This is a genomic window from Rahnella sp. PAMC25617, assembly GCF_050606005.1.
GTDB classification, from domain to species: domain Bacteria; phylum Pseudomonadota; class Gammaproteobacteria; order Enterobacterales; family Enterobacteriaceae; genus Rahnella; species Rahnella variigena.
Genome location: NZ_JBOCUM010000017.1, coordinates 286,413 through 382,152 on the forward strand (window position 1 = coordinate 286,413; position 95,740 = coordinate 382,152).

At 51.0% G+C, this 95,740-nt stretch carries 78 protein-coding genes and 1 pseudogene (1 of these 79 running past the window's edge); 48 read left to right on the forward strand and 31 right to left on the reverse strand.

The features are described from left to right. Both qseB and qseC read left to right on the forward strand, forming a co-directional pair. Positions 1 to 195 carry the final stretch of a quorum sensing response regulator transcription factor QseB gene (gene qseB, locus ACM615_RS20490; protein WP_112287804.1) on the forward strand. Its footprint begins 492 nt before the window's first position, so only the last 195 of its 687 coding nucleotides appear in the window; the start codon falls outside the window, past its left edge; it ends in the stop codon at positions 193 to 195. Positions 196 to 209: 14 nt separating this feature from the next. Beyond that, positions 210 to 1,568, forward strand: a complete 1,359-nt coding sequence (gene qseC, locus ACM615_RS20495) for a quorum sensing histidine kinase QseC (protein WP_431012475.1) — start codon at positions 210 to 212, stop codon at positions 1,566 to 1,568. A 5-nt stretch (positions 1,569 to 1,573) separates the two neighbouring features. On the opposite strand, the gene folK is transcribed toward qseC, so the two are convergent. From folK to thpR, 6 genes and pseudogenes are all read right to left on the reverse strand, one after another. Further along, positions 1,574 to 2,053 (reverse strand): 2-amino-4-hydroxy-6-hydroxymethyldihydropteridine diphosphokinase, encoded by a 480-nt coding sequence (gene folK / locus ACM615_RS20500; RefSeq protein ID WP_112287806.1) that lies wholly within the window; start codon positions 2,051 to 2,053, stop codon positions 1,574 to 1,576. Then, positions 2,050 to 3,451 (reverse strand): annotated as a pseudogene (pcnB, locus tag ACM615_RS20505) (polynucleotide adenylyltransferase PcnB); the annotation flags it as partial. The gene folK and the pseudogene pcnB, both read right to left, overlap by 4 nt. A gap of 474 nt (positions 3,452 to 3,925) precedes the next feature. Beyond that, positions 3,926 to 4,795: a tRNA glutamyl-Q(34) synthetase GluQRS gene (gluQRS, locus tag ACM615_RS20510; RefSeq protein ID WP_431012438.1), complete on the reverse strand. Its 870-nt coding sequence runs from the start codon at positions 4,793 to 4,795 to the stop codon at positions 3,926 to 3,928. 62 nt (positions 4,796 to 4,857) lie between these two features. Then, the gene (gene dksA, locus ACM615_RS20515) at positions 4,858 to 5,313 is read right to left on the reverse strand and encodes an RNA polymerase-binding protein DksA (protein WP_112287808.1); all 456 of its coding nucleotides are present in this window, start codon (positions 5,311 to 5,313) and stop codon (positions 4,858 to 4,860) included. Between the two features lie 244 nt (positions 5,314 to 5,557). Continuing rightward, on the reverse strand, positions 5,558 to 6,277 hold the full coding sequence (sfsA, locus tag ACM615_RS20520; protein WP_112287809.1) for a DNA/RNA nuclease SfsA: 720 nt from the start codon (positions 6,275 to 6,277) through the stop codon (positions 5,558 to 5,560). A 48-nt stretch (positions 6,278 to 6,325) separates the two neighbouring features. Continuing rightward, positions 6,326 to 6,868: an RNA 2',3'-cyclic phosphodiesterase gene (gene thpR / locus ACM615_RS20525; protein ID WP_113876385.1), complete on the reverse strand. Its 543-nt coding sequence runs from the start codon at positions 6,866 to 6,868 to the stop codon at positions 6,326 to 6,328. Positions 6,869 to 6,964: 96 nt separating this feature from the next. Here thpR and hrpB point away from each other — a divergent pair, with 96 nt between their 5' ends. From hrpB to fhuB, 6 genes are all read left to right on the forward strand, one after another. Next, positions 6,965 to 9,406, forward strand: a complete 2,442-nt coding sequence (gene hrpB / locus ACM615_RS20530) for an ATP-dependent helicase HrpB (protein ID WP_431012476.1) — start codon at positions 6,965 to 6,967, stop codon at positions 9,404 to 9,406. Between the two features lie 226 nt (positions 9,407 to 9,632). Further along, on the forward strand, positions 9,633 to 12,269 hold the full coding sequence (gene mrcB, locus ACM615_RS20535) for a bifunctional glycosyl transferase/transpeptidase (RefSeq protein WP_431012439.1): 2,637 nt from the start codon (positions 9,633 to 9,635) through the stop codon (positions 12,267 to 12,269). Positions 12,270 to 12,609: 340 nt separating this feature from the next. After that, the gene (gene fhuA / locus ACM615_RS20540) at positions 12,610 to 14,838 is read left to right on the forward strand and encodes a ferrichrome porin FhuA (protein ID WP_113876388.1); all 2,229 of its coding nucleotides are present in this window, start codon (positions 12,610 to 12,612) and stop codon (positions 14,836 to 14,838) included. A gap of 208 nt (positions 14,839 to 15,046) precedes the next feature. Next, positions 15,047 to 15,859, forward strand: coding sequence for a Fe3+-hydroxamate ABC transporter ATP-binding protein FhuC (fhuC, locus tag ACM615_RS20545; RefSeq protein ID WP_129639753.1), 813 nt, complete (start codon positions 15,047 to 15,049; stop codon positions 15,857 to 15,859). 1 nt (position 15,860) lies between these two features. Further along, positions 15,861 to 16,763 carry a Fe(3+)-hydroxamate ABC transporter substrate-binding protein FhuD gene (gene fhuD, locus ACM615_RS20550; RefSeq protein WP_431012440.1) on the forward strand — a complete coding sequence of 301 codons (903 nt, stop codon included), beginning with the start codon at positions 15,861 to 15,863 and terminating at the stop codon, positions 16,761 to 16,763. Next, positions 16,760 to 18,748 carry a Fe(3+)-hydroxamate ABC transporter permease FhuB gene (gene fhuB / locus ACM615_RS20555; RefSeq protein WP_129639754.1) on the forward strand — a complete coding sequence of 663 codons (1,989 nt, stop codon included), beginning with the start codon at positions 16,760 to 16,762 and terminating at the stop codon, positions 18,746 to 18,748. The genes fhuD and fhuB overlap by 4 nt, the downstream gene beginning before the upstream one ends. A gap of 103 nt (positions 18,749 to 18,851) precedes the next feature. Here the strand turns inward: fhuB and hemL are convergent, their stop codons facing one another. After that, positions 18,852 to 20,132: a glutamate-1-semialdehyde 2,1-aminomutase gene (hemL, locus tag ACM615_RS20560; protein ID WP_159281318.1), complete on the reverse strand. Its 1,281-nt coding sequence runs from the start codon at positions 20,130 to 20,132 to the stop codon at positions 18,852 to 18,854. A 184-nt stretch (positions 20,133 to 20,316) separates the two neighbouring features. Here hemL and clcA point away from each other — a divergent pair, with 184 nt between their 5' ends. Continuing rightward, positions 20,317 to 21,780, forward strand: coding sequence for a H(+)/Cl(-) exchange transporter ClcA (gene clcA / locus ACM615_RS20565; protein ID WP_431012477.1), 1,464 nt, complete (start codon positions 20,317 to 20,319; stop codon positions 21,778 to 21,780). Between the two features lie 103 nt (positions 21,781 to 21,883). After that, positions 21,884 to 22,228 (forward strand): iron-sulfur cluster insertion protein ErpA, encoded by a 345-nt coding sequence (gene erpA / locus ACM615_RS20570; RefSeq protein ID WP_112287829.1) that lies wholly within the window; start codon positions 21,884 to 21,886, stop codon positions 22,226 to 22,228. A gap of 125 nt (positions 22,229 to 22,353) precedes the next feature. Here erpA and ACM615_RS20575 read toward each other — a convergent pair whose 3' ends face one another. From ACM615_RS20575 to mtnN, 3 genes are all read right to left on the reverse strand, one after another. Next, positions 22,354 to 22,599, reverse strand: a complete 246-nt coding sequence (locus ACM615_RS20575; protein ID WP_132964891.1) for a hypothetical protein — start codon at positions 22,597 to 22,599, stop codon at positions 22,354 to 22,356. Between the two features lie 349 nt (positions 22,600 to 22,948). Continuing rightward, a complete protein-coding gene (gene btuF / locus ACM615_RS20580) occupies positions 22,949 to 23,713 on the reverse strand; it encodes a vitamin B12 ABC transporter substrate-binding protein BtuF (protein ID WP_431012441.1) in 765 nt (254 codons plus the stop codon). 47 nt (positions 23,714 to 23,760) lie between these two features. Continuing rightward, on the reverse strand, positions 23,761 to 24,465 hold the full coding sequence (gene mtnN / locus ACM615_RS20585) for a 5'-methylthioadenosine/S-adenosylhomocysteine nucleosidase (protein WP_129639757.1): 705 nt from the start codon (positions 24,463 to 24,465) through the stop codon (positions 23,761 to 23,763). 170 nt (positions 24,466 to 24,635) lie between these two features. On the opposite strand from mtnN, the gene dgt reads away from it, so the two are divergent. From dgt to gudD, 6 genes are all read left to right on the forward strand, one after another. Continuing rightward, complete coding sequence (dgt, locus tag ACM615_RS20590; RefSeq protein ID WP_113876395.1) at positions 24,636 to 26,150, forward strand: dGTPase; 1,515 nt, start codon at positions 24,636 to 24,638, stop codon at positions 26,148 to 26,150. Between the two features lie 208 nt (positions 26,151 to 26,358). Beyond that, positions 26,359 to 27,810, forward strand: coding sequence for a serine endoprotease DegP (gene degP / locus ACM615_RS20595; RefSeq protein WP_113876396.1), 1,452 nt, complete (start codon positions 26,359 to 26,361; stop codon positions 27,808 to 27,810). Positions 27,811 to 28,030: 220 nt separating this feature from the next. After that, positions 28,031 to 29,191, forward strand: coding sequence for a CdaR family transcriptional regulator (locus ACM615_RS20600; RefSeq protein ID WP_112287823.1), 1,161 nt, complete (start codon positions 28,031 to 28,033; stop codon positions 29,189 to 29,191). Positions 29,192 to 29,417: 226 nt separating this feature from the next. Next, complete coding sequence (locus ACM615_RS20605) at positions 29,418 to 30,761, forward strand: MFS transporter (RefSeq protein ID WP_120161111.1); 1,344 nt, start codon at positions 29,418 to 29,420, stop codon at positions 30,759 to 30,761. Between the two features lie 13 nt (positions 30,762 to 30,774). Continuing rightward, positions 30,775 to 32,115, forward strand: coding sequence for an enolase C-terminal domain-like protein (locus ACM615_RS20610; RefSeq protein WP_431012442.1), 1,341 nt, complete (start codon positions 30,775 to 30,777; stop codon positions 32,113 to 32,115). 30 nt (positions 32,116 to 32,145) lie between these two features. Further along, positions 32,146 to 33,483 (forward strand): glucarate dehydratase, encoded by a 1,338-nt coding sequence (gudD, locus tag ACM615_RS20615; RefSeq protein WP_431012443.1) that lies wholly within the window; start codon positions 32,146 to 32,148, stop codon positions 33,481 to 33,483. A 60-nt stretch (positions 33,484 to 33,543) separates the two neighbouring features. Here the strand turns inward: gudD and ACM615_RS20620 are convergent, their stop codons facing one another. The 3 genes from ACM615_RS20620 to ACM615_RS20630 form a co-directional block, all read right to left on the reverse strand. Next, positions 33,544 to 34,362, reverse strand: coding sequence for a shikimate 5-dehydrogenase (locus ACM615_RS20620; protein WP_112287768.1), 819 nt, complete (start codon positions 34,360 to 34,362; stop codon positions 33,544 to 33,546). A 110-nt stretch (positions 34,363 to 34,472) separates the two neighbouring features. After that, a complete protein-coding gene (locus ACM615_RS20625; RefSeq protein ID WP_431012444.1) occupies positions 34,473 to 34,991 on the reverse strand; it encodes an AAA family ATPase in 519 nt (172 codons plus the stop codon). A gap of 34 nt (positions 34,992 to 35,025) precedes the next feature. Then, the gene (locus tag ACM615_RS20630) at positions 35,026 to 35,826 is read right to left on the reverse strand and encodes an isocitrate lyase/PEP mutase family protein (protein ID WP_132964901.1); all 801 of its coding nucleotides are present in this window, start codon (positions 35,824 to 35,826) and stop codon (positions 35,026 to 35,028) included. A gap of 92 nt (positions 35,827 to 35,918) precedes the next feature. Here ACM615_RS20630 and ACM615_RS20635 point away from each other — a divergent pair, with 92 nt between their 5' ends. The 3 genes from ACM615_RS20635 to ACM615_RS20645 all read left to right on the forward strand — a co-directional run bounded on the left by ACM615_RS20635 (position 35,919) and on the right by ACM615_RS20645 (position 38,133). Next, positions 35,919 to 36,839: a LysR substrate-binding domain-containing protein gene (locus ACM615_RS20635; RefSeq protein ID WP_431012445.1), complete on the forward strand. Its 921-nt coding sequence runs from the start codon at positions 35,919 to 35,921 to the stop codon at positions 36,837 to 36,839. A 52-nt stretch (positions 36,840 to 36,891) separates the two neighbouring features. Then, positions 36,892 to 37,545 carry a DNA oxidative demethylase AlkB gene (gene alkB, locus ACM615_RS20640; RefSeq protein ID WP_113878122.1) on the forward strand — a complete coding sequence of 218 codons (654 nt, stop codon included), beginning with the start codon at positions 36,892 to 36,894 and terminating at the stop codon, positions 37,543 to 37,545. 108 nt (positions 37,546 to 37,653) lie between these two features. Then, complete coding sequence (locus ACM615_RS20645; protein WP_113878123.1) at positions 37,654 to 38,133, forward strand: cold shock domain-containing protein; 480 nt, start codon at positions 37,654 to 37,656, stop codon at positions 38,131 to 38,133. 57 nt (positions 38,134 to 38,190) lie between these two features. On the opposite strand, the gene ACM615_RS20650 is transcribed toward ACM615_RS20645, so the two are convergent. The 6 genes from ACM615_RS20650 to ACM615_RS20675 all read right to left on the reverse strand — a co-directional run bounded on the left by ACM615_RS20650 (position 38,191) and on the right by ACM615_RS20675 (position 44,236). Continuing rightward, complete coding sequence (locus ACM615_RS20650; protein ID WP_431012446.1) at positions 38,191 to 39,159, reverse strand: Csu type fimbrial protein; 969 nt, start codon at positions 39,157 to 39,159, stop codon at positions 38,191 to 38,193. Continuing rightward, positions 39,156 to 41,702: a fimbria/pilus outer membrane usher protein gene (locus ACM615_RS20655; RefSeq protein WP_431012447.1), complete on the reverse strand. Its 2,547-nt coding sequence runs from the start codon at positions 41,700 to 41,702 to the stop codon at positions 39,156 to 39,158. The genes ACM615_RS20650 and ACM615_RS20655 overlap by 4 nt, the downstream gene beginning before the upstream one ends. Positions 41,703 to 41,720: 18 nt before the next feature. Continuing rightward, complete coding sequence (locus ACM615_RS20660; protein WP_240783274.1) at positions 41,721 to 42,518, reverse strand: fimbrial biogenesis chaperone; 798 nt, start codon at positions 42,516 to 42,518, stop codon at positions 41,721 to 41,723. 18 nt (positions 42,519 to 42,536) lie between these two features. Then, on the reverse strand, positions 42,537 to 43,049 hold the full coding sequence (locus tag ACM615_RS20665) for a Csu type fimbrial protein (protein WP_240783332.1): 513 nt from the start codon (positions 43,047 to 43,049) through the stop codon (positions 42,537 to 42,539). Between the two features lie 59 nt (positions 43,050 to 43,108). Next, a complete protein-coding gene (locus ACM615_RS20670) occupies positions 43,109 to 43,627 on the reverse strand; it encodes a Csu type fimbrial protein (protein ID WP_431012448.1) in 519 nt (172 codons plus the stop codon). A gap of 63 nt (positions 43,628 to 43,690) precedes the next feature. After that, positions 43,691 to 44,236, reverse strand: a complete 546-nt coding sequence (locus tag ACM615_RS20675; RefSeq protein WP_112287777.1) for a Csu type fimbrial protein — start codon at positions 44,234 to 44,236, stop codon at positions 43,691 to 43,693. Between the two features lie 422 nt (positions 44,237 to 44,658). On the opposite strand from ACM615_RS20675, the gene ACM615_RS20680 reads away from it, so the two are divergent. Further along, a complete protein-coding gene (locus tag ACM615_RS20680) occupies positions 44,659 to 45,435 on the forward strand; it encodes a YdcF family protein (RefSeq protein ID WP_132964907.1) in 777 nt (258 codons plus the stop codon). Here ACM615_RS20680 and ACM615_RS20685 read toward each other — a convergent pair. After that, the gene (locus tag ACM615_RS20685) at positions 45,414 to 46,982 is read right to left on the reverse strand and encodes an MFS transporter (protein ID WP_431012449.1); all 1,569 of its coding nucleotides are present in this window, start codon (positions 46,980 to 46,982) and stop codon (positions 45,414 to 45,416) included. The genes ACM615_RS20680 and ACM615_RS20685 overlap by 22 nt on opposite strands. A 115-nt stretch (positions 46,983 to 47,097) precedes the next feature. Between ACM615_RS20685 and ACM615_RS20690 the strand changes: the two genes are divergently transcribed. Further along, complete coding sequence (locus tag ACM615_RS20690) at positions 47,098 to 47,994, forward strand: LysR substrate-binding domain-containing protein (RefSeq protein WP_129637883.1); 897 nt, start codon at positions 47,098 to 47,100, stop codon at positions 47,992 to 47,994. A 136-nt stretch (positions 47,995 to 48,130) separates the two neighbouring features. On the opposite strand, the gene ACM615_RS20695 is transcribed toward ACM615_RS20690, so the two are convergent. Further along, complete coding sequence (locus ACM615_RS20695; protein ID WP_129637884.1) at positions 48,131 to 50,212, reverse strand: glycosyl hydrolase family 18 protein; 2,082 nt, start codon at positions 50,210 to 50,212, stop codon at positions 48,131 to 48,133. A 448-nt stretch (positions 50,213 to 50,660) separates the two neighbouring features. On the opposite strand from ACM615_RS20695, the gene ACM615_RS20700 reads away from it, so the two are divergent. The 5 genes from ACM615_RS20700 (at position 50,661) to ACM615_RS20720 (ending at position 55,356) form a co-directional block, all read left to right on the forward strand. Beyond that, positions 50,661 to 51,107, forward strand: a complete 447-nt coding sequence (locus tag ACM615_RS20700) for a winged helix-turn-helix domain-containing protein (RefSeq protein WP_129637885.1) — start codon at positions 50,661 to 50,663, stop codon at positions 51,105 to 51,107. A gap of 21 nt (positions 51,108 to 51,128) precedes the next feature. After that, positions 51,129 to 51,671 carry a glycoside hydrolase family 108 protein gene (locus ACM615_RS20705; protein ID WP_129637886.1) on the forward strand — a complete coding sequence of 181 codons (543 nt, stop codon included), beginning with the start codon at positions 51,129 to 51,131 and terminating at the stop codon, positions 51,669 to 51,671. A 141-nt stretch (positions 51,672 to 51,812) separates the two neighbouring features. Then, the gene (locus ACM615_RS20710; protein WP_112287783.1) at positions 51,813 to 52,754 is read left to right on the forward strand and encodes a LysR family transcriptional regulator; all 942 of its coding nucleotides are present in this window, start codon (positions 51,813 to 51,815) and stop codon (positions 52,752 to 52,754) included. Between the two features lie 197 nt (positions 52,755 to 52,951). After that, positions 52,952 to 53,284 carry a phage holin family protein gene (locus tag ACM615_RS20715; protein ID WP_112287784.1) on the forward strand — a complete coding sequence of 111 codons (333 nt, stop codon included), beginning with the start codon at positions 52,952 to 52,954 and terminating at the stop codon, positions 53,282 to 53,284. A 287-nt stretch (positions 53,285 to 53,571) separates the two neighbouring features. Continuing rightward, positions 53,572 to 55,356 (forward strand): glycoside hydrolase family 19 protein, encoded by a 1,785-nt coding sequence (locus ACM615_RS20720; RefSeq protein ID WP_431012450.1) that lies wholly within the window; start codon positions 53,572 to 53,574, stop codon positions 55,354 to 55,356. Positions 55,357 to 55,452: 96 nt separating this feature from the next. Here the strand turns inward: ACM615_RS20720 and ACM615_RS20725 are convergent, their stop codons facing one another. The 4 genes from ACM615_RS20725 to ACM615_RS20740 all read right to left on the reverse strand — a co-directional run bounded on the left by ACM615_RS20725 (position 55,453) and on the right by ACM615_RS20740 (position 59,083). Then, positions 55,453 to 56,589, reverse strand: a complete 1,137-nt coding sequence (locus ACM615_RS20725) for an aminotransferase class I/II-fold pyridoxal phosphate-dependent enzyme (protein ID WP_132964911.1) — start codon at positions 56,587 to 56,589, stop codon at positions 55,453 to 55,455. A 29-nt stretch (positions 56,590 to 56,618) separates the two neighbouring features. After that, positions 56,619 to 57,443 (reverse strand): amino acid ABC transporter permease, encoded by an 825-nt coding sequence (locus ACM615_RS20730; RefSeq protein WP_431012451.1) that lies wholly within the window; start codon positions 57,441 to 57,443, stop codon positions 56,619 to 56,621. Then, positions 57,443 to 58,261 carry a transporter substrate-binding domain-containing protein gene (locus tag ACM615_RS20735; protein WP_431012452.1) on the reverse strand — a complete coding sequence of 273 codons (819 nt, stop codon included), beginning with the start codon at positions 58,259 to 58,261 and terminating at the stop codon, positions 57,443 to 57,445. Before ACM615_RS20735 ends, ACM615_RS20730 begins: the two co-directional genes overlap by 1 nt. Positions 58,262 to 58,423: 162 nt before the next feature. Continuing rightward, a complete protein-coding gene (locus ACM615_RS20740) occupies positions 58,424 to 59,083 on the reverse strand; it encodes a DUF1345 domain-containing protein (RefSeq protein WP_431012453.1) in 660 nt (219 codons plus the stop codon). A 153-nt stretch (positions 59,084 to 59,236) separates the two neighbouring features. Between ACM615_RS20740 and ACM615_RS20745 the strand changes: the two genes are divergently transcribed. Both ACM615_RS20745 and ACM615_RS20750 read left to right on the forward strand, forming a co-directional pair. Further along, positions 59,237 to 60,529, forward strand: a complete 1,293-nt coding sequence (locus ACM615_RS20745) for a hypothetical protein (protein WP_431012454.1) — start codon at positions 59,237 to 59,239, stop codon at positions 60,527 to 60,529. Next, entirely contained in the window at positions 60,526 to 61,161 is a 636-nt protein-coding gene (locus tag ACM615_RS20750) for a LysE family transporter (RefSeq protein WP_112287791.1), read from the forward strand. The genes ACM615_RS20745 and ACM615_RS20750 overlap by 4 nt, the downstream gene beginning before the upstream one ends. Here ACM615_RS20750 and ACM615_RS20755 read toward each other — a convergent pair. Beyond that, positions 61,151 to 61,966 (reverse strand): helix-turn-helix transcriptional regulator, encoded by an 816-nt coding sequence (locus tag ACM615_RS20755; RefSeq protein WP_112287792.1) that lies wholly within the window; start codon positions 61,964 to 61,966, stop codon positions 61,151 to 61,153. The two genes, ACM615_RS20750 and ACM615_RS20755, sit on opposite strands and share 11 nt — an antisense overlap. 704 nt (positions 61,967 to 62,670) lie before the next feature. Between ACM615_RS20755 and ACM615_RS20760 the strand changes: the two genes are divergently transcribed. Then, the gene (locus tag ACM615_RS20760; RefSeq protein ID WP_112287800.1) at positions 62,671 to 64,032 is read left to right on the forward strand and encodes an APC family permease; all 1,362 of its coding nucleotides are present in this window, start codon (positions 62,671 to 62,673) and stop codon (positions 64,030 to 64,032) included. A gap of 51 nt (positions 64,033 to 64,083) precedes the next feature. Here the strand turns inward: ACM615_RS20760 and ACM615_RS20765 are convergent, their stop codons facing one another. Then, complete coding sequence (locus ACM615_RS20765; RefSeq protein WP_431012455.1) at positions 64,084 to 64,407, reverse strand: AzlD domain-containing protein; 324 nt, start codon at positions 64,405 to 64,407, stop codon at positions 64,084 to 64,086. Beyond that, positions 64,404 to 65,072 (reverse strand): AzlC family ABC transporter permease, encoded by a 669-nt coding sequence (locus tag ACM615_RS20770; RefSeq protein ID WP_112287793.1) that lies wholly within the window; start codon positions 65,070 to 65,072, stop codon positions 64,404 to 64,406. The genes ACM615_RS20765 and ACM615_RS20770 overlap by 4 nt, the downstream gene beginning before the upstream one ends. A gap of 97 nt (positions 65,073 to 65,169) precedes the next feature. On the opposite strand from ACM615_RS20770, the gene ACM615_RS20775 reads away from it, so the two are divergent. Together ACM615_RS20775 and ACM615_RS20780 are read left to right on the forward strand one after the other, a co-directional pair. Continuing rightward, a complete protein-coding gene (locus ACM615_RS20775; protein WP_112287794.1) occupies positions 65,170 to 65,718 on the forward strand; it encodes a helix-turn-helix domain-containing protein in 549 nt (182 codons plus the stop codon). A gap of 130 nt (positions 65,719 to 65,848) precedes the next feature. Next, a complete protein-coding gene (locus ACM615_RS20780) occupies positions 65,849 to 65,986 on the forward strand; it encodes a hypothetical protein (protein ID WP_165353114.1) in 138 nt (45 codons plus the stop codon). Positions 65,987 to 66,294: 308 nt separating this feature from the next. On the opposite strand, the gene ACM615_RS20785 is transcribed toward ACM615_RS20780, so the two are convergent. The 3 genes from ACM615_RS20785 to ACM615_RS20795 are packed head-to-tail and all read right to left on the reverse strand — an operon-like array spanning position 66,295 to position 71,410. Then, the gene (locus ACM615_RS20785) at positions 66,295 to 67,260 is read right to left on the reverse strand and encodes an acyltransferase (RefSeq protein ID WP_112287796.1); all 966 of its coding nucleotides are present in this window, start codon (positions 67,258 to 67,260) and stop codon (positions 66,295 to 66,297) included. After that, positions 67,257 to 70,325: an efflux RND transporter permease subunit gene (locus ACM615_RS20790; RefSeq protein ID WP_431012456.1), complete on the reverse strand. Its 3,069-nt coding sequence runs from the start codon at positions 70,323 to 70,325 to the stop codon at positions 67,257 to 67,259. Before ACM615_RS20790 ends, ACM615_RS20785 begins: the two co-directional genes overlap by 4 nt. After that, entirely contained in the window at positions 70,325 to 71,410 is a 1,086-nt protein-coding gene (locus tag ACM615_RS20795; protein WP_112287798.1) for an efflux RND transporter periplasmic adaptor subunit, read from the reverse strand. Before ACM615_RS20795 ends, ACM615_RS20790 begins: the two co-directional genes overlap by 1 nt. Positions 71,411 to 71,703: 293 nt before the next feature. Here ACM615_RS20795 and ACM615_RS20800 point away from each other — a divergent pair, with 293 nt between their 5' ends. The 17 genes from ACM615_RS20800 (at position 71,704) to ACM615_RS20880 (ending at position 95,473) form a co-directional block, all read left to right on the forward strand. Continuing rightward, positions 71,704 to 74,418: a cation-transporting P-type ATPase gene (locus ACM615_RS20800; protein WP_113878146.1), complete on the forward strand. Its 2,715-nt coding sequence runs from the start codon at positions 71,704 to 71,706 to the stop codon at positions 74,416 to 74,418. Between the two features lie 959 nt (positions 74,419 to 75,377). Continuing rightward, positions 75,378 to 75,932, forward strand: a complete 555-nt coding sequence (locus ACM615_RS20805; protein ID WP_431012457.1) for a helix-turn-helix transcriptional regulator — start codon at positions 75,378 to 75,380, stop codon at positions 75,930 to 75,932. A 501-nt stretch (positions 75,933 to 76,433) separates the two neighbouring features. Beyond that, the gene (gene wbaP / locus ACM615_RS20810) at positions 76,434 to 77,864 is read left to right on the forward strand and encodes an undecaprenyl-phosphate galactose phosphotransferase WbaP (protein WP_431012458.1); all 1,431 of its coding nucleotides are present in this window, start codon (positions 76,434 to 76,436) and stop codon (positions 77,862 to 77,864) included. Positions 77,865 to 78,153: 289 nt separating this feature from the next. After that, on the forward strand, positions 78,154 to 79,290 hold the full coding sequence (locus ACM615_RS20815; protein ID WP_129637900.1) for a polysaccharide export protein: 1,137 nt from the start codon (positions 78,154 to 78,156) through the stop codon (positions 79,288 to 79,290). A 2-nt stretch (positions 79,291 to 79,292) separates the two neighbouring features. Next, complete coding sequence (locus ACM615_RS20820) at positions 79,293 to 79,727, forward strand: low molecular weight protein-tyrosine-phosphatase (protein WP_112291405.1); 435 nt, start codon at positions 79,293 to 79,295, stop codon at positions 79,725 to 79,727. Between the two features lie 19 nt (positions 79,728 to 79,746). Continuing rightward, on the forward strand, positions 79,747 to 81,924 hold the full coding sequence (locus ACM615_RS20825; protein ID WP_314719880.1) for a polysaccharide biosynthesis tyrosine autokinase: 2,178 nt from the start codon (positions 79,747 to 79,749) through the stop codon (positions 81,922 to 81,924). A 107-nt stretch (positions 81,925 to 82,031) separates the two neighbouring features. Further along, positions 82,032 to 83,180 carry a glycosyltransferase gene (locus ACM615_RS20830; RefSeq protein WP_167507668.1) on the forward strand — a complete coding sequence of 383 codons (1,149 nt, stop codon included), beginning with the start codon at positions 82,032 to 82,034 and terminating at the stop codon, positions 83,178 to 83,180. Between the two features lies 1 nt (position 83,181). Beyond that, positions 83,182 to 84,390 (forward strand): hypothetical protein, encoded by a 1,209-nt coding sequence (locus tag ACM615_RS20835; RefSeq protein ID WP_431012459.1) that lies wholly within the window; start codon positions 83,182 to 83,184, stop codon positions 84,388 to 84,390. A gap of 30 nt (positions 84,391 to 84,420) precedes the next feature. Then, positions 84,421 to 85,413, forward strand: coding sequence for a glycosyltransferase family 4 protein (locus tag ACM615_RS20840; protein ID WP_431012460.1), 993 nt, complete (start codon positions 84,421 to 84,423; stop codon positions 85,411 to 85,413). 47 nt (positions 85,414 to 85,460) lie between these two features. Then, positions 85,461 to 86,495, forward strand: coding sequence for a cellulase family glycosylhydrolase (locus ACM615_RS20845; RefSeq protein WP_431012461.1), 1,035 nt, complete (start codon positions 85,461 to 85,463; stop codon positions 86,493 to 86,495). 67 nt (positions 86,496 to 86,562) lie between these two features. Beyond that, on the forward strand, positions 86,563 to 87,801 hold the full coding sequence (locus ACM615_RS20850; protein WP_431012462.1) for a glycosyltransferase: 1,239 nt from the start codon (positions 86,563 to 86,565) through the stop codon (positions 87,799 to 87,801). Between the two features lie 4 nt (positions 87,802 to 87,805). Continuing rightward, positions 87,806 to 88,822 (forward strand): polysaccharide pyruvyl transferase family protein, encoded by a 1,017-nt coding sequence (locus ACM615_RS20855; protein ID WP_431012463.1) that lies wholly within the window; start codon positions 87,806 to 87,808, stop codon positions 88,820 to 88,822. A gap of 18 nt (positions 88,823 to 88,840) precedes the next feature. Beyond that, positions 88,841 to 90,304: a lipopolysaccharide biosynthesis protein gene (locus ACM615_RS20860; protein WP_431012464.1), complete on the forward strand. Its 1,464-nt coding sequence runs from the start codon at positions 88,841 to 88,843 to the stop codon at positions 90,302 to 90,304. 8 nt (positions 90,305 to 90,312) lie between these two features. Next, complete coding sequence (locus ACM615_RS20865; RefSeq protein WP_431012465.1) at positions 90,313 to 91,302, forward strand: glycosyltransferase family 2 protein; 990 nt, start codon at positions 90,313 to 90,315, stop codon at positions 91,300 to 91,302. Between the two features lie 116 nt (positions 91,303 to 91,418). Continuing rightward, on the forward strand, positions 91,419 to 92,840 hold the full coding sequence (locus ACM615_RS20870) for a mannose-1-phosphate guanylyltransferase/mannose-6-phosphate isomerase (RefSeq protein ID WP_431012466.1): 1,422 nt from the start codon (positions 91,419 to 91,421) through the stop codon (positions 92,838 to 92,840). Between the two features lie 14 nt (positions 92,841 to 92,854). Then, positions 92,855 to 94,234: a phosphomannomutase CpsG gene (cpsG, locus tag ACM615_RS20875; protein WP_431012467.1), complete on the forward strand. Its 1,380-nt coding sequence runs from the start codon at positions 92,855 to 92,857 to the stop codon at positions 94,232 to 94,234. 84 nt (positions 94,235 to 94,318) lie between these two features. After that, positions 94,319 to 95,473, forward strand: coding sequence for a glycosyltransferase family 4 protein (locus tag ACM615_RS20880; protein ID WP_431012468.1), 1,155 nt, complete (start codon positions 94,319 to 94,321; stop codon positions 95,471 to 95,473). The last annotated feature ends 267 nt before the right edge of the window (positions 95,474 to 95,740 follow it).

Consider the following 95,740-nt stretch of genomic DNA (forward strand, 5'->3'; position numbering starts at 1 on the left):
AAAGGCCGCGTGCTGGCGCGTACGCTCATCCAGGAAAAACTCTACAACTGGGACGATGAGGTCAGCAGCAACGCCGTGGAAGTGCATATTCACCATCTGCGCAGCAAACTCGGCAAAGGCTTTATCCGCACCGTGCATGGCGTGGGCTATACGCTGGGCGATGAGATTAAAGCGGATGATGGAGGGGAGGCGTGAAGCGGGTGAAGAAACTGAAAAACCTCAGTCTGCGCCTGCGTCTGATCCTGCTTTTCTCGATACTGGCGCTGCTGACCTGGATGATTGCCAGCGGCGTGGCGTGGCATCAGACCCGCAAACACATCAATGAAGTTTTCGATACCCAGCAAATGCTGTTCGCCAAACGTCTTGCCGCCACGGGACTGGGCGATCGCCTGAATCTCTCAAAAGATGCCGAACTGCCGGATACAAAAAAAATGGTGCGCAAAGGGTCACGCGGTCATACCGATGATGATGCGCTGACCTTTGCTATTTTTAACCTTCACGGGCAAATGCTGCTTAATGATGGCGAAAACGGCAAACGCATTCGCTTCGATGGTGATACGCAGGGCTTTGTCGATGCGGAACTGAGAGGGGACAGCGATACCTGGCGGATGGTCTGGCTGACGTCGCCGGACGGCCAGTATCGCGTGGCCGTCGGGCAGGAATATGATTATCGCAATGATATGGCCTGGAGTCTGGTCAGCGGACAACTGACGCCGTGGCTGGGCTCGCTGCCGGTACTGTTACTGGCGCTGATTGTGATGGTTACGCTGGAATTGCGTCCGCTGCGTCGCGTGGCGCAAGGATTACGTCAGCGTTCGCCGGAAGATTCCACGCCGATAGTCACGGACTCTCTGCCCGGAGAAGTGCTGCCGCTGGCGAATGCGCTGAATTCTCTGTTTGCCCGTACCGGTGAAATGTTGGTACGCGAACGCCGGTTCACTTCGGATGCCGCCCACGAGCTGCGCAGTCCGCTGGCGGCGTTACGGGTGCAAACGGAAGTGGTGCAGCTTTCCGGCGATGACGCCCAAATGCGTGAACATGCGCTGGAAAATCTGACCACCAGCATCGATCGCGCCACACGGCTGGTGGATCAGTTACTGACGCTCTCAAGGCTGGAAAGTTTCACCGCGCCTGAAGAGCTGGAACGTATCGACTGGCCTTCGCTGGTCGCCCAAAGTCTGGCGGAACAGGATTACCGCGCGCACGGCAAAGGTATCGAATTACGTTTTGAAGAGCAGGGCGTTCCGCCTGAAATGCGGGGCCAGTCGCTGCTGCTCTCGCTGATGGTGCGCAATCTGCTGGATAACGCCATCCGTTACTCGCCGCCCGGAACCTGCGTGACGGTGCGACTGAATACGAGGGGCATGACGGTTGAAGATCAGGGGCCGGGGATCAGCGATGAACATCTGGCAAGGCTCGGCGAGCGTTTTTACCGGCCACCGGGACAGGAACAAACCGGCAGCGGTCTGGGGATTTCGATCGTACAGAGGATCGCGCAGTTACATCAGCTGAAAGTTGTCTATGAGAACAAAGCAGAAGGGGGATTGATGGTACGGGTAAGCCGCTGAGCGACTTACCATGTAGTCAGGCCGTTGAGCGGAACGCGTGCGAGCAGGCTTTGCAGCGTTTCGCCATCCGGAAACACCAGATCCGGCGCCAGATCGGCCAGCGGATACAGCATAAACTCGCGGTTTTTCATATCGTAATGCGGCACTGTTAAACGCTCGGTATTGATCACCTGATCGCCATAGATCAGCATATCGAGATCTAACGTCCGCGGTCCCCAGCGTTCGGCTTTGCGAACGCGTCCCTGATTTTGCTCGATCCCTTGCGTGCAATCGAGCAACTCTTCCGGCGGCAGCAGCGTATCGAGCGCCACCACTGCATTCAGATAATCAGGTTGATCTTGTGGCCCCAGCGGTTTACTGCGGTAAAACGGCGATGCGGCCACAAAGCGGGTGCGCGGCAAATGTGCCAGCGCCTCCAGCGCACAATTTACCTGGTCAAGCGGACGGGCAAGATTACTGCCCAGAGCCAGGTAAACGCGGATCATTGACCGCCATCCTTACGCGGAGCCCGTTTACGCGGACGGCGCGGACGCGCACGGCGTGCCGGTGTCGCATCGTCACCGAGCGTACCCAGCATACTTTTTTGTGATGCCGGTGTGGCTTCCTGGAACTCGCCCCACCACTGCGCCAGACTTTGCAGTTCGCGGTGTTGTTCGACTTCAGCACGCAGCACCAGTAAATCATAAGCCGCGCGGAATTTAGGATGTTCCATCAGCTTGTGCGCGCGTTTACCCTGACGACGTGACAGGCGCAGTTGCAGCGCCCAGATGTCACGCACCAGCGTGGTAATACGTTTCGGAATCGCCAGCGTACGGCACTGCTCGTCGAGCACGTCGTTCATTGCCAGCGCGAAGGCATCGTAATATGTGAGACCGCCTTCCTGCGCCAGCTTCTGTGCATGCTCAATCACCGGATACCACAGCATTGCCGCAAACAGGAACGCCGGATTGACGCGCTGATCGTTATGCAGACGGTGGTCGGTATTTTTCAGCACCTGGATCAGAATGTGTTCCATCGGGCTGTCGCCTTGCTCAGTAAACTGGCGGGCAATCAGCGGGAACAAAGGCTGGAACAGCTGGTATTCACAAAGCTTTTTGTATGTCTCGTAGCCGTAACCGGCCTGCAAGAGCTTCAGGGATTCTTCGAACAGACGCGCTGGCGGAATTTCCTGCAACAGCGTAGCCAGACGCGGGATCGGCTCGGCGGTTTCCGGGCTGATCTTCATGTTCAGTTTGGCGGCGAAACGCACGGCGCGCAGCATACGGACCGGATCTTCGCGGTAACGGGTTTCCGGATCACCAATCAGACGAATGATGCCGTTTTCCAGGTCGCGCAGACCGCCGGTGTAATCGCGAACGGTAAAGTCAGCAACGCCGTAATACAAACTGTTGATGGTGAAGTCACGGCGCTGGGCGTCGTCTTCGATGGTGCCGAAAATGTTATCGCGCAGCAGCATGCCGTTGACCGCCTGCTGGGACACGTTTTTATCGTCGGTTTCTTCGTGCTGTTCGTGGTGACCACGGAAGGTGGCGACTTCGATGATTTCCGGGCCAAACATCACGTGAGCCAGACGGAAACGACGACCGACCAGACGGCAGTTGCGGAACAGTTTACGCACCTGATCCGGCGTGGCGTTGGTGGTGATATCGAAGTCTTTTGGTTTTTTATCCAGCAGCAAATCGCGCACGCCACCGCCGACCAGGAAGGCTTCAAAGCCAGACTTGTTCAGACGGTAAAGGACTTTCAGGGCATTTTCGCTGATATCACGACGAGAAATATTGTGCTCATCGCGGGGGATAATGGTCATCGCACGGGTTTCACCGGCGTAATCAAATGACGGACGCGGTTTCTGTACGTGTTCGACAGAAGGACGCGGAGCGCGAGGTTCGTTACGCGAGTCATTACGGTCAGTACGCTGATCGTGATGACGATCGCCACGGGAATCGCTGCGTTCGCCACGAGGCTGATAAGGGGAAGAAGAGCGGCGGTTGTTATTATTGCGGCGGTCGCCCCGGTTGGCGTTGTCATCCCGACGGCCGCGATTTTCACGGCGTTGTTCGTTGTCACGACGTTCAGGATTTGTTGCCTTCACATTGCCTTCGGCCACAGGAGACGGATCACGACGGGGATTTTCCTCGCGATTAGGTTCTCCATGAAGCGCGGCTTCGTCATGAACAGCCTTTTCTTCACGAACGACTTTATCTTCACGAACTAGCACCTTACGGCAAAAATTGGCTACTCGGGTAAAAATGGTACACCTCGATAGTGACTGAAAAAATTGGCGTGACGCAAAAACAGCGGCTAATCATAGCTCACAGTAGCCGCTTTGAGAATGCCGATGTCACATCTGCGCAGCATTAGCGCACCTGATGCGGGATATCAGCTGTCGTCCACTGTGCTGTCGCCCAGCGTAATAATAAAGGCAAAGTGTAATCCTGCCAGTTTTCCGGCAGCCTTTGGCCTAAAAATTTCAGTGCGTTAATGATAACCGGACGGGGATCGCCTTCCGGCAACGCGGGCGCGTGATTCTGCTTGGAAAGCTTATCGCCATTTTCATTGAGCGCCAGCGGTAAATGCAGATATCCGGGCTGCGGATAACCTAAATGCCGGTATAGGGAAATCTGGCGCACCGTCGGTTCAATCAGATCTGCGCCGCGCACGATGTGATTTACACCCTGAAAATGGTCATCTACTACCACCGCCAGATTATAGGCAAACAGCCCGTCGCGGCGGCGGATAATAAAGTCTTCTTCAGCGAGTTTCGCGCTGGCGTGCAAATGTCCCTGAAAATCATCATCAAAACCGTACACCGGCAGGGTCTGACGCAGGCGGATGGCGGCATTTTCTGCACCCAAATTTAAATCACGGCAATGGCCGTCGTAAGTTCCGCCGGTTTGCGAAATACGCTGGCGGGTACAGGTGCAGTAATAGCTTTTTTGCTGCTGGTACAGCCAGTCCAGCGCGGCACGATAGGCGTCATGACGTTTTGACTGCCAGACAACCTCGCCATCCCACTCCAGTCCGTAGCGTTCGAGCGTGGCTAAAATGCGGTCAGCGGAGCTCGGAATTTCACGCGGCGGGTCGATATCGTCGATGCGCACTAACCATTTGCCGTTTTGCGAACGGGCGTGCAAATAGCTGCCAAGCGCGGCAATCAGAGAACCGAAATGAAGGTCACCGGAAGGTGAGGGGGCGAAACGGCCAGTGTAGTGTTGTTCTTGCGGCATAAAAGTGGGGTACGGCGTTAAAAGGGAACGCGGTGCATGACGCACCGCGTGGGACCCGAAACTTAGCCAGCCATCTGCTTTTCGCGGATTTCTGCCAGAGTCTTACAGTCGATACACAAATCAGCGGTAGGACGGGCTTCAAGACGGCGGATGCCAATCTCAACGCCACAGGAATCACAATATCCGAAATCCTGGTCTTCCACTTTTTTCAGTGTTTTTTCAATCTTTTTAATCAGCTTACGTTCACGGTCACGGTTACGCAGTTCCAGGCTGAACTCTTCTTCCTGTGTCGCCCGGTCAGCCGGGTCAGGGAAGTTAGCTGCCTCTTCCTGCATGTGTGAAACGGTACGATCTACTTCATCCCTGAGCTGATTGCGCCATGCTTCAAGAATCTTTTTGAAGTGAGCCAGCTGAGCGTCGTTCATGTACTCTTCGCCCGGCTTCTCTTGATACGGCTGCACCCCAGCGATAGCGAGAATGCTCAAGGACGACGTCTTACGGGTTTGGCCTTCTTGCATGATGCTTCTCCTACATAACACGCACTATGTTCATCCGCTTTTTATGCCGCATATGACTGCAACATGCAGGCTTCGAACATTTCGATCCCCAACGGGGGAAAAAATCAGGCCGCTATAAATAACAGAAGGCAACGAGGTTGGCAATTATTCCTCGCAGGTGCTTGACAAGCCTGTGAGGAAAAGCGTATTCGCGACCTGTTTTTTATGCCGCCGACAGGTAATTACAGGGTTATCCGAACTCTTTTTATTGACTGACTGATGTCGTCACCAGCGGTAATCTCTCTGTGAGGCGGATACCCTCAGCAGAAAGTTCGGCACCGTAGCACATCACCTCAACACCCTTGTTTTGAACATACGTCAGTAATTCGGTATAACGCGGATCAATATGGTGTGCTGCGGACACGCTTTCAATGCCTGAATGTAAAACAGCGAAGAAAAGTACCGCCCGCTGCCCCTGTTCTGCCATCGACTGTAACTCGCGTAAATGCTTCTGACCGCGCAGTGTGACTGCATCGGGAAAGAATCCCCGTCCCTCTTGCAGCAACGTGACAGATTTCACTTCAATATAGCAGTCAGGTTGATTTTCTGCCTGTAACATCAAGTCTATACGGCTATTTTCGGTGCCGTATTTTACTTCTGATGTGAGTTTACTGTAACCGGATAATTCCGGTATGCGTTGCGCCATAATGGCTTCGCGTACCAGCTGATTGGCCCGCAGCGTATTGACGCAAATCCAGTGATTTTGCTGTGTTTCCGTCAGTTCCCAACTGTGCGGATATTTGCGTTTGAGATTGTCGGACGTGGAATACCAGACGGTGTCGCCGGGTGTCGCGCAACCGGTCATCGCGCCGGTATTAGCGCAGTGCAGGGTCAGTTCGGTGCCATCGGGCGTGATCACGTCGGCGAGAAACCGTTTGTAACGTTTAATGAGAGTGGCAGATTGAAGCGCAGGCTCGAAATGCATGAGGGTTTCCGTGTGAAATACTCTGGTCAAAGAGAATGCTAAAAGAGATCAGGTTTCCTGCATATCGCCCAGCGGCCAGGTTTGCAGGCAGTGGTAACGGGTGCGTCCCCGTTCAAACAGCGATTCGTATAAACTGAATTCGGTGGCATCCAGTTGCCAGCCAGGTGTGGCCGGAGGAATAGCGACCGGGCGCGTCGCATTGCGGTAAAGCGACACATGCGGGTGGAACGGCAGTGTACTCTGATGACACCCGTTGCGCGCTGCGTGGGATCGCAATACGGACGCCAGCTGCAACAATGCGTTGGGCGCGCGTCGGGTGCCAATCCATACCACGCCGGAACCCGGCCAGTGGCCGATATCATCCAGCATCAGGCTGAATGTTTGCCCCTGAATGCGCCCGGCGACGCGGGTCAGCGCGGCTTCCTTGAGAGCGCTGACTTCACCGAGAAATGCCAGCGTAATATGCAGGTTAGCGGCTGCGACGGGGCGGCCGGTTTCCGCCGGGAAATTATCCGCACGCCACTTAATCACCTGCTTTTGCATTTTTGCAGGCAGGGATAAGGCGAAGAACAGGCGGCGTTCGGCAGACATAGAAATTCCTGTGAAGACGAATCACGGCAACATGCCGGATGTGGGGCTAAATGCTACAATGCCCGCCGTTTAAAGTTAACTCTCATGGTGAATTCATTGCCTTCTTTGCCTGTCAGCGCCGTACTTGAACCGCTATTAGCCGCACTGCAACAGGCGCCGCAGGTGCTTTTGCTTGCCCCGACCGGTGCCGGTAAATCGACCTGGCTGCCGTTGCAGTTGCTCAAACAGGCTAATTTGCCGGGCAAAATTCTGCTGCTGGAACCTCGTCGTCTGGCAGCAAAAAACGTCGCCTTCCGTCTGGCGCAACAGCTGGGTGAAACGCCGGGGCAGACCGTGGGTTATCGTATGCGCGCTGAGAGCAAAACCAGTGCCGCAACGCGCCTTGAAGTGGTGACTGAAGGTATTCTGACCCGCATGGTGCAGGCGGATCCTGAATTGACCGACGTGTCGATGGTGATCCTCGATGAATTCCATGAGCGCAGTTTGCAAGCCGATCTGGCGCTGGCGTTATTACTCGATGTGCAGAATGCGCTGCGCGATGATTTAAAAATCCTGATTATGTCGGCGACGCTCGACAATCTGCGCCTGTCTTCTTTACTGCCGGATGCGCCGGTGATTGAATCCGCAGGCCGCAGTTTCCCGGTCGAGCGGCAGTATCTTTCCCTTGCCACGCACGAACGGCTGGACGAAGGCGTGGCGCGCGTGGTCAGCCGTCTGATGGGCGAAAATCACGGCTCGATGCTGCTGTTTTTACCGGGTGTTTCTGAAATTACCCGCGTGCAAAATCTGCTGAACGGCAGGCTGGCGGAGGATGTCGATCTCTGTCCGTTGTACGGCGCGTTGTCGCTGGAACAACAGCAGAAAGCCATTCAGCCTTCCTCCGCAGGACGCCGCAAAGTGGTGCTGGCGACCAATATTGCGGAAACCAGTCTGACCATCGAAGGTATCCGCCTGGTGGTGGACAGCGGTCTGGAGCGCAGCGCGCAATTTGACCCGCGCAGCGGCCTGACGCGGCTGGTAACGCAGCGCATCAGTCAGGCGTCGATGACTCAGCGCGCAGGGCGTGCCGGACGTCTCGAACCGGGATTGTGCTGGCATCTGTTCAGCAAAGAGCAGGCTGAACGCACCAGTGCGCAGGCCGAAGCGGAAATTCTGCAAAGCGATCTGAGCAGTTTCTGGCTGGAGTTGTTGCAGTGGGGCTGTCAGGATCCGGCGCAACTTCAGTGGCTGGATAAGCCGCCTGTCGCCGCATTATCTGCCGCCAAAAATCTGTTACAGCAGCTCGGTGCCACCGATGTGCAGGGAAAACTTACCGCCGCCGGACAACGTATGGCACAGCTTGGCTGTGAGCCACGGCTGGCGGCGATGCTGATTGCGGCTGCAACACAAAGTCCGGACGCACTGGCAACGGCAGCCTTACTGGCCGCGATCCTCGAAGAACCGCCACGCGGCGGATTACCGGATATCGATTACTGGTTCAGCCGCCCGCAGGGCAACTGGCAGCGGCGGGCGAAACAACTGGCGCAGCGCACCGGTGCGAAAAGCGGTGAGCCGGATGCTTCGCTCGCACCGTGGTTACTGGCCCGCGCTTTCAGTGACCGTATCGCACAACGCCGCGGCGAAGATGGCCGCTATCTGCTGGCGAACGGACTGGGTGCGTCTTTGCCGCAGGACGACGGGTTAACCCGCGCGCCGTGGCTGGTCGCGCCGCAGTTATTGCAGGGCAACAATAGCCCGGATGCCCGCATTCTGCTGGCTGTCTCGCTGGATATCACGCAACTTCCGTCGCGCCTGCCCGATGTCGTTAAAGAACAGACGGCGGTGGAATGGGATGAAGAAAAAGGCACCCTGCGCGCCTGGCGACGCTGGCAGATTGGCCGGCTGGTGCTGAAAGCGAATCCGCTGGCGAAGCCGGATGACGAAGAACTGCAACAGGCGTTGATCGACTGGATCCGCACACAGGGTTTGCAGGCGCTGAACTGGTCGGTGGCGGCAGAACAACTGCGGCTCCGGCTTCTGTGTGCCGCAAAATGGCTGCCGGAGGCCGACTGGCCGGCTGCCGACGACCAGGCTTTGCTCGACGGTCTGGAACGCTGGTTGCAGCCGTCTTTACAGGGCGTTCGCTCGTTAAAATCACTGCAACAGGTTGATTTGCATGATGCCTTATTAAGGTTGCTGGACTGGCAACAACGTCAGCGTCTTGACAGTGCATTACCGATACATTACACCGTGCCGACTGGCAGTCGTCTGCCAATCCGTTATCATGCAGACCAGCCACCGGCACTTTCGGTGCGGATGCAGGAAATGTTCGGCGAGCAGCGCAGCCCGCAACTGGCGGAAGGCCGCGTTACCGTGGTGCTTGAGTTATTGTCACCTGCACAGCGTCCGTTGCAGATAACAGCAGATCTGGCCGCTTTCTGGCAGGGATCGTATCGCGAAGTGCAAAAAGAAATGAAAGGGCGATATCCGAAACATCCGTGGCCGGACAATCCGGCGGAGGCGTTGCCTACGCGCCGGACGAAAAAACACGCGCCCTGATGTCTGTCTGAGCTTTTAAAAATTGTGCCGGGAAGGGGCGATTTTTCAGACATTTCCTGTGGGCGAAAACTTAAGCGGGGCACAGAGTAAGCGCCTTGCGGCCTGGGTTTCAGGCCATCAACAGTATCTTTTTGAAATACAGTGTTTTTTTGAAATCAAAAATGAAAATGACTCAGCTAAGCAGAATCATTATGACGAACACAGCAGCACGTTGGGAGATTGACTGATGTCTGGCGATGATCGCGAGCCGATTGGCCGTAAAGGTAAACCTGCCGGGCGGAAGCCTGCGCGGGCTCGTCCCGTCCGCCGTAGCCGCCGGGATGACGACTACGAAGAATACGAAGAAGAAATTGATGACGAGTATGAGGATGACGATGAGTACGAAGAAGAACAGGGATCTCGCATGAGCCGAAAAGCAGCGCCGCGTAAAGCCAAAAAAGGCGGAAAAAAGAGTGTGAAACGCCGTATTTTCTGGCTGTTAGTCAAACTGTTCATCGTTTTTCTTATTCTGCTCGGGATTTATGCGTTTTACCTCAACAAACAAATCCATGACCGCATTGATGGCGGTAAAGTCTGGCAGTTGCCTGCGGCGGTGTATGGTCGTCAGGTAAACCTTGAGCCGGACATGCAGATCAGCAAAGCTGAGATGGTCGGATTGCTGGAAGGTACGCAGTATCGCGAAGTGACGCGTATCACCCGTCCGGGCGAATTTACGGTGCATGCGAATTATATCGATTTGCTGCGTCGTCCGTTTGATTTCCCGGAAGGTAAAGAAGGGCAGGTGAACGCCCGCCTGATGTTTGATAGCAGCAGCCTTGCAGAAATTAAGAATCTGGATAATCAGCGTGATTTCGGGCTGTTCCGCCTCGACCCGCGTCTGATCACCATGTTGCAGGCGTCGAATGCTAACGGCGAACAGCGTCTGTTCGTACCGCGTTCCGGTTTCCCGGATTTGCTGGTCGATACCTTGCTGGCAACGGAAGACCGTCATTTCTATGAACACGACGGCATCAACTTCTATTCCATTGGCCGTGCGGTGCTGGCAAACCTGACCGCCGGTCATGCGGTGCAGGGCGGTTCTACGCTGACACAGCAGCTGGTGAAAAACCTGTTCCTGACCAATGAACGTTCACTGAGCCGTAAAGCGCGTGAAGCCATTATGGCGATCCTGCTGGACGCGGATTACAGCAAAGACCGCATTCTCGAGCTGTATCTGAATGAAGTGTATCTCGGCCAGAGCGGTTCCGATCAGATCCGCGGTTTCCCGCTGGCGAGCCTGTATTACTTTGGTCGTCCGGTGAATGAACTGAGTCTGGATCAGCAGGCATTGCTGGTCGGCATGGTGAAAGGTGCGTCGCTGTATAACCCGTGGCGTAACCCGCAAATGGCGTTGCAGCGTCGTAATCTGGTGCTGCGTTTACTGGTTGATCAGAAAGTTATCGATCAGGAACTGTATGACATGCTCAGCGCGCGTCCGCTCGGCGTGCAGCCGAAAGGCGGCGTGATTTCACCTCAGCCTGCGTTTATGCAGATGGTGCGTCAGGAGCTTCAGGCCAAACTGGGCGATAAAGTTCAGGACATGTCCGGGGTGAAAATCTTCACCACACTGGATCCTATTTCGCAGGATGCGGCGGAAAAAGCGGTCGAAGAAGGCATTCCGTTACTGCGTAAGAAAAGCGGCCTGAATGACATCGAAACCGCGATGGTGATTGTTGACCGTTACACCGGCGAAGTGCGGGCGATGGTCGGCGGCGCGGAAACGCAGTTCGCAGGCTTTAACCGTGCGATGCAGGCGCGTCGTCAGGTCGGTTCTCTGGCTAAACCGGCGACCTATCTGACCGCGCTTTCTCAGCCGGACAAATACCGTCTGAACACCATTCTGGCCGACCAGCCGCTGACGCTGAAACTGGCAAATGGCCAGACGTGGTCACCGAAAAACGATGACCATCAGTTCCGTGGTCAGGTTCTGCTGGTGGATGCGCTGGCGCGTTCCATGAACGTCCCGACGGTAAATCTGGGTATGGCGGTAGGGCTGGATAACATCACCCAAACGCTGATCAATCTGGGGATCCCGAAAGAATCCCTGAACCAGACGCCGTCGATGCTGCTTGGTGCGATTGCACTGACGCCGATGGAAGTCGCGCAGGAATACCAGACCATTGCCAGCGGCGGTAACAAAGCGCCACTGTCTGCGGTGCGCTCGGTGATTGCGGAAGACGGCACGGTACTTTATCAGAGCTTCCCGCAGGCGGTTCGCGTGATCCCATCGCAGGCGGCGTATCTGACGCTGTATGCGATGCAGCAGGTTGTGCAGGAAGGGACCTCGCGCGCGCTGGCGAACAAGTTCCCGAAACTGCATCTGGCAGCAAAAACGGGTACCTCCAACGAACTGCGTGACAGCTGGTTTGCGGGCATCGACGGCAATCAGGTGGCGATTACCTGGGTTGGCCGCGATAACAACGGCCCGTCTAAACTGTGGGGTTCAACCGGTGCGCTGGTGCTGTACGGACGTTATCTGGAGAACGGCACGCCGCAGCCTCTGGATCTGCAAATGCCGGAAGGCATCAGCACGATGAACATTGATAGCAGCGGTAACTTTGTCTGCGGCAACAACAGCGGCGGAATGCTGGGCGGCGGTGGCGCAACGCGTTCCATTCCGGTCTGGACGGATTCGCCGGACGCCATGTGCCAGGCTTCTGTGACCGCTGTTCAGCAACAGCAGCAGCAGCAACAACAGCAACAAATGCAGCAGCAACAACAACAGCAATCCGGGCAACAACAACAGCCACAATCTCAGGATGAGAAGAAAGACAGCAACGGCGTTGCGGGCTGGATCAAGGATATGTTTGGCTCAGGCAACTAAATATCCGTCTTCCTTCAGGCTGGCTCGGCGTTGGCTGCGTTAAATCAACTTGAATGATTTAGGATATTAAAAAAGGGTGCGATGAAAATCGTGCCCTTTTTATTTGTTATTCTTAACGCAAATTAACCCGCACGCTTTACATTTTTCGCAAACCCGTCACATTCATCCCCGTTTAATTTATAGGCATTTTTACCCATGTTTAACATGGGGATATTTTTTATTCATTCAGACGATCTATATGTGAATTAGTGTTGCAGGCGGGCAAGCATTGCGCATAATATGCGACGGTCATAATAATAATTATCGTTTACATTCCCATTTCCACTCCAGAGATTATGCAATGGCTTCTCAACGCTCGCTTTCAAATTCTGTCCCAAAAGGCGCATTTAAGCGTCGGACGTTAGCTTTAACCATTACCGCAGCACTGGGTACTGCCGCATTTTACGCCGGTGCCGCCACCACCGCGCCTGCGAAGGAAGATACCATTAATGTGACGGCTTCTTCTGCTCCCGAAGCGGCACAGGAATCTGCATGGGGCCCTGCGGCGACCATCGCAGCAAAACATAGCGCTACCGGTACAAAAACCGATACGCCACTGGTGAAGACACCACAATCTGTTTCCGTGGTGACTCGCGAAGAAATGGACATGAAGCAACCGGTGACGGTGAAAGAAGCCCTGGGTTATACGCCGGGTGTCTTTGCTAGCCGCGGCAGTTCTAACACCATCGACGCCATGGCAATCCGCGGCTTCACCTCTGTTAACACCAACCAGTATCTCGACGGCATCAAACTTCAGGGTGATAACTATTCTGAAGTATCGATGGATCCGTACATGCTTGAGCGTGTCGAAGTGCTTCGCGGGCCGTCTTCCGTTCTGTACGGTAAAAGCAATCCGGGCGGCGTTGTCAGTATGGTCAGCAAGCGCCCGACCACTGAACCGCTGAAAGAAGTGCAGTTCAAAATGGGTACAGATAACCTGTACCAGACCGGATTTGATTTCAGCGATGCCATTGATGATGCAGGCGTGTATTCCTACCGTCTGACCGGTGTGGCGCGCAGTCAGGATGCGCAACAGGAAATGGCGAAAGAGAAACGCTATTCCATTGCCCCGTCTTTCTCATGGCGTCCTGATGATAAAACTGACTTTACCTTCCTGAGCAATTTCCAGAACGATCCGGATGCGGGTTACTACGGCTGGTTGCCGCGTGAAGGTACCGTGGTGCCGTATTACGACGCCAACGGCAAAGCACATAAACTCCCGACAGATTTCAACGAAGGTGAAGCGGGTAACCGTATGTCCCGCAACCAGAAAATGGTCGGTTACAGCTTCGCGCATCAGTTTGATGATACCTGGACGGTTCGTCAGAACCTGCGCTACACCAAACTCGATACCGAATATAAATCCGTTTACGGCTTCGGTTACCTCGGTAACGGCAACATTACGCGCAGCTATGTTCAGTCCAAAGAGAAGCTGGCGAACTTTGATGTCGATACACAGGCACAGGCCAAATTCGGCACCGGCGATATCGATCATACCGTGCTGGCTGGTGTTGATTACATGCGTATGCGTAACGATATTGACGCAGACTACGGCAGTGCAAGTAACCTGAATCTGGCAAATCCGCAATATGGTAACGGCAACGTTTCCCTGTACTTCCCGTACGAAATCCTTAATCGTCAGGAACAAACCGGTCTGTATGTGCAGGATCAGGCGGAGTGGAACAAGTGGATCCTGACTGTTGGCGGTCGTTACGACTTCGCGAAAAGCTCAACCTTTACCCGCACGACCAACAGCGCGTCGCAGATCAACGATGAGCAGTTCACCTGGCGTGGCGGTCTGAACTACCTGTTCGACAACGGTATTTCTCCGTACTTCAGTTATAGCGAATCCTTTGAACCGACCGCAGGCGCGACCAAAGAAGGGAAGCCATTCGATCCTTCAATGGGCAAACAGTACGAAGCCGGGATCAAATATATCCCGAACGATCGTCCGATCAGCCTGACGGCAGCGGTATACCAGCTGACCAAAGACAAAAACCTGACGGCCAATCCTGCTGATGCTGCCTTTAGCGTTCAGTCTGGTGAAATACGTTCGCGTGGTGTGGAACTCGAAGCCAAAGCCGCGGTTAACGCCAACATCAACGTCACGGCGTCTTACACCTACACCGATGCAAAATACACGCATGACACCAATTTCGAAGGCAAGCGTCCTGTTGAGGTACCGGCGAATATGGCGTCTCTGTGGGCGGATTATACCTTCCACGAAACTGCGCTCAGCGGCCTGACAGTCGGTTCCGGTGTGCGTTATGTTGGTGCCAGCTCCAGCTTCTATACAGCGAACGGTGTGAATGCATCCAGAGAGAATGAAGCGTTCAACGTTTCGTCCTATACGCTGGTAGATGCCACAGTGAAATACGATCTGGGTCGCTTCGGCCTGCCTGGTTCTTCCGTGGGTCTGAACATCAACAACTTGCTGGATCGCGAATATGTCGCCAGCTGCTACCGCGATTACGCCTGTTACTGGGGTTCAGATCGTCAGGTGGTAGCTACCGCCACATTCCGCTTCTGATATCCGTCGTAATTCAGGCCGCAGATGCGTTGACGGCGTTCGTTCACCCCGGTCACTTAGCTGACTAAGCTCCCGGGGATTCGCGAACTTGTCGCCTTCCTGCAAGCCGAATTACTTAGGATATCGATAGCGTCATAAGCACTAAAATCCGGGCACGCTGGTCGTGCCCGTTTCCTGTTCTCAACCAGATGTCGACGTAGAAAATCTTATGCCTGATAACAACGTACATCCTTCTTCTCCGCTGCCAGACAGCGTCTTTCGCCTGCAGGATGTGAGTTTTTCCGTCCCGGGCCGCACGCTTCTTGCGCCACTGTCACTGACTTTCCCGAAAGGAAAAGTGTGCGGGCTGATTGGTCACAATGGCTCAGGGAAGTCGACGTTGTTAAAAATGCTGGGACGTCATCAGGCGGCGACATCCGGAACGATTTACCTCAATGAAACGCCGCTGGCGCAGTGGGACAGCAAAGCTTTTGCGCGGCAGGTCGCGTATTTACCGCAGCAACTTCCGGCGGCAGAAGGCATGACCGTGCAGGAGCTGGTGGCGATTGGCCGCTATCCGTGGCACGGCGCGCTCGGGCGTTTCAAACATCACGATAAAGAAAAAGTCGAAGAAGCGATTTCGCTGGTGGGGCTGAAACCCTTTGCACATCGTCTGGTCGACAGCCTCTCGGGCGGCGAACGTCAGCGTGCGTGGCTGGCGATGATGGTGGCGCAGGACAGCCGCTGCCTGCTGCTTGACGAACCGACTTCTGCGCTCGATATCGCCCATCAGAAAGACGTTCTGGCGTTGATCCAGCGTCTGAGCCGTGAAAAAGGCCTCACCGTGATTGCGGTGCTGCATGACCTGAATATGGCAGCCCGCTATTGTGACCAGCTGATGGCGCTGCGTGGCGGCGAGATGATCGCTCAGGGTGAACCTGAAGAAATGATGCGCGGTGACGTGCTCGAACAAATCTATGGCATTCCGATGGGTATTTTGCCGCATCCTGCGGGTGGCGCACCGGTGAGCTTCGTATACTGATATGTCTGATATTTCAAGCTTTTCCGGAATAACGCGCCGTCGTATTTTGCAGATGATGGCGCTTTCTCCGTTGCTGACATCTTTGCCCGCGCTTTCTGCGTCCCGCCCCGATCTCAGCCGCATTATTGCGCTCGAATGGCTTCCCGCTGAACTTCTGATTGCACTCGGCGTGATGCCGCTGGCGATTGCGGATATTCGCAATTACAACATCTGGGTAGCCGAACCGCCGCTGGCGCCGGGCGTGATTGACGTCGGTCAGCGCACCGAGCCGAATATGGAACTTATCCAGCAGCTGAAACCGTCACTGGTGCTGCTGACGCAGGGTTACGGCCCGGCGACCGCTCAGCTGGAAACCATCGCGCCGGTGCTGAGTGTCAAAGCCAATGACGGCTCTGCGAAGCCATTAGATCTGGCGATCCGTTCGCTGCACAAACTGGCGGATACGCTCGGTTTGCAAGATCGTGCAGAACAGCATTTGCAGCGGTATCAGGACACTTTAGCCAGAACCCGCGAACAGCTGAAGCCAGTAGCACAGCAGCCGTTGTTGCTGATCACGTTCATCGATCCGCGCCATGTTCTGGTCTTCGGACAAGGCAGTATGCTGCATGAAGTGATGAACGATGTCGGGCTCACCAACGCCTGGCAGGGTGAGGGCAGTTTCTGGGGCAGTGTTTCCGTCGGAGTGGAAAGGCTGGCGGCGATCAAAAATGCCCGCGTGTTGTGCTTCGATCACGACAGCGCTGACATCATGAAGGCCGTCGAAAAAACGCCGCTGTGGAAATCCATGCCGTTCGTTCGTGCGAACCAGTTCACCGTCATTCCTGCCGTCTGGTACTACGGCGCAACCTTCAGCGCGATGCATTTCTGCAATATTTTAACCAACACGCTGAGGAAACCGGTATGAACCGCCGTTCGCTCAGCGTTTCGCTGACTCTTCTGATTATTCTGGCACTGGCTGCGGGTGCGCTCAGTATTTACAACCTGCATCTGCAATTGCCTTACGCACAATGGCGCGGCGCACTGTGGCAGCCGGATATCGACAACGTGCAGCAGATGCTTTTCCATTACAGCTCACTGCCGCGCATCGCCGTGGCATTGCTCGCGGGAGCCGGGCTCGGGCTGGTCGGTTTACTGTTCCAGCAGGTGTTGCGTAATCCGCTGGCTGAACCTGCGACGCTGGGCGTTTCGGCGGGCGCGCAACTCGGCCTGACGGTTGCCACGTTGTGGGCGCTGCCGGGCGGAATGATCACCCAGCAGTTTGCTGCCATGATCGGCGCGGTGGTGATTGGTGCACTGGTGTTCGGTATCGCCTGGGGCAAACGCATGTCGCCGGTCACGTTAATCCTGGCGGGTCTGGTGCTCGGTTTGTATTGCGGTGCGGTCAACGGCCTGATCGGCATCTTCAATTATCAGAGCCTGCAAAGCCTGTACATGTGGAGCAGCGGTTCTCTGACGCAGCAGGACTGGGATGTCGCCAGTTTCCTGTTGCCGCGTGTGATTATTGTCTGGCTGCTGGCGTTTCTGTTGCAGCGTCCGATGACGCTGCTGGGACTGGACGACGGCGTGGCCAAAAACCTCGGTCTCGGGCTTTCTGCGGCACGCATGGCGGTGCTGACGCTGGCCATCCTGATGAGTGCGCAGCTGGTTAACGCGGTCGGCATCGTCGGTTTTATCGGCCTGTTCGCCCCGCTGCTGGCGAAAATGCTCGGAGCGCGGCGTTTGCCTTCACGTCTGATTATGGCGCCGCTGATTGGTGCGTTGCTGCTGTGGTTCACCGATCAGGTGATGCAGTACATCACCACGTTCTGGATGGAAATTCCGACCGGTGCCGCGACCGCGCTGGTCGGCGCGCCGTTGCTGCTGTGGCTGCTGCCTCGTCTTCGCAACAGCATGACGCCGCCGCCGATGGATCAGGGCGATAACGTGCCGGCTGAACGTCACCATCTGGTGCGCTGGGTCGCGCTGGCGCTGGCGGTGCTGTTCATCGGGCTGGTTATCGCGCTGATGGCCGGACGTAACGCGACAGGCTGGAACTGGTCAACAGGTGCGGATCTACAGGCGCTGCTGCCGTGGCGTTTACCACGCGTGATGGCGGCGCTGGCGGCGGGCATCATGCTGGCGTCTTCCGGCGTGCTGATTCAGAAACTCACCGGTAATGCGATGGCGAGCCCGGAAGTGCTGGGAATAAGCTCGGGTGCAGCGACCGGCGTGGTCGTGATGATGTTTATCGTGCCGGGTGATGCCTTTGCGTGGCTGTTACCGGCGGGGAGTCTCGGTGCGGCGCTGACGTTGCTGGTGATTATGATGGCATCGGGGCTGCGCAGTTTTTCCGCCGAACGTATGCTGCTGACCGGTATCGCGCTGAGTACCGCATTCACCACGCTGATGTCACTGCTGCTGGCGAGCGGTGATCCGCGTATGGGCGGTTTGCTGACCTGGCTTTCCGGTTCTACTTATTCTGTGTCCGCTGAAGCCGCATGGCGGACGCTCATTCTGGCTGCGGTGCTGATGGTGATTGTGCCGTTCTGTCGTCGCTGGATTAATATTTTGCCACTGGGCAGCGTGACGGCCAAATCAGTCGGCGTTGCACTGACGCCAACGCGTATGGCGATTTTATTGCTGGCGGCGGTGATGACGGCTGCCGCGACGCTGACCATCGGGCCGCTGAGCTTTGTCGGTCTGATGGCACCGCATATGGCGCGTATGATGGGCTTTCGTCGTGCGGTTCCGCAGTGGATGGTCGCCAGCATTCTCGGCGGTTTACTGATGGTATTTGCCGACTGGTGCGGCCGGATGATTATCTTCCCCAACCAGATCCCCGCAGGTTTGCTCGCGACATTTATCGGCGCGCCGTACTTCATCTATTTGCTGAGAAAACAGGCGAAATAGAAAGTTTCAGTGAACAAAAAAGAGAGATATTGAGAACGGATCTTTCTTTGGAAGTGGCTTTTGCTCCTCCCCTTCGCAGGGGAGGAGCCGACTTCACCAGATATTAAAGCTTAGCAAAACAGCGACGTGCGGCATCTATGGTGCGCTGGATGTCTTCCTGCGTGTGGGCAAGAGACATAAAGCCAGCCTCAAACGCGGAAGGCGCCAGATAAACGCCTTCTTCCAGCATCAGATGGAAAAACTTCTTAAAGCGCTCAACGTCGCACTTCATCACGTCCTGGTAGCAGGTCACGGTTTCTGCATCGGTGAAGAACAGGCCGAACATTCCGCCGACGTGGTTCACCACGAACGGGATATTTTCTTCCTGCGCCGCATCCAGCAAGCCTTCGGCCAGTTGTGTGGTGCGCTCGGTCAGGGTCTGATGCACGCCCGGTTGTGCGACTTGCGTCAGACAGGCGATACCCGCTGCCATGGCAATCGGGTTGCCGGAAAGCGTTCCTGCCTGATAGACAGGGCCGGTCGGTGCCAGCGCTTCCATCACGTCACGACGGCCACCAAATGCGCCCACCGGCATACCGCCGCCGATGATTTTGCCCAGACAGGTCAGGTCAGGCATCACATCGTAATACTCCTGAGCACCGCCCAGCGCGACGCGGAAACCGGTCATCACTTCGTCGATAATCAGCAGCGCGCCAAACTCGTCACAAATCTTGCGCAGGCCCGGCAGGAATTCCGGCAAAGGCGGCACACAGTTCATGTTGCCTGCGACCGGCTCAACGATGATACAGGCGATGTCGTCAGGGAATTGTTCGAACGCAGCACGCACTGAATCCAGATCGTTATAGGTACAGGTCAGGGTGTGTTTGGCGAAATCAGCCGGAACGCCCGGAGAGTTTGGCTGGCCGAGAGTCAGCGCGCCGGAGCCGGCTTTCACCAGCAGGCAGTCGGCATGGCCATGATAGCAGCCTTCGAATTTGACGATTTTATCGCGATGGGTGAAGCCGCGCGCCAGACGAATCGCGCTCATGGTGGCTTCGGTGCCGGAGTTGACCATGCGCACCATGTCCATGCTTGGCACCAGACTGGTGACCAGTTCGGCCATTTTGACTTCCATTTCGGTCGGCGCGCCAAAGCTCAGGCCACGTTCTGCGGCTTCAATCACCGCGCTGCGGATTTCGGCGTTGTTATGACCAAGCACCATCGGGCCCCACGAACCGACATAGTCGATATACGCTTTGCCATCGGCATCAAACAGGAAAGCACCGTCAGCGCGGGCGATGAATAATGGCACGCCGCCAACGCCGGAGAAGGCACGTACCGGCGAGTTAACGCCGCCCGGGATTAGCGCTTGCGCCTGCGTGAACAGACTGTCTGACTTACTCATTATTCAACTCCTGAAATTGCTGGGTTCTGGGTAAAGAAATTTTGTTGCGCCCATTCTAGTGAACTGAGCGGCGTTATAAAACCGTAAACCGTGCTGCATTTTGTTGCTGATCCTGTCAGGGAGCCAATTTGTATGATTAAATTCATTCATCTTCCATAACCATTTCTGTATTTTCCTTTCCGTGATGAATGAATCTGAAACTGAGAATGTAGCGGGCGCGCAGGTCCGCGGCCCCCGTAAACGCAGCGAAGCGCTGCGCCTTTTACTTCGCCGTGACAAAACACCGGTCACGATTTTGATCATGGCCGCACTGGTGGGCACGGTTGCCGGTCTGCTGGGCGTTGCTTTTGAAAAAACCGTGAATCTGGTGATGGCGTTGCGTCTTTCGAGCGTTGGGATGTTCAGTGATTACTGGATCCTGCTGTGGCCGCTGACCTTTGTTATCTCGGCGATCATGGCGATGTTTGGATATTATCTGGTGCGCAAATACGCGCCGGAAGCGGGCGGTTCGGGGATCCCGGAAATCGAAGGGGCGCTGGAAGAGTTGCGTCCTGTTCGCTGGTGGCGGGTGATCCCGGTGAAATTTTTTGGCGGTCTGGGTACGCTCGGCGCGGGAATGGTGCTGGGCAGGGAAGGGCCGACCGTGCAGATGGGTGCCAATGTCGGGAAAATGATGTTCGATATTTTCCGTCTGCGCAGTGCGGAAGCGCGCCACTCACTGCTGGCGACCGGTGCGGCGGCCGGGCTTTCTGCGGCCTTTAACGCACCGCTGGCAGGTATTTTGTTCATCCTCGAAGAGATGCGCCTGCAATTTCGTTACAGCCTGATATCGATAAAAGCAGTGTTTATCGGTGTAATCATGTCGAGCATCGTTTTCCGGATTTTCAACGGCGACGGCGCAGTGATCGAAGTGGGCAGGCTGGCCAACGCACCGCTGAATACGCTGTGGTTGTATCTGGTATTGGGGATGGTTTTTGGCGTGGTCGGGGTGGCGTTCAACGCCCTGATTTTCCGCACGCAGGATATGTTTGCCCGTGTTCATGGCGGTAATCTGCGAAATATCCTGGTGATTGGCGGGATGCTGGGTGGATTTTGTGGCCTGCTCGGGCTGGTTCATCAGGAAGTCACCGGCGGCGGTTTTGCGCTGATCCCGCTGGCAGCGGCAGGAAAATACAGCCTGATGATGCTGCTGGTGATCTTTCTTGTTCGCGTGGTGACAACGCTTTTGTGCTTTGCTTCCGGCGCACCGGGCGGGATTTTCGCCCCGATGCTGGCGCTTGGCACGCTGCTGGGCACGGCATTTGGTACCGCCGCGCTAGCGTGGTTCCCGCAGTACGGTATCCAGCCCGCGACGTTTGCGATAGCCGGGATGGGGGCGCTGTTTGCCGCCAGTGTCCGCGCCCCGCTCACCGGTATTGTGCTGGTTCTCGAAATGACCGATAACTATCAGCTTATTTTACCGATGATCATTACCTGCCTTGGCGCGACCCTGCTGGCACAGTTTTTAGGCGGTAAACCCTTGTATTCCGCGATCCTGACCCGCACCTTGCAGAGGCAGGAACGTGAAAATGCAGAGAAAGCGCAGGCAGAACCCGACGCCGAAGGCACCAATAAGCAGGACAGCGCAGCAAAAAATGCCCATACTTGAACCATACTTTCAGGTATTAGATAATGAGTACATTATTCAGACAGTCAATCCGGCGGCCTGAACAAATGCGGATTGGGAGTGAGAGATTATGAGCGAAGCATTGATGAATGACACAGCCGCGTTGCCGTTACAGTTTACTGAGGCCGCGGCACGTAAGGTACAGCACCTTATTTCGGATGAAGAAAATCCAAACCTGAAGCTGCGTGTTTATATCACCGGCGGCGGTTGCAGTGGTTTTCAGTACGGCTTTACCTTCGACGATAAAATTAACGACGGCGACATGACCATCGAGAAAGCCGGTGTGGCGCTGGTGGTTGACCCGATGAGCCTGCAATATCTGGTCGGCGGTTCAGTGGATTACACAGAAGGTCTGGAAGGTTCACGTTTCGTTGTGACCAACCCGAATGCTAAGACGACCTGTGGGTGCGGCTCTTCCTTTAGCATCTAATTACCCTTCAAGCTCGAATGACTTAGGGTAAGAATCGTATAAATTAAAAGCCCGTTTGCTGATGCAGACGGGCTTTTTTAATGGTCAGACGCGGGTGTTCAGGTAAGTAAGCATTCACCAAGCGGTTACCATTCAACGGTCACCAGCTTTGAATCCATGCTGATCCCCGGAACGGCGGTGAGCATCATTTCGCTGATATGCGGTTGCATCATTGTCCGGCTGGCGCAGGTGACGGACGTGCCGCTGTGCGCAGCATCAATTTTACAGCTGGGTAAAATGGTCAGGCTGATATGAATCTCGCCACTTGTCATGCCAGCGACAGCAACCAGCGGGCTCAAGGCGAGCAACGCACTGAGTAATAAAGCTTTCATTAAATTTCTTTCCTGCTGGTGTAATAAAAATTCAGCCCAGGCTGAAAAAGTTATCGGTAAATTTTTCGAAGCCTTTAATCCGGATTTCTTATGTTCCGGATGGAAATCACGCTTTTCTCTGACGTTTCTTTTTTACGCACACATCAGACTTTTTATATTTCGTCGTATAACAACGTTGTATAACAAAGAGATAATAACAAAGCGGGGAACGGCATTGCAGCGAAGATTTTACGCCGGACATGTTACCAGATGACAGCACTGAATTATTGATTTTGGTTAATAAAGGAACAATTCAGAAAAGTGCGACAGAGAGGGAAGAGAACCCGTGGCACTTTTTGTTAGTAAGCATTTACCTTTCAGGCAGAGCTGCCAGCTGGGGACACAGCTGTTGTGCTGCCAGCAAAATCCGCGGTCCCGCACGGCTGAACCAGTCCGCATCCAGCGCAATGACCTGCGCTTTAAGCAGCGAATGCCAGTAATCCTCAATAACCTGTTTTTGCGATTTTCCGCCAGAAATAACAATAACCTGTGGCCGATGGGTTAAAACCTGCTCCCGGCTGACCTGCGGCCAGGGAACACGGCTGTCGGCAAAAATGTTTTTTGCTCCGCAGACATCCAGCACTTCGCTTTGCATCGTGGCGGCAGAAGCCGTAAACAGGGGCTGCGTGCCGAACTGGATGAACGCCGGAACCGGTGTTTGCCGGTGATACTTCTGCTTAAGTGCCAGCCATTGCTGGCGAAATGTTTTTGCGGCGTTTTGCGCGGTGGCAGGAGAAGGGCTGTAGGAGGCGAGTTGTTCCAGCGCCTGCGCCACCTGATCCGCATTCTGCGGGTCAAGATAAAGCACTTTGATGCCAAGAGACGTCAGCTGATCCAGCGGACGCTGAGGATTTCCGCCGCGCCAGGCGAGCACCAGATCGGGTTTCAGCGTCAGAATGCGTTCGACGTTGATCCCCTGCCAGTTCGCCACCTGTTCCAGCTTGCTGGCCTGCGGCGGATAATCGGAGTAAGCACTAACTCCGACTAACTGACCACCGAGACCCGCCGCGTACGCCAGTTCTGTCAGATTGGGCGCCAGACTGACCACCCGTTGCGCCGGTGCTGCTGTGGCCATCAGAGGCAGCCACAGGCAGCACAGTGCCAGACAAAACCCGCGAACAATCACTCTTCTGACGCTGCCAGCGCTTTCAGCATCGCATCAACCATCAGGGTAGATTGCTGTGCTGCAACGACCAGGAACTCTTCAAAGCTCAGGTGCGATTCACCGTCTGCCACGTCAGAAATGGCGCGAACGACCACGAACGGCGTTTCAAACAGATGGCACACGTGACCGATAGCCGCCGCTTCCATTTCCACTGCCGCTACCTGCGGGAAGGTGGCGCGGATACGGGCCAGAGGCGCAGCACCATTAATGAATGCGTCACCGCTGCACACCAGACCGCGGACGGCGTTTAAATTCAGTTCACGGATGCAGTTTTCAGCCAGCGTAATCAGTTCCGGATCCGCAGTGAATGCCGCAGGGCAACCGGCCATCTGGCCTGGTTCATAACCAAACGCGGTGACGTCAGCATCGTGATAACGCACTTCATCAGATACCACGATATCGCCCACTTTCAGCGTTTTTGCCAGACCACCCGCGGAACCGGTGTTAATCACCACATCAGGACGGCAATGTTCCAGCAACAGCGTGGTGCCCATCGCCGCAGACACTTTACCGATGCCAGATTTCAGCAGCGCCACGTCTACGCCGTGCAGCTGACCGGTGTAGATTTCGCAGCCCGCGCGTTCGATAGTCTGACGATTGATGATTTTGTCGCGCAGCAGGGTGACTTCCTGCTCCATTGCACCGATGATGCCTACTTTCATATAAATACTCGCAGATGTGGTTGGAATAAGCCGCAGCTTGTGCGGAATTGACGGTTTAATCACGAAAACAATGGCCGATAGTCTATCATGGCTAATGACAAGAGATAATGCGTTTGGGATGCTGTCCTGGTGTCGGTTTGACGCGCGAGTGGCTGAAAAGGTGGGAAATCATGTCCGGGATCGATTTTAAAGCGAAATTCAATTTTCAGCGTCCTTTCAGCGCCCCGATTGAGGCGCGTGATGCGTACGACGTGGTTCGCCAGTTTGAAAGTGATCGCGGGCGTATTATCAACTCCGCCGCCATCCGCCGTTTGCAGCAAAAAACGCAGGTTTTTCCGCTGGAGAAAAACGCCGCCGTCCGCAGTCGTCTGACCCATTCTCTTGAAGTTCAGCAGGTTGGCCGTCATATCGCCAAAGAAGTGCTGCACCGTCTGCGGCGTCAGGGAAAGCTCGAGGCATATGGCCTTGACGATGTCACCGATCCTTTCGAAAGCGTGGTCGAAATGGCCTGCCTGATGCACGATATTGGCAATCCCCCGTTCGGACATTTTGGTGAGTCGGCGATTAATAACTGGTTTGCCAAAAGGATGGATACCGGCAGTTGTGGCGAAACGCCGCAGGAAACGGATTCCTGTCTGGTGGCCTGTTTACGCCTGACGTCCGGGGACGTTGAACTCAATCAGTTGCGCAGCAAAATCCGCTACGATCTGTCTAATTTTGAAGGCAACGCGCAGGCCATCCGGCTGGTATTTACCCTGCTCAAACTCAATCTGACTTACAGCCAGACCGCCTGCATTTTGAAATATACCCGTCCGGCGTATTCAATGACAAAACTGCCTTCGCATGATTACCTGATGAAAAAACCGGGTTTTTATCTGGCAGAAGAGCCTTTCATTAAAGAGTTGCGCAGTGAACTGAGTCTGGGGGAGTTCAATCGTTTTCCGCTCACCTACATTATGGAAGCGGCGGATGATATTTCTTACTGTATTGCGGATCTCGAAGATGCGGTCGAAAAAAACATTTTTAGCGTCGATCAGCTCTATCATTATCTGTGTCGCGAATGGGGCGAGATTGAGAAAAATGACTTCTTCGATAAAGTGGTTCGCACCGCTTACGAGAAAATGGATAAAGCCAAAACGTTCCGTAATCCGGTCGATTACTTCTTTATGGAATTGCGTGTTCAGACTGTTAAACAACTTGTCCCGCACGCTGCACGCCGCTTCATTGATAATATAGAAGATATTTACCAGGGCACGTTTAATCATGCCCTGCTCGAAGATGACAGTCAGGCTAATCGTTTGTTAGAGATTTATAAAAGCGTGGCTTTCAAACAGGTTTTCAATCATCACGAAGTTGAAGAGCTGGAATTGCAGGGCTATCGGGTGATCAGCGGACTACTGGATATTTACAGCCCGCTGCTGGACATGCCGCTTTCGGATTTTTCGCAGCTGGTTCAGGAAGATACACACAGGAAATATCCTATAGAAACCCGTCTGCTGCATAAGATCTCTGCCAAGCATCGTCTGGCTTACAACAATGCCGTGACGGCGCTGGAAGGATTACCGGTCGCAAACCATGCGGCGCAGGAGTTTTATTACCGGGCGAGAATGATTCAGGATTATATCAGCGGAATGACTGACCTTTATGCGTATGATGAATACAGAAGACTCATGGCGGCTGAGTAATTTGTTTTTAAAAAGACAAGTTGAATTCTCTTTAATTTTCTTTACGGAACTGTCTGAAAAAACGCCATTTGTAAATACTGACAATAATTTTTTACCATTGTCAGATCGACCCTGATGAACTTCACGCTATTAATACCATCTCAGTATCACGACTACCAAGCAAAGCGACTATTTTGGTTGCCACAATAATTTTAAGAGATCCTGAAAAATGAAAAAATCGAGTTTATTCCTCAGCGCATTAGCGTTAAGTATCGGTATGGCAATGGCCCCGGTTTCTTCTGCACTGGCTGCTGAAACAGCGTCTTCGTCCGCCAGCTCTACACAGCTGCCAAGCCTGGCGCCGATGCTTGAGAAAGTGATGCCATCCGTGGTGAGTGTTAACGTGGAAGGCAGTGCGCCGGTAAAAACACCGCGCATGGGCCAGCAGTTCCAGCAGTTCTTTGGTCAGAACTCGCCGCTGTGCCAGGACGGTTCTCCGTTCCAGGGCTCACCGGTTTGTCAGGGCGGCGGCCAGGGACCGGATGGTCAGCCAGCACCTGAGCAGAAAGAAGATTTCCGCGCGCTGGGTTCCGGCGTCATCATTGATGCCGATAAAGGTTATGTGGTTACCAACAATCATGTAGTTGATAATGCGACAAAAATCAGCGTTCAGCTGAACGATGGCCGTAAATTCGACGCGAAAGTGATCGGTAAAGATCCGCGTTCAGACATCGCGGTTATCCAGCTGCAAAACGCGAAAAACCTGACAGCCATTAAAATGGCCGATTCCGAGCAACTGCGCGTCGGTGATTACACCGTGGCTATCGGTAACCCGTATGGTCTGGGCGAAACCGTGACTTCCGGTATCGTTTCTGCACTGGGACGTTCCGGCCTGAATATCGAAAACTACGAAAACTTCATCCAGACGGATGCGGCGATCAACCGCGGTAACTCCGGCGGTGCGCTGGTGAACCTGAACGGTGAGCTGATCGGTTTGAATACCGCGATCCTGGCTCCGGACGGCGGCAACATCGGTATCGGTTTTGCGATCCCAAGTAACATGGTGAAAAACCTGTCCAAACAGATGATTGAGTTCGGTCAGGTGAAACGTGGCGAACTGGGCATCATGGGTACCGAGCTAAACTCTGAACTGGCGAAAGCCATGAAAGTCGACGCACAGCGCGGCGCATTCATCAGCCAGGTCATGCCGAAATCTGCGGCAGAGAAAGCGGGCATCAAAGCCGGTGACGTGATCCTGAGCATGAATGGCAAGCCAATCAGCAGCTTCGCTTCGTTCCGTGCTGATATCGGCACCATGCCAATTGGTACAAAAGTCACGCTGGGTCTGCTGCGCGAAGGCAAACCGATGAATGTGGATGTCACCATTGAACAAAGCACGCAGACGCCTAAAGTCGAATCCGGCAACATTTACACCGGCATCGAAGGTGCTGAACTCAGCAACGGTTCAGCAGGTGATCAGAAAGGCGTGAAAGTCGATGAAGTGAAAGCCGGTTCTACCGCAGCACGCATCGGCCTGAAAAAAGGCGACGTGATCCTGGGTGTGAACCAGCAGAAAGTCACCAATCTGGGGGAACTGCGTAAAATTCTCGACACCAAACCAAATGTTCTGGCGCTGGACATTCAGCGTGGTGACACCTCGATTTACCTGCTGGCACAGTAATTCGTCAGCACGGCTCTTGTGTAAGGCACGCTCCGGCGTGCCTTTTTTATGCCCGTATTTTATGCCAATGCTTTGTGTCAGTTGGGCATTTGCTTAAAAATGTGACTTTCGCCGCAACTTCAACAGGTGCTTCTGCTCTTTGGGCATTTGCATAATGTATGGCAGCAACGCGCTGGGTATGCTCTCTGAACAAAAAACAATAAGCCAAGGCAGGGGATCCATGTCGGCGTATCATCTCGATGCAAAGCTGGCGCAACAGATTGTTGCCCGCACCATGCAAATTATTGATAGTAATGTGAATGTCATGGATGGCCGCGGAAGAATAATCGGCAGTGGCGACGATCAGCGTCTTGGTGAATTGCACGAAGGCGCATTGCTGGCAATTTCACAGGAACGTATTGTCGATATTGATGAAGGCGTCGCCAGGCATTTGCACGGTGTGCGTCCGGGGATCAACCTGCCGTTGCGTATTGACGGGCAGATCGTCGGCGTGATCGGCCTGACCGGTAATCCTTCCCAGCTACGGCAATATGGCGAACTGGTGTGTATGACCGCCGAAATGATGCTCGAGCAGGCGCGTTTACTGCACATGCTGGCGCAGGACAGCCGTCTGCGTGAAGAACTGGTGCTCAATCTTATCCGCGTGGACGAGCTGTCTCCGGCGCTGATGGAATGGGCGCAGCGTCTGGGCATTGACCTGAACCGTCCGCGCGTGGCGGCCGTGGTTGAAGTTGACAGCGGACAGCTCGGCGTCGATTCCGCCATGGCTGAGCTGCAACAGCTGCAAACATTGCTCACCACGCCGGAGCGCGACAACCTGATCGCCATTGTTTCCCTCACCGAAATGGTGGTGCTGAAACCGGCTCTGAACAGCTACGATCGCTGGGATGCGGACGGACACCGCCAGCGTATCGATCACCTGCTTTCCCGCATGACGGAAACTGGCCGCCTGCGTGTACGCATATCGCTGGGCAACTTTTTCACCGGTCCCGGCAGCATTGCCCGTTCCTACCGGACCGCGCGCACCACCATGACTGTCGGCAAGCAGAGGATGCCCGAACAGCGCTGTTACTTCTATCAGGATTTGATCCTGCCCGTACTGCTCGACAGTTTGCGCGGTGGCTGGCAGGCCGACGAGCTGGTTCGTCCGCTGGCACGGCTGAAAGCAACGGACGGCAACGGATTACTGCGCCGCACGCTGACATCCTGGTTCCATAATAATGTGCAGCCGACTGCCACCTCCAAAGCGTTATATATCCATCGCAATACGCTGGAATATCGGCTTAACCGTATCTCGGAATTAACCGGTCTGGATCTGGGTAATTTCGACGATCGTTTATTGCTGTATGTCGCGCTGCAATTAGATAACGATCAGTTGTGACAGCCATCACAGCTGTTTCATTTTTTGTGAAACAACTCGCACCGCGCTGGGCATTTGCCTCAGGATAAATGCAAAGCGCGATTCAAGCCTGTTGTATTGCCCAATGAGTAAAAGGAATGTTGTTCATATACTGGCTGCGTTCCTTCCTCTCTGAACCCTACAGTTCTGTGACTGGAATGACTTTTATCTCTGTTTAGAGGCGTTGTCATTAATTCCGGAGAACACCATGGAAACTACCGTTTCAGCAGCCAGTGCCGTCAAAAAAAGAACTAACGCGCGCTACTGGATAGTGGTGATGTTATTTATTGTCACCTCATTTAATTATGGCGACCGTGCCACGTTATCCATTGCCGGTTCGGCGATGGCCAAAGATATCGGGCTGGATTCTGTCGGGATGGGCTATATTTTCTCGGCATTTTCATGGGCCTATGTTATCGGACAAATACCCGGCGGCTGGTTGCTGGATAAATTCGGCTCCAAAAAAGTTTATTTCTACAGTATTTTTATCTGGTCTCTGTTTACCCTGCTGCAGGGCTTCGTCGATATATTCAGCGGCTTTGGCATTGTGGTTTCTCTCTTCGCATTACGCTTCCTGGTCGGGCTGGCAGAAGCACCTTCTTTCCCCGGCAACAGCCGGATCGTCGCCGCCTGGTTCCCGGCTCAGGAACGCGGGACCGCCGTCTCCATTTTTAACTCTGCGCAGTATTTTGCGACCGTGATTTTCGCCCCGATCATGGGCTGGCTGACCCACGAAGTGGGCTGGTCACACGTCTTCTTCTTCATGGGCGGACTCGGGATCATCCTGAGTTTCATCTGGCTGAAAGTGATCCACGATCCGAAAGATCATCCGGGTGTGAATCAGGCGGAACTTGATTACATGGAAGCCGGTGGCGCGCTGATCAATATGGATCAGAAGACCACCAGGAAAGCGGCTGTTAAAGGTGAAAAAGCCTTCCAGCTTAAGCAATTACTGAAATCCCGCATGATGATTGGCATCTACATCGGCCAGTACTGCATCAATGCGCTGACCTACTTCTTCATCACCTGGTTCCCGGTGTATCTGGTACAGGCGCGCGGCATGTCGATCCTCAAAGCGGGCATGGTGGCCTCGGTGCCTGCGATTTGCGGATTCCTCGGCGGCGTACTGGGCGGGATCATTTCTGACTGGCTGATGCGCAGAACCAACAACCTTACGCTGTCCCGCAAAGCGCCGATCGTGGTCGGCATGCTGCTGTCGATGTCGATGATTTTCTGCAACTACGTCGATACCGAATGGATGGTAGTCGGCATTATGGCCTTCGCCTTCTTCGGCAAAGGGCTGGGCGCATTGGGCTGGGCTGTGATGGCCGACACCGCACCGAAAGAGATCAGCGGGCTGAGCGGGGGCTTGTTCAACATGTTCGGTAACGTCTCCGGCATCATCACCCCGATTGCCATCGGCTACATTATTGGCAGCACAGGGTCATTCAACGGTGCGCTGATTTATGTCGGGATCCACGCGTTGCTGGCGGTTGTCAGCTATGTGTTTATCGTCGGAAAAATCGAACGTATTCAGTTACGTGCCTTCTGAGTCAAAGGAAACCATGATGAATACACAATCCTCACCGGTTATCACTGACATGCAGGTTATTCCGGTGGCAGGCCACGACAGTATGCTGATGAATATTGGCGGCGCGCACGGCGCTTACTTCACCCGCAATATCGTGATCCTCAAAGACAGCGCCGGGAATACCGGCGTGGGTGAAGCGCCGGGCGGAGAAGTCATTTACAACACGCTGGTGGAAGCCATTCCTCAGGTGAAAGGCCAGGAAGTGGCGCGCATGAACCGGCTTGTGCATCAGATCCATGTCGGCAATCAGTCGTCGGATTTTGATTCCTTTGGCAAAGGCGCATGGACCTTTGAACTGCGGGTTAACGCGGTCGCCGCGCTGGAAGCCGCGTTGCTGGATCTGATGGGTAAATTCCTCGGCGTGCCGGTGTGTGAACTGCTCGGGCCGGGCAAACAGCGTGATGAAGTGACGGTGCTCGGTTACCTGTTCTACATCGGTGACCGGAACAAAACCGATCTGGCGTATCAGGAAGGCGCGCGAGGCGTTCACGACTGGTATCACCTGCGCCATCAGGAAGCGATGAACAGCGAGGCCGTGGTACGACTGGCGGAAGCCGCGCAGGACCGCTACGGTTTTAAAGATTTCAAACTCAAAGGTGGCGTGCTGCCGGGGGAGCAGGAGATCGACGTGGTGAAAGCGCTGGCAAAACGTTTCCCGGATGCACGAATTACCGTCGACCCGAACGGGGCGTGGCTGCTGGATGAGGCGATCGATCTGTGCAAAGACCTGCACGGGATCCTCAGTTATGCCGAAGATCCGTGCGGCGCAGAGCAGGGTTTTTCAGGCCGTGAAGTGATGGCTGAATTCCGCCGTGCGACAGGCCTGCCCGTTGCGACCAACATGATCGCCACCAACTGGCGCGAGATGCAGCACGCGGTGATGTTGCAGTCGGTGGATATTCCGCTGGCGGATCCGCATTTCTGGACTATGCACGGCGCGGTGCGCGTGGCGCAGCTTTGTGACGAATGGGGCCTGACGTGGGGCTGCCATTCGAATAATCATTTCGATATTTCGCTGGCGATGTTTACCCATGTTGGCGCGGCCGTACCGGGCAAACCGACGGCCATTGATACGCACTGGATCTGGCAGGAAGGCAATCAGCGCCTGACCAAAGAGCCGCTGCAAATTGTGAACGGAAAAATCAAAGTACCTGAAAAGCCGGGACTGGGTGTGGAGATCGACATGGATCAGATCCGTCGCGCGCATGAACTGTATAAAAAACTGCCGTTCGGGGCGCGCAATGATGCCATTGCGATGCAGTACCTGATCCCCGGCTGGACATTCGATCGTAAGCGCCCGGCAATGGGCCGCTGATTACGGAATCTGAATCAATAAGGAGTGAGTATGAGTGCTTCATCTACACCAAAAATTGTTTCCATGCAGGTGATCCCGGTTGCCGGACACGACAGCATGTTGCTCAATCTCAGCGGTGCGCACGCGCCATTTTTCACCCGTAATATTCTGATCCTCAAAGACAGCAGCGGCAATACCGGCGTCGGCGAAGTACCGGGTGGCGAGAAGATCCGCCAGACGCTGGATGATTCCTCACTGCTGGTGATCGGCAAAACGCTGGGCGAATACAAGAACGTGATGACCGCTGTGCGGGAGAAATTCGCCGATCGCGATGCGTCAGGTCGCGGATTACAGACGTTTGATTTGCGTACTACTATCCACGTAGTGACGGCTATTGAAGCCGCTATGCTGGACTTGCTCGGCAAGCACCTTGGCGTGACCGTCGCATCCTTGCTGGGCGACGGACAGCAGCGCGATGAAGTCGAAATGCTCGGTTATCTGTTCTACGTTGGCGACCGCAATAAGACGTCGCTGGGCTACCAGAGCCAGCAGGGTGACAGTTGCGACTGGTACCGTTTGCGCCACGAAGAAGCGCTGACACCGGCGGCGGTGGTACGTCTGGCCGAAGCCGCGTATGAGAAATACGGCTTTAATGATTTCAAACTCAAAGGCGGTGTGCTGGCGGGCAGCGAAGAAGCTGAAGCCGTGACGGCGCTGGCGCAGCGATTCCCGCAGGCGCGCATTACGCTTGATCCCAACGGGGCCTGGTCGCTGAATGAAGCCATTGCGCTGGGTAAACAACTGCGCGGCGTGCTGGCCTATGCGGAAGATCCGTGCGGGGCAGAGCAGGGGTTCTCCGGGCGTGAAGTGATGGCGGAGTTCCGTCAGGCGACCGGTTTGCCGACAGCCACCAATATGATCGCCACGGACTGGCGTCAGATGGGACATACCATTCAGCTGAAATCGGTGGATATTCCGCTGGCGGATCCGCATTTCTGGACCATGCAGGGTTCCGTGCGTGTGGCGCAGATGTGCCACGAATGGGGCCTGACCTGGGGCTCGCACTCCAATAACCACTTTGATATCTCGCTGGCAATGTTCACGCAGGTTGCGGCTGCGGCGCCGGGTAAAATCACGGCTATCGACACGCACTGGATCTGGCAGGAAGGCAATCAGCGCCTGACCAAAGAACCGTTGCAGATCAAAGGCGGTAAAGTACGCGTGCCGGAACAGCCGGGGCTGGGCGTTGAGCTGGATATGGATCAGGTGATGAAAGCGCACGAGCTTTACAAAGGTATGGGTCTCGGCGCGCGCGACGATGCGCAGGGCATGCAGTTCCTGGTGCCTGACTGGAAGTTTGATCCAAAAAGGCCGTGTCTGGTGCGTTAAACTTTATGCACCTGTAAAAAAGCCTCTCATATGAGAGGCTTTTCACGTTCTGACGGGAAATCAGCCCCGTGCGTGCGCCGCTGCCTTTTCAATCAGCTCATCAGACGGGCGTTTGCCGGTGTACAGCACAAACTGCTCGACGGCTTGTAATGCGGCGACTTCCTCACCGGTAATGATTTTTTTACCCTGTTCGCGACCATAGCGGATGAGCGGTGTTCCACCCGGCGCGACGACCACGTCGAAAACGGTGCTGGCGCGGTCGATGACCTGCTTTTCAAACGCCAGAGAATCTGCTTCTGCGGCGCCGGGCATACCGATTGGCGTGACGTTCACCACCATATCCACCGGTAAATCATCCACTTCGGCTTTCCATTCATAGCCATATTCTTCTGCCAGCGCACGACCATTGGCTTCGTTGCGGGCAATGATATAGCCCTTTTTGAATCCGGCATCACGGATGGCCGCGACCACCGCTTTGCCCATACCGCCGCTGCCGCGCAGGGCAAAAACGGCATCGCGTGGTACCTGATAGCTGTCGAGCAATTTGGCGACCGCAATATAGTCGGTGTTGTACGCGCGCAGGAAGCCGTCGTCATTGACGATGGTATTCACGGACTGAATGGCGGTGGCGGAAGGATCCAGTTCATCGAGGAAAGGGATGCAGGCTTCCTTGAACGGCATCGACACGGCACAGCCACGAATGCCCAGTGCGCGGACGCCTTTCACCGCGGCTTCGATATCTTTGGTAGAGAAAGCTTTGTAGACAAAATTCAGGTCTAACGCCTGATAGAGGTAATTATGAAAACGCGTGCCGAAATTTCCCGGACGACCGGAAAGGGACATACACAACTGCGTGTCTTTATTGATTTCCCGACTCATTTCGTTCTCCTTTCAGATATTCTTTATGACCTTGCGGCCTGTCAGAGCACCTTAGCTGAAACGATACGCCCCGACAATAATCCTGTTCCGGGACGGTCAGAGGTGGAAGCTTAATCGTGTGTGATCACGTGAAAACCTTCTTCCGGTTCCGGTGCGACAAAGTGACGGGATATCAGCTCAAACTGCTCATCGGTGACGCTAAACTGATGTGTTCCGGCCTGGTTCCGCGCCCGCAGCCGGGCTTTACACACTTCTTCCGGTACGTTCAGATAATGCAGCTGATGGTCTGCGCCCGATCCCGTGATAAGACTCATCATCCACTGACGGTTCGACACCGTATTAGCCGGAAAATCCAGCACGACCGAGACACCGGCCCTGAGCAGTGAAATCACATGCGGGGCAATGGCTTGTCTGAGTCTGGCCGAGCAGCGGACATAATCCGCCACAGAGTGCATCTCATCCTGATAAAGATGAGCAAGCCACTGGTCTTCATTAAGCACGACGGTGCAAGGCGCGCTGGCCAGATGTTGGGACAGGGTGGATTTTCCCGAGGCTATTTTCCCGCATAGAATATGCAGAACTGCCGGGCGCGGTTGCGTGACATTGCCGGGGCTGGTTGTGGAATTCATTTATATCTCTCCGGTTCAGGCGGTATCTGAGTCATTAAAACATCGCATTAATTTCTGAATATGGCGCGGCATTTTCCAGCATAGGCGTCATTTCGTCGTGTTGCAGGAACCCGCTGACTAACTGCGCGTTGTGCGCCCATAACGTTTGCGGCAACCAGGAACCGGCGCTCAGGCGGCGTACGCCAATGCCTGCAAGCTCGCTGACCGGCGGCAGTCCCGGCCAGACCGCCACATTGAGCAGCAGATCCGTGCTGTCAGCAATGGCGCGTATTTCTTCTGCCTCCGCCAGCCCGATGACAAAAATGCCGTCGGCTCCGGCGTCGCGGTAAGCCTGAGCCCGCGTGATGACCTCCGCTGCTTTTTCGCCAGCAGGCACCAAATTGCGTGCGTAAACGTCGGTGCGCACGTTGATATAAAGATCTACACCGCAGCGGGCGCTGGCGGTTCTGATGGCTTCAATTTTCCGGCACAACACATGCGGATCGCCTGCGCCGTCCTCAATATTGATACCCACCACGCCCGTATCCATAAATCGTGAGACGGTTAGCGCCACCGTCGCCGGAATATCGCTGTAACCGCCTTCGATATCCGCAGACAACGGCACTGAAATCACCCGAGAAATCGATGCCGCGCGTGCGACATATTCCTCAACGGGCAACAAGTTGCCATCTCGATAGCCCAGTGACCAGGCGACGCCCGCGCTGGTGGTGGCAATGGCTGTCGCCCCCAGACTTTCAATCAGGCGCGCGCTGCCTGCGTCCCAGGCATTGGGTAATTTCAGCGGAGTTTGTTGCAGATGCAGTTCACGAAATAAGGTGGCAGATGGCGTTTTCATGGAAGGGTTCCTCAAAAAAGAATCATTCTAATCATGCTTAATTTTCCTGATAATAGCCGGAAATAACATTCATTCATTCGCTGAGAGCAATAATGAACGCGCCGTCCCTGCATCTGGTACAAACCTTTGTCGCGGTGGTTGAACATCATAGTTTTGTCCGTGCCGCCAGCGCGCTGGGCATTACTCCTTCTTCTGTCAGTCGTTTTATTAAAATGCTGGAACAGGAACTGAGCACCACGCTGCTGAACCGCACCACGCGGGCGATGTCGCTGACGGAAACCGGCAAACGCTATTACGCCGAATGCCATCAGGCGCTGTTGCAGCTCAATAATGCTGCCGGAATGGTGCGTGATGAACAGACGCTGCCTTATGGCGTGCTGGTCGTGAGCGCGCCGGTGGCGTTCGGTCATACCCATATCGTGCCTTATCTGAGCGAGTTTCTGGCGACCTGTCCACAGGTGCAGCTGGATCTGCGTCTGACCGATGACTACGTTGATCTGGTGTCAGAAGGCATCATGCTGGCGTTCCGGATTGGTCGCCTGAAGGATTCTTCTCTGATTGCACACAAGATGCTGGATAACCGGCGGATCCTGGTGGCGGCTCCGGCTTATCTGGAAAAACGCGGCACGCCGTTGAGCGCGGAAGATCTCCACGAGCATGAGTGTATTGTCTCTTCCGCCAGTCAGGATGGTGTGCTCTGGCGGCTATTTTTGAATGCTGAAGGATCGAATGCCAGAGAGTCGAATGGAGAAGAGCGAATACTGGCGCCAAAAGGATCGGTCAAAGTGGATAACGCCGATGCCGCGCGTCGGCTGTGTATTGATGGTCAAGGTATCGCGTTTCATTCCGCGGTCACCATGGCGGCGGCGATTGCCGCAGGGGATTTAGTGCAGGTATTGCCACAATGGACAGGGCGGGAAACCGGTGTTTATTGTGTGCGACCCAACCGGCGTACCGGTCCGGCGGCGAAGGCGCTGCTCGACTTTTTGGCCGCGCGCTGGCAGCGTCCATGACTGTCTGGCCACATCCGTTATACTTAACCGATACGCATGAACGGAGGCGGTTATGAATTTGGATCTTTTCGATCACCCGGATTTTCACCCGAACTGGCGTGAAGACTTGTGTCCCGGCGCGGTAGTTTTACGCGGTGCTGCGCTGGAAGACGATGTGGCGTTGCTGGCGGAAATCGATCGTATTGCCGGACTGGTACCTTTTCAGTATCGCGCGACGCCCGGCGGTTATGCGATGTCGGTGGCGATGACCAACTGCGGGGATGTCGGCTGGGTGACAGATAAAGCCGGATACCGTTATCAGGCGACGTCGCCGGAAAGCCATCAGCAATGGCCGCCGATGCCGGAACTGTTTCGCGCTATGGCGGTGAAAGCGGCAGAACAGGCGGGATTCCCGGGATTTGAGCCGGACGCCTGCCTCATCAACCGTTATCAGCCGGGTGCCAAAATGAGCCTGCATCAGGACAAAGACGAGCACGATTTCGGCCAGCCGATTGTTTCTGTCTCGCTGGGTTTACCGGCTGTTTTTCAGTTTGGCGGCATGGAGCGCAGCGATAAAACACAGCGCGTGCAGTTAACGCATGGCGATATTGTGGTGTGGGGCGGCCCGTCGCGGCTGCGTTATCATGGCGTGTTGCCGCTGAAAGCGGGCGAGCATCCGCTGACCGGATCCTACCGATTTAATCTGACGTTCCGAAAAGCGATATAAAGTGAGGGCATCGGGCAGTAAAGCACAGGACTTTATCCTCATTCTGCTTTACACTGCCGCCCTGCAAAAACTGACATGTTGAATAGATAATTACTTAGGCGGTAAGCGATGAACGGCGTAATCACAACCTGGTTTGAAGATAAAGGTTTCGGTTTTATCAAAGATGAAAACGGCGATAACCGTTATTTCCACGTGATTAAAGTTGCAAACCCTGAGCTGATTAAAAAAGATGCTGTAGTCACTTTCGAGCCGACCACCAATAACAAAGGCCTTTCCGCCTTTGCGGTGAAAGTCGAGCCGGAGAGCAAATACATCTTTATTGCCGGTGAGCGCATCAAAATCACCAGCATCAAGTCCTTCCTGGCGTTTAACGAAGAAGTACCGGCAGAGTCGAAGATCGACAAAGAAAACGCCGTGCTGTCCGTGGGCCTGCTGATGAACCGCATCCGCCCGCAGGAAGAAGAGAAGAAAGCAGAAACGCGCACCATGAAAAAGCTGCTGATCACCACCTTCCAGAACAGCACTTATGTGTTTACGGAAGATGAAATTGATGTGGATGCCACCGTCAAAACGCTGAAAGCACTTTAAGATTTTCTGTTCCAAAACCGGTGCGCATTCGCTGCACCGGTTCTGTTTACTCCCTCGTTAATACGTCACGGTTACTGTCACCGTATCGCTGTAGTTTCCGGCGGGCTGATTACTTTGCGACAAATTCACGGACGCCGTATACGGAAACGATTGTGATGTGCCGGTACCGGTCGCGCTGCTGTTAGTTGCCGCCGTCCACACCGTGCTGTCGCCTTTAAATATCTGATATTGCAGATAACTGGTGGTGCCGCCGACGGTGGAGGCCATCTGCCGGTACGGGCCGGATGCCGCTACGCTGCTGGTGAGATTAACGGAATAACTGGCGTTCAGCGTACAACGCACGCTGATGGTATTGGCAACCACCGTAGTCAGGCCGGAAGGCAGGGCAGCGCTGCCAAAACCTACGTTCGGCGCGCTGTCGATGTAGCAAAAATTGGTGACGTTAAGCGTCAGGTTGACGGAACCGCTGACATTGCCGGTATCGGCGATACACAACAACGTGCCAACGGCCACCGAGCAGATGTTCCACGTCCAGGCGATGGGGATGGTATCGGTGTAGGTACCCGCCGCCAGATTGGACAAGGTTTTGGGCATCACATACAGCGGTAACGTGCCATTCGGCCCGGAGAACAATCCCAGTAATCCCAGTGCGGTCGTGCTGCTCCAGCTGATCACATCGCCCTGGTTATAGACCGTGCCGCAGCTGCTGTCCTTACACAGGTTGTAAGGCAGATACTGGCCGGTTGCCGCGCTGTAAAGGCGGGGCTGCGTGCCGCTGGGATGAAGTGTGGCGCCAATGGTCGCGGTTATCGTGTTGGTGCCGCCGATACTCAGTAAGGGGCCTGTGCAGCTTAAGCCGCTGCTGCCAGAAGTCACCAGCGGTGAAGTGCTGACCGCAAACGAGTTTTGGGTACCGAGCGTGATGGTGGTGGCCGCCGTGGTACAGCCGGCAAAAGCCTGCGATGACAAGCCCGCCAACAGCATCAGCAGCAATCCCTGACGTATCCACTGCCTGAACATTCTCATGATTTATCTCCTGCTGATGCGCCTGTTTTGCCACTCGGACATGACAGCGGCCCCACCTGCTCTATGCTGTGGCGATCAGGATCCAGCGTGAAGCTGACCCGACAGACTGAATGATCTTCCTGCTGGATAGTCAGCACGTTGTTTTCCTTCAGATGCGAGAAGTACACCAGCCCGTCGTAACCGGTGATGGTGGTTTGCTGCGTATTTTGCTCTGTAACCAGTGTGCCCAGCTTGAGCGGTTGTCCGGCAGCGTCGTGCAGGGTGATATTGGCCGACAGAACTTTCTCCACGCTGAATTTCACCACCACGCCGCTGCCTTGTTTCACCGCGATGCGGTCATTGACGTTATTCGCAACCACGTCGGCGGGCAGCGGCAGGGTATCGATTTCCACTTTGGCCGGGTAATACGAGCTGACGGTCGGGATCAGCAGATGGCCTTTCTTGTCGGTTTTGCCCATTTTCTGATTCTCGAAAAGTACCGGAACGTCGGCGTAATGGTCGGTATCGACCACGATAAAGGCGTCATTAATCTTGTCAGAAAGGAACCAGTCATTGGCCATAAACACGATTGAACCGCTTAAGTCAGCCCAGTTGGTGTAATCGCCCTGATTGCCGTAGAAGCCGCCCTGAATCGTGGCGAAGCGTGATTTCCAGGTGGCATCAGCCTGCTGATACGGATTGTTGCCGCCGCTGTAGGCCAGATTCCAGCCGAGTCCGCCGTCGGTTGGCGTGGCTTTGCTGGCGCCGATTTGCTCCTGATAATTGCCTGCGTTGTCACGCTGCACACCGGCATTCATGTTGATATTGGTGCCAATCGGAATGATAAATTGCAGCTGCGCGCTATAGCCGCTGTCGCCCAGCGTTTTGTTGAGAGATAAAAACATGCTGCTTTGTCCCCACAGCGAGCGGCTGTAGGAGAAATTCACCAGGCGCGTATGGGAATTGTCATAGGCTTCGACGTCGTAATAGCCGATGCCCATCGTGCCGTTCGACGGCCCGAACGGCGAGGTACTGAACGTCACCTGATCCGCCTGACGACTTAATCGCGTGTCGCTGGTGTAAGACGTCAGATCCTGATAACCCACCGTGCGTTTTGAACGCAGCGCCGAGAGGCTGAACACCGTCGAATAGTAGGAATAACCCAGCGTGTACTGGCTGCCATCCTTTTTGTCAGTGATATTCTCACCGAGCGGATTGTCGATTTCGCCGCTGGAATTCGGGATGCCCGGCCTCTGCCCGTTGTTGTCATTATCCTGCGTAACTGTCTGATTATCACTGCTGACCGGCGGATGGTCGGCTTTACTCTGGCTGCCGGAAACGCTCAGCGTTCCCCAGGTTCCCACTGCCACATCTGCCCCTAATCCTCCCAGCGCCAGACCTTGTACGATTTCGGTATGACCGGACAGCGTCAGATAATCGCTCAGCCCGTAACGATAAATACCGCTAAATGCGGCATCCGAATAATCGCCGTTAGTGACGCCATAATTATTGCGCACCGCCCCGAGCGAGAAATCGAAATCACTGAGGTTTTTACGCAGCAGGGTGTTAGAAACGTAGAACGGCACGCTGGTGGAAACCTGACGTCCGACCGCATCGGTGGTGACAATCGTCGCTTCACCGGCACCGTTGATATACGGCACGTTGGTCAGCGTAAACGGCCCGGAATTCAGGTTATTACTGCTGGCCTTGTAGCCATTGAGGAACAAGTCAACGGTGCTCGGTACCGCTGCCGTGCCGCTGTACTGCAACAGCGGATAAGTCACCAGATCCGGGCGAACGGCAAAGTTGCGGCTGATACGCAAACCGCCCATGCGCGCCGAGTTACTCCAGGTCAGGGAGTCACTGACGAAATCCCCGACCTGATAGCTGATCAGGTTCTTCTCGTCGGTAAAGCGCCAGAAAGTGTCGTAACGCAGATAGCCGTCCTGCGCGGTGCTGCCGCCATTTTCGTTATTGCCCGAACCGTCGATGTTATAGCGGTAAGTGCCGGTATTAGTGAGCAACCCGAGGCTGCTGAATAACCGTTGCTCCATCCAGGTGGCGATAGATTTAGAACCGCCGGGCGGGTCGGTGTAATACGAGTCATAGTTAAACAGCAGGCCGGTGCTGCTTTGCGACGGCGTGTAATTCATCAGCGGATCACCACTGACCTTCTGGTTCGGCAGCCAGGCGTCCGGCACGGTTAACACCAGTTGCTGGGTGGCCGAATCGTATTTTGCTTTGACGTCCGGCAATTCGCCGACATTGATCAGCCCCTGCTGACCGTTAATGTGGATGTGATTTTTTGCCAGTACACCGGCTTCCACGAAATAGGCATTATTGCGATACGTCACCGGCACCACCTGATTATCTGTCTGGCCGTTGACCACAATCGACAGATAAAACATGGCGTCGGTCACCACCGGTGCCGCTCGCGGGGCATCGGGCAGTGAAGAATATTCCTGTGCCTGCACGCCGAAGGCGCTCAGATACAACAGGCACAGGCTTCCCCGGAAAATCAGCACACGCTGACAACCTGCACCGGGAAGCGGTCTTTTTGGCATCCGTGGCGGCTCCTGCTGTTATTCGCCGCGTGGAATGACAATCGGTTTGGTGTTATCGGCAATTTGCGCATTGAGCTGTGCGCCCGGCGTGACGCCCGCTGGCACCGGCCAGCGCATCTGCTGCCCCGGCAATACATACCCCATAAAACCGCCGACCATGGTTTTGACGCCTTGCTTCTGATTGCCTGTGGATGACCAGAACACGTTGCTCAGACGCGCATGGACAATGCCGGTATTGCGCACCTGCAAATAGGTTTTGCCGCCTTCGGATACCGAACGCCAGGTGAGGATCGGGCGGGTCGCCGTTGACTCATCGCGTTTCATATCAGGGCGATCGTTGGTCCATAAACTGCCGCCATCCATAAACAGCGGCAGAAGATAACGCATCTGCAATTGCAGCCCGACCACCGCCTTGTCTTTACCTTCACCGGCACTGTTCAGCGGAGACGGAATTTCATCGATGATAATGCGGTACGCCTGTTCGGTATTCGCGGGCACCGGCGTGTTGCGGATCAAACGGATCAGCTGGCGCTGGCCCGGCGGCACGGTGGCGAACGGCGGACTGGCGACCACGTTGGTTTGATCGGCGTATTTCTCGTTAAAATTTTCCTGCTTCCAGGCCAGCACGCGTACCTGTAAAGACACCGGCTCTGCGCCACGGTTTTCCAGCCACAGGGCCGATCCGTTCTGATCGGATTCGATAATCTGATAGACCGGCCACACCAGCACCGAACTGGCGGCCTGAACCGCCGTACCGGAAAACAAAGCCATAGCCAGAGTGGTGGCAGCCATCATGCGTGAGAACATCGTCGTCATAGCTCATATCCTGATGATTCAATAAGTGAGAGTCACGGTTACCGTGTCGGTGTAAGTGCCCGCAGTGGGTGACGTCGTGAAAGAAAACAACCGGCCATAAACCGGGTAAGTTTGTGTTGTTGAGGGAAAGCTGCTGATGGTCATCGCCTGCGCGCCGGTTCCCCAAACCACGGTGCGTGCGGCGTTCTGATAAAGCTGATAGCCAAGCGTCGCGGTGGCACCGCTGTTGGCCATGTAACGTTGTGCGGCGGAGCCGCCGTGAATGCCGTAATCCATACCAATCGCCACCGTGGTGCCCGGCGTGCAGGTGACCACCACCGAGCCTGCACCTGAGGTGCTGACCACATCGACATTGGTGGGAACGGAAGGAAATGAGCCGAAATTGAGGGTGCCGAGATTGGTGGTCGGGCTGGAAAGTGAGCTGCCGAAAACGCAGCCATTGGTGAGCGTGGCCGTGACGGTAAATGTGGCGGTGGCTGTCGCGGCGCGCGCTGAACTGCACATTATCAGCGGCATCAGCGGCAACGACATCAGCGGCAGTAATATGAGCAGCACCTGTGGCACCAGCAAACGGCCAGGCATAAAAACCTCTACCAGGATACGGTGACATTCACCGTATCCTGATAAACACCGGCAGCAGGCGTGGTCTGAGCAGGAACGCGGCCATAGACCGTGCTCCACTGATCCGCGCCATTACCGGTTCCGCTCACACCGGTCACGTTATCCCAGACGGTGGTACGCGCCGCCGTGGTGTAAAGGTTGTACTGCAAGGTCAGTGCGCTGTTGGTGGTATTGACCATCCTGCGGGCGGTAACAACGCCACTGCTGCCGCCATCCATGACGATTTTATACGTCAGCCCGTTCACGCAATTCACGCGAATCGACCCCGCCAGTTGCGCGCTGGTGGCGTTAATTGCGCTGGTGAGCGACGCATAATTGCCAAAATTCAGCGTACCGAAACTGGTGCTGCCGGACGTCGTGGTTCCCGCATTGCAGGCGGGCAGCAACATGGCGCTGATGCCTATCGTTGCCGCCTGGCTGAATGGAATGCGCAACTGCATTGACACCAGCAGGGCAGCCGGCAATAGCAGCAGTACCTTGATGTCCATGATCTTTCCTTCCTTGAAACAAAAGCCAGTCAGAGCCGAAACCGGCTCTGATGGAAAACAGCCTTACCAGGAAAGAGTGGCAACAACGGTATCGTTATACGTCCCCGCAGCCGGTGTGGTGCTGGTCTGGTCAGCAGGCAGCACACGACCATAAATCGGGATATTTTGCGCAGTGGTGCCCGTCGTCAGAGTAATCGGCGTATTGATGGCGATTTCTGTGGTACGTGCAGTGTCAGAATAGAGGCGGTAAGGAATGCTGTTGCCGCTGGATGTCATGGTCCGCAGCCCGCCGGTTGCCGCCAGTCCGCCGTTCAGTGACAGCGTCGGTGTCAGTCCGGTGCTACAGGTGATGGTGACGGCACCGGTGCCATTGGCACCAAATACTGTCCCGTTGATCACGCTGGTCAGATCCGCGTAGTTACCAAAGTTCAGGGTGCCCCACTGGTTGGTCCCTCCCGTTGATGTGCCGTTACCGACAGTACAACCGGTGCTGATGGTCAGCTGAACGCCTACCTGCCCTGTTAAGGTACCGGCTGCCTGAACACCTGCCGCTAAGATCAGCGTTGCAGCAGCAAGACCTGCCAGTAATAATGATTTTTTTTCGCCCATGATGACTCCCAATAACCGCTTACACAGTTGTGTATTCATGCAACGGCGTTGCATGTGGAAATCCTCTGGTGGTCAATAATTAACGCTAAAAAACTGCAAAAAAAGCCGGTAATTAACAGCGTTCAGGCCGGGTGTTATGTTTTCCCTTCACAATGGAACGGAGCCCTGACTTTATGCGCATGATGAAAAACGCCGTTATGGTTAAATATAAGTTAATAAATTTACCTTAAGGGGATCTTTTCAGCATTCTGGTTAATAAGGATAAAAATTCTATAAATTCAAAATTATCCATTTTTAATCCTGTTTATTTATTTTTTGTGTTGTTAATGATTGCGTTAAGACCACTAAACGATGAGGTTTTTTAACCATTGATTTTGTGATGTTATCAATGTGCTTCTCGTGATAGTTCAACGGAGCTACTGATGTTTTCAGATGATGTGATTCAAGACATGAACCGGCTGGCGCATTTTCTGGCCTTTGATCAGACGTCAGGAAAGGGACCGGAAGGTGAACCGTCTCTGATGATCCTGCTGGGCAACGCGATTTTGCCGACTGCCGAAGCGGCGTTTCAGGCGCTGGCGCAGGGGCGGATTTCCCGTTTGCTGATTGCCGGAGGCATCGGGCATTCCACAGACTTGCTGTATCAGGCGGTGCAGACGCATGTGCGCTACCGGCACATCCATACATCAGGTCGCAGTGAGGCCGAAGTGCTGAACGATATCGGCGTTCAGTGCTGCGCCGCGCCGCAAAAGCAGATTTTGCTGGAAACCGCCTCAACCAACTGTGGCGACAATGCCTTACAGGCCCGACGGGTGCTGGATCTGGCCGGTGATCGCTCCACACACATCACTCTGGTGCAGGATCCGCTGATGCAGCTGCGCACCGATGCCAGTTTCCGCCACGTCTGGCGCGATCGCCCTGAAGTGACATTTGTTAACTGGCCGGTGCTGGTGCCTCAGCTGGAACGTGATGGCAGCGGACTGCGTTTTGCCGGAGAAGGGCATCACAGCCTGTGGTCCTTGCCACGGTTTGTGTCGCTGCTGCTCGGTGAAATCCCGCGCCTGCGTAACGCCCCTGGCGGTTATGGCCCGCGCGGGGCGGGCTTTATCGCAGAAGTGGATATTCCGGCAGAGATTGAGGAAATTTATGCCCGGCTGAAACCGGTGCTGGAAGCGGATTACGGCGACAGATCCTTCTGACATCCGGCAGGTACAGGATCGGATCCATCCTGATGATTCCCGCGCAGCGCCAGCAGCACCACCAGCGCAGAGAACAGCGTAATCGCCATCAGACATAACAGTAACGGATGCAGTGAAGCGGCATAAATCTGCTGAAGCTGCGCCGTGCTGGCCTGTGGAATAAGCTGTTGCGCCACGGCGAGATTACCGGTCGCCAGCCGCTGCGCCGCCTGACTGATTGCCGGGGAACTCACCGCCTGAACACTGATCGCGCTGCCTGCAAAATTTGCCGTCAGCGCGGTTTGCGTTAATGCCGAAAGAATGGCACCAACGATCGCCAGTGAGACGCCTTCGCCGGCCACCCGCGTGGTGCTGAAAATCCCGGTCGCCATGCCCGCCCGTTCTTTGGGAACGACGCTTACAGACAATCCATCCATCAGTCCCCACGGCAGACCGGTGCCGATGCCGATAACCACCATCGGCGCGATCATCGCGGTCATATCCTGCGCCAGAACCGCCTGACTTAACCAGCCTAATCCGGCGGCGGCAATCACCAAACCCGAGGTGCATAACACGCCTGCGGACACCCGGCGTGTAAGCCATGCCGCCAGCAGCGGAACCACCAGCATCGGCACCGAAAGCGCCATCATCATGAGTCCGGCCCGTTCTTCGCTAAGATTTTCTACGCCGATAAACAGCATTGGCAAAATCACCAGCAGCACCACAAAACAGAAACCGGTCGCCAGCGGCAGCGCCTGCACACCGATAAAACGGATATAGCGGAACAGCGATAAGTCGAGCATCGGGTTGTTTACGCGACGCTCCACCATGACAAAAACGGCCAGTAACAGCGCCGCACCCGCCAGCAGCGAAAGTACCCGGACGCTTTGCAGACCGGATTGCGGGATTTCCATCAGCGCCCAGGTCAGCAATGCCAGCATGGCGGTGAAGGAGACGGTACCCGGCCAGTCGATACCCGTCGCCTGAGGATTACGGGTTTCGCGCATTTTACTGGCACCGCTCACCAGCGCCAGAGCTGCAATCACCGTCGCGGAGAAAAACACCGCACGCCAGCCGAAGTGGGCGATGAGCACGCCCGCGAGGAACGGACCGAAGGCCAGCCCGATGCCAAAACTGCTGCCCATCAGGCTGAAAGCCCGGGTACGCGCTGCGCCGTCGAATTCCTGTGCCAGAGCCGCCGCGCCGCCCGCCAGTGCGCCCGCCGCCGCGATGCCTTGTGCGGCGCGCAGCAGATCAATCCACAGCAAATTGCTGCTGAAAGCCTGCAATAACGACAGCAACGCAAACAGCGAGACACCGCTGATGAACACTTTTTTACGCCCCAGTTCATCGGCCAGCGCACCGGCGGCCATCAGAAAGCAGCCGAAAGTGAGCATAAATGAATTGGTTATCCAGCTCAGCGCCTGCGCACTGCCGCCGAGTTCGCGGGCAATAGCGGGCGTTGCCACTGCGCCGCTGACAAAATTAAGCGGCAAAATCACTGCCGCCAGACATACGGTAAACAAAACGCGCAGGCTGCCCGTTGAGAGGGCTGTTAATGAGTTCATGGCTGCTTCCGACAATTGAGAATAAAGATGATGATAAAATGTCTGCAATCTTGCGGAAACAGGCCATAAGTCCGATGATTAAGGACTAAAACGCTCTAATAATCGGGAAGGGAAAATGGAGAACCTCAACGGCCTGCTGGCCTTCGTCCGCGCGGCGCAAAGTCAGAGTTTTGCGGCGGCGGCGGAGCGCATGGGGATTTCAGCCTCGGCGGTTGGCAAAAGTGTGGCGCGGCTGGAGGAAAAACTCAGCGTGCGGCTATTCAACCGTAGCACGCGGCGCATCAGCCTGACCGATGAAGGCCAGCTATTTTTCGAACGCTGCCAGCAAATCGTTTCGCAACTGGAAGAGGCGGAGCAGGAACTGGTGCGAATTTCTGCTGTGCCACGCGGAAAATTACGCATTACCGCGCCCGCTATTGGATACCGCATGTTGTTGCCGCATCTGCCGGAATTTCGTCAGCGTTATCCCGACGTCGAACTGGATCTGGATTTCAGCGACCGGATGGCAGATGTCATCGACGAAGGCTTTGATATCGCCATCCGCAGCGGCGAACTGAACAGTTCACAAATGATGTCACGCCGCCTCGGGCCGTTCCGGTTTGCCATTGTAGGAAGTCCGGCGTATTTCGCCAGCCATCCGGCGCCGCTAAGACCTGACGATCTTTATCAGCACGCCTGTCTGCGCTACCGGTTTCCGGGCAACGGACAGTGGCAGGAATGGGAGATGACCGGCGTGACGCCACCTGAACTGCCGCTGGCGCTGAGCAGCAATAATCTGGAATCGATTTTGCAGGCCACCTTGCAGGGACTGGGGCTGGCCTATGTGCCGGAATTTATCGTACGGCCTTATCTTGAATCCGGTGAACTGGTGGCGGTGCTGCAAGATTATCTGAAAGAGGGTGGGAAGTTTTCCGTGGTGTGGCCAAGCAGCCGTCATATGCTGCCGAAAGTGCGGGTGTTTATAGATTTTCTTACTGAAAAGCAGGTGCTTGGTGAACACACTCCTGAGTAAAAAAAACGGGGCACAAGGCCCCGCGGTACTTTTTATAAAGGTCAAAAGAGGTTTATTACAGGTCAAAAGAGGTTTATTACAGGTCAGAAGAGATTTATCTCAAGTCTGACGAGATTTATCTCAGGTCTGACGAGGTTCAGATTTGCTTCCACTGTGACCATTCGCCGGTAAATTCGGCTTTGCCCGGCTGGTCGCCCTGCGTCCAGTAGTTGGCCTGATAATCTTTACCGTTCAGGCTGACTTTATCACCCGTGTTGTACACCTTGCTGGATTCCCAGGTGGCATATTTGCCGGCCGGAGATGGGGTTGGTGTCGGCTCTGGTGTTGGTTCAGGAGTCGGTTCCGGCGTTGGCTCTGGTGTCGGTTCCGGCGTCGGTTCAGGGGTTGGTTCTGGTTCAACAGCTGCATTGCCCAGAACGGTCACGGTGATAGATTTGGACGATGATTTCTCACCATGCTCATCAGTCACGACCAGACTGAAGCTGAAGTCAGCTTTACTGACCAGCTCAGGCGCGGTGAAGTCTGCGGACACAGCACTATAAGAAGACAGCGCAATGGCAGCTGGCGCGGTCCATTTATACGTCAGCTTGTCGTTGTCGCGGTCGGCAGAACCCGCTGCACTCAGACGCACTTTCGCGCCGCTGAACACCTGCAGGGCAATATCACCGGTTGGTGCCACATTACTTTCTGCTGGGACTTCATCATCCGGTACCTGACCACTGATGTTAACCCCTTCAAAATACAGCGGCGCCATGTCGATAACCTGATTTTGAATAGTGCAACCAAGGCCTTCACGTGCGGCATTCACCAGCAGGCCGTTGTCCTGATCGATAGTCCAGGTAAACAGCGCACCCAGGCCTTTTTCAACCACATAACGACCTTTTTCCCGCACGGTACGCGGGGTATCAATCGACATAAACAGGCCGGAATTTTTGTTGTAAAGGTAATCGGCATCCGCTACCTGGTCGGTGTACACATCAAAACCGTTGCGGCCTGACTGATTTTCCAGATCCAGATAGTTATTCACCAGGTCGTACCATTCGGTGGTGCCGCTTTCGAATGTTCCGACAGTGGTTTTGCCTGCATCAGGGGTATAAGTCCCTTCTAACGGAGAATAGCTTTCCAGTACCGCATTCTGCGCATTGCGGGAATAAGCCGCATAGCCAACGTTCATGCGATCAGCCGGGAAGCCTTTTGCCAGCAGGTAATCAATGATGGTGTCGATGCCCCAGCCGCCTTCAACCAGTGCATGCAGATTGGTGTGGTGCGTCAGTTTTTCCGCCCACGGCGTGCCGAAGAAGTCATACGTCATCAGGTTGACGCCATGCAGACCGGCGGCCAGCAGGGCAGGAACATTGGATTTTTCCAGAATGGCCACGACAGCGGAGCTGGCGATGCTGATTTTCACATCAGAGCGCTTGATAGCCGCCATTTCTTTGGTGATTTCAGCAATCAGCAATGCGTAGTTCGCGCCATCATTATCATCATACGGGTTGTTATTCCCGGTATTCCCCGGATATTCCCAGTCGATATCCACTTCGCTGAACATTGGGAAACGGGTAAACAGATTTGCGACGCTTTTGGCAAAAATTTGACGCCCTTCTGCTGTTTTGGCCATGTTGTGGAAGCCGTTACTTAACGTCCAGCCACCAATACTCATGGAAAGCACCAGATCATGACCGACCGCTTTTGCGCGTTTTTGCAGGTCGCGTAAGCCGCCAACCAAACCTTTCACATTGGCTTGCGTCGCGCTAGCCGGAGAAAGTTCAACCCAGCCCGGATTATCCAGATTGTTGTTAGTCGAAGACGCAAAATCGCCCCACGGATCCAGGAACGTCGCCTGGTGGGTGGTTTTGCCCAGTTGCTGTGCGGCATTGGCGACAGTAATCGCTTTCTCACCCTGGTCGCCGACAATGCCGACGAAACCAAAAATGATTTTGTCGTAAGCGGTTGGTGGAATGTTTGCCAGATCAAAACCACGCCCCCTTTTATCTGCTTCTATTTCAGGGTTTTGTAAACGACCATCATATTGTGACCAGTCGGTATAATAGCCAAATACTTTAGGCTTATTCGCTGTATTGTATTTGTTATAAACCGGTTTAGTCACACGTGCAGAGGTATAGCTGTATTTCTCTGTTTCTGTGGCCGGTTCAAAACCGTCTTTAGTATAAGAGGCTTTGGTCAATTCATCGGTCTGAATAATTCTGCTGGTAGGCATAATAGTTTCCTAAAGTTTAATTGAATACATCAACAGCCGTTTGCTGCTGGTGGATATAATCGTTGCGGAATTAAAAACCAGCAAATCACATTGAGATATAAATAAAAGTGACTAATATAAAAAATGTGATTACTTTTTAAATGGTGTGTGTTGGTTTATTTTGCTGTCGTCATTAATCGCACTGATGGCAAAATTACATATCACAAATTGGCAAATAAAAACATTGCTATTCAGTTGCTTGAGTGGTGTGTTGTAGTTGAGTGAGAATTAAGTTGTTTTTGAGTTTTACTTAATGCCCCCCGTTTTTTTCTCTATGAGTCACATCTTAACTAAAATACTTAATATTAATCCTATTGCCTGTGGAGAAATTAATAAAAGTAGATACGCTTAATCATCGGCAAAGATTACGTGGGGGTTTTCAGATGGCTGTAATAATGGAGGGGAGAGGATGATGGCTGTTTACCTGATAAATAGTGAATATGTGTTTAATGAAAAAACAAAGGAATTTAAAAAACTCCACAGTGATGTAAATATTAAACTGACGTCAATGAGAGCTCGCTGTCTGAGTTATATAATTGAACATGCCCAGGATGAAGTCATCGAAAAAGAGGCAATCTCACAAGCATTGTGGGGGAGTCGCAGTAAATTCACCAGCGATGCCAGCCTCACTCAGACTCTTTATTTAATTCGTCGTGATCTTAAATTTGCCGGGCTGGATGAATTTTTTATTACCGTGCCGAAATCAGGCATCCGTGTCAGTACCTCAGCCACCGTCGAAATCATGGAAGATAAGGTCCCACCCGTCAAAAAAGTCAGACCTTGGCTGCTGGCGTTTGGTTTTATCGTCTCAGTTTTATTGCTCGGTACCGCGTTGTTCCTGACGCTTCAACTTTAATCGTTGTCGGAGGAATACCTTATGTTTACCAATCCAGTGATCAATTCTGTACTAAAAAACGAAGGCGGGTATGTTGACCACCCGAATGATACCGGCGGCCCGACCCACTGGGGTATTACCGAAAAGACCGCCCGCAGTTATGGCTACACCGGGAAAATGGTCGATTTCACGAAAGAAGATGCCTATCTGATCCTGGAGAAAAATTACTGGTATCAGCCGGGTTTTGACAAAGTCTATGCCATCGCACCCGTGCTGGCGCTGGAACTGTGCGATACCGGGACTAATATGGGGCCGGTGGTCGGCATCAAATGGTTGCAACGCTGGCTGAATGTGTTTAATCAGGAGGAAGCCCATTATGCCGATATCACCGTTGACGGCAAAATTGGCCCCGGCACCTTAAAGGCGTTATCGCATTTCATCGAGAAACGCGGTACGGAAGGCGCCGGGGTACTTGTCACCTCCCTCAATTGCAGTCAGGGGCAACGTTACCTGGAACTGGCTGAAGGACGAACTGCCAACGAATCATTCGTTTATGGCTGGATGAAGGGGCGGATAAATCTCTAATTTTGTCGGAATCTTCGGTGAATGCGTATGCAAATCATAATGCTTATCAATATTAAAGGTGGATTTTTCTGACAGTTAAATGCATAAAGAGTTGTATTATTTATTTTGCAGAAAACTATCCCATTATCTGGAGAGTCAATAATGAATGAGCCAAGTGCGATTAATTTCGATTACAACCTAATTAAGATAATGAACGAAGTCATTGTTTCAGGGAATATCTCAAAAGCGGCAGAAAATCTGAGCCTTACACCCTCAGCAATAAGTTTGTCGATAAACAAACTCAGGCGGCATCTTGGGGAGGATTTGTTCTACCGTACGGCTACTGGTCTGAAACCCACCGCCACCGCGCTGGATATTCATGATTCCTTTGTTAATGCGATTACAATTATTGAAGATGTCCTCCAGTCGACAAAAACGGAGGGGCCATCCTGTCCAATATTGCGCGTGATGTGTCCTGATGTACTTGAGGATTATTATTTTAACAGGATGTATAAGAACGACTCCGGCAAAGCAGTGAAAGTTGAGTTTTCCAGTACGAATAATATTAAGAGTGATGAAATGGTAAAGAGTTTGTTGCATGCCAATATTGATGTGGTGATTTCGCATCATGTCCTGCAACATGAAAAAATCACGTCGGTAAAGATGGATGCCATGGATAACTTCGTTATCTTGTGCGGTGCCAACAGTTTATTATCCAATCAAAAAGAACTGGCGTTGTTGCACTACTATGCATTACCTCACGCCGTCTATAATGACGGTGTTTATACTGATTTCACCAACCTTCTTGGCACCTCTCTGACCATTGATGCGCCTTATGCGGGTCTGGTCAAGGTCATTTACCGCTCTTCTTCTATCAACGGTATCATCAGCGCACTGGAACGCAGTGATATGCTGACGGTCCTGCCTCGTATGCTGGCAGACTATTTTATCAGGGAGCGAAACTGTAAGCTAAAGTACTTTGATTTACCGAAAGAAATTTCTATCAAACAGTCGCCTGTTTACATGCATTACTTGTCCAACAGCAGCAAAAGACGTTATGTACATATGGTACTTTCTCAGTTGAAAGCCGTTGAGCCTGTTTGAAAGATGTGGCAATAAATGCGGTTAAAGAGTTTTACGATGAGATATTTTTATTTTTTAATGAGTGCTTTTTAATAAATATACTGCACAAGATGATTAAAATTAATTATTGACGTTAAGTGATTATTGCCTTGATGCGAACCGGATTATGATTGTCGCAGTTATCTAATTGTACTTAATTAATCTATGAGGTTTTCATCATGATCAGTTTTCATGCTAAAGAAGTAGTATTTATCGAATTTGAATTATTAGTGTCCATATTAGTGATGTCGTCATGGGGTGGGTTGGTGCGTTTTATTATGTGCTGCAAAACTAAACCTACTGTTGAGGATATTTATAAGTGCTTTGCGCAAATTGTCGTGTCGTGTTTCACCGGTTTTCTGTTAAGCATTGTTTTTATTGAAAGGGATATGGGTTTTAATATGATTTTGCTGACCTCCGGGATGGGAGGCGTGCTCGGTGGACCGTTATTAATGATAGCGGGTGACCGGGTGAAGAGGTTGGCGGAAAAATTTACGTTTGCTCAGCGGTAAACGAAGGGAATCAATGAAATTTCACATTGAGTGACAAATATGCGGATCGATTCCAGTGAGTCGGTCCGCGTTTTTATTTTTGACGTAAGTTTGTAAGCCGTAATTTAATAAATATCATCCTGTTTTTATGATGTTTATGACTTTGTTTTTATTAGCAGGAATGTGATTGGGAGAATAACCTTTTGAGTAACAGGGCAGGGAGGTATTACAGAGACTCTGGCCAGTTAATATCATGCGGAAATTATTTTTCAGCATTTAACTTCGACTCAATATATAAGGTTATCCTTATGCGCAGAACCAAAGATAAAGCCCTTTTACAGCTTTTAACCCTTTCCTGTCTGATGTCCGGCATGGCACCGGCGCTGGCAGCCGATACGTCAGAGCCCTATGTCATCAAAGAAAGTGACCTGATCAAAAAAGAGAACAGCCTGACTCAAAATCCGCTGATGCAGGAAGTGAAAGCGTCGATCCGTACGCTGGACAACGATTCTGTTGATAAAATCGCCCCAGGCCGCAGCGATAACCCGGCTAACGTCAAGCGGGTGGAAAGCATTCTGGGCAGCGATAAGTGGGACTATATCTTCCCGCTGCGTGACCCGAGCTATACCTACACCAAATTCCTGCAAGCCATCGGTAAGTTCCCGGCGGTGTGCGGTACGTATACCGATGGTCGTGATTCTGATGCCATTTGCCGCAAAGGTCTTGCCACCATGTTTGCACACTTTGCACAGGAAACGGGCGGGCACGAAAACTGGCGTCCGGAAGCCGAGTGGCGTCAGGGGTTGGTTTATCTGCGTGAAATGGGCTGGAAAGAAGGGCAAAAAGGCGGCTATAACGGCGAATGTAATCCAAACGTCTGGCAGGGACAAACCTGGCCTTGCGGTAAAGATGCCGATGGCGATTTTGTCAGTTACTTCGGTCGCGGGGCCAAACAGCTTTCTTACAACTACAACTACGGGCCGTTCTCTGATGCGATGTTCGGCACGGTCAGAACCCTGCTCGATAAACCGGAGCTGGTGGCTGATACCTGGCTGAACCTTGCCAGTGCGGTGTTCTTCTACGTCACGCCGCAGGCACCGAAGCCGAGCATGTTGCACGTGATAGACGGTACCTGGCAGCCAAACGATCGTGATAAAGCCAACGGTCTGGTGCCGGGATTCGGCGTAACTATTCAGATCATCAACGGCGGTGTTGAGTGCGGTGGCGCACAGGAAATCGCCCAGGGTCTGAACCGTATTTCATATTACAAAAGCGAAGCGGAATACCTGAAAGTCCCGGTTCCGGCAAACGAAGTGCTGGGCTGTAAAAACATGAAACAGTTCGATGAAGGTGGCGCAGGCGCATTGCCGCAATACTGGGAACAAGACTGGGGATGGTCAGCAGAAACGCCAACCGGTCTGACGTATTCCTGCCAGCTGGTCGGTTATCAGACACCGTTCTCCGCGTTTAAAGAGGGTGATTACAAACGCTGCGTGCAACACTACTTTAACGTGAAAGTGGTAGATGATGCCGGTAAAGAGGAAGCGGTGACGCCTGCTCCTGAACCGACGCCTGCACCAACACCTGAACCGACGCCAGCCCCGGCTGACGGCAATTCAGCGCCTGTGGCAAAACTCTCCGGCCCGATTGGTGATGTGGAAAGCCAGGCGAATGTAACGCTTAATGCGGCTGAATCCACCGATACTGACGGCGATAAACTGACTTACAGCTGGCTGCTGCCGAACGGCACTACGCTTGCCGGTAACGATCGTAAGTCGCTGAGTTTTGTTGCACCGGTGGTGACCAGCAAACAAAGCTTCAACTTCACCCTGACCGTCTCCGACAGTAAGAAAAGCAGTGTGGCGACGTATGTTCTGACAGTCACACCGAAAGTATTGCCGCTCCCTGATGCAGGCACCAGCACCGGCTGCGCTGATAACTGGGATGCCGGTAAAGTGTATAACGGCGGAGAAAGTGTTAACTGGAAAGGTAAGGAGTATCTCGCGAATTACTGGACTCAGGACAATGAGCCAGGTAACCCGTCATTCACCGGCGAATGGTCACAGTGGAAAGAGATCAAAGCCTGTAAGTAACGTGTAATTCATTGGCAAATCTACAGTAAGTCCGGTTTCCGTTCACCGGGGAAAACTAAAATGGGTGCGATTTCCGCGCCCATTTTTTTCATCCCTTCACCGGCCGCTTTTGTCCAGCCATCTGCCCATTTCGGCCAGCGCTTCATCAAGATTTTCTCGACCAAAACCGATACGCAGGAAATCTTCCGGCACGGTATTCAGTTCTGACGCGTAGGCGACAGAAGGGATCACCATTACACCGGCTTCTTCAACCAGCTGCGTGGCGAAAGCTTCTGCGCCCTCTGCACCGGTATAACGTGGAAACGCCAGCACACCGGCCTTCGGCACGCTGAGCCGGAACAGATGCGGGTATTTCGCCAGAAATGCAGTAAGCGACGCGAGCTGACGGCGCGAGCGCTCCATCACCCGTTCGAGTATGGGCGCACGGGCATTGAGTGCCACGGTAGTGAGAAACTCTCCGGGCATTGAGTTGCAGATAGACAGGTACTGTTTCATGCGCTCCAGTTCCAGCATCCACGATTTATCCTGACACGCCACCCAGCCGATGCGCAGGCCCGGCAATCCGTAAGCCTTTGACGTTACATTCAGGGAGATCCCGCGCTCGTAGACATCGGCCAGTTGCGGCAGACGATCGGCCGGATCGAACTCGGTCAGCCGGTACACTTCGTCTGAGAAGATCCAGATCCCGCGCTCACGGCACAGGTCGATCAGCTCATTAAGTTGCTGACGGCTGATAAGCGCACCGGTCGGATTATGCGGGAAGTTAATCACCAGCACTTTGGTATTGGGGCGCAGTGCGTCGCGGACTTTACCGGTATCCAGCGCCCAGTTGTTATCCGCATCGAGCGCCACGCCGGTGACGTCGCACAGCGATAACGGCACGCTTTCCAGCGACTGATAATTCGGGGTGATCACTACCGCGTGATCGCCGGACTTGAGCAGCATCTGAAAGCTGGCATAAATCGCTTCGTCGGCACCGGCAAAACTGATGACGTCCTGCGCGGTGACATTTTTATAGGTCGAGGCGATGGCGTCGAGCAGTTCGGGTGTTCCGCGCAGTGGCGGGTAATCCAGCACGGTTTGCATGAACGGCGCGCGATATTGTTTTCCGGCCAGTTCAAATAACGTATCGATGCTCATCGATTCCGGATAAGACGATGACAGCGGAAAACGCACGGCGTGTTCGAGACGCGAGAGATAGCTGATTAAACGAAAATCTTCAGGAAAAGACATAGCGTATCCGTTGATAAGAATTTAAAACATCAGCGACGCTGACCTTGTGCAAAACGGCGTTCAAGGCGGCTTTGCAGCAGTTCCAGCACAATCGACATAATCCAGTATATCGCCGCCGCCGTCGCCAGCATTTCCATATAACGGTACGTGCTGCGCCCGTAGGATTGTGCCAGAAAGTTCAGTTCCCACAGTCCCATCAGCGAGACTAATGAGGAATCTTTCAGCATCGAAATAAACATCGAACCGGCGGGCGGAATAATAATGCGCAGCGCCTGCGGTGCCGTCACATGAACCGCCACCGTCCAGCGCGACACGCCGAGCGCCAGCGCGGCTTCCTGCTGGCCGCGTGGTACCGAGAGCACGCCGCTGCGGATAGTTTCCGCCAGATACGCGCCGTAGTTCATCGACAACGCAATAATGCCGGAACTGAGCGCGCCGAGCACAATCCCGACCTGCGGCAATGCCATATAGATAATCAGTACCTGCACCAGCAGCGGCGTACCGCGAAACAACGAGGCATAAAACGTCGCACAACCAAAGGCCAGCGCATTGTCCGACATCCGCCCGAGCGCGGTGATAAGTCCTATCAGCAGACAGAAAAACATCGAACAGGCGGTGATCATAATGGTCAGCGCCGCGCCCTGAATAAAGCCGTCCGGCGAAAGACGCAGACCCAGCAGGAAGGGCAGTTTCTGGCCGATCAGGCTCCAGTCGAGCCCCATTTTGCTGAACGCGCCGAGCAGCAGGCTGAGCAAAATCAGCCAGGTCAGCCCGGTTTTAAAAGTAAACGCGTGTGCATGGTGCCAGCGCTCCGGCGTTTCCACCTTTGGCTGGCTGTCCGGGATTTGCGGCATCACGGTACCTCGTGTGTAATATCTTCACCCAGCCAGTGCTGAGAGATTTTCGCCAGCGTGCCGTCATCACGCAGCGATTTAATGGTGTCCGCCACTTTCTTATCCCACTCTGCGTCGCCTTTATCGGTCGCGACCCAGTTAGGTTCTGCGTACAGTTCGGTGACAATTTTAAACACCGGCGCACGCTTGATGCGGGCGCTAGCGGTGGCCAGATCTGAAACCACGCCGTCGAGGCGAACGCCCGGCCCGAGTGCCAGGTTCTGGAACGCCACTTCTTCATCGCTTGGAATGACCTGGACGTTATCGAACGGGAAAGCGATCGGCTTGCTGCCCGGGATCACCAGGGTTTTTTGCAGGTAAGTTTCGTAGGAAGAACCGATGCCGACGCCAATCTTTTTATTGCTCAGATCGGCGGCTGATTTAAAGCGGTCATCTTTCTTATTCACCACCAGAACTGCTGGCGAATTGTAGTACGGCGTCGGGAAATCCAGCACTTTGGCGCGCTCAGTGTTTGGCGTCATCGAGCAGATACAGGTATCCCAGCGCCCCTGCCATTTACCGCCGACAATGGTTTCCCAGCCCGGCGCGATGATTTCAAGTTTTACGCCCATGCGCTGCGCCACGGCTTTCGCCACATCCACGTCAAAACCGGCCAGCTGATTATTGTCATCAATAAAACCGAAAGGCGGATAGTCGTTGACGATGGCATTGCGCAGTACGCCCGTTTTCGTCACGCGATCAAGCGTTGCACCGGCAAACGAGGCAGCAGAAAACAGTGTGGCAGCAAGGAGTGTCACAGCAACAAACGAAGTGCGCATAAATGGAGTTTCCTTAAACGTAACCAGATTGGGAAAATATTGTAAAAACCTACACTAAGTTTTAGACGTATAGAAGTCTAAATTCAGCGTTTTTTCACTTATTCTCCACTTATAGTCAACTCTGCGGAAAATCCTATGAATAGCAGCGCATTACTTCACTCTCTAGCTCAGCAAGCCCGCCCCGACGTTAATTGAAAAACCTAAAATCGCCAGATTAAAGACAAAGGAAATGACCGACTGCAGCAGGGCAATCTGGCGCATGTCGGTGGTGCCGGTGGCAACGTCAGCGGTTTGTGAGGCGACGGCGATGGTGAAAGAGAAATAGAGGAAATCCCAGTAACCGGGTTCGGCAGGTTTTTCCGGGAAAATCATCGGCGTCACGTCTTTTGTCCGTCGCAGATAATGGTGATGAGCGTAATGCATGGCGAACGACGTCGGCAGAAGGGCCCACGAGGCAATCAGCGTGGTCGCGGTCAGCAGAATATGCAGCGTTTTTGCGGTTCCCGTAAGCTCTTTGAGCGAACCGAGCTCCATCAGGATCGCCAGAATACTGACAAGACAGGTCAGCGTGACCAGCGTCAGCACCAGCGTCGCGCTTTCATCCTGGGTTTTGGCGATATGCGGAATATCTTTTGCTTCGGTGCGCAACATACGAAACCACAGGAAAAACAGGTACAGCCACGCCAGCAAGTTCCAGCCGGTCATCAGCCGCTGTAAAATCCCCAGATGCGACGGAAGCGAAAAAAAGCACACCACACCGGCAATTATCGAGATCAGTAAACGGCCACGCACGCGCAGATAATGGCGCAAAGATAAACTCATGATGTCAGGCACCTGGCAAAAAACACGGATACCTTAACTGTAGTCGCCGGGGGCAAACTCACACGTTCTGACTTATGCGCAATTTCTTCCAATACCCGATTACAGCGGAATGATGTAGTAGGTTTACTCTATTGCGCTCAAGGGTCTGAAACTATGTTTACTACGTCATTTTGGCCAGCTGCTGCGGCATATCAGGTTTCAATGATGGATCTGGATGCTCCGGAAAATTTACATCCCAAAGCTCTGCAAACTATTCACTATTGCCTGCGCCTGACGGAAGCCATTAATCAGCTGGAAGCAGCCTGTGAAAGCCGTTTGCTGGACGCGCTGCGGGAAGAGATGTCGATTCAGTGTTTCCGTCTGGCACCGATGTTTGACGATCCTGATACCCGGCGTGGACTGTTTTTACGGGCGGAAATTCTGGCGGATGACAGTTGCGGAAAAACAGTTTTGCCGCAAATTGCCGGTCTGAATGAACAGCAACTGGTACTGGGCATTGGCAACACCTCGACGTGGGTCGGTAAATCCAGACAAAGTTTTTATTCCTCATGGTTTGGCGAGCCCGCGCCGGTTTTACAGGAAATTTCCGACGTGATGGACAACCTGTTCCCGGAAAGCCTGCTGTATCTGCAAAAGGAAATCGCCGCGGATTTACTCGCGATGCCGGGCTGTGCCTACAAAATTATCAATCTGTTTGGCATCGCGGGTGAGGCCAACACGTATCCGAAACACTTTGCGTATTTCTTCCCGGAGGACGAAGGGCTGAAGTATTCGCCGGTGAAGCGCACGGTGGTCTTTGCCAATACCTACCTGCAACTGTTCGAACTGTTTTCGCGGACCGAAGCGGTGAAAATGGGCTGGGCGGAAGACGCCTTGCCGGAAAGCCATGTGTGCCAGCGCTATCTGATTGCCTGGTTCCGCGGGCATGACCTGGGGCATTCGCTGGTGCGTAATGAAAACGTCTTCCCGAAACTCAGCAAAATTGATCGCTGGGGATCAATGATGGTGCAGGAAGCGCTGGCGGATCAGTTCGGTCTGCTGATGTGTCTGACGCCGCAGGTCACTGAAGGGTTGCAGCTCGACCGCACGGTGCTGGCGCGCATTTATTTCCTCGAAATGCTGCGCTATCTGCGCCGCGGCCCCTCAAGTTATCCCGATGCCGGTGCAGCGTGGATCCAGTTCAATTATCTGCGTGAGCACGGTTGTGTTGAGCTGAAAGCCGACTCGATTGATTTCCATCCGGAGCTGTTCTTTACCCAGATGGCAAATCTCACCCGTCTGATGAGCGAAGAACTGCTGGGTGGCGATACAGAGCGCGCGCAGGCTTTCATGCTGCAACATTGTCCGCATACCAACCCTGAAGATGTTGAGATCCTGATGGCGCGGCTGGGCACGACCAATGACATGATCGAATACAACCAGTTAATCAAGAGAGTCCCGTTATGATGCCGTTTTCAAATGGATTTTTGCTCAGCCTGTCGCTGTGTCTGGACATCGGGATTGCCAATATCGCCATGATGACGCTGGCGATGCAACGCGGCTATTTTCACGGCTTCTGGCTGGGTATCGGCACCTGTATCGGTGATTTGATTTACGCTGTGCTGGCGCTGGCAGGTATGACGATTTTGCTGCAATACCAGAGCGTGCGCTGGGTATTGTGGGTCGGCGGCTCGCTGATGCTGATGTGGTTTACCTACAAAATGATCCGCGCCGCACTGGCTCCCGCGGAAAATCTGAATGCCGGGGATAACGTTCCGCAGCGATCGGTATTGCGAAATTTCGGACGCGGCATTGTTCTGGCGATGTCCTCACCGACGGCAATTTTGTGGTTTGCCGCCGTCGGCGGGGCGCTGATTTCGCGGATGGGACAAGGCGGGACGGCAGATGCTTCATGGTTTCTGAGTGGCTTTTTCATTGCCGGCGTATTCTGGACGGTCGTGATTTGCTCGGTCGGCAGTCTGGGCGGGAAAATGCTCGGCACCAAAATGCTGCGTTATTCTTATATGGCCTCTGCGGTGATTTTCTCGTACTTCGCGCTGTATGTAGTGATCACCGGCTATCGCGAATTTATCGTGTAAGCGATGGATTCATCTGCTGCGAAGCGTTGAGGGACAGCGAATAAAGATGGGGAGTGATCCCCATCATTTTACGAAAAGTATTAATGAAATGGCTTTGATCGTAAAAGCCCAGGCGGATCGCCACATCCAGCGCATTGTCGTTTTTACGCAACTGATTGCGGGCTTCCAGTAAACGTAACTGCATATGGTATTGCAGCGGCGGCATGCCGATGTGCTGGCGGAACAGCCGCACAAAATGGAACTTACTCAGCCCGCTGACCTGAGCCAGCGTATCAAGATGAATTTTTCGCGTCAGATGGTCGCGCATAAAATCCAGAGCGAGCTGGACAGGGCGCAGGGATTGTTCCTGTTCTCTGGCTGGTTCTTCCAGCAACGCGCCGAGCAACCACAGTAAATTTTGTTCCTGATCGTCATCATTGAGTGTGCGTTTGTAATGGCACAGCGCGGAAAACAGCTCTGGATTATTCAGTACGCCTTCTTTGAGCACCGGCGCGCAGTGGTCGGAACGCAGATTCTGATCAACCGAAACCTGACGCAGTAATGACTGTGGAATATGCACGCTGAGGAATTCGACTTTGTCATCGCCAAACCGGGAAGACTGAATGGTAGCCGGATTATAAATCGTGATGTCGCCGCCGCGCACCAGCCCGGTTTTGCCGTGCAGCCAGATTTCTTCCGTGCCGGTCAGATTGGCACTGATGACGTATTCATCGTGAGTATGACGCGGAAATGAGGAATTACTCGCGGTCAGATGCGAGCACTCAATGTCGTTAGCCATCGTCCATTCAGAAATAGAAAGAGACACATTCCACCCCGTAGATCATTGCTGTGCGAAAAATTGACACGTTTTGTTTTTCTTATGCAGAATTTATAGCACAAACTGTTAACAACAAAAGTGAATGACTTTCATCACGGCACCGCTCCCTGTATGCCATGCCAGCGGACCTCACGACCGGCTGCCTGCGAAGCACTACCCCTCCGGTGTTTACAAACAGTCTGATCTAAAAAGGCTTCCGTGGACGAATTTTTCAGATTTTGCCCATAAGTACGAGTTGTCCTGTACAGATGCAGACACGGGGATCGGACGGTAACCGTCTGAATGTTAAATAACAGGCCTGAAGGTTATATTTAAGCGCCAGAATTCGATTATTAATAACCGCATTTTATCTTTGTTTCACATGATGAGAACAATTTCTAAAACTCGCTGAAACCCGCTTTGACAATACGTGCCAGTTTTTACTGCTTATTTTATTTAATGCCTGTCTTTATTCCTCCCCGCCTTGTCATTTCATTACGTAATAGGGCAAAATATGCGCCCCGCAAATCGGGGATTAACCGTTATTTCTTCATTGGCGAAGGACTCTTCGCACAAGAAAACTTTCAAAACAGAGGCCGGGCTTAGTACCGGATAGATATTTACTTTCAGATACCGACAGTCATGTCGCAAGGAAACATTAATGGTGCAGCACTCTCACTATGCCGCGTTTTCCATCATGGGAATTACACATCATGTCGGATAACGTCGTTACGGGTACCGCCTCCCGCGTGGAATTGCGTAAAAGTCTTACGCTGATTCCGGTTGTCATGATAGGCCTGGCCTATATGCAACCCATGACACTGTTCGATACGTTCGGTATTGTCTCCGGCCTGACTGACGGCCATGTGCCAACGGCGTATGCGTTTGCGCTGATCGCCGTCCTGTTTACCGCGCTTAGCTACGGCAAGCTGGTGCGCCGCTATCCTTCTGCGGGCTCGGCGTATACTTACGCGCAAAAAGCGATTCATCCGGTGGTCGGCTTTATGGTCGGATGGTCGTCGCTGCTCGATTACTTATTCGCGCCAATGATTAATATCCTGCTGGCCAAAATCTATTTTGAAGCGCTGGTGCCTTCGGTGCCGTCGTGGATATTTGTGGTGGTGCTGGTCGGATTTATGACGCTGTCGAATTTGCGCAGTATTAAAACCGTCGCCAACATTAATACGCTGGTAGTGGTCTTGCAGATTGTGCTGATTACGGTGATCACCGGTATGGTGATTTATGGCGTTGATCACGGCACCGGCTACGGCACGCTCGCCAGCACTAAGCCTTTCTGGGGTGAAAACGCGCATACCGTGCCGATGATTACCGGCGCGACCATTCTGTGTTTCTCCTTTACCGGCTTTGACGGCATCAGTAATTTGTCGGAAGAAACCAAAGACGCAGAACGGGTGATCCCACGGGCAATATTCCTGACGGCATTGATCGGCGGCGTGATCTTTATTGCGGCGACGTATTTCCTGCAGCTCTATTTCCCGGACATCTCCAGCTTTAAAGACCCGGACGCGTCACAACCTGAAATTATGTTGCAGGTGGCGGGCAGGGCGTTCCAGTTTGGCGCACTGATTTTCTCCAGTATCACCGTGCTGGCTTCCGGTATGGCGGCGCACGCGGGCGTTTCCCGTCTGATGTATGTGATGGGGCGCGACGGCGTGTTCCCGAAACGTTTCTTCGGTTATATCCATCCGAAATGGCGCACGCCGTCTTTTAACGTGCTGCTGGTGGGCGCAATTGCCCTGATGGCGATTAACTTTGACCTGGTGACGGCAACCGCGCTGATTAACTTCGGTGCGCTGGTGGCGTTTACCTTCGTGAACCTGTCGGTGATTTCGCAATTCTGGATCCGTGAGAAGCGCAATAAAACCGTGATGGATCACATCCAGTATCTGCTCTTGCCATTGTGCGGTGCGCTGACGGTGGGCGCGTTGTGGGTGAATCTGGAAGAAGGGTCGATGGTGCTGGGGCTGATCTGGGGCGCAATCGGCTTCATTTATCTGGCCTGCATGACCAAAAGTTTCCGCAATCCGGTACCGCAATACGAAGACGTGGCGTAACGCCTGACTGATATGAAAATGGCTCCTTCGCAGGAGCCATTTTTGTTTCTGCTAGTGAATCCCCAGCCAGCGCATCAGCGCCGTAACGGCGGCCGCCGCGATAATAATCACAATCAGCGGCGCTTTTCGCCACGCTAAAAACAGCGCAACGCCGACGCCAATAATCCGTGCGTATCCGGCAAAATGCTGGCCTTCAAACAGCGCCGATGTCGCCGCAACGGCGAGCAATAAGGTGGTCGCAGAATCGGAAAGCATCGTCTGCGTCGCCGGTGAGAAATTAAGGCGCGAACCGAGACGGTAACCGGCCACACGCACCAGGAACGTTCCGGCGGCCAGCACCGCAATACCGGCAATCATCAGGCTGTGAGAGATCATTTCCGGTTCCTCCACGTCAGTAATCCGAGCAGGGAAAACAGCACCGGCATACCGGCAGGCACAAACGGCACGGCGGCGACGGAAATCAGCGCACCACAGGAAGCGGGAATGCGCGTCCGGCGGCTGCGCAATGCCGGGAAAATCAGTGCCAGCAAAATGGCCGGGAATACTGCGTCGAGGCCAATGGCTTTGATATCGGGAATGAACTGGCCGATGTACGCACCGGCAATCACGCTGACCGGCCAGAACAGCGCAATACCCGCACCGCATAACCAGTAGGCTTTTTTGCGTTTTTCATGAGTAGGCTGGGAGATGCCAAACACCACGCTTTCATCATTCATGATGTGGCAACCGAGCCAGCTCATGCCCTTGCTGCCGACCAGATCCTTTACCGCAATCCCGAACGGTAAATGGCGCGCATTGACCAGTAATCCGGCTGCGGCCGCGGCGAACGGACTGCCCCCGCCGCCGACGATGGCGATAAATAAAAACTCAGACGCACCGGCCAGTACCAGCAGTGAGAGCATCAGCGGCACCCACAGCGGAAAGCCGCCCGCGACGGCCAGCGAACCATACGAAATCCCCACCAGACCATCGGCCAGGCAGACCAGGAAGATGGCTTTCACCACATCACTTCCCAGCGGTGAAAAGAAACGCGCAGACATAATTCAATCCCATAACGAACGATTTCCCATTATAATGAACGCATCTGAATCGTTCTTCAAGTCGAACGATCGTTCGTTATATAAAACAGGCAGGATCATGTCGCAACCTATCAGCGTTATCTCTAAAGGTCTGGTTCGTGAACGTCAGCGGGCGGGTATATCACTGGCAGAAGTCGCGCGTCGTGCTGGCATCGCCAAATCAACGCTGTCGCAGCTGGAAGCGGGCAACGGTAATCCGAGTCTGGAAACCCTGTGGGCGCTGTGCGTGGCCCTCAATATTCCTTTCGCGCGCCTGATGGAACCGGAAGTCAACAAGATGCAGGTGATCCGCCGTGGCGAAGGCCCGACAGTGGTTGCTGAACTGGCGGATTATAAAGCCGTTTTGCTGGCGACGTGTCCGCCGGGTTCGCGCCGGGATATTTATCTGCTGACCACCCAGCCGGGCGCGGATCGCGTTTCCAGCCCGCATCCGCAGGGATCGGTCGAACACATCATTATCACGCAAGGGCGTGCCCTCGTCGGGCTGGTGGATTCGCCGGTGGAGCTGAATGCCGGTGATTACATTTCCTATCCTGCCGACGTGGAACACATCTTCCGCGCACTGGAACCAGACACCATGGCGGTGCTGGTGTCGGAGCAGAGTTGAGGTTTTGTGTTAATGATCAATCTGTGATCCCGGAGGTACTGCGCGGCAGGTATATACAATAAAGAGTCTGGCTGCTGAGTTATTAATGACCTACAATTTGCGCGGGAATTATTAATAGCTAAGGGATGACATGGCTGACATTGAAGATATCGCCACGCGGATTGCCGGGATTATTCTGTCCCCTGATTCTGTATATGGCCTTATAAACGGTGAGTTCATATTCATAAAAATTATGGGTCAGGCGGGGGAAAAACGTAATGCTGCATAATAATTTTTTTATAGGCTATATCCGCTCCTTACTCCGTATTTTCTCTAAAATCTTTACCTTCACTATTCATCATGCTTTTGAAGGGCTTGTTGGCCCGCTGATCGTTATTGGCCCGCTAATTTGCATTATAATTGTCGAAACCTGGCTGATGAAATATTTCAGCATCGGAGTGTGGCTCGTATTACTATACTTTCTGTATAAGGTGACTGATAAAATCACTGGCAGATAAAAACGGGATAATTAATTTCCTTAATAAGGTTCCCCCCATTTGCAGGGATCATATTTGATCCCTGCCTCAGACCGCCCTCTTAAAACGTAATCAGTTTCTTCGTCACACTGTTCTTTAGCAGCAACATTGAAGACAGCACTGAAAGCAGGAACGTCAGCAGGATGACGAACAGTTTTGCGGTCAGGGAATTGATCGGGATCCACTGGATTAATAAATTGAAAAAGGTGTAGTGGAGAATATAAACGCCGGTCATGGTTTTCCCCAGCGAACTGACCATTTGACTGACCGGCAACCGCGTGGCGTCCTGTTTGACGCCATTGGCCGCGATAATAATCAATACCACCAGAATATAGACCTGCGATCCGGTCAGAATAAAGCTGTTGCGCTCCATGTTGAAGAGTGAAAAGAAGAAATGCTTTTCATAAAACCAGGTGAAAATATACACAAACGGAATGGCGATGGCAGCAATTTTTGCCACCCGCGGGCGGCCATACATGGCGGAAATCACCGGATCATACAACAACTGCCCGGTCAGATAATAAAGCACCCAGGTCCAGATGCGGAACTGTGCGGGCGTCGAAAAGGCTTTGTGTTCAGTGTAATAGATGGCCAGCAGATCATACGCAAACGAAAAAATCAGCAGACCGGCAATCAGCGAGGCGAGAATGACGCGTCTTTTAGCCAGCCATTCCACCAGCGGGTGGAAGGTGTAAATAATGACCAGCGAAAAGATGAACCACGGCTGGATAAGATAACCTTTCTGGTAAGGCCCCCATAAATAATAAATCGAAAACCAGAAGATGAAGAGGGTTAATATGCTGCGAATTTTCTTCATCTGCCATTCTGTTGTGTGCTGCGAACCGGCATCCATATAACCGGTAACCACAAAAAACAGCGGCGTGGCGATGGTCGAAATAAAGGTCAGAAAAGCCAGAATGCTGTCGTAGTTATAATTGTAATTGTCGTAAGTGTTATAAACGGTAAAAAAAGTCACGGCGGTCAGGCAGCCGAGCGTTTTAATAATATTCAGTCCCGTGGTGTTCATTGTGTACGTCGTTGTCCTTCACGATGGAAACAGTTGTAAATCACCGGCAGCGCGAGCAGCGTCAACACGGTGGCGAATCCCAGCCCGAACATGATAACAACCGCCATGCTCTGGAAAAAGACATCAAGCAATAACGGCGCGAGGCCGAGCACCGTGGTGAAAGCGGTCAGCAGGATAGGGCGCAGACGCGACGTGGCGGCGTAGATAATCGCTTCGGTCTGACTCTTCTCTTTTTTCTGCTGGCCGATTTCCTCGACCAAAACGATGCCGTTGCGGATCAGCATGCCGCTCAGGCTGAGCAGGCCGATCAGCGCCATAAATCCAAACGGAATGCCGGTCAGCAGGAAGCCAAATGTCACGCCGATCAGCGCCAGTGGCACGGTCAGCCAGATGGCGATGGCGTTTTTCACCGAACTGAACATCAGTACGGTGATGATAAACATCATCAGGAAACCAATCGGCAGCGTGGTGAATAATCCCTGCTGCGCTTCAGCGGAGTTTTCCGCGTCGCCGCCCCATTCTATGCTGTAGCCGTGCGGCAAGGTCAGCGCCTCAACCTGCGGCCGGATACGCGCCAGCATATCGCCGGAAGTCTCGCCACTGGCCGGATCCGGATCGGTCAGCACGGTCAGCACCCGAGAGCGGTCGCGCCGCATGAGCAGCGGGTCTTCCCATTCGACCCTGAAATCACTGACCACGTTACTTAGCGGAATAAACTGCTGGCGCGTCTGGCTCCAGACCATGATATTGGCCATGTGATCGACATCCAGCCGTTCCGCTGACGGGGGACGCAATACAACCGGCATCAACGTCGAACCGTCACGGAATATGCCGACGGTGCTGCCGCTGAAATTCATCTGTAATGCGCTGTCGACGTCACCCCGGTCAACGCCCAGTTCGCGTCCAAGATAAGGCGAGAACACCGGGCGCACCATTTTGCTGCGATCCTGCCAGTCGTTGCGCACGCCGTCGGCTGCGCCGTCCTCGAGAATAATTTTATCGACCTGACTGGCGATCTGGCGAAGCGTATCGGGATCGGATCCTTTGATGCGCACTTCAATCGCGCTGCCGCCGGACGGGCCAAACATGATGCGTTTCAGGCTGGCATTGACCTCGGGATAATGGTCACGAATGTTCTGTTCGGTGCGGCGGGTCAGTGCGGCGATTTTCCGCTGATCGTCCATACGCACCATAATCTGCGCATAGTTGGAATACTGGCGTTCGCCGTTGTAGGTGAGAATAAAGCGCATCCCGCCCTGACCGACGGTGGTCACGGTGTTTTCCACGCCTTCCTGATGATTGATCTCTTTTTCGATTTCTCCCGCAATACGCGCGGTGTGGTTGATATCGGTGCCATAAGGCATCCACAAATCGACGAAGAAAATTGGCGTATTAGACGACGGGAAAAAGTTCTGGCGCACAAAGCCGAATCCCCAGACTGATGCCGCCAGCAGCGCGGCGAGAACAACCAGCGTGAGAGTCTGGCGTACCAGCAGCGCCGACAGCACGCGCCGGTAAACGCGAAATATCCAGCCGCCGTAGGGATCATCGGCCTGCTCATCCGTTTTTTTCTCTGCCACTTTCATGTTGGCGAATGCCCATTTCACCAGCACCGGCGTCAGTGTCAGCGCGGTCACCCAACTGAGCATCAGCGATATCAGTAACACCTGGAACAGCGATTTACAGTATTCCCCGGTCGAATCCTGCGAGAGGCCGATGGGTGCAAACGCCAGAATGGCAATCACGGTGGCGCCCAGTAAAGGCAGGGCAGAACGTTTAATGATGTGCGAAATGGCATTCATCAGCGGATTACCCTGCTGACGGGCAATCAGCACGCCTTCCACCACCACAATCGCATTATCCACCAGCATACTGAGCGCGATAATCAGCGCACCGAGCGAAATACGCTGCAGCTCGATGCCGAACAAATACATGATAAGCAGCGTACCGAGCACGTTCAGCGCCAGCGACACGGCAATGATGATCCCGCTGCGCAGCCCCATAAAAATCAGCAGTACGCCGACCACAATCGCCAGCGCCATCAGGAAGTTAATGATGAATCCGTCGACGGATTTCTTCACTTCAGAGGCCTGATCATAAAATACTTTCAGCTGGATCCCGGCCGGTTTATCGGCGGACAACTGCTGCATGCGGGCTTCAATCGCATGGCCGATATTCATGACATTCACGCCGGGAATATACGAGACACCGATGGTCAGCGCATCACGGCCATTGGCGTGGTAAATATTGCCCGGATGATCGCTTACGCCCTGCGACACCGTGGCGATATCACGCAGGTAAATGCTGTGCGTGGTTCCGGCGGGGCTGATCAGCACATTATTCAGTTCATCAATATTCTGAAAACCACCGGTCGGATGCAGTCGGATCGACTCGCTGCCGACGGTCATGCTGCCCGCGTCGGATACCAGATTCTGCCGGTTCAGCACATCGGCCAGACGCGGCAAGGTCACGCCGTATGCTGCCATTTTGGCGCGGGAAATCTCGATATAAACCTGTTCAGGCAGGACACCGCCGATGGCGACCTTACCGACGCCGGGCACCAGCACCAGTTCCCTGCGCAATTGTTCTGCATATTTACGCAGTTCGGGATTGGTAAAGTTGTCGCCATAAATCGAGAAAAAATAGCCGTACACATCGCCGAAATCATCGTTCACGAACGGCGGGCTGACACCAGGCGGAAATTGCAGCGTGGCGTCATTGACGCGTCGGCGCAGTTCATCCCAGATTTGCGGCAGTTCGGAGGAGTGATAGCGGGAATCGATATTGACGGTGATTTGCGATAAGCCGACGGCGGAAATCGAGGAAATGTTATCGACATAAGGCAGGCGTTGCAGGGCATTTTCCAGCGGCAGCGTGACTTCTTCCTCAACCTGCTGGGAAGAGGCGCCGGGATACTGTACGGACACCACGGCAGTTTTGATGGTGAACGCCGGATCTTCCAGCCGCCCGATATTGAACAACGCAATCAGTCCGCCCACGCCGAGCAGCAGGATCACCAGCCAGACGCGCGTGGGATTATTAATAAAGCTGTCGTTAATGCTCATCACAGACCCCGTTCCCTGACCCAGATGCGAACCGGTTGCTGGGCGTGTAATTCGCTCACGCCCGCCGCGACCACTCTGTCTCCTTTTTGCAGGCCGGATTTAATTTCGATGCCCTGAGAGGTCAGTTCGCCGACGGTCACTTTGCGGTCTTCGACATGTAATGTGTCGCCTTCACCGGCAATGACCCAGACGTGTGCCTCATTGCGCTGGCTGCTGTCCGGGTTAAATACCGCTTCGACCGGCACCACCAGCGTATCCACGGGGGTTGCCGTCGCGAGATTGGCCGGATTGATGGTCACCGTGCCGCTTAAACCGGCGACGGCCGGGAAGTTTTCCGGGCGTGGCATGATCAGCGTCACCTGCCAGGTGAGCGAATTGGCTTCGCTGCTGGCGGTGTGTTCTTTATAAGTGGCGGTGAATTCGCGGTCAGGAAGGTTGTTAATGCGTACCCGTGGCTGGTAACTGGCATTACGCATATCGAGGCTGGTAAACAGGTTTTCCGGTACGCTGAAAATCACATCTAACAGATCGGAGCGGCTGATCGTCGCGACCGGCTGACCGGCGGCGACGACCTGATGATTGCGTACAGAAAGCCGGGCGATCACCCCGCTGAACGGTGCGGTCAGGTTCAAATCATTCAGTTCTTCCTGTGCGATTTTCAGCGCAGCTCTGGCCGAATCCCGGCTGGCTTTATGCACTTCGAGTTCCGCCTGCGACACCACGTTGCGCCGTGCCAGCGTCTGATAACGTTCGAACTGACGCTGTGCCAGCGTGGCGGCGCTCTGGCGATCGTTGAGACGCTGACGGGCATCGTTGTTAGTCAGCCGGGCGAGGATTTGCCCCTGTTTCACTGCTTCGCCTTCCCGCACTTCCAGCGTCTGCAACTGGCCTGCGCGCTTAAATGCGATATCAGTATTATCGCCAGCCAGAATGCGTGCCGGAAAAACGCGGGTACTTAGCGGACTGGCCGCTTCAGCGGTAGCGATTTTAACCTGACGTGGCGGAACGGGGGCGTCTGCGGTTTTCTGATCGCAGGCGCTTAAAAGTAAAAGGAGGATCAGAGCGGGAGAAAAGCGGATATTCAAAATACTTCCCCTCATGCAAACCACATGCGAAAAATTTATTCCCGGCAGAATAGTGCAGGCCTTTAATACACAAGCTCCGCTATTTTCTGCTATGACGTATTTTTAGTAAGACTATTAAGCTACTTATTGTTTTTGTTTATTTAATTGTTTTTTTAAAGCAAGGAATTAACACTATTTAAGTCGGTATATTATAGTTTATACAGCTTTACGCATCTTGCCAGAAAACATCACGACAATTCATTCATTACCCGCTTCATTCATGAACCATTTCAGGGGTCAAGGAGTCAGGCATTATGAATAATCCAGCGCCACTTGCTGTGAATAAAACGACCACAGAAAAACTGTGGTATCAGCAAACTGTAGAAGAAAGTCTGGCGGGGTTGCAGTCAGGGCCAGCCGGGCTTTCCCCCGAAGACGCACAAAATAAACTAAAACATTACGGACCGAATGTTCTTCCGCAGAAAGAAGGTAAGTCTTTATTTATTAAGTTTATCTCTCACTTTAAAGACATCCTGATTTATATTTTACTCGCTGCTGCCGTTGTCACCGCAATAATGGGACATTGGGTCGACACACTGGTGATATTAGGCGTGGCGGTGATCAACGCCTTAATTGGTTTTATTCAGGAAAATAATGCCGAGAAATCATTGAAAAGTATTCAGAATATGCTTTCCAGTGAGGCGCTGGTATTACGCGGCGGACAGCAGGTCACCGTAGCAACCGATGAAATTGTGCCGGGCGACATTGTACTGCTGCGTCCCGGTGACAAAATTCCTGCCGATTTACGTCTGATAGATGTGCATAACCTGCGGGTTGAGGAAGCCATTCTGACCGGCGAATCCACGGTGGTATCGAAAAAAACCGATTCGCTGGAAGGTGAGAAGTCGATTGGCGACCGCAAAAACCTTGCATTTTCAGGCACTACGGTCAGTTCCGGTACCGCCAGCGGCGTGGTATTTGCCACCGGCGGCCAGACCGAGCTTGGCCATATCAATGAAATGTTGTCCTCCATTGAAGACAATAAAACGCCGCTGCTGGTGCAGATAGACAAACTGGGTAAATCCATTTTCGTCATCATTGTGTTCATGATGGTGGCGCTGCTGATTTTCGGTTATCTGCTGCGCGATATCCCGTTCGGTGAACTGCTGCTGTCGGTGATAAGCCTGGCAGTCGCGGCGGTACCTGAAGGCTTACCGGCGATCATCTCGATCATTCTTTCGCTCGGCGTGCAGGCGATGGCGCGCTCCAAAGCCATTATCCGCAAGCTACCCACCGTGGAAACGCTGGGCGCGATGTCGGTGATTTGTTCGGATAAAACCGGCACGCTGACCATGAACGAAATGACCGTCAAAGCCGTGATCCTGGCGGATAACATCTGGACGGTGGAAGGCAACAGTTACGAACCTATGGGCAGCTTCACGATTGCCGGTTCGGCGTCGCCGCTGCCTGCGGATTCTTCGCCTTTGCTGACTCAGTTCCTGCGTACCGTCGATATCTGTAACGACAGTACGCTCAAACAGGATGCTCAGGGTCACTGGGGGATTACCGGTGGCCCGACCGAAGGGGCACTGAAAGTGCTGGCGGCCAAAGCGCATTTGCCGGAGCTGGCGTTTAATCTCAGCAGTAAAATTCCGTTTGATTCGCTCTACAAATATATGGCGGTGGCGGGCGAGAAAAACGGTGAGTCGCAGATCATGCTGACCGGTGCGCCGGATGTGTTGCTCAAACTCTGTCAGTTTCAGCAGACGCCGCAAGGTGCGGTGCCGCTGGATCATGCGTACTGGGAGTCGGCGATCACGCAATATGCCAGCGAAGGGCTGCGCATGGTGGCCGCGGCCTGGAAGCCTGTCGATCAGCCGGTAGCAGCACTCGATCATCCTGAACTCAGTCACGGCATGGTGCTGATCGGCATTGCGGGCATGATGGATCCGCCGCGTCCGGAGGCGATTGTGGCGATTGGCGAATGTCAGCAGGCGGGGATCCGCGTCAAGATGATCACCGGTGACCATCAGGAAACGGCGATGGCGATCGGTAAAATGCTCGGGATCGGTAACAGCGAGAATTCCATCACCGGTTATGAGCTGGAACATATGGATGACGCTCAGCTGAGAACGGCGGCCGTTCAGTTCGACATTTTTGCCCGTACCAGCCCGGAGCATAAACTGCGTCTGGTAAAAGCGTTGCAGGAGACCGGTGAAATTGTCGGGATGACCGGCGACGGCGTGAACGACGCGCCTGCGCTGAAACAGGCCAACGTCGGGATTGCCATGGGCATTAAAGGCACCGAGGTGACCAAAGAATCCGCTGATATGATCCTGGTGGATGACAACTTTGCCACTATCGCCAACGCGGTCAGGGAAGGGCGGCGCGTTTACGATAACCTGAAGAAAACCATCCTCTTTATTATGCCGACCAACCTGGCGCAGGGGTTGCTGATTATCATCGCCATTCTGATGGGGAATCTGCTGCCGTTAACACCGGTGCAAATTTTGTGGATGAACATGGCAACGTCCGCCACGCTCTCCTTCGGCCTGGCATTCGAGAAGGCTGAAAGCCGTGTGATGCGCCGTCCGCCGCGTAATGTCAGCGCACACGTCATGGATAAATACGCCATCTGGCGTGTGGCCTTTGTCGGGCTGCTGATTTCAATCAGTGCCTTCATGCTGGAAGCCTGGTTGCAACCGCGCGGTTATGAACCTGAATTCATCCGTACGGTGCTGTTGCAGACGCTGGTGACCGCGCAGTGGGTGTACATGATTAACTGCCGCGATTCGGATAACTTCTCACTCAACCGCGGTTTGCTGCAAAACAAAGGGATCTGGATTGTCACCGTGGTGCTGTTCGCGCTGCAGGCGATCATTATCTACGTTCCGCTGATGAACACGCTGTTCGGCACGCGACCGCTGCCGTTCTTCTACTGGATCATTGGTCTGCTGATCGGTATCGCGCTCTTCGTGATTGTCGAGATAGAAAAAGTACTGACCCGCAGCTGGCGGAAAGCGAGTTAACAAACCGCATGGTCATCAGATATCCGCTGCTAAACCTGAAACCAGCCGAAAGGCTGGTTTTTTTTGCCCGGATTAAGGCATTTATTTTCCCAATGGATATCCTTTTGGAAAAAAAATTTTACATATTCCTGCACCCTGTCTGGCAGATGAATAGCGTAAAGGGAAATCTCTCTCTTTTGATACGTAAATGTTACGAAAAGCGGGAGTTAAAATAAGAATACTCTTGGTCACATTATTGGATAAAAAACAAATCAGGGGTGATGATTGTTTCAAATTAAAGCAATAAGACTATTTGCACATCGTGTAAGAATACTCTGAGGTATGGCCTGATGAATTACAAATGTTAATTTACAAGCATAAATGTATATAAAAAACCAATAGATCAGTTCCACATAATAAGTTTTTCAGAAAATCACTCAATTCTTATGTTTTCATGTTTATTATCGGTAAATAAATGAAACTTAAATCACCTTTAAAAAAGAGAAATATTCTGTTTTAACGTAAACTTTTAGGTGAATTATTCTGCGGATGAAACACATTCTATGGGGTGGATTGTTAATGAGACTATTCTTAGTTTCTTGTTGAAATATATCAAAAATCGTCGTGTTCCTCACATTTTAAAGGTGTTTTTCGGAATTTATTAGGAATCTGCCTAGTAAAAATTGATGGATTTAACGATAAGAATGTGTAAATCGATCGGTTAAACCTATTGTTGATTGCAATTATGAGCGAGAAAAACGATTTGAAGAGTTTCCGCTGCGTATTACTCTACATACGGCTACTGAAAAGATTTAAATAGGATATAGAAAGAATTTTAATATTCGTTTTCCGTATATCTCTCTGAGAGTGCTTTATTCTTTCCCGGTTTTACGGGGCAGAATTTAAGCGTTTTTAAAACCTCACAATTAGGCGGTTCAATGCCTCGGGTAATAATTTGGAGTGAGTGCCAGTATACAAAATTGGCGTTGAAAGAAATAATCTCCAGGAAGTTACCTTACGTTAATGAAGTCATTTCTTATGACCACGGCGATGAGGTGAACTTGTATGCAAAAGATTATCTGATCATTGATCCATCAGGCGGCGGGTTCCACAGATGTTATGAGTTTTTGCGAGAAAATCTGAGCGTATTGGACCCGGAAAGGATCCTTATAATGTCCTCTGCGGTCGATATGTTGATGCTTGAACTTTTGCTTAAGAAAGAATTTAAGTTTCTTAAGAAAAAAAACGAATTGCCTGTCGTCGTGGCTTCAGTAGAACAGTTTATCCAGCTTCAGGGCACGACGCTTAACAAAGAGGCTTTTAATTACAATATTACCAGGATGGAAGAGAAGGTTTTAGTGATGATGATGTCTGGTCTGTCGGTGACAAGCATATCAAATATTCTCAAACTCAGTGTCAAGACGGTAAGTGTACATAAGTGCAATTCCTTAAGAAAAATAGGCGTTGACGCCAACAGCAGTTCAGCATTGTTTTTTTTGCATAAACACGCAGTGGGAAACAGAATTGGCAGTTAAATTGGCAACATCAGGGAACCCTTTCACTCAGAAAACGACCGAACCCCTCGGACCAGAAAGATTTGTTCAGTCTTTTTGGTTTAATAAAGAGAATATTAAGTAATGTATTGGTGAACAGGACGTTATTCACCAGTTGCAAATTTAATATAGATCCACCCGCGTTAATCACCCTTAGTATGTCGGTGAGGATTAACTGCGTTAAATATTAGCTTGGTGATGTTTTGGCAAATTGGTGGCCGTAAACCAGGGGCGGTAGCATAGCCAAAAAACAGTGAGTTATGTTTGTATTAAAAATGTATGAAATTTACTCTTCGGATTATTCCATAGAAATTAACAGCATCAGTGCTTGACTCTGCGTCAGAAAATGTCATGTATTTTATTAATCACTAAAACATTCTATGCCTGACTCATGCAGCTAACGCATTATTATTCATCAACATAAAATTCCTTCAGGCAATTGCGTGAGGGAAGATTATTATCGTTAATTGTTGTGAGGTGCATATGACATTTCTCACCAGGAACCTTTGGTCAAATTTATTACTCGCTTTATCAGATTTTCTTAGCTTCACCCTTTCTCTGTATTTGGCTAAAGGGATACTGAGTCAGGTCATGACGAATTTTGAGCAACGGATCCCCGCTGCACAGACTTCCGGCTGGATTGTGCTGCACAGCTTATTAGCCATTTGCTGTGTGGCGTGGTTTCACCTGCGACTAAGACATTATTACTATCGCAAAACATTCTGGTTTGAACTGAAAGAAATCCTGCGCACTCTGCTTATTTTTGCACTTATCGAAATCGCAGTGATCGCCTTCGCTAAATGGTATTTCTCTCGTTATCTCTGGGTACTGACCTGGACTCTTGTACTTATTCTGGTGCCATTTGCACGAATGATGACCAAGCGTGTGCTGGATTCTCTCGGGCTTTGGGAACGTGATGCAATCATTATTGGCAGCGGCAATAATGCGCGTGAAGGGTATAACGCCATTAAAAGTGACAGAAACCTCGGGCTGCGGGTTCTCAAATTTATTTCCAGTGAACACGGTGACCAGCCCGGAGATACGATAGAAGGCGTGCCGGTTATGCCTTCGGACGAAAACTGGGTACGCACTAATGTCGATAAAAAGACGCAGTTTATCGTGGCCGTAGAGTCGCATCAGAGCAACATCCGAAATGCATGGTTGCGGGTATTTATGATTAATGGTTACCGGTCCGTTTCTGTCATCCCCACGCTTCGCGGTATGCCGCTGGATAACACCGATATGTCATTTATATTCAGCCAGGAAGTGATGATTTTCCGCGTGCATCAGAACCTGGCTAAGTGCTCCTCGCGGTTGGCGAAACGCTTATTTGATATCGTCGGTTCGCTGGCGATCATCATGCTGCTGTCGCCGCTGCTGCTCTTCATCAGCCGTAAAGTGAGAAAAGATGGCGGGCCCGCAATTTATGGTCATGAGCGTATTGGTCAAAATGGTAAACCCTTTAAATGTCTGAAATTCCGCTCGATGATAATTAACTCGAAGGATGTGCTGGAAGAGTTGCTGGAAAATAATGCAGAAGCGCGACATGAATGGGACCTGACGTTCAAGCTGAAATATGACCCGCGCATAACGGCTATCGGCCATTTTCTGCGCCGGACCAGTCTTGATGAGTTGCCGCAGCTCTTTAACGTTTTAAAGGGTGAAATGAGTCTGGTAGGACCGCGTCCTGTTGTTAGTGCGGAACTGGAGCGTTATTGCGATGAAGTTGAATATTACCTGCTCAGTAAACCGGGAATGACCGGGCTTTGGCAGGTGAGCGGACGCAGTGAAGTCGATTACTCAACCCGTGTTTATCTTGATGCCTGGTATGTCAAAAACTGGTCAATGTGGAATGACATCGCCATTTTATTTAAAACCGTGAGTGTTGTGCTCCGAAGGGAGGGGGCTTATTAGACTGATAACTACAATCTCGTGATGATTTTTTAATAAATTACTCTGCACCAGAAGTCTTTATAAGACATAAGTTCGTCAACTAAATACATGTGAAAAATAATTTTTAATACTTTCCTGACCTCAGTTATTCATACCGTATAAAACGGATTGAAGCGGTCCGGCATGAAAGTGTTTTGATGCTTTTGTTAATATCTACACACAGGAATGAGAAACTGCGACTGCCAGATTGGGAATAGGGATTCTCTCTGATAGGCAGATATTAAACCTGAAATACAGATGATGTGAAATAATGAAAAATAGATTTTTGAATATTTCTCTGATGATAACCGTGTTGGGGTTATTAAGTGGATGCACCCTTGTCCCCGGACAGAGTTTAAAAACAGCAGGGAAAGAAGTCGTTGAACAACCCGATAATCATTATGATATCGATAAGCTGGTTAATATTTATCCCCTGACACCAGCACTCATTGATAATTTACGACCGCAATCAGTGATAGCCCGCCCTAATCCGCAGTTAGATCAGCAACTTAAAGATTATGAATATCATATCGGTATCGGCGACGTACTGATGGTGACCGTCTGGGACCATCCTGAACTGACGACACCGGCAGGTCAGTACCGAAGTGCCAGTGATACCGGTAACTGGGTTAATTCAGACGGTACGATTTTCTATCCCTATATTGGTAAATTAAAAGTCACCGGTAAAACGGTCACCCAGGTTCGTCAGGAAATCAGTACCCGTCTGGCCGCTTATATTGAAAGCCCGCAAGTTGACGTCAGTATTGCCGCGTTCCGTTCGCAAAAAATTTATACCACCGGGGAAGTTATAAAATCCGGTCAGCAACCCGTCACTAATATTCCTCTTACTGTCATTGACGCCATCAATGCGGCAGGTGGATTAGCGCCGGATGCGGACTGGCGAAACGTTGTGCTGAACCATAAAGGTCAGAACACGCAGATTTCCCTGCATGCTCTGATGCAGAAAGGCGATCTGACACAGAACCGCTTGCTGTATCCCGGTGACATTCTGTTCGTACCGCGTAACGACGATCTTAAAGTGTTTGTGATGGGAGAAGTCACTAAACAAAGCACATTGAAAATGGATCGCAGCGGAATGACGCTGGCTGAAGCGCTGGGTAACTCAGACGGTATCTCACAAAGTATGTCAGATGCCTCCGGGATATTTGTCATTCGTCCGCTTAAAGGCAGCAATAAAAGCAAAATCGCCGACATCTATCAGTTAAATGCGAAAGATGCCTCAGCGATGGTGATGAGCACTGAATTTCAGCTGCAACCTTACGATATCGTTTATGTCACAACGGCGCCGCTGGTTCGCTGGAATCGTGTGATATCTCAGATAGTCCCGACCATTGCGGGTGTGCATGACATGATTGAAGGCACACGTTACATCAACCAGTGGAACTAACCATGTTCTCTTCAGTGCTTGTAGTGTGCACCGGCAATATATGCCGCTCGCCAATGGCCGAACGGATCATGAAGCAATATCTTCCTGAAAAAATGATCCGTTCCGCTGGACTGATGGCCATGGTCAATCACCCGGCTGATGATAATGCTGTGATTATTTCCGGGCGCCACGGAGTGTCGTTAGAAGGGCATAAAGGCACGCAGTTTCGGTCTTCGATGGCCGGCGAGTTCGACCTTATTTTGGTGATGGAAAATAGCCACCTGGAACACATCAGCAAAATGGCTCCTCAGGCCAGAGGCAAAATCATGCTACTGGGACACTGGTCAGAACATCGGGAAATTCCGGATCCCTACCGCAAAAGCCAGGAAGCCTTCGAATCCGTTTATCAGCTTATTGATCAGGCCTGTCAACGCTGGGCACAGAAGCTCACCGCCTAATCTCTCAGGAAATCATCGCATGTCATCAGCTATTTCTAAAAAAACCGCAACACCAGACTCTGACGAAATCGATTTGGGACGCCTTTATGGGGAAATTCTCGATCACCGTAAACTGATTATTATTCTGACCATTGTCATCACCCTGTTGGCTGTTACTTATGCCTTATTCGCCACACCTGTTTACCAGGCAACAGCGATGATACAGATTGAACAAAAAAAGGGTAACGCTATCCTTGATAGCATTAGCCAGATGTTACCGGATTCTCAGCCTGTTTCAGAACCTGAGATTGCACTGTTGCAATCCAGAATGATCTTAGGCAAAACCGTTGATGATCTTAATTTACAGGCTGTGATTACTCAGAATTACTTTCCGATATTTGGGCGAGGCTGGGCAAGGATGACCGGCGAGATCCCGGGAAAACTGAGCATCAGTCGTCTGTATATCCCTAAAACCAGTAATGATGTACCGAACATTACGCTGACAGTTATTGATAAACACCGTTTCCAGATCGAAGGTGATGATTTCAAACTGGATGGAGAAGTGGGGACCTTAATTACACAACATGGTATTGCCCTGAACGTCCGGAGTATGGATGCTGATCCCGGAACACAATTCACGGTCAACTATATAACGCGATTAGAGGCTATCAACGGTTTAAACAATGCGCTTACTGTCGACGAACAAGGTAAAGATACGGGGATCCTTAATCTGTCATTCAATAGTGATGACAGGGCGCTGGCAACGTCAGTCCTTAATGATATTAGCCAAAACTATCTGAACCAGAATATTGCCCGTCAGGCTGCTCAAGATGCGAAAAGCCTGGAGTTTTTGAATCAGCAGTTACCGCTTGTACGTAGCGAACTGAACGATGCTGAGGATAAACTTAATGTGTACCGCCGCCAGAAAGATTCGGTTGATCTATCACTTGAAGCGAAATCAGTACTTGAGCAAATCGTTAATGTAGACAGCCAGCTGAATGAACTGACGTTTCGCGAGGCCGAGATTTCGCAGCTTTATACTAAAAGCCACCCGACGTATAAGGCCCTGATGGAAAAACGTCAGACCTTGGTGCATGAGCGAGATAGCCTAAATAAACGTGTGACGGCAATGCCGGCAACTCAACAAGAAGTAGAGCGTTTGAGTCGGGATGTGGACTCTGGACGGGCTATTTATATGCAGTTGCTCAATCGTCAGCAAGAACTCAGTATCGCCAAATCAAGTGCAATCGGTAATGTTCGTATTATCGACAACGCAATAACACAACCTAAACCGGTGAAACCAAGAAAAACCCTGGTGGTTTTGATCGGTATTGTTGCGGGTCTATTTGTTTCTTTTTCACTCGTTTTACTGAAAGTTTTTGTGCGTCGCGGAATTGAATCTCCGGAGCAGCTGGAAGAAGTTGGCGTCAGCGTTTATGCCAGTGTCCCGCTTTCCGAGTGGTTAAATAAGAAAAATAAACCAGAGAGAACAAATAGAAGTGGGGGGAGAAAAAGGCAGTCTGAAATCAAATTCCTGGCAGTAGAAAACCCAGCAGACTTAGCCATTGAAGCCATCCGTAGTCTGCGAACGAGCTTGCATTTTGCCATGATGGAAGCAAGAAATAATATTTTGATGATCTCCGGTTCAACCCAAAACGCGGGTAAAACATTTATTGCCAGTAACCTGGCAGCGGTCATTGCGCAGTCAGGAAAAAAAGTCCTGTTTATTGATGCAGACATGCGAAAAGGGTATTCACATAAACTTTTCAGATTTACAGGAGAACAGGGGTTATCGGATATTCTTTCCGGAAAAATAAATATTAACGAGATAGAGAAACATGTACCGGAGATCGGCATTGATTTCATCCCAAGAGGAAAGTTACCGCCTAACCCTTCAGAATTACTGATGCATAAACGCTTAAGTTCAATGCTTGATTGGGCTTCAGATAACTATGATTTGGTTATTATCGATACACCGCCTGTTTTAGCCGTAACAGATGCAGCCATTATTGGTCGTTGCGCCGGCACATCATTGCTGGTTGCTCGTTATGGGACAAACACGGTTAAAGAAGTAGAGGTCAGTATCAGGCGTTTTGAGCAAGTGGGTGTGCAAATAAAAGGTTGTATTCTCAATGGCGTGCTTAAAAAGGCGAGTAGCTATTATGGTTACGGTTATAGCCAATATGATTACTCTTACGCCGATAACAAAGAAAAATAGATTTTAGATCCCCGTCTGGGAGACAAGTTTCTCAGACGGAATACTCATCATTAAATAAATGACCCTGTTAATAAATATGCAGCACCTTCAAAGAAATGGGAAATAAAATGAAAATTATGATATTCAACACATTGTATTTCCCCTACAGAATTGGTGGCGCCGAAGTTTCCGTTCAACTCCTTGCCGAAGAACTCGTGCTGCAAGGACATATAGTGAGAGTGGTGAGTCTTACGGAAGGGAATGAAAGGGAAGTGACTATGCTTAATGGAGTTGAGATCATTAAGTTACCGTTATCCAATGTCTATTGGCCATTTTCCAAAGAAAATAAAAGCTTTTTAAAGAAGGCAATCTGGCATCTGTTTGATTATTTAAATGTGAAAATGTATTTTAAGGTTTTAAAAGAAATAAAAGCATTTGCCCCTGACATTGTTCATACAAATAATATATCAGGATTTTCAGTGCTTTTGTGGAAGGCTGTAAAAAAATGCAAGGTCAGGCTCATACATACCTCAAGAGACTATTATCTTTTTCATCCTAATAGCACAATGTTTAGTCATGGTAAGACGATGAATATAAAAGATAAAAGTATTATATTTTGGTCTGCAATAAAGAAAATATATGGCCGAAATGTTGATGAGTATGTCGGCATTAGTCAATTTATCCAAAAGCAACATCATGATAACGCCTTTTTCAAAAAAGCGGGTCATCATGTTATTTACAATGCTGTCTCAAAAATAGAGTCAGATAAAGTTATAGATATTAGAAGGATAGGGTTTATTGGCAGGCTATCAACAGAAAAAGGGTTTGATATCTTCTGTAATGTAGCGGGTCAGTATAAAAGAAAATATTCATTCATTGCTGCCGGTAACTTCGTCAATAATGAAGATCAGAAATCATTAATTGAGTTGGCAAATAAATCTGATGTGACCCTGAAAGGTTTTATGAAACTGGCCGATTTTCTGAATCAGGTTGATGCTGTCGTTCTTCCTGTCAGGTGGAATGAACCCTTTGGGCGTACTGTGGTTGAATGCGTACTGGCTGATAAATTGGTTCTCACTAACCCGGTTGGGGCAATGACAGAGTTATCCATGCTCCTGCCTAACATCATTATTACCGATAATATTGAACGTGACTTCGACGATAAAATAGCAACCGCTGAGATAAAAGCCATCGATTCTTCACTTATTGAGCGGTTTAAACCCAGGGAAATAGCTGACCAATATCTTCGTGTATATAACGGCAAATCGGGTGCATAAAATGACAATGAAGGGGGTAGAGAAAAATCTCATTGGACTAACTTTATTACTTTTTATCGTTTTTGAGTGCTTTGCAGGGCCACTTCGGATGGTTTTTCATATGGCTGGTGCGGAGTTTTTATTTTCCATACCGAAGCTCTTTATTTTACTGACCCAGGCCTGCGCGATAATATTGGTTTTGTATCATAGAAAAGTAACTGTAAATGGTATGATTGCTTCAGTAACTATATTCTATTTGATTTTTGTAAGCATGATTTCATCTCTGCCGGCAGCAATATTTGTCGGTATTTGGGCTGTTCTTCCTCTGTTTCTGGGGTATCACGGGGCAAGAATAATCATGTCAAATATTAAAGAGAAAAAAACAAACCGTATAATAGTATTTATCTTTCTATTGTCATGCTTAGGTGTTATTTGTAACGTGTTTTTCAACTACCCCTGGTATAATGTGTCATATGAAATTGCCGGGATGGACGTGTCTTCATCTCAGATAGGCAGCAGCGGTGGTTATACACGATACGCAGGTTTTTTTAAGAGTTCTTTACAGGCATCCGCCAACGTATTAATTCTTCTTCTATATATTGTCTCAACCAGCAAAAGTAAAACCTTAATTATTATTTCGTTTGTTTTTAGTGCGCTAGTGGCTTTGTTAACCATATCCAAAACAATTTTTTTACTCCATATTATTCTTCTTCTCTACATTTTGGTGAAAGTTATCCCTGTCAAAGTTATATGGCGAATTACATTAACCTGTGCATTTATGTTTGCAGTATTTACGATAGGAAGCACTAACTATCATTTTAATGTAAGCAAGGATCCGATGCAGGTTATGCTATTAGCATCGTTGAATGATCGACTGACTAATACCTGGCCAGAAGGTGTCAAGACTATCATCAATAATGGAAACCTTTTCTTTGGTGGTGGAGTGGGAACGATTGGAGTGGGTTCAAAATTAGGTACAGGTGCCTATAATCCGGGTGATAGTATGTATCTTTATCTTATTGGTTCTGGTGGTTATCTGTTGGGATTCATTTTATTATTTTGGGCTTTTTATCAATCTACAGTATTTAATAATGGGAATGCTTGCAGGTATTTATCATTGTTGCTGATAGTTTTATGTTTATTTGGATTATCAATGACGGCTCCGGAGTATCCATTTATGGCACTTTCCATGGGTTTTTTGATCAATTCAAGAGTCTATAAAGCATGTTAGAAATGCTGATTGAAATGAATGGGGATAAGAATGGCAAGAATAATTTTTGACGCACGCTGGATTGGTGAGCATGGGATCGGACGATTCGCAAATGAAGTATCGGCACGCAATAAGGGATTTCTAAAAATAAAAAATGGTTTGAAACCAACAAGTCCTTTTGATGTTTTTTTTATCACTTTATATTTGGCATTCAAACGTGGGGTATACTTTTCACCGGGATATAACTGTCCGTTATTATTTTTAAACAGAAGTGTCATTACTATTCACGACTTGAATCATATAGATATTGAACACAATAGTAGTTTTCTTAAGAAAATATATTATGAGTTTGTGATGAAAAGAGCTTGTAAGAAATCGCTTAAAGTTCTGACAGTGTCGGATTTTTCAAAAAGAAGAATTTGTGAATGGGCAGGAATAAGTAGTTCCAGGGTTCTGGTGGTTGGGAATGGTGTGTCGGAGGAGTTTTTAAATACAGAGAGTAGGGTAACTAACTCTGAAGGTGAATACATTTTAGTTGTCAGTAACAGAAAGAAACATAAAAATGAATCGAGAATATTATCAGCTTTTCACATGGCTAACATTCCCTCTTCAGTAAAATTAGTTTTCACAGGGGATCCGGATGAAAACCTTGAGAATGAAATCAAACGTAAAAACTTGCAGGATAGAGTTATTTTTAAAGGGCGCGTAGGGAACAGCGAACTGGCATCATTATACACAGAATCACTTTTTTTATTATTTCCATCACTTTACGAAGGATTTGGTCTTCCTGTCATTGAAGCAATGTCCAGTGGTACCGCGGTGATAACGTCCACGACGACCTCTTTACCAGAAGTCGCAGGTGATGCAGCAATCCTTGTGGATCCTGAAAACACTGAGGAGATTGCGCTGGCAATAGGCAACCTTTATTACAATCCAGATTTGAAAAAGGAACTAATAGAAAAAGGTTTCCTTCAGGCAAAAAAATTTACCTGGGAAAAAACGGCTGGTCTGATAACGAATTGTTTGAATAACTTAAAAAAGTAAACTGCACCTCATAGGCTATTTTAGTAAGGTAGATAATGAACAGGATAATGATTTATATAAAAATCTGTTGTGTGTTTATATTCATTCACTCGTCATACGGAATGTGTACAATTATCGGAGCAGGAACGCACTTTCAAGGTTATCGTGGTGAAAGTAGTATCTATTTAGAAAAAATCAAAGATATGGGATTTACATCATTTCGTGAGGACTATTCCTGGTCAAACGTTGAAAGAACTAAAGGCATTTTTTCAGTAAGTGATAATATAAAAAAAACTGACGCTGCATTTTTAAATGCCCAGAGTAACGGTCTCAGTCCTATCTTGATCCTTGATTATGGAAATAAATTGTATAACAACGGTGATTATCCACGAAATCAGGAGTCGATTGATGATTTCGTTAGATATGCAAGTTGGGTTGCGTCAAGATTTAAGGGAAAAGTTAAATATTACGAAATCTGGAATGAATGGACTATTGGTACTGGAATGACCCGTTATCGTGACAATATACCTTCTGCTGAGGTCTATTTTAATCTCGTTAAGGCAACAAGCAAGGCAATAAAAAGTATCGATCCGAATGCAATAATCTTAGCTGGCGGATTCAACCCCCTGGAACAAAGAGCCAAATATCTGAATATTACGGATGTAGTTTGGTTTGAGCAGTTACTAAAATTGGGGATTCTGGATTATGCCGATGGGATTTCAATCCACACTTATTCGTATCTGAATGGTCGCCGGGACTTAAGAACGACGAAAGGTAATTTAGATTTTGTTGATGAGTTTTACGCTGATAGCCAAAAAATAGCAGGGAAGGATTTTCCCGTATACATTACTGAAATTGGGGTGACAAATTATACCGGACCTGGGGGGATGAGCCAGCAAGAATCGGCCGATTATATAAAAAATTATATTGAGGATGCAAAGTCTCGTTCATACATAAAAGGTGTCTGGATTTATGACCTCATTGATGATGGCAAAGACAAGAGCAAGAGGGATTACAATTTTGGCCTCCTGAACAATGATCTCTCGCCTAAGCTAGTCGCTCCTGTCATTTCTGAGTTACTTAATAAAGATAATCACAAATGATGGTGAAGTTTATAACGTATTATTAATCAGTATTTATGTTGTTAATTAACGGGAGTGAAGAGGTTATATGAGGATTTTGTTTTTTGTATATAAATTTCCTGTGCTTTCTGAGACGTTTATCCTCAACCAAATAGCGTATTTCATTAACAAGGGTTGCGACGTAAGCATCGTTTCCGTTTTTCCCGGTGAGCTGGATGCTGAACACCATGTTATCAAAAAATTTAATTTGATAAATAAAACGCGATATTTACTTGAACGAGAACCAAAAGGTAAGATCTCCAGGGTTTTAGCGCGGCTTAAAGGACTGCTCCCTTGTGTTCTTTCCTCTTGTGCTATTAAGAGTATGAATGTCTCTAAATATGGGTATTATGCCAAAACCTTAATACTTCCGCTTATATTATCAAAAAACAAACCTCCCTTAGAGGCTGATATTATTGTCTCTCACTTTGGTACCACCGCGGTATTGGCAAATCAACTGAGGAAGCTTGGTTTTCTTAAAGGTAAATTAGCTGCAGTGTTTCATGGTAATGACATTTCACAAACGCGTACTCTTGATGTTTTTAAGGATGATTATAAAAATCTTTTTGATAATGCAGAATTCATCCTGCCAGTAAGTCAGTTATGGGCTAATAAAATTAAAGCCGTTTCAGGACATGAAGACAATATTCATGTTGTCAGGATGGGCATCAGTATTGATAAGTTCTCGTTTCTACCCCGACCCGTTTTGGGTAATCCCGTTCGTTTACTCTCTATCGCAAGGCTTACAGAAAAAAAAGGAATATCAGTTGCCATCACTGCATGTTCTATTTTGAATGAAAGAAATATTCACTTTCGCTACACCATTATCGGTGATGGTCCGTTACGCACTGAGCTTGAGTTACAGGTTTCTGAACTTGAATTGAACGATCAGGTGTTCTTCTCAGGCGCGCAGACGCAGGAAACTGTTACTGACTGCTTAAATACGTCGGACATTTTTTTATTACCCTCAGTGACAGCGGCGGATGGCGATATGGAAGGAATACCGGTGGCATTGATGGAGGCCATGGCTATGGGTATTCCGGTCATTTCAACTTTTCACAGCGGGATCCCTGAATTGATAGAAAATGGAATATCTGGATTTCTGGTCAAAGAACATGATGCCGAAGGTATTGCAAACATCGTCGAAGACATTATAAAAGACCCCAGTGTTTTAACTGATATTTGTCAGAATGCAACATTGAAAATTGACAATGAATATGATCAGGATAAGTCATATTCAAGAATGTTTTCTATTCTATCGAATCAGCCATTAAATATTAACCGGTGATAAATTGAAAATTTACTATTATAAATCCGCGCATGGGAATTTTGGGGACGACCTTAACGCATGGATCTGGGATGCATTGCTTCCTGGCTTTTTTGATGATAACGAAAATGTCAGGGTATCAGGGATTGGCACCATTATTACTTCTGCCATGCCTCCGGCTAAAAAATGGATAGTCTTCTCGAGTGGTGTCGGTTATGGCTATCCGCCAGTCAACTTTGGCGACAGCTCTTGGGAAACACTCTGCGTTCGGGGTCCGCTCAGTGCTGAGATTTTAGGATTGCCGAAAGACAAATTTATTACTGATGGCGCTGCCCTTTTAAACACGCTCGCAGAGTTTACACCACTCTCAGATGCTGAACGCAAAGGGGTAATTTTTGTTCCTCATCATCACGCGCTTGTCACAGGGCAATGGGAAAAGGTGTGCCAGCAGGCTGGGATTGAGTTCGTGAATCCTCAATCGGATGCAAAGACGGTTATCCAAAAAATCAGACATGCAAAACTGGTGCTGGCGGATGCTATGCATGCGGCCATTATTGCTGACGCTCTGCGCGTACCCTGGGTTCCCTTAATTACTTCCTCGCAGATCAATACATTCAAATGGTTGGACTGGACTCAGACAATAAATACTCCTTACCGGCCAATGGTTCTGGGAAGCAGTTCCCTGCGTGAATATTTACGCGATAAATCTCTGTGTACTTATGGAGAAAAGTATTTCTTACCTGATTCAGATGTAGAGTTCGCTGTTAAATATTTCAGAAAACAGCGAGAGTTAAAGAACAAAAAGTGGTGGGAGAAGTATCAGCAGTTAACTCAGTTAGCGTTGCATCGAATTCCAAACAAAGCTATCAGGACAGTTGAAGAGCGTTTTAATCTGAATTTGAATAACAGATTTATTGATCAGGCATCCAGCATGCTTCTTCATGCGAAGTCCAGACCGGGCTTTCTAAGCGAAGATATTAAATTTACCAATAATGTAGAGCGCTTATTAAACGGTATCGACAGGCTTTCAAAATGCAAATGAATTTCTAAGGACGTTAAATTGAACGCTCAAGCGAGAAACCAGAAGCCGAGTATAATTTCTGGCGCTATCTGGTCTGTTCTGGATAATACCGTCTCACAAATGATAACGTTTATCATATTCATAATATTAGCGAAGTTGCTGACACCCAGTATATACGGCATGCTCAGTGTATCTTTGCTTGTTACGCAGTTTTTTCGCAATGTTATATTCGATAGTATTGCGACATCGATCGTGAGAATGAAATCACCGACCCCTGTCGATTATAATTCTGCGTTTTTTTTGTGTTTCTCTTTATCTGTACCCGCATTCTTGATTGTTTTCTTATTCGCCCCGGTTATTGAGGCGTACATGAAAGTACCGGAGCTGGCCAATGTCATCCGGGGAACAGGCATTATTATTGTCGTCAGCGGATTGAGCCGGACACACGAAGCCTGGTTAACGCATAATATGATGTTCCGCCCTTTAGCGATAAGGTCAATCTGCTCTATCTCTATCGGGGGTGCTGTCGGGGTGGTGCTTGCCTGTAAAGGTTATGCTGTTACGAGTCTGGTGGTTCAGCAAGTTGTCACTTCACTGATTTCTCTGGTCGTGCTGTGGGTGACGACGCCCTGGAAGCCAAAAATGAAAATTTCAAAGGATTCCATTCGCGAGTCTGTAGGGTTTTCTAAGCATGTGGCTCTGAGCAATATTACTAACTTCGCCAATCAAAATAGTGATGTTTTCTTTATTACCTACTTTCTTGGAACAGCGGGTGCCGGTGTTTATTCGGCGGGTAAACGCATCGTAAACACCCTGAACACCGTTCTCTCATCCGCACTAATGCGGGTTTCATTACCCGCGTTTACCAGATATAAAAATGATTTGAATGAATTTGGTAAAAAGTATCTGCAAGCTACCTATTTTACGGTTCTGGTAACAGCGCCTGCTTTTGTTGGTCTTAGTGCATTATCCCATGATATTACTTTTCTGCTACTGGGACAGAAATGGATGCCATCTGTCCCCATAATGCAAATTGTCAGTGCTGTAGGTTTTGTTACATCGATTGGATATTACAATCATTCCGTCATGTTTGCCCGTGATAAACCCGAATGGCAAGCCAGATTAACACTGCTTTATGCAATAAGTAATGTGTTGGCATTCTATATTTTTGTTCGATATGGTTTGATTGCCACTGCACTGGTATTTTCAATCCGTACAATACTTCTTTATCCTGTTTCTGCATGGTGTGCATTAACACTTTTGAATTTAACATTCAGACAATACATAAGAGAGATTATTGTTCCCATTATATGCGCCGGGGGAATGTGTATGATTCTGATTGGTATGCAGGAGTTTACATTATTAAATGAATCCTGGGCTGGAATAGCAGTGAAAATTTCCGTTGGTGCGATATCCTATTTTATTCTTATTTTTACTATCACTTCTAAGAGTAGAAAAGCAATGATACTTTCACTGGCGGGAAAGATATTTGAGAGGGGCTAGATGATTTTATGGAAACTCAATCAGCATTAGTTAGCATACTTATTCCTCTTTTCAACTCTGAAAGGTATATCAGGAAGGCCCTGGAGTCTGTGGCCTCTCAAACCTATTCTAATATAGAAGTGGTTATTGTCGATGATTTTTCAAACGATTTTTCAGTGGCAATTGTTGAGAGTTTTTTTATTGAGCACGCTCATATTCGCCATAGCATATCTCATAATGTTAAAAATGAAGGAGTTTCTTTCACAAGGAATAAGTTAGTAGAGCATGCAAAGGGGGATTTCATTTGTTTTTTAGATTCTGATGACTACTTTGAGCATGATGCAATAAGTTATTTAATGGACATTGTAGTAAGTAATAATACGGATATAGGTCAGTGCTTATACTACTCTGAAACACCTGAGGGTGTCCAAAGCGGTACCGTAAATCAATTTACTCCCAATAAAATTCTGAAGGGAAAAGATGCTGTTTTTTCTATGCTGGAAAACGAAATAACAGGTTTCCTTTGGCATAAAATATTCAAACGGGATCTTTTCCGGAATGTTCATTTTGACACTACGTTACCCGTTTTTGAAGACTATCTTGTCATTATGACGATGTTTCTCGATGGTGCTGACATCTCATTTGGCAGTGAACCCAAGTATCATTATGTACAGCATGTTTCCTCATTGACAAAAAAATCCTACCGAAAAGCACTAGACAGACTGCAATACCTGGAAATGACAAAGTCACTGGTAAAACCTTTAATTTTATCAGAATCAGACAAACTGAGTATAATAAAGCATGAGTATATTGTGGCTTTGATGGTTTTTATTAATGCAATTAAATTTGGTGCTCCTGTAAATGAAGTTACAGAAATACAAAAACGCATCAATGTTTCATGTTTATTCAGGTTGAAATCTCAGCTTAATTATAAAAAATTTTACTCAATACTCATGATTAGAATTTCTCCGGCATTGCTCTATTTTGCCCTTAAAACGGTTTTTAAAATTAAAGCATAAATAATTCGGAATTTGTCCGTACTCATTCTGAATGATAATTCAGTTATTACACTGTGCACTGAATTGTTTTTTTTAATGATTGAATCTTATCTCACTTTTTTCCTGAGACGAATATTATGATCCTTCCAGTAATCATGGCTGGCGGTACCGGTAGCCGTTTGTGGCCGATGTCTCGTGAGCTTTATCCAAAACAATTTCTTCGTCTTCATGGCGATAATTCAATGTTGCAGGAAACCGTCAGCCGTTTAAAAGGGCTGGATGTTTCTGTGCCACTGGTTATTTGTAATGAAGAGCATCGTTTTCTCGTTGCCGAACAACTGCGGCAAATAAATCAGCTCAAAGATAATATTATCCTCGAGCCTGTCGGGCGCAATACGGCGCCTGCGATTACGCTGGCTGCGCTCAGTGCTATCGACAACGGTGTAGACCCGCTTTTGCTGGTGCTGGCTGCCGACCATGTTATCGAGTCTCCTGTGGCCTTTCACCAGGCCGTACAGAGTGCTATTCCGTTCGCGGAACAGGGGAAGCTGGTGACCTTCGGTATCGTGCCGACTGGTCCGGAAACCGGATACGGATATATACAACGGGGGATGGAATTAAGCACCGTTACCGATCCTGTTTTTCGGGTGCAGCGTTTTGTCGAGAAGCCGGATCTTGCTACCGCGATGCAATATCTGGAAAGCGGTGAGTATTACTGGAACAGCGGTATGTTTTTGTTCCGTGCGAAGCGTTTTCTGCAAGAGATGACGAAATTCAGGCCGGACATTGTTGATGCCTGTCTTAAAGCGATTGAAACCTCACAGGCCGATGAGCAGCAAGATTTTATTCGTGTTGATAAAGAATCATTTATTTCATGTCCCGATGAGTCTGTTGATTATGCGGTGATGGAAAAAACCACTGATGCGATTGTCGTTCCGTTAGATGCGGGCTGGAATGATGTGGGTTCCTGGTCGGCTCTTTGGGAAGTGAATAATAAAAGCATCGAGGGTAATGCCCTCAGTGGCGATGTATTTACTCATAATGTGACGAATTGTTATATCAATACTGACGAGAAATTGGTGGCCGCTATTGGTGTAGACAATCTGGTGATAGTTAATACTAAAGATGCCGTTTTAGTGATTGATAAAAACCAGGTGCAGGACGTTAAAAAAGTCGTTGAATATCTAAAAAGTCAGAAACGTCGGGAATATCGCGTACATCGCGAATCTTATCGTCCATGGGGTCGGAACGATAATATTGTGACGGCGCCCCGCTATCATGTGAATCGAATAACGGTAAAACCAGGCGGACAGTTTTCATTACAAATGCACCATCACCGGGCTGAACACTGGGTCATTCTTTCGGGTACAGCCAGAGTTATTCTTGAGGATAAAGATTATCTGCTGACTGAAAATGAATCCACATTTATACCCATTGGTGCTCATCACAGATTAGAGAATCCCGGAAAAATACCTCTTGAACTTCTGGAAATACAATCAGGCTCATATCTGGAAGATGACGATATTATTCGTATAAAAGATCACTATGGTCGCTGTTAATTTTGGGGTGAAATATGTCAGATACATTATCTTGCTTTAAAGCGTACGATATTCGCGGTGAATTAGGTGTTGAATTAAACGAAGATATTGCTTATCGCATAGGACGAGCTTACGGCGAATATTTAAAACCGAAGAAAATGGTATTAGGCGGTGATGTTCGTTTAACCAGTGAAGCTTTAAAACTTGCTCTGGCGAAGGGTTTACAGGATGCGGGTAGTGATGTTGTTGATATTGGCGTGACCGGCACGGAAGAAATCTATTTTGCGACTTCTTATCTCAGCCTTGATGGTGGTATTGAAGTCACCGCCAGCCATAATCCAATGAATTATAATGGTATGAAACTGGTTCGTGAGAACTCCCGTCCAATCAGTGGTGACACTGGTTTACGCGAGATTCAGGCACTGGTCGAAGCTAATAATTTCGCACCAGCAGAAAAAGCTATACGTGGCACTTATGAAAAAGCCTCTGTGCTGGAAGCGTATGTTGATAAGTTGCTCAGCTATGTCAATTTAGAGAATTTCTCGCGTCCGTTAAAACTGGTATTTAACTCCGGTAATGGTGCTGCCGGTCACGTTGTGGATGCTATCGAGCAGCGTTTTATTGCCGCCGGAGCACGGGTAGAATTTATCAAAATTCACCACGAGGCCGACGGCACATTCCCTAACGGTATCCCTAACCCGTTATTGCCTGAGTGCCGCCAGGACACTACCGATGCCATCATTAAACACCAGGCAGATATGGGGATCGCGTTTGATGGTGATTTTGACCGGTGTTTTCTGTTTGATGATGCCGGTAATTTCATCGAAGGGTATTACATAGTGGGTCTGCTGGCCGACGCGTTCCTCGAGAAATATCCCAGCTCGCGTATCATTCATGACCCGCGTCTGAGCTGGAATACCATTGATATTGTCACCGGTGCGGGCGGAGTGCCTGTGATGTCTAAAACCGGTCATGCTTTTATTAAAGAGCGTATGCGTCAGGAAGATGCGGTCTATGGCGGCGAGATGAGCGCCCATCATTACTTCCGCGATTTCTATTATTGTGACAGTGGCATGATCCCGTGGTTGCTGGTCGCTGAATTACTGCATGTGAAAGGTAAGTCCCTGAGGCAACTGATTAATGACCGGATCACCGCTTACCCTGCTTCAGGTGAAATAAACAGTTACCTGCAACAGCCGAAAGAGTCTATTGCCCGTGTATTAGCGATGTATGAAGGAGAGGCGGTGAACATCGACCATACGGACGGAATAAGTCTGGAGTTTGATGAATGGCGTTTCAATCTCCGCAGTTCTAATACTGAACCGGTTGTCAGATTGAATGTGGAATCCCGTGCTGATACAAAATTAATGCAGGAACAAACCAGGAAAATCCTTTCCATTCTTCGTAGCATGTAATTATTGAAAATATCTTATTTAAGTGAGTGGTAATAACTCGCTATGGGTTTATTTTTCCCATTTTAATTTTATAAGGTTTAGATTATGTCACATAATGTGAGTGTGGGGATTGTTGCTGACTGGCTGGTGACATTTGCCGGGTCCGAAAAAGTCATTGCGGAATTTATTAAATTATACCCGGACGCTGATATCTATTCTGTTGTTGATTTTCTTTCTGATGAATCCCGCAAAAAATTCTACGGTAAAGAAGCGACGACGTCTTTTATTCAGCGCTTACCTTTTGCTAAAAAGAAATATCAGCAGTATCTGCCTTTAATGCCGCTGGCTATCGAACAACTTGATGTGACCGGACATGACATAGTGCTTTCCAGCAGTCATGCGGTCGCCAAGGGCGTGCTGACCGGTCCTGACCAGTTGCACATCAGCTATGTGCATTCTCCGATCCGCTATGCCTGGGATTTTCAGCACCAGTATCTGCGTGAGGCAGGGCTGAATAAGGGGCTGAAAGGCAATCTTGCCCGCTGGTTCCTGCATAAAATCAGGATGTGGGATTACCGGACGGCTAATGGGGTGGATCATTTTATTGCCAATTCTCAGTTTATTGCCCGCCGGATTAAGAAAGTCTATGGCCGCGACGCGGATGTTATTTATCCACCTGTCGATGTAGAGCGTTTTACGTTGCAGGAGAACAAAGAGGATTTCTATTTTACCGCTTCGCGCATGGTGCCCTATAAACGTATCGATCTGATTGTGGAAGCATTCAGTCAGATGCCGGATAAGAAGCTGGTGGTGATCGGTGACGGCTCTGAAATGGGCAAAATTAAGGCCAAAGCGGGCAGTAACATTGAAATACTGGGCTATCAGCCTGACGATGTGATGCAAGACTATATGCGACGCGCAAAGGCTTTTGTTTTCGCTGCGGAAGAAGATTTTGGGATCACGCCTGTCGAAGCGCAGGCCAGCGGAACGCCGGTTATTGCCTTTGGCAAAGGCGGCGTTCTGGAGACCATCAGACCTTACGGTGAAAAGCATGCAACAGGGGTCTTTTTCGCAGAACAAACTGCGGCGTCTCTGATAAAGGCCGTGCATCACTTCGATACCATTAAGGACTCAGTACTTCCTCTGGACTGTCGTGAAAATGCATTAAAGTTTTCCGGGGAAAGATTTCATAATGAACTGGACGAATATATCAAAACAAAATGGCATGATTTTAATGAACGTAAACGCATCGTTTATTAGCACTCTCAATACTGAATCTGCCATTGATGGTTTGCATACAAATCATCCTCACTTGCGTATTCATCATAAAAAGCAGTGTCAGCGGCTGAAATTGTACGGATAACGCCCGTCGCTGTTTTTGAATCACTACGAAAAAGCCGGAGAATGCGCTGACATTCTCCGGCTTTTTTTGCTTTCTAACCGGGCTTGAAGTTTCAGTAGCACAGAAAGCAAAAAACCAGCCGTTAGGCTGGTTTCTTTAAATAGGGTGCCCGGACTCGGACTAAC

Bases quoted from the DNA above. Each gene is read 5' to 3' on its own strand.
- folK (WP_112287806.1), bottom strand. From the start codon at position 2,053: ATGATCCGCGTTTACCTGGCTCTGGGCAGTAATCTTGCCCGTCCGCTT.
- gluQRS (WP_431012438.1), bottom strand. From the start codon at position 4,795: ATGCCGCAAGAACAACACTACACTGGCCGTTTCGCCCCCTCACCTTCC.
- dksA (WP_112287808.1), bottom strand. From the start codon at position 5,313: ATGCAAGAAGGCCAAACCCGTAAGACGTCGTCCTTGAGCATTCTCGCT.
- sfsA (WP_112287809.1), bottom strand. From the start codon at position 6,277: ATGCATTTCGAGCCTGCGCTTCAATCTGCCACTCTCATTAAACGTTAC.
- thpR (WP_113876385.1), bottom strand. From the start codon at position 6,868: ATGTCTGCCGAACGCCGCCTGTTCTTCGCCTTATCCCTGCCTGCAAAA.
- mrcB (WP_431012439.1), top strand. From the start codon at position 9,633: ATGTCTGGCGATGATCGCGAGCCGATTGGCCGTAAAGGTAAACCTGCC.
- fhuA (WP_113876388.1), top strand. From the start codon at position 12,610: ATGGCTTCTCAACGCTCGCTTTCAAATTCTGTCCCAAAAGGCGCATTT.
- fhuC (WP_129639753.1), top strand. From the start codon at position 15,047: ATGCCTGATAACAACGTACATCCTTCTTCTCCGCTGCCAGACAGCGTC.
- fhuD (WP_431012440.1), top strand. From the start codon at position 15,861: ATGTCTGATATTTCAAGCTTTTCCGGAATAACGCGCCGTCGTATTTTG.
- fhuB (WP_129639754.1), top strand. From the start codon at position 16,760: ATGAACCGCCGTTCGCTCAGCGTTTCGCTGACTCTTCTGATTATTCTG.
- hemL (WP_159281318.1), bottom strand. From the start codon at position 20,132: ATGAGTAAGTCAGACAGTCTGTTCACGCAGGCGCAAGCGCTAATCCCG.
- clcA (WP_431012477.1), top strand. From the start codon at position 20,317: ATGAATGAATCTGAAACTGAGAATGTAGCGGGCGCGCAGGTCCGCGGC.
- erpA (WP_112287829.1), top strand. From the start codon at position 21,884: ATGAATGACACAGCCGCGTTGCCGTTACAGTTTACTGAGGCCGCGGCA.
- ACM615_RS20575 (WP_132964891.1), bottom strand. From the start codon at position 22,599: ATGAAAGCTTTATTACTCAGTGCGTTGCTCGCCTTGAGCCCGCTGGTT.
- btuF (WP_431012441.1), bottom strand. From the start codon at position 23,713: ATGGCCACAGCAGCACCGGCGCAACGGGTGGTCAGTCTGGCGCCCAAT.
- mtnN (WP_129639757.1), bottom strand. From the start codon at position 24,465: ATGAAAGTAGGCATCATCGGTGCAATGGAGCAGGAAGTCACCCTGCTG.
- dgt (WP_113876395.1), top strand. From the start codon at position 24,636: ATGTCCGGGATCGATTTTAAAGCGAAATTCAATTTTCAGCGTCCTTTC.
- degP (WP_113876396.1), top strand. From the start codon at position 26,359: ATGAAAAAATCGAGTTTATTCCTCAGCGCATTAGCGTTAAGTATCGGT.
- ACM615_RS20600 (WP_112287823.1), top strand. From the start codon at position 28,031: ATGTCGGCGTATCATCTCGATGCAAAGCTGGCGCAACAGATTGTTGCC.
- ACM615_RS20605 (WP_120161111.1), top strand. From the start codon at position 29,418: ATGGAAACTACCGTTTCAGCAGCCAGTGCCGTCAAAAAAAGAACTAAC.
- ACM615_RS20610 (WP_431012442.1), top strand. From the start codon at position 30,775: ATGATGAATACACAATCCTCACCGGTTATCACTGACATGCAGGTTATT.
- gudD (WP_431012443.1), top strand. From the start codon at position 32,146: ATGAGTGCTTCATCTACACCAAAAATTGTTTCCATGCAGGTGATCCCG.
- ACM615_RS20620 (WP_112287768.1), bottom strand. From the start codon at position 34,362: ATGAGTCGGGAAATCAATAAAGACACGCAGTTGTGTATGTCCCTTTCC.
- ACM615_RS20625 (WP_431012444.1), bottom strand. From the start codon at position 34,991: ATGAATTCCACAACCAGCCCCGGCAATGTCACGCAACCGCGCCCGGCA.
- ACM615_RS20630 (WP_132964901.1), bottom strand. From the start codon at position 35,826: ATGAAAACGCCATCTGCCACCTTATTTCGTGAACTGCATCTGCAACAA.
- ACM615_RS20635 (WP_431012445.1), top strand. From the start codon at position 35,919: ATGAACGCGCCGTCCCTGCATCTGGTACAAACCTTTGTCGCGGTGGTT.
- alkB (WP_113878122.1), top strand. From the start codon at position 36,892: ATGAATTTGGATCTTTTCGATCACCCGGATTTTCACCCGAACTGGCGT.
- ACM615_RS20645 (WP_113878123.1), top strand. From the start codon at position 37,654: ATGAACGGCGTAATCACAACCTGGTTTGAAGATAAAGGTTTCGGTTTT.
- ACM615_RS20650 (WP_431012446.1), bottom strand. From the start codon at position 39,159: ATGAGAATGTTCAGGCAGTGGATACGTCAGGGATTGCTGCTGATGCTG.
- ACM615_RS20655 (WP_431012447.1), bottom strand. From the start codon at position 41,702: ATGCCAAAAAGACCGCTTCCCGGTGCAGGTTGTCAGCGTGTGCTGATT.
- ACM615_RS20660 (WP_240783274.1), bottom strand. From the start codon at position 42,518: ATGACGACGATGTTCTCACGCATGATGGCTGCCACCACTCTGGCTATG.
- ACM615_RS20665 (WP_240783332.1), bottom strand. From the start codon at position 43,049: ATGTCGTTGCCGCTGATGCCGCTGATAATGTGCAGTTCAGCGCGCGCC.
- ACM615_RS20670 (WP_431012448.1), bottom strand. From the start codon at position 43,627: ATGGACATCAAGGTACTGCTGCTATTGCCGGCTGCCCTGCTGGTGTCA.
- ACM615_RS20675 (WP_112287777.1), bottom strand. From the start codon at position 44,236: ATGGGCGAAAAAAAATCATTATTACTGGCAGGTCTTGCTGCTGCAACG.
- ACM615_RS20680 (WP_132964907.1), top strand. From the start codon at position 44,659: ATGTTTTCAGATGATGTGATTCAAGACATGAACCGGCTGGCGCATTTT.
- ACM615_RS20685 (WP_431012449.1), bottom strand. From the start codon at position 46,982: ATGAACTCATTAACAGCCCTCTCAACGGGCAGCCTGCGCGTTTTGTTT.
- ACM615_RS20690 (WP_129637883.1), top strand. From the start codon at position 47,098: ATGGAGAACCTCAACGGCCTGCTGGCCTTCGTCCGCGCGGCGCAAAGT.
- ACM615_RS20695 (WP_129637884.1), bottom strand. From the start codon at position 50,212: ATGCCTACCAGCAGAATTATTCAGACCGATGAATTGACCAAAGCCTCT.
- ACM615_RS20700 (WP_129637885.1), top strand. From the start codon at position 50,661: ATGATGGCTGTTTACCTGATAAATAGTGAATATGTGTTTAATGAAAAA.
- ACM615_RS20705 (WP_129637886.1), top strand. From the start codon at position 51,129: ATGTTTACCAATCCAGTGATCAATTCTGTACTAAAAAACGAAGGCGGG.
- ACM615_RS20710 (WP_112287783.1), top strand. From the start codon at position 51,813: ATGAATGAGCCAAGTGCGATTAATTTCGATTACAACCTAATTAAGATA.
- ACM615_RS20715 (WP_112287784.1), top strand. From the start codon at position 52,952: ATGATCAGTTTTCATGCTAAAGAAGTAGTATTTATCGAATTTGAATTA.
- ACM615_RS20720 (WP_431012450.1), top strand. From the start codon at position 53,572: ATGCGCAGAACCAAAGATAAAGCCCTTTTACAGCTTTTAACCCTTTCC.
- ACM615_RS20725 (WP_132964911.1), bottom strand. From the start codon at position 56,589: ATGTCTTTTCCTGAAGATTTTCGTTTAATCAGCTATCTCTCGCGTCTC.
- ACM615_RS20730 (WP_431012451.1), bottom strand. From the start codon at position 57,443: ATGCCGCAAATCCCGGACAGCCAGCCAAAGGTGGAAACGCCGGAGCGC.
- ACM615_RS20735 (WP_431012452.1), bottom strand. From the start codon at position 58,261: ATGCGCACTTCGTTTGTTGCTGTGACACTCCTTGCTGCCACACTGTTT.
- ACM615_RS20740 (WP_431012453.1), bottom strand. From the start codon at position 59,083: ATGAGTTTATCTTTGCGCCATTATCTGCGCGTGCGTGGCCGTTTACTG.
- ACM615_RS20745 (WP_431012454.1), top strand. From the start codon at position 59,237: ATGTTTACTACGTCATTTTGGCCAGCTGCTGCGGCATATCAGGTTTCA.
- ACM615_RS20750 (WP_112287791.1), top strand. From the start codon at position 60,526: ATGATGCCGTTTTCAAATGGATTTTTGCTCAGCCTGTCGCTGTGTCTG.
- ACM615_RS20760 (WP_112287800.1), top strand. From the start codon at position 62,671: ATGTCGGATAACGTCGTTACGGGTACCGCCTCCCGCGTGGAATTGCGT.
- ACM615_RS20765 (WP_431012455.1), bottom strand. From the start codon at position 64,407: ATGATCTCTCACAGCCTGATGATTGCCGGTATTGCGGTGCTGGCCGCC.
- ACM615_RS20770 (WP_112287793.1), bottom strand. From the start codon at position 65,072: ATGTCTGCGCGTTTCTTTTCACCGCTGGGAAGTGATGTGGTGAAAGCC.
- ACM615_RS20775 (WP_112287794.1), top strand. From the start codon at position 65,170: ATGTCGCAACCTATCAGCGTTATCTCTAAAGGTCTGGTTCGTGAACGT.
- ACM615_RS20780 (WP_165353114.1), top strand. From the start codon at position 65,849: ATGGCTGACATTGAAGATATCGCCACGCGGATTGCCGGGATTATTCTG.
- ACM615_RS20785 (WP_112287796.1), bottom strand. From the start codon at position 67,260: ATGAACACCACGGGACTGAATATTATTAAAACGCTCGGCTGCCTGACC.
- ACM615_RS20790 (WP_431012456.1), bottom strand. From the start codon at position 70,325: ATGAGCATTAACGACAGCTTTATTAATAATCCCACGCGCGTCTGGCTG.
- ACM615_RS20800 (WP_113878146.1), top strand. From the start codon at position 71,704: ATGAATAATCCAGCGCCACTTGCTGTGAATAAAACGACCACAGAAAAA.
- wbaP (WP_431012458.1), top strand. From the start codon at position 76,434: ATGACATTTCTCACCAGGAACCTTTGGTCAAATTTATTACTCGCTTTA.
- ACM615_RS20815 (WP_129637900.1), top strand. From the start codon at position 78,154: ATGAAAAATAGATTTTTGAATATTTCTCTGATGATAACCGTGTTGGGG.
- ACM615_RS20820 (WP_112291405.1), top strand. From the start codon at position 79,293: ATGTTCTCTTCAGTGCTTGTAGTGTGCACCGGCAATATATGCCGCTCG.
- ACM615_RS20825 (WP_314719880.1), top strand. From the start codon at position 79,747: ATGTCATCAGCTATTTCTAAAAAAACCGCAACACCAGACTCTGACGAA.
- ACM615_RS20830 (WP_167507668.1), top strand. From the start codon at position 82,032: ATGAAAATTATGATATTCAACACATTGTATTTCCCCTACAGAATTGGT.
- ACM615_RS20835 (WP_431012459.1), top strand. From the start codon at position 83,182: ATGACAATGAAGGGGGTAGAGAAAAATCTCATTGGACTAACTTTATTA.
- ACM615_RS20840 (WP_431012460.1), top strand. From the start codon at position 84,421: ATGGCAAGAATAATTTTTGACGCACGCTGGATTGGTGAGCATGGGATC.
- ACM615_RS20845 (WP_431012461.1), top strand. From the start codon at position 85,461: ATGATTTATATAAAAATCTGTTGTGTGTTTATATTCATTCACTCGTCA.
- ACM615_RS20850 (WP_431012462.1), top strand. From the start codon at position 86,563: ATGAGGATTTTGTTTTTTGTATATAAATTTCCTGTGCTTTCTGAGACG.
- ACM615_RS20865 (WP_431012465.1), top strand. From the start codon at position 90,313: ATGGAAACTCAATCAGCATTAGTTAGCATACTTATTCCTCTTTTCAAC.
- ACM615_RS20870 (WP_431012466.1), top strand. From the start codon at position 91,419: ATGATCCTTCCAGTAATCATGGCTGGCGGTACCGGTAGCCGTTTGTGG.
- cpsG (WP_431012467.1), top strand. From the start codon at position 92,855: ATGTCAGATACATTATCTTGCTTTAAAGCGTACGATATTCGCGGTGAA.
- ACM615_RS20880 (WP_431012468.1), top strand. From the start codon at position 94,319: ATGTCACATAATGTGAGTGTGGGGATTGTTGCTGACTGGCTGGTGACA.